Annotated in this window: 105 protein-coding genes and 1 riboswitch; of the genes, 62 read left to right on the top strand and 43 right to left on the bottom strand. The window is 68.1% G+C overall.

Annotation, left to right across the window (positions count from 1 at the left end; genetic code table 11):
• Positions 1–145: 145 nt before the first annotated feature.
• Positions 146–1,006, top strand: coding sequence for a transglutaminase family protein (locus tag ASG43_RS15835; protein WP_056507069.1), 861 nt, complete (start codon positions 146–148; stop codon positions 1,004–1,006).
• Positions 1,007–1,106: 100 nt separating this feature from the next.
• Here the strand turns inward: ASG43_RS15835 and ASG43_RS15830 are convergent, their stop codons facing one another.
• On the bottom strand, positions 1,107–1,907 hold the full coding sequence (locus ASG43_RS15830) for a DeoR/GlpR family DNA-binding transcription regulator (RefSeq protein ID WP_056507065.1): 801 nt from the start codon (positions 1,905–1,907) through the stop codon (positions 1,107–1,109).
• Positions 1,908–2,390: 483 nt separating this feature from the next.
• Between ASG43_RS15830 and ASG43_RS15825 the strand changes: the two genes are divergently transcribed.
• Positions 2,391–2,693: a hypothetical protein gene (locus ASG43_RS15825; RefSeq protein WP_056507063.1), complete on the top strand. Its 303-nt coding sequence runs from the start codon at positions 2,391–2,393 to the stop codon at positions 2,691–2,693.
• 148 nt (positions 2,694–2,841) lie between these two features.
• Here the strand turns inward: ASG43_RS15825 and ASG43_RS15820 are convergent, their stop codons facing one another.
• Both ASG43_RS15820 and ASG43_RS15815 read right to left on the bottom strand, forming a co-directional pair.
• Positions 2,842–3,111, bottom strand: coding sequence for a hypothetical protein (locus ASG43_RS15820; protein ID WP_156386734.1), 270 nt, complete (start codon positions 3,109–3,111; stop codon positions 2,842–2,844).
• 293 nt (positions 3,112–3,404) lie between these two features.
• Positions 3,405–5,024 (bottom strand): NAD(P)/FAD-dependent oxidoreductase, encoded by a 1,620-nt coding sequence (locus tag ASG43_RS15815; protein WP_056507056.1) that lies wholly within the window; start codon positions 5,022–5,024, stop codon positions 3,405–3,407.
• Between the two features lie 215 nt (positions 5,025–5,239).
• On the opposite strand from ASG43_RS15815, the gene ASG43_RS15810 reads away from it, so the two are divergent.
• Positions 5,240–6,196 (top strand): glyoxylate/hydroxypyruvate reductase A, encoded by a 957-nt coding sequence (locus ASG43_RS15810; protein ID WP_056507053.1) that lies wholly within the window; start codon positions 5,240–5,242, stop codon positions 6,194–6,196.
• A gap of 84 nt (positions 6,197–6,280) precedes the next feature.
• On the top strand, positions 6,281–7,450 hold the full coding sequence (locus ASG43_RS15805; protein ID WP_056507050.1) for an aminotransferase class I/II-fold pyridoxal phosphate-dependent enzyme: 1,170 nt from the start codon (positions 6,281–6,283) through the stop codon (positions 7,448–7,450).
• A 30-nt stretch (positions 7,451–7,480) separates the two neighbouring features.
• Here ASG43_RS15805 and ASG43_RS15800 read toward each other — a convergent pair whose 3' ends face one another.
• From ASG43_RS15800 to ASG43_RS15780, 5 genes are all read right to left on the bottom strand, one after another.
• Entirely contained in the window at positions 7,481–7,828 is a 348-nt protein-coding gene (locus ASG43_RS15800; protein ID WP_056507048.1) for a hypothetical protein, read from the bottom strand.
• 33 nt (positions 7,829–7,861) lie between these two features.
• Entirely contained in the window at positions 7,862–8,737 is an 876-nt protein-coding gene (locus ASG43_RS15795; protein ID WP_082490973.1) for an ABC transporter permease, read from the bottom strand.
• The gene (locus tag ASG43_RS15790) at positions 8,734–9,453 is read right to left on the bottom strand and encodes an ABC transporter permease subunit (RefSeq protein WP_056507044.1); all 720 of its coding nucleotides are present in this window, start codon (positions 9,451–9,453) and stop codon (positions 8,734–8,736) included. The genes ASG43_RS15795 and ASG43_RS15790 overlap by 4 nt, the downstream gene beginning before the upstream one ends.
• Positions 9,454–9,633: 180 nt before the next feature.
• Positions 9,634–10,407, bottom strand: coding sequence for a transporter substrate-binding domain-containing protein (locus ASG43_RS15785; protein WP_056507438.1), 774 nt, complete (start codon positions 10,405–10,407; stop codon positions 9,634–9,636).
• 60 nt (positions 10,408–10,467) lie between these two features.
• Positions 10,468–11,325: an ATP-binding cassette domain-containing protein gene (locus ASG43_RS15780; RefSeq protein ID WP_082490972.1), complete on the bottom strand. Its 858-nt coding sequence runs from the start codon at positions 11,323–11,325 to the stop codon at positions 10,468–10,470.
• A 194-nt stretch (positions 11,326–11,519) separates the two neighbouring features.
• Between ASG43_RS15780 and ASG43_RS15775 the strand changes: the two genes are divergently transcribed.
• From ASG43_RS15775 to ASG43_RS15765, 3 genes are all read left to right on the top strand, one after another.
• Positions 11,520–12,368 (top strand): arginine deiminase family protein, encoded by an 849-nt coding sequence (locus ASG43_RS15775; protein ID WP_056507433.1) that lies wholly within the window; start codon positions 11,520–11,522, stop codon positions 12,366–12,368.
• Positions 12,369–12,530: 162 nt separating this feature from the next.
• The gene (locus ASG43_RS15770; protein ID WP_082490971.1) at positions 12,531–13,352 is read left to right on the top strand and encodes a class II aldolase/adducin family protein; all 822 of its coding nucleotides are present in this window, start codon (positions 12,531–12,533) and stop codon (positions 13,350–13,352) included.
• Between the two features lie 14 nt (positions 13,353–13,366).
• Positions 13,367–14,458 (top strand): aromatic ring-hydroxylating dioxygenase subunit alpha, encoded by a 1,092-nt coding sequence (locus ASG43_RS15765; RefSeq protein WP_056507043.1) that lies wholly within the window; start codon positions 13,367–13,369, stop codon positions 14,456–14,458.
• A gap of 286 nt (positions 14,459–14,744) precedes the next feature.
• Here the strand turns inward: ASG43_RS15765 and ASG43_RS15760 are convergent, their stop codons facing one another.
• Positions 14,745–15,170 (bottom strand): organic hydroperoxide resistance protein, encoded by a 426-nt coding sequence (locus ASG43_RS15760; protein ID WP_056507041.1) that lies wholly within the window; start codon positions 15,168–15,170, stop codon positions 14,745–14,747.
• A gap of 241 nt (positions 15,171–15,411) precedes the next feature.
• On the opposite strand from ASG43_RS15760, the gene ASG43_RS15755 reads away from it, so the two are divergent.
• Positions 15,412–15,840 (top strand): MarR family transcriptional regulator, encoded by a 429-nt coding sequence (locus ASG43_RS15755; protein WP_244488132.1) that lies wholly within the window; start codon positions 15,412–15,414, stop codon positions 15,838–15,840.
• A 97-nt stretch (positions 15,841–15,937) separates the two neighbouring features.
• Here ASG43_RS15755 and ASG43_RS15750 read toward each other — a convergent pair whose 3' ends face one another.
• The 4 genes from ASG43_RS15750 to ASG43_RS15735 all read right to left on the bottom strand — a co-directional run bounded on the left by ASG43_RS15750 (position 15,938) and on the right by ASG43_RS15735 (position 19,586).
• Entirely contained in the window at positions 15,938–16,186 is a 249-nt protein-coding gene (locus ASG43_RS15750) for a hypothetical protein (RefSeq protein WP_156386733.1), read from the bottom strand.
• Between the two features lie 168 nt (positions 16,187–16,354).
• Positions 16,355–16,996: a cupin domain-containing protein gene (locus ASG43_RS15745; RefSeq protein WP_244488123.1), complete on the bottom strand. Its 642-nt coding sequence runs from the start codon at positions 16,994–16,996 to the stop codon at positions 16,355–16,357.
• A 216-nt stretch (positions 16,997–17,212) separates the two neighbouring features.
• Positions 17,213–18,676, bottom strand: coding sequence for a carnitine 3-dehydrogenase (locus ASG43_RS15740; protein ID WP_056507035.1), 1,464 nt, complete (start codon positions 18,674–18,676; stop codon positions 17,213–17,215).
• A gap of 4 nt (positions 18,677–18,680) precedes the next feature.
• Positions 18,681–19,586: a 3-keto-5-aminohexanoate cleavage protein gene (locus tag ASG43_RS15735; RefSeq protein ID WP_056507032.1), complete on the bottom strand. Its 906-nt coding sequence runs from the start codon at positions 19,584–19,586 to the stop codon at positions 18,681–18,683.
• Between the two features lie 99 nt (positions 19,587–19,685).
• Here ASG43_RS15735 and ASG43_RS15730 point away from each other — a divergent pair, with 99 nt between their 5' ends.
• From ASG43_RS15730 to ASG43_RS15700, 7 genes are all read left to right on the top strand, one after another.
• Complete coding sequence (locus ASG43_RS15730) at positions 19,686–20,681, top strand: GlxA family transcriptional regulator (protein WP_056507421.1); 996 nt, start codon at positions 19,686–19,688, stop codon at positions 20,679–20,681.
• Positions 20,682–20,981: 300 nt separating this feature from the next.
• The gene (locus ASG43_RS15725) at positions 20,982–22,577 is read left to right on the top strand and encodes an ABC transporter substrate-binding protein (RefSeq protein WP_056507029.1); all 1,596 of its coding nucleotides are present in this window, start codon (positions 20,982–20,984) and stop codon (positions 22,575–22,577) included.
• 101 nt (positions 22,578–22,678) lie between these two features.
• On the top strand, positions 22,679–23,695 hold the full coding sequence (locus tag ASG43_RS15720) for an ABC transporter permease (protein ID WP_156386748.1): 1,017 nt from the start codon (positions 22,679–22,681) through the stop codon (positions 23,693–23,695).
• A gap of 58 nt (positions 23,696–23,753) precedes the next feature.
• A complete protein-coding gene (locus ASG43_RS15715; protein ID WP_056507025.1) occupies positions 23,754–24,575 on the top strand; it encodes an ABC transporter permease in 822 nt (273 codons plus the stop codon).
• A complete protein-coding gene (locus ASG43_RS15710) occupies positions 24,572–26,212 on the top strand; it encodes an ABC transporter ATP-binding protein (protein ID WP_056507021.1) in 1,641 nt (546 codons plus the stop codon). The genes ASG43_RS15715 and ASG43_RS15710 overlap by 4 nt, the downstream gene beginning before the upstream one ends.
• Before the next feature lie 14 nt (positions 26,213–26,226).
• On the top strand, positions 26,227–26,967 hold the full coding sequence (locus ASG43_RS15705) for an HAD family hydrolase (protein ID WP_056507017.1): 741 nt from the start codon (positions 26,227–26,229) through the stop codon (positions 26,965–26,967).
• A 22-nt stretch (positions 26,968–26,989) separates the two neighbouring features.
• Complete coding sequence (locus ASG43_RS15700) at positions 26,990–28,981, top strand: CocE/NonD family hydrolase (protein WP_056507014.1); 1,992 nt, start codon at positions 26,990–26,992, stop codon at positions 28,979–28,981.
• Here ASG43_RS15700 and ASG43_RS15695 read toward each other — a convergent pair.
• A complete protein-coding gene (locus ASG43_RS15695) occupies positions 28,974–29,882 on the bottom strand; it encodes an alpha/beta hydrolase (protein ID WP_056507012.1) in 909 nt (302 codons plus the stop codon). The genes ASG43_RS15700 and ASG43_RS15695 overlap by 8 nt on opposite strands.
• 242 nt (positions 29,883–30,124) lie before the next feature.
• Here ASG43_RS15695 and ASG43_RS15690 point away from each other — a divergent pair, with 242 nt between their 5' ends.
• On the top strand, positions 30,125–31,588 hold the full coding sequence (locus tag ASG43_RS15690; protein ID WP_082490970.1) for an NAD-dependent succinate-semialdehyde dehydrogenase: 1,464 nt from the start codon (positions 30,125–30,127) through the stop codon (positions 31,586–31,588).
• Positions 31,589–31,598: 10 nt separating this feature from the next.
• A complete protein-coding gene (locus tag ASG43_RS15685) occupies positions 31,599–32,177 on the top strand; it encodes an SAM-dependent methyltransferase (protein ID WP_162244735.1) in 579 nt (192 codons plus the stop codon).
• A gap of 31 nt (positions 32,178–32,208) precedes the next feature.
• Here the strand turns inward: ASG43_RS15685 and sthA are convergent, their stop codons facing one another.
• From sthA to ASG43_RS15670, 3 genes are all read right to left on the bottom strand, one after another.
• Positions 32,209–33,654 (bottom strand): Si-specific NAD(P)(+) transhydrogenase, encoded by a 1,446-nt coding sequence (sthA, locus tag ASG43_RS15680; protein ID WP_056507007.1) that lies wholly within the window; start codon positions 33,652–33,654, stop codon positions 32,209–32,211.
• 130 nt (positions 33,655–33,784) lie between these two features.
• Positions 33,785–34,048, bottom strand: a complete 264-nt coding sequence (locus ASG43_RS15675; protein WP_056507004.1) for a hypothetical protein — start codon at positions 34,046–34,048, stop codon at positions 33,785–33,787.
• A gap of 107 nt (positions 34,049–34,155) precedes the next feature.
• A complete protein-coding gene (locus ASG43_RS15670) occupies positions 34,156–35,409 on the bottom strand; it encodes an adenylate/guanylate cyclase domain-containing protein (RefSeq protein ID WP_056507415.1) in 1,254 nt (417 codons plus the stop codon).
• A 277-nt stretch (positions 35,410–35,686) separates the two neighbouring features.
• Between ASG43_RS15670 and ASG43_RS15665 the strand changes: the two genes are divergently transcribed.
• The 4 genes from ASG43_RS15665 (at position 35,687) to ASG43_RS15650 (ending at position 39,735) form a co-directional block, all read left to right on the top strand.
• Entirely contained in the window at positions 35,687–36,808 is a 1,122-nt protein-coding gene (locus ASG43_RS15665) for an L-dopachrome tautomerase-related protein (RefSeq protein WP_056507001.1), read from the top strand.
• 86 nt (positions 36,809–36,894) lie between these two features.
• Positions 36,895–38,292 carry an aminodeoxychorismate synthase component I gene (pabB, locus tag ASG43_RS15660; protein WP_056506998.1) on the top strand — a complete coding sequence of 466 codons (1,398 nt, stop codon included), beginning with the start codon at positions 36,895–36,897 and terminating at the stop codon, positions 38,290–38,292.
• The gene (locus tag ASG43_RS15655; protein WP_056506993.1) at positions 38,289–38,888 is read left to right on the top strand and encodes an aminodeoxychorismate/anthranilate synthase component II; all 600 of its coding nucleotides are present in this window, start codon (positions 38,289–38,291) and stop codon (positions 38,886–38,888) included. The genes pabB and ASG43_RS15655 overlap by 4 nt, the downstream gene beginning before the upstream one ends.
• On the top strand, positions 38,866–39,735 hold the full coding sequence (locus tag ASG43_RS15650) for an aminotransferase class IV (protein WP_082490969.1): 870 nt from the start codon (positions 38,866–38,868) through the stop codon (positions 39,733–39,735). Before ASG43_RS15655 ends, ASG43_RS15650 begins: the two co-directional genes overlap by 23 nt.
• A gap of 20 nt (positions 39,736–39,755) precedes the next feature.
• Here the strand turns inward: ASG43_RS15650 and ASG43_RS15645 are convergent, their stop codons facing one another.
• Together ASG43_RS15645 and ASG43_RS15640 are read right to left on the bottom strand one after the other, a co-directional pair.
• On the bottom strand, positions 39,756–40,169 hold the full coding sequence (locus ASG43_RS15645) for a dihydrofolate reductase (RefSeq protein ID WP_056506990.1): 414 nt from the start codon (positions 40,167–40,169) through the stop codon (positions 39,756–39,758).
• Between the two features lie 41 nt (positions 40,170–40,210).
• Positions 40,211–40,948, bottom strand: a complete 738-nt coding sequence (locus tag ASG43_RS15640; protein WP_056506988.1) for a Crp/Fnr family transcriptional regulator — start codon at positions 40,946–40,948, stop codon at positions 40,211–40,213.
• A gap of 164 nt (positions 40,949–41,112) precedes the next feature.
• Here ASG43_RS15640 and ASG43_RS15635 point away from each other — a divergent pair, with 164 nt between their 5' ends.
• Together ASG43_RS15635 and ASG43_RS15630 are read left to right on the top strand one after the other, a co-directional pair.
• Positions 41,113–41,613, top strand: a complete 501-nt coding sequence (locus ASG43_RS15635) for a MarR family transcriptional regulator (protein ID WP_244488122.1) — start codon at positions 41,113–41,115, stop codon at positions 41,611–41,613.
• Positions 41,614–41,737: 124 nt separating this feature from the next.
• Positions 41,738–42,715 carry an aldose epimerase family protein gene (locus tag ASG43_RS15630; protein ID WP_056506985.1) on the top strand — a complete coding sequence of 326 codons (978 nt, stop codon included), beginning with the start codon at positions 41,738–41,740 and terminating at the stop codon, positions 42,713–42,715.
• 25 nt (positions 42,716–42,740) lie between these two features.
• Here ASG43_RS15630 and ASG43_RS15625 read toward each other — a convergent pair whose 3' ends face one another.
• A complete protein-coding gene (locus ASG43_RS15625; RefSeq protein ID WP_082490968.1) occupies positions 42,741–43,625 on the bottom strand; it encodes an SMP-30/gluconolactonase/LRE family protein in 885 nt (294 codons plus the stop codon).
• Between the two features lie 170 nt (positions 43,626–43,795).
• Between ASG43_RS15625 and ASG43_RS15620 the strand changes: the two genes are divergently transcribed.
• The 4 genes from ASG43_RS15620 to ASG43_RS15605 all read left to right on the top strand — a co-directional run bounded on the left by ASG43_RS15620 (position 43,796) and on the right by ASG43_RS15605 (position 49,226).
• Positions 43,796–45,424, top strand: coding sequence for a glucan biosynthesis protein G (locus ASG43_RS15620; RefSeq protein WP_244488121.1), 1,629 nt, complete (start codon positions 43,796–43,798; stop codon positions 45,422–45,424).
• 152 nt (positions 45,425–45,576) lie between these two features.
• Positions 45,577–45,861 carry a hypothetical protein gene (locus ASG43_RS22900; RefSeq protein ID WP_156386732.1) on the top strand — a complete coding sequence of 95 codons (285 nt, stop codon included), beginning with the start codon at positions 45,577–45,579 and terminating at the stop codon, positions 45,859–45,861.
• Between the two features lie 199 nt (positions 45,862–46,060).
• Entirely contained in the window at positions 46,061–47,878 is a 1,818-nt protein-coding gene (gene mdoH / locus ASG43_RS15610; protein WP_244488120.1) for a glucans biosynthesis glucosyltransferase MdoH, read from the top strand.
• Between the two features lie 142 nt (positions 47,879–48,020).
• Positions 48,021–49,226: an OpgC domain-containing protein gene (locus ASG43_RS15605; RefSeq protein ID WP_056506976.1), complete on the top strand. Its 1,206-nt coding sequence runs from the start codon at positions 48,021–48,023 to the stop codon at positions 49,224–49,226.
• 174 nt (positions 49,227–49,400) lie between these two features.
• Here the strand turns inward: ASG43_RS15605 and iolG are convergent, their stop codons facing one another.
• Positions 49,401–50,384: an inositol 2-dehydrogenase gene (gene iolG, locus ASG43_RS15600; protein WP_056506974.1), complete on the bottom strand. Its 984-nt coding sequence runs from the start codon at positions 50,382–50,384 to the stop codon at positions 49,401–49,403.
• Positions 50,385–50,619: 235 nt separating this feature from the next.
• On the opposite strand from iolG, the gene ASG43_RS15595 reads away from it, so the two are divergent.
• Positions 50,620–50,814, top strand: coding sequence for a hypothetical protein (locus tag ASG43_RS15595; RefSeq protein WP_082490965.1), 195 nt, complete (start codon positions 50,620–50,622; stop codon positions 50,812–50,814).
• A 71-nt stretch (positions 50,815–50,885) separates the two neighbouring features.
• Here the strand turns inward: ASG43_RS15595 and cobT are convergent, their stop codons facing one another.
• Complete coding sequence (gene cobT / locus ASG43_RS15590; RefSeq protein ID WP_056506972.1) at positions 50,886–51,902, bottom strand: nicotinate-nucleotide--dimethylbenzimidazole phosphoribosyltransferase; 1,017 nt, start codon at positions 51,900–51,902, stop codon at positions 50,886–50,888.
• A 146-nt stretch (positions 51,903–52,048) separates the two neighbouring features.
• Here cobT and ASG43_RS15585 point away from each other — a divergent pair, with 146 nt between their 5' ends.
• A complete protein-coding gene (locus tag ASG43_RS15585; RefSeq protein ID WP_056506969.1) occupies positions 52,049–52,819 on the top strand; it encodes an adenosylcobinamide-GDP ribazoletransferase in 771 nt (256 codons plus the stop codon).
• Here ASG43_RS15585 and cbiB read toward each other — a convergent pair.
• Complete coding sequence (cbiB, locus tag ASG43_RS15580; protein ID WP_056506965.1) at positions 52,812–53,774, bottom strand: adenosylcobinamide-phosphate synthase CbiB; 963 nt, start codon at positions 53,772–53,774, stop codon at positions 52,812–52,814. The genes ASG43_RS15585 and cbiB overlap by 8 nt on opposite strands.
• Positions 53,771–55,057: a cobyrinate a,c-diamide synthase gene (locus tag ASG43_RS15575; RefSeq protein WP_056506963.1), complete on the bottom strand. Its 1,287-nt coding sequence runs from the start codon at positions 55,055–55,057 to the stop codon at positions 53,771–53,773. Before ASG43_RS15575 ends, cbiB begins: the two co-directional genes overlap by 4 nt.
• A 62-nt stretch (positions 55,058–55,119) precedes the next feature.
• Between ASG43_RS15575 and ASG43_RS15570 the strand changes: the two genes are divergently transcribed.
• Together ASG43_RS15570 and ASG43_RS15565 are read left to right on the top strand one after the other, a co-directional pair.
• Entirely contained in the window at positions 55,120–56,244 is a 1,125-nt protein-coding gene (locus ASG43_RS15570; RefSeq protein ID WP_056506960.1) for a cobalt-precorrin-5B (C(1))-methyltransferase, read from the top strand.
• Positions 56,234–56,968 (top strand): cobalt-precorrin-6A reductase, encoded by a 735-nt coding sequence (locus ASG43_RS15565; RefSeq protein ID WP_056506957.1) that lies wholly within the window; start codon positions 56,234–56,236, stop codon positions 56,966–56,968. The genes ASG43_RS15570 and ASG43_RS15565 overlap by 11 nt, the downstream gene beginning before the upstream one ends.
• Before the next feature lie 4 nt (positions 56,969–56,972).
• Here ASG43_RS15565 and cobM read toward each other — a convergent pair whose 3' ends face one another.
• The 6 genes from cobM to ASG43_RS15535 are packed head-to-tail and all read right to left on the bottom strand — an operon-like array spanning position 56,973 to position 63,414.
• Positions 56,973–57,761 carry a precorrin-4 C(11)-methyltransferase gene (gene cobM / locus ASG43_RS15560; protein WP_056506954.1) on the bottom strand — a complete coding sequence of 263 codons (789 nt, stop codon included), beginning with the start codon at positions 57,759–57,761 and terminating at the stop codon, positions 56,973–56,975.
• A complete protein-coding gene (gene cobJ, locus ASG43_RS15555) occupies positions 57,758–59,590 on the bottom strand; it encodes a precorrin-3B C(17)-methyltransferase (protein WP_056506951.1) in 1,833 nt (610 codons plus the stop codon). Before cobJ ends, cobM begins: the two co-directional genes overlap by 4 nt.
• A complete protein-coding gene (gene cobI, locus ASG43_RS15550; protein ID WP_056506948.1) occupies positions 59,587–60,336 on the bottom strand; it encodes a precorrin-2 C(20)-methyltransferase in 750 nt (249 codons plus the stop codon). Before cobI ends, cobJ begins: the two co-directional genes overlap by 4 nt.
• Positions 60,333–61,544 (bottom strand): bifunctional cobalt-precorrin-7 (C(5))-methyltransferase/cobalt-precorrin-6B (C(15))-methyltransferase, encoded by a 1,212-nt coding sequence (locus ASG43_RS15545; RefSeq protein ID WP_056506945.1) that lies wholly within the window; start codon positions 61,542–61,544, stop codon positions 60,333–60,335. The genes cobI and ASG43_RS15545 overlap by 4 nt, the downstream gene beginning before the upstream one ends.
• A complete protein-coding gene (locus ASG43_RS15540) occupies positions 61,541–62,176 on the bottom strand; it encodes a precorrin-8X methylmutase (protein ID WP_056506942.1) in 636 nt (211 codons plus the stop codon). Before ASG43_RS15540 ends, ASG43_RS15545 begins: the two co-directional genes overlap by 4 nt.
• An 11-nt stretch (positions 62,177–62,187) precedes the next feature.
• Positions 62,188–63,414 (bottom strand): sirohydrochlorin chelatase, encoded by a 1,227-nt coding sequence (locus ASG43_RS15535; protein WP_056506939.1) that lies wholly within the window; start codon positions 63,412–63,414, stop codon positions 62,188–62,190.
• 298 nt (positions 63,415–63,712) lie between these two features.
• Here ASG43_RS15535 and ASG43_RS15530 point away from each other — a divergent pair, with 298 nt between their 5' ends.
• Together ASG43_RS15530 and ASG43_RS15525 are read left to right on the top strand one after the other, a co-directional pair.
• A complete protein-coding gene (locus ASG43_RS15530; RefSeq protein ID WP_056506937.1) occupies positions 63,713–64,456 on the top strand; it encodes a TSUP family transporter in 744 nt (247 codons plus the stop codon).
• Complete coding sequence (locus tag ASG43_RS15525) at positions 64,453–65,952, top strand: cobyric acid synthase (RefSeq protein WP_056506934.1); 1,500 nt, start codon at positions 64,453–64,455, stop codon at positions 65,950–65,952. The genes ASG43_RS15530 and ASG43_RS15525 overlap by 4 nt, the downstream gene beginning before the upstream one ends.
• Before the next feature lies 1 nt (position 65,953).
• Here ASG43_RS15525 and ASG43_RS15520 read toward each other — a convergent pair whose 3' ends face one another.
• Positions 65,954–66,811 carry an SDR family NAD(P)-dependent oxidoreductase gene (locus ASG43_RS15520; protein ID WP_056506931.1) on the bottom strand — a complete coding sequence of 286 codons (858 nt, stop codon included), beginning with the start codon at positions 66,809–66,811 and terminating at the stop codon, positions 65,954–65,956.
• Positions 66,812–67,000: 189 nt separating this feature from the next.
• Positions 67,001–67,286: riboswitch (cobalamin riboswitch) on the top strand.
• Positions 67,287–67,316: 30 nt separating this feature from the next.
• On the opposite strand from ASG43_RS15520, the gene ASG43_RS15515 reads away from it, so the two are divergent.
• The 9 genes from ASG43_RS15515 (at position 67,317) to ASG43_RS15475 (ending at position 78,618) form a co-directional block, all read left to right on the top strand.
• The gene (locus tag ASG43_RS15515; protein ID WP_056506929.1) at positions 67,317–67,511 is read left to right on the top strand and encodes a CbtB domain-containing protein; all 195 of its coding nucleotides are present in this window, start codon (positions 67,317–67,319) and stop codon (positions 67,509–67,511) included.
• Positions 67,512–67,826: 315 nt separating this feature from the next.
• A complete protein-coding gene (locus tag ASG43_RS15510; RefSeq protein ID WP_056506926.1) occupies positions 67,827–68,621 on the top strand; it encodes a CbtA family protein in 795 nt (264 codons plus the stop codon).
• 14 nt (positions 68,622–68,635) lie between these two features.
• Positions 68,636–69,163: a bifunctional adenosylcobinamide kinase/adenosylcobinamide-phosphate guanylyltransferase gene (gene cobU / locus ASG43_RS15505; protein WP_200939521.1), complete on the top strand. Its 528-nt coding sequence runs from the start codon at positions 68,636–68,638 to the stop codon at positions 69,161–69,163.
• A gap of 4 nt (positions 69,164–69,167) precedes the next feature.
• Positions 69,168–70,238, top strand: a complete 1,071-nt coding sequence (gene cobW, locus ASG43_RS15500) for a cobalamin biosynthesis protein CobW (RefSeq protein ID WP_056506922.1) — start codon at positions 69,168–69,170, stop codon at positions 70,236–70,238.
• Entirely contained in the window at positions 70,238–74,077 is a 3,840-nt protein-coding gene (gene cobN / locus ASG43_RS15495) for a cobaltochelatase subunit CobN (protein WP_056506919.1), read from the top strand. The genes cobW and cobN overlap by 1 nt, the downstream gene beginning before the upstream one ends.
• 14 nt (positions 74,078–74,091) lie before the next feature.
• Positions 74,092–74,730, top strand: coding sequence for a cob(I)yrinic acid a,c-diamide adenosyltransferase (cobO, locus tag ASG43_RS15490; RefSeq protein ID WP_056506916.1), 639 nt, complete (start codon positions 74,092–74,094; stop codon positions 74,728–74,730).
• 119 nt (positions 74,731–74,849) lie between these two features.
• Positions 74,850–75,404, top strand: coding sequence for a 2Fe-2S iron-sulfur cluster-binding protein (locus tag ASG43_RS15485; protein WP_082490964.1), 555 nt, complete (start codon positions 74,850–74,852; stop codon positions 75,402–75,404).
• On the top strand, positions 75,401–76,384 hold the full coding sequence (locus tag ASG43_RS15480; protein WP_056506913.1) for a xanthine dehydrogenase family protein subunit M: 984 nt from the start codon (positions 75,401–75,403) through the stop codon (positions 76,382–76,384). Before ASG43_RS15485 ends, ASG43_RS15480 begins: the two co-directional genes overlap by 4 nt.
• Positions 76,381–78,618 (top strand): xanthine dehydrogenase family protein molybdopterin-binding subunit, encoded by a 2,238-nt coding sequence (locus tag ASG43_RS15475; protein ID WP_056506910.1) that lies wholly within the window; start codon positions 76,381–76,383, stop codon positions 78,616–78,618. Before ASG43_RS15480 ends, ASG43_RS15475 begins: the two co-directional genes overlap by 4 nt.
• A gap of 44 nt (positions 78,619–78,662) precedes the next feature.
• Here the strand turns inward: ASG43_RS15475 and ASG43_RS15470 are convergent, their stop codons facing one another.
• Entirely contained in the window at positions 78,663–79,949 is a 1,287-nt protein-coding gene (locus ASG43_RS15470; protein ID WP_056506908.1) for an FAD-dependent oxidoreductase, read from the bottom strand.
• Positions 79,950–80,309: 360 nt separating this feature from the next.
• Here ASG43_RS15470 and folD point away from each other — a divergent pair, with 360 nt between their 5' ends.
• Both folD and ASG43_RS22280 read left to right on the top strand, forming a co-directional pair.
• Entirely contained in the window at positions 80,310–81,209 is a 900-nt protein-coding gene (folD, locus tag ASG43_RS15465; protein ID WP_056506905.1) for a bifunctional methylenetetrahydrofolate dehydrogenase/methenyltetrahydrofolate cyclohydrolase FolD, read from the top strand.
• Positions 81,210–81,225: 16 nt separating this feature from the next.
• Positions 81,226–81,600, top strand: coding sequence for a type II toxin-antitoxin system prevent-host-death family antitoxin (locus tag ASG43_RS22280; RefSeq protein WP_348271084.1), 375 nt, complete (start codon positions 81,226–81,228; stop codon positions 81,598–81,600).
• Here the strand turns inward: ASG43_RS22280 and grpE are convergent.
• Both grpE and hrcA read right to left on the bottom strand, forming a co-directional pair.
• Entirely contained in the window at positions 81,492–82,178 is a 687-nt protein-coding gene (gene grpE, locus ASG43_RS15460; protein WP_056506902.1) for a nucleotide exchange factor GrpE, read from the bottom strand. The two genes, ASG43_RS22280 and grpE, sit on opposite strands and share 109 nt — an antisense overlap.
• Before the next feature lie 175 nt (positions 82,179–82,353).
• The gene (hrcA, locus tag ASG43_RS15455) at positions 82,354–83,454 is read right to left on the bottom strand and encodes a heat-inducible transcriptional repressor HrcA (RefSeq protein WP_056506899.1); all 1,101 of its coding nucleotides are present in this window, start codon (positions 83,452–83,454) and stop codon (positions 82,354–82,356) included.
• Positions 83,455–83,717: 263 nt separating this feature from the next.
• Between hrcA and rph the strand changes: the two genes are divergently transcribed.
• From rph to ASG43_RS15410, 9 genes are all read left to right on the top strand, one after another.
• The gene (gene rph / locus ASG43_RS15450; RefSeq protein ID WP_056506896.1) at positions 83,718–84,437 is read left to right on the top strand and encodes a ribonuclease PH; all 720 of its coding nucleotides are present in this window, start codon (positions 83,718–83,720) and stop codon (positions 84,435–84,437) included.
• Positions 84,438–84,450: 13 nt separating this feature from the next.
• Entirely contained in the window at positions 84,451–85,137 is a 687-nt protein-coding gene (locus ASG43_RS15445) for a non-canonical purine NTP pyrophosphatase (RefSeq protein ID WP_056506893.1), read from the top strand.
• A 4-nt stretch (positions 85,138–85,141) separates the two neighbouring features.
• Positions 85,142–86,335: a radical SAM family heme chaperone HemW gene (gene hemW / locus ASG43_RS15440; protein WP_056506890.1), complete on the top strand. Its 1,194-nt coding sequence runs from the start codon at positions 85,142–85,144 to the stop codon at positions 86,333–86,335.
• Complete coding sequence (locus ASG43_RS15435; RefSeq protein ID WP_056506886.1) at positions 86,332–86,676, top strand: YnfA family protein; 345 nt, start codon at positions 86,332–86,334, stop codon at positions 86,674–86,676. The genes hemW and ASG43_RS15435 overlap by 4 nt, the downstream gene beginning before the upstream one ends.
• Positions 86,673–87,590 (top strand): 16S rRNA (cytidine(1402)-2'-O)-methyltransferase, encoded by a 918-nt coding sequence (rsmI, locus tag ASG43_RS15430; protein WP_056506881.1) that lies wholly within the window; start codon positions 86,673–86,675, stop codon positions 87,588–87,590. The genes ASG43_RS15435 and rsmI overlap by 4 nt, the downstream gene beginning before the upstream one ends.
• Positions 87,584–87,961, top strand: coding sequence for a YraN family protein (locus ASG43_RS15425; RefSeq protein WP_082490963.1), 378 nt, complete (start codon positions 87,584–87,586; stop codon positions 87,959–87,961). Before rsmI ends, ASG43_RS15425 begins: the two co-directional genes overlap by 7 nt.
• A gap of 72 nt (positions 87,962–88,033) precedes the next feature.
• Positions 88,034–88,984, top strand: coding sequence for a glutathione synthase (gshB, locus tag ASG43_RS15420; protein WP_056506875.1), 951 nt, complete (start codon positions 88,034–88,036; stop codon positions 88,982–88,984).
• 167 nt (positions 88,985–89,151) lie between these two features.
• A complete protein-coding gene (locus tag ASG43_RS15415) occupies positions 89,152–90,684 on the top strand; it encodes a YifB family Mg chelatase-like AAA ATPase (RefSeq protein WP_056506874.1) in 1,533 nt (510 codons plus the stop codon).
• Positions 90,685–91,161: 477 nt separating this feature from the next.
• Positions 91,162–92,772, top strand: coding sequence for a globin-coupled sensor protein (locus tag ASG43_RS15410; protein ID WP_162244733.1), 1,611 nt, complete (start codon positions 91,162–91,164; stop codon positions 92,770–92,772).
• A 140-nt stretch (positions 92,773–92,912) separates the two neighbouring features.
• On the opposite strand, the gene ASG43_RS15405 is transcribed toward ASG43_RS15410, so the two are convergent.
• Positions 92,913–94,061 carry a PQQ-dependent sugar dehydrogenase gene (locus tag ASG43_RS15405; RefSeq protein ID WP_056506868.1) on the bottom strand — a complete coding sequence of 383 codons (1,149 nt, stop codon included), beginning with the start codon at positions 94,059–94,061 and terminating at the stop codon, positions 92,913–92,915.
• A 192-nt stretch (positions 94,062–94,253) separates the two neighbouring features.
• On the opposite strand from ASG43_RS15405, the gene ASG43_RS15400 reads away from it, so the two are divergent.
• Entirely contained in the window at positions 94,254–95,021 is a 768-nt protein-coding gene (locus tag ASG43_RS15400; RefSeq protein ID WP_056506866.1) for a sulfate transporter family protein, read from the top strand.
• Between the two features lie 145 nt (positions 95,022–95,166).
• Here the strand turns inward: ASG43_RS15400 and nth (ASG43_RS15395) are convergent, their stop codons facing one another.
• Entirely contained in the window at positions 95,167–96,039 is an 873-nt protein-coding gene (gene nth, locus ASG43_RS15395) for an endonuclease III (RefSeq protein WP_082490961.1), read from the bottom strand.
• 140 nt (positions 96,040–96,179) lie between these two features.
• On the opposite strand from nth (ASG43_RS15395), the gene ASG43_RS15390 reads away from it, so the two are divergent.
• The 3 genes from ASG43_RS15390 (at position 96,180) to nth (ASG43_RS15380) (ending at position 98,454) form a co-directional block, all read left to right on the top strand.
• A complete protein-coding gene (locus tag ASG43_RS15390) occupies positions 96,180–96,680 on the top strand; it encodes a DUF2244 domain-containing protein (RefSeq protein WP_056507402.1) in 501 nt (166 codons plus the stop codon).
• Between the two features lie 140 nt (positions 96,681–96,820).
• Positions 96,821–97,693, top strand: a complete 873-nt coding sequence (locus ASG43_RS15385) for a bifunctional helix-turn-helix domain-containing protein/methylated-DNA--[protein]-cysteine S-methyltransferase (protein WP_056507399.1) — start codon at positions 96,821–96,823, stop codon at positions 97,691–97,693.
• Between the two features lie 89 nt (positions 97,694–97,782).
• Positions 97,783–98,454 (top strand): endonuclease III, encoded by a 672-nt coding sequence (nth, locus tag ASG43_RS15380; protein ID WP_056506863.1) that lies wholly within the window; start codon positions 97,783–97,785, stop codon positions 98,452–98,454.
• 359 nt (positions 98,455–98,813) lie between these two features.
• Here the strand turns inward: nth (ASG43_RS15380) and ASG43_RS15375 are convergent, their stop codons facing one another.
• The 7 genes from ASG43_RS15375 to ASG43_RS15345 form a co-directional block, all read right to left on the bottom strand.
• Positions 98,814–99,191 (bottom strand): hypothetical protein, encoded by a 378-nt coding sequence (locus ASG43_RS15375; protein ID WP_056506860.1) that lies wholly within the window; start codon positions 99,189–99,191, stop codon positions 98,814–98,816.
• Between the two features lie 745 nt (positions 99,192–99,936).
• Entirely contained in the window at positions 99,937–100,773 is an 837-nt protein-coding gene (locus ASG43_RS15370) for a sugar phosphate isomerase/epimerase family protein (RefSeq protein ID WP_200939518.1), read from the bottom strand.
• Positions 100,754–101,599 (bottom strand): hypothetical protein, encoded by an 846-nt coding sequence (locus tag ASG43_RS15365; protein WP_056506854.1) that lies wholly within the window; start codon positions 101,597–101,599, stop codon positions 100,754–100,756. Before ASG43_RS15365 ends, ASG43_RS15370 begins: the two co-directional genes overlap by 20 nt.
• A 10-nt stretch (positions 101,600–101,609) precedes the next feature.
• Entirely contained in the window at positions 101,610–102,779 is a 1,170-nt protein-coding gene (locus tag ASG43_RS15360; RefSeq protein ID WP_056506850.1) for a dihydrodipicolinate synthase family protein, read from the bottom strand.
• 2 nt (positions 102,780–102,781) lie between these two features.
• Positions 102,782–104,386 (bottom strand): CoA-transferase, encoded by a 1,605-nt coding sequence (locus tag ASG43_RS15355; protein ID WP_056506848.1) that lies wholly within the window; start codon positions 104,384–104,386, stop codon positions 102,782–102,784.
• 285 nt (positions 104,387–104,671) lie between these two features.
• Positions 104,672–105,349 (bottom strand): TetR/AcrR family transcriptional regulator, encoded by a 678-nt coding sequence (locus ASG43_RS15350; protein ID WP_056506845.1) that lies wholly within the window; start codon positions 105,347–105,349, stop codon positions 104,672–104,674.
• Entirely contained in the window at positions 105,350–105,889 is a 540-nt protein-coding gene (locus tag ASG43_RS15345) for a MaoC/PaaZ C-terminal domain-containing protein (protein ID WP_056506842.1), read from the bottom strand.
• Between the two features lie 173 nt (positions 105,890–106,062).
• Between ASG43_RS15345 and ugpC the strand changes: the two genes are divergently transcribed.
• The 5 genes from ugpC (at position 106,063) to ASG43_RS15320 (ending at position 111,634) form a co-directional block, all read left to right on the top strand.
• Positions 106,063–107,118: a sn-glycerol-3-phosphate ABC transporter ATP-binding protein UgpC gene (gene ugpC, locus ASG43_RS15340; RefSeq protein ID WP_056506839.1), complete on the top strand. Its 1,056-nt coding sequence runs from the start codon at positions 106,063–106,065 to the stop codon at positions 107,116–107,118.
• Positions 107,119–107,195: 77 nt separating this feature from the next.
• On the top strand, positions 107,196–108,464 hold the full coding sequence (locus ASG43_RS15335) for an extracellular solute-binding protein (protein ID WP_056506836.1): 1,269 nt from the start codon (positions 107,196–107,198) through the stop codon (positions 108,462–108,464).
• Between the two features lie 122 nt (positions 108,465–108,586).
• Positions 108,587–109,471, top strand: a complete 885-nt coding sequence (locus ASG43_RS15330) for a sugar ABC transporter permease (RefSeq protein ID WP_056506833.1) — start codon at positions 108,587–108,589, stop codon at positions 109,469–109,471.
• On the top strand, positions 109,471–110,322 hold the full coding sequence (locus tag ASG43_RS15325) for a carbohydrate ABC transporter permease (protein ID WP_056506831.1): 852 nt from the start codon (positions 109,471–109,473) through the stop codon (positions 110,320–110,322). The genes ASG43_RS15330 and ASG43_RS15325 overlap by 1 nt, the downstream gene beginning before the upstream one ends.
• Before the next feature lie 31 nt (positions 110,323–110,353).
• Positions 110,354–111,634 (top strand): glycerate kinase, encoded by a 1,281-nt coding sequence (locus ASG43_RS15320; protein ID WP_156386731.1) that lies wholly within the window; start codon positions 110,354–110,356, stop codon positions 111,632–111,634.
• The last annotated feature ends 118 nt before the right edge of the window (positions 111,635–111,752 follow it).

Genomic DNA, 111,752 nt, shown 5'->3' with positions numbered 1-111,752 from the left:
CAGGACCTGTCCGGAGGCTCGCGACGGTCCTTGCGAGGAAAAAGCGTCGGTCCGATGGATCGATCGCGATCGTGGCGCATTGCCGTGCCTCAAGCTTTCGACGGCTGACGCAGCGTTAGGGCCGTCACAGATCCGGAGACATGACGTGAAGTTCAAGCTGGGGGCCGAGCTCGCCTACGACGTGCTCGAAGAAACCGTGTTCATCTTCAATCTCGAGGTCGCGCCGCTCGCCCGGCATCGAAACCTCGCGGACCGGCTGACCTTTTCCCCCGATCTCGAGCGGCGCACCTTCACCGTTCCGGACATGAAGAACCGCTACACCGGCGTCGTCGTTCCGCGCGGCGCGTTTTCCGTCAGCTACGCCGCCGAGGTCGATCTCGACGTCCATCGCGCCCACCCCGCCGATGTCGGGGAGATGCCGGTGCGCGACCTCCCGCTGGACATCCTGCCCTTCCTGCTGCCGAGCCGCTTCGTGCCCTCGGACCGCCTCGCAGCCTTCGCGATCCGCCAGTTCGGGCATCTGCCGAAGGGGCACGACCGGGTGAGCGCGATCTGCTCCTGGATCTACGAGAACATCGACTACCAGCGCGGCTCCAGCGATGCGGAGACGACGGCCGACGAGATCCTTCTGCAGCGCGCGGGCGTCTGCCGGGATTTCGCTCATCTCGGCATCGCCTTCTGCCGAGCCCTCGAGATTCCCGCCCGCTTCGTCTCCTGCTATGCCTACGGCCTCAGCCCGAGCGACTTCCACGCCGTCTTCGAAGCCTATCTCGACGGGCGCTGGTGGCTCTTCGACGGCACGCGCCAGGCCGCGCTCGACGGCCTCGTGCGGATCGGCATCGGCCGCGATGCCGCCGAGGTGGCCTTCGCCATGCCCTACGGACAGATGAAGGCGGGTCCGATGCAGATCTCCATCGAACGGGCGGACGGGCAGAGGGAAACGATGCCGCGTACGGTGGATGCGATCAGCACCGAGGAACCTGCCCCCAACGCGGGCGCCGTCTGACGAGGCCGGCCGGCCCTTGGATCCCGATCATCGTCCGGTTTTCCGCCGGCCGGTGTTCGGCTTGGCACAGGGATCGAGGGGCCGGCGGGACTGCGAAGGTTCAGACGACCGGCTCCGCGCCGTCGAGGGGAAGACGCGTCTCGCGGCTCGGCACGACGACGCGCACGCTCGCCTCGCGACATTGCTTCAGGAAGGCCGGCGGCGGATCGACTTCGCAGACCACCGCGTCGATTTCGGAGAGTTCGCAGACGCGAACGGGTGCCTCGCGTCCGAACTTGCTGGCATCGGCCAGAAGCCACACCTCCTGGGCCTGCGCCATGGCAGCACGCGAGAGTTCGGCTTCGAAGAGGTGGAAATCCATGAGATCGCCGCGGAGCGTGATGCCGCCGACCGCCAGGAAGGCGAAATGCACCTCGAACTGGCGCAGGAAATCCAGGGCGGCCGGGCCGAAGGCGGCGGCATCGTCGCCGGAAAGCTCGCCGCCGATCATGAACACGCGATTGCCGTTTCGCGAGGCCAGCCGGCAGGCGATCTCGGCGGAATTGGTCACGACCACGAGTCTGGAATGGGCGGCGAGCGCTTCGGCGAGATAAGTGGTCGTCGTCCCGCTGTTGAGAATCAGGCTGTCGCCGTCCCGGATGACCGAGGCGGCCATGGAGGCGATGGCGCGCTTGGCGTCGCGGTTCACCTGCATCCGGCGACGAAAGGCCGGTTCCTCGACCTGCCCCGGATCGAGGATACCGCCATGGAAGCGCAGGACCTGGCCGCTTTCGATCAACGGCTTGATGTTGCGGCGGATGGTTTCGGCCGATACCGACAAGCGCTCGGCGAGGGCTGAGATCGAGTAGCTGCCGGCCTCTCGAACCGCTTGCAGGATCTCGGACTGACGCTTGTAGGACATCGAGGCTTTCGGCGGCGAGAACAGCCAGGGTTGATCGGGCGCACGAGACGCCGCTCCCGTTGTTTGAGGGATTGAGCTTTGATGCAACCCCTGCGGGGCATGCGCTCACAGATCATATCCGCCAACGACTAAATTTTTTGCCACCTAAGGACGCAGATTTTTTGCCGCGGCAACCGCTCGGCGTCGGTTTCCGGGGAAGCGAACGGCGTCAATCGACCGAAATCGTCCCTCGACGGCGAGATGGCGCGGGAAAATATCAAGTTGTCATCTCGCCTTAGCTTCCGATCCCGACGGAACTCCGGTCCAACGGAAGGGCTTCTTTGCAGTTGCAGACGAGGGAGATCCAGCGACGTCCCGAATTATCGGCCGTCCAATCCTGTCCGCTCGCTCTTGCGATCACGTTATCGGGAATGCGGGGCGGACAGGGGCTCGACAAGCGAGGTCGACGCGCCAAGTCTGCGCTTCATCACGAAGGTCGCCGACATGCCAAGAGCCATCGTTCCTCTCGCGTTTCTTCTCCTCGCGCTGCCCGGCTGCACCGCCGCGCCGGACCGGGAGAGCGGGATCTCGACCCTGCCATCCTCGTATGTCCTGCCGCCGCGGGCCAATACCGCGCCCAGGGGATCGGAAGCGTTCTGCCGAACGTACGGTCAGCAGACGGCCAGCAATCGGCTGCGGTCCTCGACGCGAAACGGCGGACGGGGCCCGAGCGGTTTCGACACCGTTCTGGCGGAGCGCGAAGGGGAGCGTGCCATCGCGCGTTGCCTGGCGGGACGCACCAACTGACGGACGACAACGGACGAACGGCAGCGCGACGGAAGCATCCGGCGACGGATTGCCGTGTGGCCTGCCGCGGTCCCGCGCTCACGCGACGTCCGCCCCTACGCCCGATCGGCGTCGGCTCAGAGTTTCAGAGGGCGAAGGGCCGCGGCGGTCAGATCCGCCGGGCCGCGAAGGTCTCGGCCATGACGCGGATGGCGGCGGGCTTGTAGATGTGACCCGAGGCCGAGCGGATCCAGGGTTCGCGGCCCTCGGCCGCGCGATCGGCCATCATGCCGACGGCGTAGTTGATGGCATGGCCGACGGTCTGCCAGGTCGCCGCGTCGGGTGGAGTGCCTTCGCTCGGGCGCAGCCAATCGTCGCCTTCCGGACGCTCTCCGAACGGCATCCAGACCAGCATCGCGGCATCATCGGAAAGCTTCATCGGGTCAACCTCCGGCTTTCGGCCGGTCGCGCCGATCATGGACGTCTCGTCCTCAGAGATACCCCATGAACCAGAGGATCAGAATGATCGGGATCGGAATGCCGATCAACCAGAGGAGTCCACCCTTGAACATCACAGCACCTGCCAGAGAACACGTCCTCGTGAAAACCCCGCGAGCGCCGGTTGGTTCCTCGCGCGCCCCGTCGTGATGCCGGGAACGCCCTGGCACGACGACGGCGTTCCTGCGGGTCGCGGTGGGTCGCGGGTCTCGACCGGAGCCTCGGCGCCCCGGCTCAGGCGGCCTTCTTCTTGGTGATCTTCTTCAGGTCCTTCAGGATCTCGCGCGCCGCATTCGCGCCGGGAATGCCGGACACGCCGCCGCCGGGATGCATGGAGGCGCCACAGACGTAGAGGCCCTTGATGGGCGTGCGGTAATCCGCATAGCCCGAGACCGGACGCTGGAAGAAGAGCTGGTCCGACGACAGTTCGCCGTGGAAGATGTGGCCCTGCGGCAATCCGACGATGCGCTCGATGTCAGGGGCGACGAGAAGCTGCGCCTCGATGACGTCGTCGCGAAAGCCCGGCGCGAATTCCTCCATCGTATCGAACACGGTCTTCTTGAAGTTCTCCTTCTCGGTCGCCCAGTCGCCGCCCTTCAGCGTATAGGGCGCATGGCCGCCGAAGAGATTGACGACATGCTTGCCCTCGGGGGCCAGCGTCTTGTCGACGATGGTCGGCACGACCGGTGTGATGAAGGGCCGCGCGGAGTACCAGCCGTATTTCGCGTCGTCATAGGCGCGCTCGAGATAGTCGATGTCGGGCGCGATGTGCATGTAGGTCGGATAGGAAAAGTCGCCGATCGCGCCGTCGGCGCGGACCTTGTCGAGAATCTTGTACTGGGGCGGGCGCTCGCAGGCGATGTTCATCTTGAAGGCGGTCGAGAAGGTCCGGTAATGGTCGATCTCGCGCTTCACCTCGGCGGGCACCAGCGCCGGATCGAGCATGGTCTGGTAGACGATCTTGGCGTTGACGTTCGAGGCGATGGTCTTGGCGCGGTAGGTGTCGCCCTCGGCGGTGACGACCGAGGTGACCGCGTTGCCGGATACGCGGATCTCGCGGATGTCCGCATCGGTCACGATCTCGACGCCCTGCCGGCGCGCCGCGGAGGCGAGCGCCTGCGTGATCGCGCCCATGCCGCCTTCGATGAAGCCCCAGCCCCCCGCCCCCTCGTGCTCGCCCATGACGTGATGCATGATCACATAGGCCGAGCCCGGCGTCTTCGGCCCGGCAAAGGTGCCGATCGAAGCGTAATAGGCGAGCACCGCCATCACGCGGTCGTCCTCGAACCATTCCGACAGGAAGTCGTAGGCGCTCATCGTCATGAGGTCGGCGATGCGATACATCTTCCGGCCGATCTTGCGGTACTTCCAGAGAAGGCTCGCACCGTCCTTGAAGGTCTTCCAGTCGCGCTTGGTCGGATCGACCGGCGTCTCCCAGAGGAGCTTGCGCACGATCGCGACGGACTCCATCAGGTATTTGTCGAATTCGGGATAGGCGGCCGCGTCCTTCTTCGAGAACTTGGCGAAGGAGCTTTGCGTCTTGGCGATGTTGTCGGAAAACAGGATGTAGTCGTCACCGCCCACCGGCGAGATCATGTCCGAGCAGGGCAGGACCTTCAGCCCGTGACTCTTCAGGTCGAAGTCCCGGATGATCGTGGGGTGGAGCAGGCTCATCAGGTAGGAGAAGATCGAGGCCTTGAAGCCGGGCGCGATCTCCTCCGTCACCGCTGCGCCGCCGATGACCGAGCGCCGCTCCAGCATCAGGACCGTCAGCCCCGCACGCGCCAGATAATTGGCGCAGACGAGGCCGTTGTGTCCGGCACCGATGATGATGGCATCGTAGACCTTCGACATGGCGGCGTCTCCTTCGCGCGGGATCTCACCTGATTTCACTCCCGTGAAAACATTAAGCCATCGCTCTTTCCCCGACGCAAGCGGCATCCGGGTCCGATCCTATCGTCGAAGCGGCGATGCGATGTTCGCGCCGGAGGCTCGACCTTGCCAGACGGGTCCGGATCGGATGAAGTTGATTTCACGAAGATGAAGATGACGCGCAGGAGAATCCGTCGATGCCCGAGGGCCGCCCCGTCGTCGCCGTCCAGGTCGAGGAGACCGACCTTCCGCTCTGGCGTTCGATCTTCGCAGAGCGCTTTCGGGACGCACGGGTGGTTCGCCTGGACGAGGCCGTCGAGCGACCCGAGGAGGATCCGGTTCTGGCGGCCGTCGTCTGGAAACCGCCGCGAGGCGCCCTGCACGCCCTGCCCGGCCTTCGCTTCGTGCTCTCGCGCGGCGCCGGCGCCGACGGGCTTCTCGCGGACGAGGGCGTGCCGGACACAGCCGAGATCCTGCGCCTGATCGATCCGGCGATCGCTTCGAAGATGGCGGAATTCGTGACGCTCTCCGTCCTGCATCTCCACCGCGACTGGATCTCGCTGCGACGCGCGCAGGGCGACCGGCAATGGCTGCCGGAGCGGGGATCGCGTCCGGCGCGCGAGCGCAGCGTCGGGCTGATGGGCCTCGGCGTGCTCGGCCGGGCCGCGGCCGAGCGGCTCGCGCCCTTCGGCTTCGAACTCCTCGGCTGGAGCCGCACCGCCCGGTCGCTTCCCGGCGTCGAGACGTTTTCGGGACGCGACGCGCTTCAGGCCTTCGTGCGGCGCTCGGACATTCTCGTCTGCCTCCTGCCCCTGACGAACGAAACGCGCGGCCTCGTCGACGCCGCGTTCCTCGGCGCGGCGCGTCCGGGCACGCTCTTCGTCAACGCCGGACGCGGCGAGCATGTCGTGGAGGCCGATCTCCTCGACGCCCTCGACACGGGCCGCATCGCCGGCGCCGTCCTCGACGTCACGCGCGAGGAGCCGCTGCCGCCGGAGCATCGCTTCTGGACGCATCCGAATGTTCTCCTGACGCAGCATGGCGCGGCGGTCCTGACGCCCGAGGAGGAGGCGCGGGCGGCGGCGCGCATCCTGAAGGGCGCCCTCGCCGGCGTCGATCCGCCCGAGCGCGTTGTTCGCGACCGCGGCTATTGAGATCGCCGCGCCGCCGCTGTCCCCTTGCCTTCGCCGGTCCAAGCCTGTTCAACACCGCCTTTCCCGCACCCGAAGGATCATCGCATGCGCTACTCGCCCCTCGTGGAACGGATCGACGGTCCGGGTGCGCGCGCCTGGGAGATCCACGGCGCCGCCGTCGCGGCCCGCCGACGCGGCGAGGACGTCATCCTCCTCACCGTCGGCGATCCCGATTTCGCCACGCCCGCGCCGATCGTGGAAACGGCGATCGCAGCGCTCCGGGACGGCGACACGCATTATTCCGACGTGCCGGGACGCCCGGCACTGCGCGAGGCCATCGCGGGACACCTGTCGCCCGGCTTCGGGCGCAACCTGTCTGCGGACGAGGTCGTCGTCACCGCGGGGGCGCAGAACGCGCTGTTCTCGGCGGCCCTCTGCCTCCTCCAGGAGGGCGACGAGGCGATCGTCCTGGAGCCCGCCTATCTCACCTACGAAGCGACGCTGCAAGCGGCGGGCGCCCGGCTCGTGCGCGTGCCGATGCCGGCCGCGCACGGTTTCCGGCCGGACGCCGACGCCATCCGCGCCGCGGTGACGGACCGAACGCGGGCGATCGTGCTCGCGACGCCGAACAATCCGACCGGCGTCGTCCTGACGCGCGACGAACTTCTCGCCATCGCTAAGATCGCGGTCGAACGCGACCTCTGGGTGATCTCGGACGAGGTCTATGCCGCGCTGACCTTCGATCGCCCGCATGTCTCGATCGCGTCCCTGCCCGGCATGGCCGAGCGGACCGTCACGATCGGAAGCCTGTCGAAGTCCCATGCGATGACCGGATGGCGCGTCGGCTGGATCGCCGGCCCTCCCGATCTCGTTCGCCATGTCGAGCGGCTGGAGCTTTCCATGCTCTACGGCCTTCCCGGCTTCATCCAGGAGGCCGCGATCACCGCCATCGCCCAGCACGAGGCGATCGCCGCGGACATGCGCCGCCACTATCGCGCCCGCCGCGACATCGTGGTCGCCGCGCTCGCCGAGACGCCGCGCCTCTCCATCCTCTCGCCCGATGCCGGCATGTTCGTCATGGTCGACGTGCGTCGGACGGGGCTTTCCCCCTTCGACTTCGCCTGGCGGCTCTTCCGCGAGACCGGCGTCTCCACCCTCGACGCCACCGCCTTCGGCAGTCCGGCCGACGGCTTCCTGCGCGTCGCCTTCACGCTCGGCGAGGAGAGGCTGGCGGAGGCCTGCCGGCGGATCGACGGGTTCGTGCGAGGGCTTTGACACCCGGCGGAGCGCAAGCTCCGACGTGGATCAGGCCAGCATCAATCCCTCGGCGGACCAGGGCTTGAACGTCCAATGGAGAAGGCCGGCGCCTTCGTCGACGTGCAATACGGCCGAAACGTCGACGGCAAAGCCGAAAATGTCGACGTTGAAGGGCGTTTCGTCGATGCGTGCCTTGGCTTCGAGCACGGCGAGGAAGGCGACGAGTTCGTCGCGCGTGCATCCCAGCGTCGCCAGCACCTCCGCCGGGTCGGGCAAGCTCTGCCGCTCCGACGCGATCTCGACGATGCGATCAAATCCCCCGAGAAAGGCCGGCTCGAAGAAGAGGGCGAGGCGCCGACCGAAGGCATCGGAATTCAGATAGGCCGTGTCGGTCATTCCAAGGGGGTCCTGTGTTCGCGCCGCTTCGTCCTACCGCACCGGCACCCGCTTCTCCAACTGCCGGAACGCGAGCACCAGGACGCCCGTCAGCATCGCGTAGATCAGCGCGAGGAGCAGCAGCGGCTCGTAGGTCAGGAACGTGTCCTGCCGGATGCGGCCGAAGACGGCGTAGAGGTCGACGACGGTGATCGTGGCGACGAGGGGCGTCGATTTCAGCTGGAGCACCGTCTCGCCGGCGAGCGTCGGCAGCGAGCGCTGGACGGCGCGGGGCAGCCAGATGCGGCGCAGGAGCGTGAACGGGCTCATGCCGTAGGCGCGACCGGCCTCCAGTTCGCCGCGCGGCACGCCCGCGAAGGCGCCGCGCATCACTTCGCCCTCGTAGCCCGCGAACGAGACGGTCAACGCCAGCACGGCATAGGGCCAGGCCTGCCGCAGATACGGCCAGAGGAAGGAGCCGCGGATCTCGGGGATCAGCGGAAACAGCGAACCGAGGCCGTAATAGAGGAGCCAGACCTGCAGGAGGAGCGGCGTTCCCCGGATGATCGTGCAGAAACCCTTGGCGGGAGCGGCGAGATACCAGGGTCCCGCCGCCTGGGCGAGGCCGAGCGGCACCGCGAGGAGGAAGCCGAGCACCGCCGTCGAGACGAGGATCAGAAGCGTCTGGCCGAGGCCGGCGAGGATCATCGGCCCATAGTTCGGCAGCCAGTCCCACCGCATGAAGACGCGGGCGGCGACGAGGATGACGAGCGCGACGAGCCCGAGAACGATGCGGTGCGGCTGGCGCCAGGACGACGCGGACCGGTTCGTCCCGTGCGCCGGGACGCTCGACGGGATCGGCTCGACGGCGGGCGCTTCGACCGGCGACTTCGGAATGGCGGGAAGCGGCCCGGCCCCGCCCGCGCTCATGCCTGCCGCCCCCGCGGCAGGCCGCGGCGCGCCCAGCGCTCGATGCGGCCGATCGCCAGATTGGAGCCGAGCGTCAAGAGGAGATAGAGAGCGCCCGCCGCCATGAAGAACAGGAAATAGGCCTTGGTCGCGCCGGCCGCCTGCCGCGTGGCGAGCGTCAGTTCAGCGAAGCCGACGACGGCGAGAAGCGCGGTATCCTTCGTCGCGATGAGCCAGAGATTCGACAGGCCGGGAATGGCGTAGGGCAGCATGGCCGGCAGGACGATCCGCCGGAGCGCCAGGAGCGGCGACATGCCATAGGCCCGCGCCGCCTCGATCTGTCCCGGCGGCACCGCGAGGATCGCGCCGCGCAGCACCTCCGTCGCATAGGCGCCCTGCACCACGGCGATCACGAAGATGCCGGCCGCCAGCGGGCTCACCTCGACCGGGCCGGCCCCGACCAGCGCCAGACCCGCATTCAGAAGATCGCCGCCGGCATAATAGAGGAGCACGATCAGGACCAGTTCGGGAACCGCGCGCACCAGCGTCGTGTAGCAGGCGAGGAGATCGCGGGTCGCCGGCCCGCCATAGAGCTTGCCGAACGCGCCGCCGACGCCGAGGAGAAGACCGATCCCGAAACCGCCGACCGCCACCTTGATGGAGTTCCAGAACCCCCAGAGGAGAACCCCGCCCCAACCGGGCGGCGACAGCGCCAGAAGGTCCCATCCGCTCGGCATCGACGCTCCTCGAAGGTGTGGGCTCAAACGGGTCTGCCGCCCCTGGCCCGCCCGCCATGAATTCTCCCGACCCTTCCCGACGTCGCGCCGGGAGGCCGGAGACCCCGCGCGACATGTCGGAAGGGCCCCGGGATGGAGGCTCCCCGACGGGATGCGGGGACGGCGTCCCCGCCGTCAGCCTCAGCCGCCGAAGATGTCGAAGGCGAAGTAGGTCTTGGAGATCGCGTCGTAGGTGCCGTCCGCGCGGATGCCCGCGATGGCGGCGTTCATCTTCTCCTTCATGGCCGTATCGCCCTTGCGCAGGCCGACGCCGACGCCGGGGCCGAGGATCTCGAGGTCCGCGGCGACCTCGCCCACGACCTTGCAGCAGGCGGCGCCGTCCGGCGACTTCAGGAAGGCGTCGAGCGCGAGGCTGTCGGCCTGCGTCGCGTCGATGCGGCCGGCGACGAGGTCCTGATTCGCCTCGTCCTGCGTCTGGTAGACCTTGATCTCGGCGGCGTCGGTGAAATGCTTGCGCACATAGGCCTCGTGGACGGTCGCGATCTGCACGCCGACGATCTTGCCTTTCATGCCCTCCGGCGTCGCCTGACCGTCCGCATCCTTGGCGCCGACGACCACGGTCGGCGTGTTGTAGTACTTGTCGGAGAAGTCGATCGTCTTCTCGCGCTCGGCGGTGATCGACATGGAGGCGACGATCACATCGATCTTCGAGGAGGTCAAAGCGGGGATGATGCCGTCCCAGGCGACCGGGGTCACCACGCAGTCGAGGCCGGCCTTCTTGCAGAGCGCGAGGCCGATCTCGACCTCCCAGCCGGTCCAGTTGCCCGAGGCGTCCGGCGAGGCGAAGGGCGGATAGGGCTCTGCGGCGATGCCCATCCTCACCGGCTCGGCGGCGGCGCCGGTCAGGGACAGGCCGAGGGTGAGGCCTGTTGCGGCGAGGAAACCGGCGATCATCCGAAGCGATGTCATGCGATGCCTTTCAGGATGCCTCCGCGCAGATGTCCGGCGCGTCGGTCAGTGGATGGAGCGGATGAAGCGCTTGAGGCGCTCGGATTTCGGGTCGCCGAAGAGCGCCTCCGGCGTGCCCTCTTCCTCGACGAGACCGGCATCGAGGAAGACGACGCGGCTCGCGACCTCGCGGGCGAACGTCATCTCGTGGGTGACGAGGATCATGGTGCGCCCCTCCGCCGCGAGATCGCGGATCACGGACAGCACCTCCCCGACAAGTTCGGGATCGAGCGCAGAGGTCGGTTCGTCGAAGAGCATGACCTCCGGCTGGATGGCGAGCGCGCGGGCGATCGCGGCGCGCTGCTGCTGCCCGCCCGACAGGAAGGCCGGATAGGTGTCGCGCTTCTCGTAGAGGCCGACGCGCCGCAGCAGCGCTTCCGCCGTCGCGCGCGCCGCATCCTTGGGCACCTTCAGGACATGGACCGGCACTTCCGTGACGTTCTCGATGAGCGTCCGGTGCTGCCAGAGATTGAAGCTTTGAAAGACCATGGCCAGCCGCGTCCGGATGCGCCGGACCTGCGCGGCATCCGCCGGCACGAGGCCGCCCGCACCGTCGCTCTTGAGCCGGATCGTCTCCCCGTCGATCGCGATCTGGCCGCGCGTCGGGTTCTCCAGAAGATTGACGCAGCGCAGAAGCGTCGACTTGCCCGATCCCGACCCGCCGATGACGGCCACGACGTCGCCGCGCTCGGCCCTCAGCGAAACGCCCTTCAGAACCTGCAGCAGGCCGAAGCTCTTGTGCAGCCCGGTGATGTCGACCGGCGGCACCGCGAGATCCGGCGACCGGCCGGGCACGACGGATCGGCCTGGAACGAAGGAGCGGGACGAGGGTCCTGCCACGCGCGTCTCCCCTGCCAAGATCATCGCTGCATCCCTGCCGCCCCTCGCACTGCACAAAGACAAGCCAATCCCGATGGCTGCTCGATTTATGCACTTGCGAGACGGAGTTGCAATCGGGCATTTTCACATCGATGAATAGAGGGGATGAAGGGCGTGGAGCTCACGCCGGGAGGATGGACGCCTTGGACACCGAGACCTCGCCCTATGGCTGCCAGTCGATGGCCGCACCGCTTCGCCGCGTGCTCATGCGGCGACCCGGCCCCAGTCTCGCCGAAGCGGATGCACGGCGCTGGCACTACGGCGCGGGGTTCGACGGCCCGCGCGCCGTCGCCGAGTATGCGGGATTTGCGGAGATCGTCGCCGCGTCGGGCGCGGACATCCTCTGGATCGAGGACGACGGCGACGGTCTCGCCGACGCGATGTTCACGCACGACCCGTCCCTCGTCACGACGGCGGGCGCCGTTCTCCTGTCGATGGGTAAGCCGCTGCGCGTGCCGGAGGTCGATCTCCATGAAAGGGCCTACGCGGCGGCCGGCATCCCCATCCTCGGGCGCATCGAGGCCCCCGGCACAGTCGAGGGCGGCGACTGCGTCTGGCTCGACGCCTCGACGCTCGCGATCGGGCGCGGGGTGCGCAGCAACGAAGCCGGCATCGCGCAGATGCGCGCCCTTCTCGCGCCGCAGGGCATCGCGGTGCTCGGCTTCGATCTCCCGCTCTGGCAGGGCGAGGACGCCTGCCTCCACCTGATGTCGGTGATCAGCCCCTTGCGCGACGATCTCGCCCTCGTCCACTCCCCGCTTCTGCCCGCCGCCTTCTGGCAGGACCTTCGGGCACGGGGGATCAGACTCGTCGAGGGCGACCCGGACGAATTCAAGGCGAGCTTCGGCCTCAGCCTCAACGTCCTTCCCACCGCCCCCGGCGAGGTGATCATGGTCGCCGGCTTCCCGAAGACCGCCGCCGCGATGGAGACGGCGGGCTGCCGGGTCCAGACCTTCGCCGCCGATGCGCTGTGCCTCGCCTGCGAGGGCGGACCGACCTGCCTCACCCGCCCCGTCCTTCGCGCGTAAGGTCGCGACGGCCGGGATCCGGCTCGCCGGGGCGGTGAGGCCTGCGACCATTGCGCGGGCGACCGATCGCCCTCGGCAGCCCGGCGTCGCGAGGCCCGCTTGCCAGAGGCCGGGGAACGTGTTGAACTATTTTCATATGGGTGAAGATCGGGAGCGGCCGCCATGAACCTTCACGTCTCCGGTGGAGCGGCTGACGCCGAGATCGGCGCAGCGGCTGACGCCGAGATCGGCGCAGCGGCTGACGCCGAGATCGGCGCAGCGGAATGGCAGGCGCGGGTGGATCTGGCGGCCTGCTACCGGCTTGCGGCCCATTACAAGATGACCGACCTCATCTACACGCACATCACCGCGCGCGTGCCGGGCGAGGAGGGGCGCTTCCTCATCAATCCCTATGGCCATCGCTGGGAGGAGATCACGGCCTCCTCGCTGGTCAAGATCGACGTGGAGGGCAACAAGGTCGGCGGCTCCACGGCCCGCGTGAACCCGGCGGGCTTCACCATCCACAGCGCCGTCCACGCCGCGCGCCACGACGCGGCCTGGGTCATGCACACCCACACGCGGGCCGGCGTCGCGGTCTCGACGCTGCGGGACGGACTGATGCCGCTGAACCAGATCGCTCTGCAATTCTACGGGCGCGTCGGCTACCACGATTTCGAGGGCATCGCGCTGGACCACGCCGAGCGCGAGCGCATCGTGGCCGATCTCGGCGCCCATCCCGCGCTCGTCCTGCGCAATCACGGGCTTCTCACCGTCGGCGGCTCGGCGGCGCAGATGTTCTCCAACATGTTCTACCTCAACGCGGCCTGCGAGATTCAGGTCGCGACGCTCTCCATGGGGCAGAAGCTGGTCCCCGTCTCGCCGGACATCGGCACGAAGGTCACGGAGCAATACGACCAGATGGCCTTCGACGACGGCGACCTCATGCTGGAATGGGCGGCGCAGCTTCGCCTCGTCGACCGTCTCGATCCCTCCTACAAGAGCTGAAGGATCCTCCCGCGATGTCCTCTCTCGATTTCAGCGCCGGCTTCGCCAAGACCGGGCACACCTGGACGCTGCCGGCCGACTGGTATTCCAGCGAGGCCGTGTTCAAGGAGGAGCGGGCGAAGATCTTCACGAGGAACTGGATGCTCTTCTCCTGGTCGGAGAAGATCCCCCATCCCGGCGACTACGTGCGCGGCACCGTGGCGGGCTACTCGGTCTTCGCGATCCGGGGCGACGACGGCGTGGTGCGCGCCTTCCACAATGTCTGCCGGCATCGCGGCGCCGAACTCGTCGGCGAGGAGAGCGGCCATTGCGGCAAGCTCCTCGTCTGTCCTTACCATTCCTGGGGCTTCGATCGCGCGGGCCTCCTGAAGCGCGCGCGCGATTTTGGCGGGTCCGAGAGCTTCGATCCCGTGGAATGGGGCCTCTACCCCGTGGATGCCGAGGAATGGCGCGGGCTGGTCTTCCTCCGGATCGAGCGCGGCGGCGAGACGCTGAAGGACTGGCTCGGTCCGATCGACACGATGGCGGCCGACTATCCACTGGAGAACCAGCACTATTTCATGTCGAAGGACCGCGACGTCGACGTCGACTGGAAAACCTACGGCGACAATTATCTCGAATGCTACCACTGCCAGACGATGCATCCGGGGCTCTGCGAGTCCATGGACATCAACCAGTACAAGGTGGACGTCCATTTCGACGATCGCTTCTTCCACCTGCACGCACCGGCGCGCGAGGGCGGGTTGACGCGTGGGCTCTACTTCTACCGCTTCCCCGTCCTGATGCTGAACTTCTACGACTGGGGTTCCTCGATCGCGACCGTCGAGCCGATCGGACCGGGCAAGATCCGTCACATCAACTGGTACTTCTTCACCGATGTCAGCGCGGAGAAGGAGGAGGCGAACCGGCAGTCGGCGGAATGGTCGGCCCAGATCGTCTCGGAGGACATCGACATCATCCTCGGCGTCCAGCGCAACCTCAATGCCGGCGTCTACCGGCAGGGCCCGATCTCGCCGAAATACGAGCACGGGGTGCTGGGCTTCCAGGCCATGGTCCGCGCGGCGCTGGAGGGCGACGCGCCCGCACACCGGATGGCGGCGGAGTAAAGGACAGGGAAGAGCGGGCCATCGCCTTTGCGCGAGGCGCCCCTCTGTCTTCGGACATTTCCCCCGCTAGGGGGAAGATGGGCAGCTTTGGCGTCGATCGAACCCGGCGGCAATGGCGATCGGCTGATCTCCCCACCTGAGGGGGAGATGTTCGGCAGGACAGAGGGGGCGCTTCACTCGAACGCCAGACAAGCCCGCAGCAGAAGGCCGAACGCAAGAGGCCGAACGCGACTCCGTCGCGCCCGGCCCTCTCGCCTTTATTCTCGGCCGAAGCCGATATTCCGGGTCAGGCGAGGTTCAGCCCGACATTCACGTTGCCGCGCGTCGCGTTGGAATAGGGGCAGACCTCGTGGGCGGCCGCCATCAGCTTCTCGCCGGCTTCGGCGTCGACGCCGGGCAGGCTGACGAAGAGATCGGCGGTGATGCCGTAGCCGCCCTCCGAGCGCGGGCCGAAGCCGACCTCGGCCGTGACGGTCGCGTCGGCCGGAACCTTCACGCCGACCTTGCCGGACACCGCCTTCATCGCGCCGAGGAAGCAGGCGGAGTAGCCGGCCGCGAAGAGCTTCTCGGGATTGGCGCCGTCGCCGCCGGGGCCGCCCATCTCCTTCGGCACGACGAGCTTGACGTCGACCGAGCCGTCGTCGGACTTCGCGGCGCCATCGCGGCCGCCGGTGGAGGTGGCGCGGGTCTTGTAGATCACGTCGACGGGCATGGTCGTCTCCTGGTTTCGATCCGAACCTGCGGGACGGCGCGTCGGCCGCTGGCAGGGTGCGATTCCTTATCGCGATACCGAATATCTAGCGAAACGGCAGGTGCTTGTCGAGATCAATCTTATCGCGATATCGAAATCGTGCTAGGGTGATCGCGAACATCTCGAAGGGATGATGACTTTGCCGGCTCGCAAGACCCTGCCGCTCGACGACCAGCTCTGCTTCGCGCTCTACAGCGCCTCCATGGCCGTGACGCGCACCTACAAGCCCCTGCTCGACGCGCTGGGCCTGACCTATCCGCAATATCTCGTGCTCCACACGCTGTGGGAGACGGACGGGCGCAGCATCGGCGCCATCGCCGACCGGCTCGACCTCGAACCCAGCACCGTGACGCCCCTCGTCAAGCGCCTCGAGGCCGCCGGCCGCGTCACCCGCCGCCGCAATCCCGCCGACGAGCGCCAGGTCGTCGTCGCCCTCACCGAAGCCGGCCGAGCCCTCAAAGAGCAATGCGCCTGCCTCGGCGAAGCCCTCCTGGCCGGAGCGGGCATGTCCCTGCCCCGCATCCAGGCGCTGAACGCGGAAATCCGGGCGCTGAAGGATGCGCTTGCGGGAGGCGGTGGGCCGACAGCGATCAGTGCGGAAGGAGTCGCAGAAGACGGCAACGCCCTCTAACCCCTTGTTTGAATTCAAGTTCAGCAATCGAGGACGAAGGATCGGCTTATTGCTGATCCTTTTTGAAATCCATCGATTGGCCGAATTCGTCCCGGCTTCACCCAACGCTTTCGCGAAGCACGATCAGCAAAGCGAAGACGCTCGACCAGACGAAAACACCGATCCATTCGGAGATCGTTCTCGAAAACTCTAGAACCGCATCGAGCCTGCGACGGGTGCCTTTCCAATCATGGCCTCCATTGCGGCCTGCATCCTGTTCGACACGCCAAGCCCCGGAGGATACGAGCGGCAAAAGCCACCGCGCCGTCCGATACCCGATCCAATCGAAAATGATGCCGAGAACCAACAAAGGGTCATCCTGCCAAGCGCTGTCCACCAGGCTAGACGCAACTTCCTGCGATTGCGTTATGCCAAGAGCCATTGCAAATGACACTCGGCATTCGGTTGGACGCGTCAGCGGCTTCGGCCGTTGGTGTTATACCGCCGCCGACCTCTTCGCCCTCTCGTCCGATCCTCAATAGCTCGGCGGCGTGATCGCCCAGACGATCTGGAGGGGGACCGTGCCGGTGGAGCGGTAGCGATGGGGCTTGGTGGAGGGGAAGGCGAAGCTGTCGCCGGCGCGCAGGTGATAGCGCGTCTCCTCGACGAAGAGCTCCATCTCGCCGGTGAGGACGAGGCCCGCTTCCTCGCCCGCATGCGCATAGGGCTCCGGTCCGCTGCCGGCGCCGGGCTGGAGCGTGCAGAAGAGAAGCTCCAGCGCGCCGTCGAGGCTCGGCGTCAGAAGCTCGTCGACGATGCCGACGCCGGACATGGTCATCCGGCGACGCCGGTGGGCACGCACCACGACGTCGCTGTCGGGGCTCGGCGGCTCCGGCTGGTCGGCACGGAAGAACCAGCCGATCGTGACGCCCATCGTCTCGGACACCTGCTGGAGTTGACGGATCGTCGGCGTCGAGAGACCGCGCTCGACCTGGCTGAGATGCCCGACGGACAGGCCGGTCCGCGCCGCGACGTCGGACAGCGTCAGCCCCTTCTGCTTGCGCAATTCGCGAATCAGGGGACCGAGCGCGGCGACGGGGTCGGAGGCGGTTTCGCCGACGCGGTCGTCCTCCGGCTCCGCGTGTTCCCTCATCTCCAGCGCTTGGTCGTCGGTCACCCCAAAGCCTTCACCTTGCAAGCCGGCTCATCCGCTGTCGAAACGGATGGCGGCCCTTGTTTCACGGGCGTGAACCTAGCTTGCGTGAGAAGGGCTCGCAAGGTTGCACCAGCGCGTCGTGATGGCGGCGTCTGCGGCCCGCCTTCATGGCGGTGAAGGCCTGCGACGACCGACAAGCACGCGCTCCTTCGGGATCGGGAAGACGCGCATCGCCCTCTAGCGTCGATCCCCGATCGCCCGCCCCGCACCGTCCGGACGGGGTCGCGCGGCCGAGGCCCCCGCGAGTGCCGCCATCGCGGCGGCCATGTCGGCGCCGGCGGGCACCGCCTTGCCGCTAGCCGTGTCGACATGGAGAAGCATGTGCTCGCCGGTCGCGACCACCGTCTCGCCGCGACGCATCGTGTGGAAGAGGCGCAGGCGCTTGTCGTCGGCCGACAGGATTTCGGTGGTGACGGCGAGGCGATCGCCGACCTTGCCTTCCGCGAGATGGCGGATGTGGGTCTCCACGGTGAAGAAGCTGTGGCCGCCGGCGAGATAGGCGGCGTCGAGGCCGAGCCGGGCGAGAAGGACGTCCGTCGCCTCGCCGAAGACCTGGAGATAGCGGTGCTCGGTCATATGGCCGTTGTAGTCGGCCCAGTCGGCGGGAACGGTGACGGCATACGCGACGGGCAGCGGCTCGGGCACGGGCGCGGTCTCGGTAAGGCTCGCCTCGTAAGTCTTCAGAAGTTCGCCCGCGCCCCAGCCCTCGCGCCCGCTCGCCTTCAAGGCCTGCATGATGGCGACGAGATTGTCGTCGCGGATGCGCTCGAGCTCGCGGATGGACAGGCCGTCGGCCTGTTCGTCCGACTGGTCGGAGATCTTGTCGACCAGCGCCTCGGTGAGGTCCGGCACGTCCATGAGCTTGGTCCAGGGCCATTTCAGGCAGGGACCGAACTGGGCCATGAAATGGCGCATGCCCGCCTCGCCCCCCGCGATGCGATAGACCTGGAAGATGCCCATCTGCGCCCAGCGCAGGCCGAAGGAATAGCGGATGACGTCGTCGATCTCCTCGACGCTCGCGATGTCGTCGTGGACGAGCCAAAGGGCTTCGCGCCAGAGCGCTTCGAGCAGCCGGTCGCCGACGAAGGCGTCGATCTCTTTCCGGATCTTCAGGGGCTTCATGCCGAGCGAGGCGTAGACGGTGCGCGCCCGCTCGATCGTCGCGTCCGCGGTCTTTTCGCCAGCGACGAGTTCCACCAGCGGCACGAGATAGACGGGATTGAACGGATGGGCGACGAAGAGGCGCTCCGGGTTCGACATGCGGGCCTGGAGATCGGTCGGCAGGAGGCCGGAGGTCGAGGAGCCGACGAGCGCGTCGGGCCGCGCATGCCGATCGATCTCGGCGAACAGCGCCTGCTTCAGATCGAGGCGCTCGGGCGCGCTTTCCTGGATGAGGTCGGCATCGGCCACCGCCTCGGCGAGGCTCGCCACGAAGGTGACACGGCCGGGCGCCGGCCGGGCGCCGGGGATCAGCCGGGCGAAGGCATGGGCGGCGTTCGCCATCAGGCCCTGCAGCTTGCGCTCGGCTTGCGGGTCGGGGTCGTAGACCGCGACGTCGAGGCCGTTCTGCGCGAAGCGGGCGACCCAGCCGCCGCCGATGACGCCGCCGCCGACGACGGCGACCTTGCGGATCTCGGTCATGGCTTCAGCCCCTCTTCGTCAGCTGGAGCTTCGCCCGCGTCTCGGCCGGGGTCAGCACCTTGGCGCCCATCGACGTCAACGTGGTCCTCGCGGCGGCGACGAGATCGCCGTTCGACGCGAGCACGCCCTTTCCGAGCCAAAGATTGTCCTCCAGCCCCACGCGGACATTGCCGCCGGCGAGCGCGGCGAGCGCTGCATAGGGCAGCTGGTTCCGGCCGATGGAGAAGGCGGAGAAGACCCAGTCCTTCGGCAGGTTGTTCACCATGGCCATCAGCGTGCCGATATCGTCCGGCGCGCCCCAGGGAATGCCCATGCAGAGCTGCACGAGCACCGGGCCGTCGATCAGCCCCTGCGCGTGCAGCCACTTGGCGAGCACGAGATGGCCGGTGTCGAAGACCTCGATCTCCGGGCGAACGCCCAAGGCCTGCATCTGCCGGGCCATTTCCTTCAGCATGGCCGGCGTGTTCGTCATCACGTAGTCGCCCTCGCCGAAGTTCATCGTGCCGCAGTCGAGCGTGCAGATTTCGGGGAGAAGCTCGGCGACATGGGCGAGGCGCTCCGTCGCGCCGGCCATGTCGGTGCCCTCTGGCGACGGCGGCAGCGGGGTCTCGACGGAGCCGAGGGTCAGATCGCCGCCCATGCCGGCCGTGAGGTTGATGATCACGTCGACGCCGGAGGCGCGGATGATCTCCACCGTCTCGCGGTAGAGCGAGAGCTCGCGCGAGCCCTTGCCCGTCGCGGGATCGCGGACATGGATGTGGGCGACGGCGGCGCCGGCCTCGGCCGCTTCGATGGAAGCCGCCGCGATCTCCTTCGGCGTCACCGGCACCTTGGCCGAGCGCCCCGCCGTATCGCCGGCACCGGTCACGGCGCAGGTGATGAAGACCTCGCGGTTCATCTGGAGGGACATGGGCGAAGGACTCCCGTGGCAATCGACGACGGCGGGAAGCTTGCCCGGCACCCGAAGGCCGTGGGATACCGAAAGCGCCGACGACGAGGCCCGATGCGCATGACCGCGACGATTTTCGCGCCCTCCGAGGATGTGCTGTCGATCGACCTCCTGCTCCTTTCGGCCTTCTCGCTCCTGTCGCTCGCCTCCACCCTCGAGCCCCTGCGCGCGGCGAACCGGGTGGCGGGGCGCGCGCTCTATCGCTGGCGGCTCCTCTCGCCGGACGGAAGGCCGGTGACGAGCTCGAGCGGCGTCGAGATTGCCGTGGACCGGGCCTTCGATGCGGCGGACGAACGGGACGCGGTGCTCGTCGTGGCGGCCTTCGACGTCGCGCGCCACGCGACGCGGCCGGTCCTGGCGATGCTGCGGCGGGTGGCGCGCACCGGCATCGCGGTCGGCGGCGTCGAAGCGGGTGCCGTGGCGCTCGCCATGGCGGGTCTTCTCGAAGGGCGGCGCGCGACGACGCATTGGGAGGATCTCGACGCCTTCGCCGCGACCTTTCCCGAGGTGGAGGTCGTGCCGAGCCGCTTCGTTCTCGATCTCAGGCGCGGCGGCGGCGATCGGTTCACGACGGGCGGCGCCTCGCCCGCGCTCGACATGATGCTGGAGCTGATCCGCCGCCGCCAGGGCGCGCCGCTCGCGCTCGGCGTCGCCGGCATCTTCATCTACGAGGAGGCGCGCGCCGGCGAGGATCCCCAGCCCAGCGTATCGCTCGGCCGCCTCGACTGGCACGAACCGCGCGTGGCGCGCGCGATCCGCGCCATGGAGACGCGGATCGACCGGCCGCTTCCGGTCTCGGCGATCGCGCGTGCGGCCGGCGTCGCGCCCCGCACCCTGGAGGCCCTCTTTCAAGCCGCGGTGGGCACCTCTCCGCGCGCCTTCTACGCGGGGTTGAGACTGGAGGCGGGCCGCCGAATGGTCCTTGAAACGCGAACGGATATGGCGTCTGTTGCTGAAGGCTGCGGCTTTTCGTCCGCATCCGCCTTCGCACGCGCCTTCCGCCGTCGATACGGGGAGAGTCCGGGACGAGCCAGGCGCGAGCGGCGAGATGGGTGATCGGCCGCCGCCCTTCGGCGAGCGGAAGTCTTTTCCTTGACCGGATCGACCGAAATGCTGCAACGCAAAGCATTGCCTGATTAATTGCTAAGCATCCTTGATCGCGAAAGGCCTTCTCTCGTCTTTGAAGACCTTCACGCCTCAAAACGACAACTGATGTCGCACTTGAGCAGCTTAGCTTCTCATTGAGCCGATAGCGTTTCCAGGAAGGGTTCCGGCACGAACAAGGAACTCGCTCCCGATGCGGTCCGGTTCCAGCCGTCGCGTGGGATCCCCCAAAAGGCGCGGCAGGAGACGGACATGAGCGACACCTTCAAGGATCTGACCGCAGCGGCGAAGCGCGGGGGCCTCAGCCGCCGCGAGTTCATGGGCCGTGCGCTCGCCGCGGGCATCAGCCTTTCCGTCGCGGGCGATCTCTTCGCCTCCACCGCGATGGCGCAGACCGCGACGCCGGTGAAGGGTGGGCACCTGAAGCTCGGGCTCGAAGGCGGTGCGGCGACCGACGTGCTCGATCCCGCCAAGGCGCTCTCGCAGGTCATGTTCGTCGTCGGCCGCAACTGGGGCGACATGCTGGTGGAAAGCGATCCGCTGACCGGCCAGCCCGTCGCGGCGCTCGCGGAAAGCTGGGAATCCTCGCCCGACGCCAAGACCTGGACCTTCAAGATCCGCAAGGGCGTGCAGTTCCACAACGGCAAGGAACTGACGATCGAGGACGTCGTCGCCACGCTCAAGCGCCACACCGACGAGAAGTCGGATTCCGGCGCGCTCGGCGTCATGAAGACGATCGGCGAGATCAAGGCCGATGCCGGCAATCTCGTGATCTCCCTCGCCGAGGGCAATGCGGACCTGCCGCTCCTTCTCACCGACTATCACCTGATCATCCAGCCGAACGGCGGCAACGACGACGTGAACGCGGCGATCGGAACTGGCCCCTACAAGCTCGCGAGCTTCGAGCCGGGCGTTCGCATCACCTTCGAGAAGAACGCGAGCGATTGGCGCACCGATCGCGGTTATGTCGATTCCGTCGAGATCATCGTCATCAACGACGCGACGGCCCGCGTCGCGGCGCTCTCCTCGGGACAGGTCCACTACATCAACCGCGTGGACCCGAAGACCGTCGGGCTCCTCAAGCGTTCGCCGAAGATCGACATCCTGAACACGTCGGGCCGCGGCCACTACGTCTTCATCATGCATTGCAACACGGCGCCCTTCGACAATGTCGACCTGCGCCTGTCGCTGAAATACGCGATGGACCGCGAAGCCATGCTGAAGACGGTGCTCGCCGGCTTCGGCAAGGTCGGCAACGACTTCCCGATCAACGACACCTACGCGCTCTTCCCCGACGGGATCGAGCAGCGCGCCTACGATCCGGACAAGGCCTCGTTCCATTACAAGAAGTCCGGGCATAGCGGGCCGGTGCTCCTGCGCACCTCCGACGTCGCCTTCCCCGGCGCGGTCGATGCCGCCGTGCTCTTCCAGGAATCGGCGAAGAAGGCCGGCATCGAGATCGAGGTCAAGCGCGAGCCCGGCGACGGCTACTGGTCGAACGTCTGGAACGTCCAGCCCTTCTCGACCTCCTACTGGGGCGGGCGTCCGACGCAGGACCAGATGTACACGACGGCCTATTATTCGAAGGCCGACTGGAACGACACGCGCTTCCTGCGCCCCGACTTCGACAAGCTGCTGCTCGAAGCCCGCGCCGAGCTCGACGAGACCAAGCGCAAGGACATGTACCGGACCATGGCGACCTTGGTGCGCGACGAGGGCGGCCTGATCCTGCCGATGTTCAACGACTTCGTGAACGCCTCGCAGAAGAGCGTGAAGGGCTACGTCCACGACATCGGCAACGACATGTCGAACGGCTTCGTCGCCACGCGCGTCTGGCTCGAAGCCTGATGAGCGTCGAGACGGGCTCCGGCGTCGGTCCGGCCGGTCCCGGAACGGCGGGCGTCCTCCCCTCGGGGGACCCCATCGCGTCCGCGGGATCTCTCGGCGGCATGCTCGTCTCGCTCGCACCCGGCGCCGACGATCGGTCGGCGCTCGGGCGCTTCATGGGGGACAATCCGCTCGCCGCGATGATCGTGCAGCGGCTGGCCCTCAGCCTTCTCCTCCTCGTCGCGGTCTCGGTCGTCCTCTTCCTCGGCATTCAGGCACTGCCGGGAGACTTCGCGCAGACCTATCTCGGCCAGTCCGCGACGCCGCAGGCGGTGGAGAACATCCGGCGCGAACTCGGCCTCGACCAGCCCGCCGTCACCCGCTACCTCTCCTGGCTCGGCGGCGCGGTGCAGGGCGATTTCGGCACGTCCTGGGCGAGCCGGAACTCGATCTCGGAGCAGATCGCCAACCGGCTCGGCAACACGCTCTTCCTCGCCTTCTTCGCGGCCGTGGTCTCCGTGCCGCTCGCGATCGGGCTCGGCATGCTGTCCGTCCTCTACCGCGACCGCATCCCGGACCGGATCATCAACGTCTTCTCGCTCGCCGCCATCTCGCTGCCCGAGTTCTTCGTCGGCTATCTCTTCATCTTCGTCTTCGCGATCACGCTCGGCTGGGTGTCCTTTCCCTCCACCGTCTATGCCGGCATGCCGTTCTTCGAACGGCTGGAGGCGATCGCGCTGCCCTGCGGCACGCTCGTCCTCGTGGTGCTGGCGCACATGATGCGCATGACGCGCGCCGCGATCCTCAACGTGATGGCCAGCCCTTACGTCGAGACGGCGGAGCTGAAGGGCCTCTCCAAGATGCGCATCATCGCCCGCCATGCCGGGCCGAACGCCATCGCGCCGATCATCAACGTGGTGGCGCTCAATCTCGCCTATCTCGTCGTCGGCGTCGTCGTCGTGGAGGTCGTCTTCGTCTATCCCGGCATCGGGCAGTACATGGTGGATGCAGTGACCGTGCGCGACATGCCGGTGGTGCAGGCCTGCGGGCTTCTCTTCGCGGCGGTCTACATCCTCCTCAACATGGTGGCCGACATCCTCGCCATCGTCTTCAATCCACGCCTGAGGCATCCGAAGTGAGCGGCGCACCCATGCGAGGGCGCAGAATGAGAGAACCCCGAATGAGAGGGGCGAATTGATGCGTCTGCGCTCCATCCCCGTCAGCGCTTGGATCGGGTTCTTCGGCATCGGCCTCGCCCTCGTCTGCGCCCTCTTCGCCCCCTATCTCGCGCCCTTCGGCGAGCGCGAGGTTGTCGGCGAGGTCTGGGAGCCGATGGGTCCGGTCTTCCTGCTCGGCACCGACAATCTCGGCCGCGATCTCCTCTCGCGCCTGATCTTCGGCGCGCAGACGACGATCCTCGTCGCGGCGGCCGCGACACTCCTCTCCTTCTCGATCGGCGTCATCCTCTCCTTCACGGCCTCCGTCGTCCGCGGCTGGACCGACCAGGCGCTGTCGCGCCTCAACGACCTGATGATGGCGATCCCGACGCTGATCTTCGCGCTCGTCGTCCTCGCCGTCCTGCCGCAGAAGCTCTGGATCCTGATCTCCGTCATGGCGGTCCTTGATTCCACCCGCGTTTTCCGCCTCGGGCGGGCGGTCGCGACCGACATCGTCGTCATGGACTTCGTGGAAGCGGCCCGGCTTCGCGGCGAGGGAACGGCGTGGATCGTCTTCCGCGAGATCCTTCCGAACGCGCTCTCGCCGCTGCTCGCTGAGTTCGGCCTGCGCTTCGCCTTCTCCGTCCTCTTCCTCTCCACGCTGTCCTTTCTCGGCCTCGGCATCCAGCCGCCGGACGCCGACTGGGGCGGCATGGTGAAGGACAACAAGGACGGCATCATCTTCGGCGTCTCCGCGGCGCTGATTCCCGGCACCGCCATCGCGATGCTCGCCATCTCGGTCAATCTCGTCGTCGACTGGCTCCTCAACCGCACGTCGAGCCTCAAAGGAGGCCGCGGATGAGCGCCACCGGTCCCCTCCTCCGGGTTCGCGACCTCACGATCGGCGCGCGGATCTACCCGCCGGGCGAAGCGCCGAAGGACATCATCATCGTCCACGGCGTGTCCTTCGATCTCCAGAAGGGCCGCGTGCTCGGCCTCATCGGCGAATCCGGCGCGGGCAAGTCGACGATCGGTCTCTCGGCCCTCGCCTACGGACGCGGCGGGGTCCGGATCACGGGCGGCACGGTGACCCTCGACGGGCAGGATCTCCTGACGCTTTCCCCCTCGGGGCTCCGGCGGATCCGCGGTGCCCGGGTCTGCTACGTCGCGCAATCGGCGGCGGCGGCCTTCAACCCGGCCTTTCGGCTCGGCGACCAGATCGTGGAGGCCGCGCTGAAGCACGGCATCCTGACGCGCGCGGAGGCCAAGACGCGCGCCGACCACCTCTTCAAGATCCTCGGCCTGCCGAACCCGGAAACGTTCGGCCAGCGCTATCCCCATCAGGTCTCCGGCGGCCAGTTGCAGCGCGCGATGACCGCGATGGCGCTTCTGCCCTCGCCCGACCTCATCGTCTTCGACGAGCCGACCACCGCGCTCGACGTGACGACGCAGATCGACGTCCTCGTCGCCATCAAGCGCGCCATCGAGGAGACCGGCACCGCCGCGATCTACGTCACCCACGACCTCGCCGTCGTCGCGCAGATCGCCGACGACATCATGGTGCTGCGCCACGGGCGGACGGTCGAGGTCGGCACGGTGCGCGAGATCATCGAGGCGCCGAAGGAGGACTATACCCGCAAGCTCGTCTCGATCCGCCGCGAGGGCAAGCCCGAGGCGCCGGACCAGTCGGACCGGCTGCTGCGCATCGACCATGTCGACGCCGCCTATCCGAACGGCTTCCAGGTCCTCCACGGCATCACGATGCATCTGCCCAAGGGCCAGACGCTCGCCGTCGTCGGCGAGTCCGGGTCCGGCAAGTCGACGCTCGCGCGCGTGATCACGGGGCTTCTGCCGGCCCGGAACGGACGCATCACCTTCCAGGGCCGGGAGTTGTCGGCGGCCCTGTCCGGCCGGACGCGCGAGGATCTGCGCAGGATCCAGATGATCTACCAGATGGCGGACACCGCCATGAACCCCCGCCACACGGTGGCCGACATCATCGGCCGTCCCCTGACCTTCTATTTCGGGCTTCGCGGCGCCAAGAAGGCGGCGCGCGTGAAGGAACTCCTCGAGCAGATCGAGATGGGCGCGGGCTTTGCCGAGCGCTATCCGGCCGAGCTTTCCGGCGGGCAGAAGCAGCGCGTCGCCATCGCCCGCGCGCTCGCGGCCAATCCCGAACTGATCCTCTGCGACGAGCCGACCTCGGCGCTCGACCCGCTGGTGGCGGAGGGCATTCTCGACCTTCTCATGCGGCTGCAGGCGGAGACGCAGGTCTCCTACCTCTTCATCACCCACGACATCGCGACGGTCCGCGCCATCGCCGATTCCGTCGCGGTCATGCATCGCGGCCGGCTGGTGCGCTTCGGGCCGAAATCGGAGGTTCTGTCGCCGCCGTTCGACGATTACACGGACCTCCTCCTCAAATCGGTGCCGGAGATGCGGATCGGGTGGCTCGAGGCCGTCCGCGACCAGCGCCGCATGGCGGCTGCCGGAAACTGATCGGTCCCTCTCCCATGCCCGCTTCCCCCATCGCGCTCGCCGGCGTCCTCTTTGACAAGGACGGCACCCTCCTCGACTTCGACGCGACCTGGGGTCCGGCGACGCGGGAGGTGCTGGAAACGCTGGCGGGCGGCGATGCCGGTCGCTTCCGGGCGCTGGCCGAAATCGGTGGCTATCTCCCGGACAGCGGCAGCTTCCGCCCGGATTCCCCGATCATCGGCGGCGACACGACCGAGTTCGCGCCGGCCTGGGCCCTGATCCTGGGGAAAGCGCCGGACGAGGCCTTCGCCGATCAGGTGAACCACCTCTACCGGGCCGCGAGCCTCCGGCACCTCACCGCCTATGACGATGTCGGGCCGGTGATCGAGGGGCTTCGGGCGGAGGGCCTCGCCGTCGGGCTCGCCACCAACGATTCCGAACGGACCGCAAGGGCCCATCTCGGCGCGCTCGGGCTTCTCGACCGATTCGGCTACATCGCGGGCTATGATTCCGGCTGGGGCGGCAAGCCGCAGCCCGGCATGGTCACCGCCTTCGCCGTCCACGCCAAGGCCGACCCCCAGGCGATCGTTCTCGTCGGGGATTCACCGCACGACATCGAGGCCGCCCGCCGGGCCGGGGCCTTCGCGATCGGCATCGCGCGCACGCGCCGGGCCGCCGACACTCTCGGCAACAGCCCCGATCTCGTGATCGGCTCCCTTGCCGAACTTCCCGAGGCGCTCGCCTCCCGCTTCGCCCTGCCCGCCAGGGTCGCCTGAGACTTCAGACCGGACGCAGGACATGACTGGCTTCACCGTCACCGAAAACCAATGGATCGTGCTCGCGGACGGCACCCGCCTCGCCGCCCGCATCTGGATGCCGACGGATGCGCCGGCCGGGAGCGTGCCGGCCGTTCTCGAATACCTGCCCTACCGAAAGGGCGACGGCACGTCGATGCGCGACGAGGCGACCTATCCGGGCTTCGCCGAGGCCGGCATTGCAGGGATTCGCGTCGACATCCGGGGATCGGGGGAATCGGACGGCGTGATCGACGGCGAATACACCGAGCGCGAACTCGCCGATGCGCTGGAGGTGATCGACTGGATCGTCGCGCAGGACTGGTCGAACGGCGCGGTCGGAATGATGGGCATTTCCTGGGGCGGCTTCAATTCGCTGCAGGTCGCGGCGCTGAAACATCCGGCTCTGAAAGCGGTGATCTCGATCGCCTCGACCGTCGATCGATACAATGACGACATCCACCACAAGAACGGCTGCCTCCTGTCGGCAAACCTTTCCTGGGCCGCCTACATGCTGGCCTATCAGTCCCGCGCGCCCGATCCCGCGATCGTCGGCGAGCGCTGGCGCGAGATGTGGCGGGAGCGGCTGGAGGGCGAGCCCTTCATGCTGGAGGAATGGCTGCGGCATCAGCGGCGCGACGATTTCTGGCGCCATGGCTCGATCGCGGAGGACTTCGAAGGCTTTCCCGTGCCGGCGCTCGTCATCGCGGGCTGGGCGGACGGCTATCGCAATACGCCGTTCAAGGCCGTGGAGGGGCTCGGCGAGAAGGCCAAGGCGCTCGTCGGTCCCTGGGTGCACAAGTATCCGCATTTCGCCTGGCCGAAGCCGCGCACGGATTTCCTCGGCGAAGCGATCGCCTGGTGGAACCGCTGGCTGAAGGGCGAGGCGAACGGCGCGGAGAACGGGCCACAGCTGCGCGCCTTCATCCTCGACGGTCCGAAGCCGGCGCTCCGGCGCGAGATCGAACCAGGGCGCTGGGTCGCGATGGACCGATGGGCGGCGCCGGAGGTGCTGACGCTGCACGGGCAGCCGGGCCGTCGTCTCGGCGCCGAAGCGAGCCTCACGAGCGAGCCGCTGTTCCTGTGCTCGCCGGAGGACACCGGCGTGATGGCGGGCGAATGGTTCACGCTGAAGCCCGACGCCGAGATGGCCGGCGACCAGCGGCTCGACGATGCGGGATCGCTCACCTTCGACACGCGGCCCCTCGAGGCTGCCGTCGAACTCCTCGGCTTTCCCCGCGTGACGCTCCGCCTGACGCCGGAGACCGCCGGGGGCCATCTCGTCGCCCGGCTCGTCGACATTCACCCGACCGGCGCGGCGACGCGGATCAGCTTCGGCACGCTGAATCTCACCCATGTCGGCGGGCATGCCGAGCCCGCGACCCTGGAGCCGGGAAGGCCGGTGGAGGTGAGGCTGCAGCTCGACGCCTGCGGCTATCGCCTCGCGCCGGGCCATGTCCTGCGCCTGTCTCTGTCCACCGCCTATTGGCCGATGATCCTGCCGGGGCCGCGATCCGCCGGCGTGACGGTCGACAGCGCCTCGCTGGCGCTCGCCCTGCCGCTTCTTTCGGCGGATGCGAGGGAGATCGAGATCCCCGAGCCGGCCGATCCCGATCCGTTGCCGACCTATATCGAGCACGCGCCCTCCGTTTCGCGCCGAAGCGTCGAGCGCGATCTCATGGCGGGCGTCACGCGCTACCACCTCCTGGAGGATACCGGTCTCTTCGAGCACCCCGACACCGGCCTCTCCACCCGCCAGGTCCGCGACGAGACCTGGACGATCCAGCCGGACGATCCGCTCTCGATGGTGGGGGAGACCCGCTGGTCGACCGAGATGCGCCGCGCCGACGGCTGGGTCGTCACGACGCGGACGCGGGCCAGCCTGTCCGCGACGGCGACGGACTTCCATCTGTCCGCGGAAGCCCGAGCCTACGAGGGCGAGCGGGAGGTGCATGTGAAGACGTGGGACACGGCGATCCCGCGCGATTTCATGTGAGACGGCACAGATCCTCGATCCCCCGGCAGAGCGCGGCGAAGGCGTCCCGCGCGCCGGGGCTCATGTGCCGGGCGCGCAGCCAGGCGTGGATCATCTGCGGCTCCTCGCGAAACGTCACGGCGACGCCGGCCGCGCCGAGCTTGTCCGCGTAGAGCCTCGCATCGTCGGACAAGGGATCGAACCGCGCGGCCGTGATATAGGCGGGCGGCAGACCGGCCGCGTCCCCGAGCACCAGCGGATAAGCGACGGGATCGTCCGCATCGGCATCGTAGAGGGCGCGATACCAGGCGACGTCGGAGGTCGAGAGGCCCGGCGCATCGGCCATCTCCACGAAGGAACCGCGGGACAGGTCGCCGCCGAGGCCGGGATAGATCAGCGCTTGCCCGACGATCCCCTCGAGCCCCGCGTCCCGCGCGCGGATGCAAAGACCGGCCGCGAGATTGCCGCCCGCGCTGTCGCCGACGACGACGAGCCTTTTGCCCTCGTCGATGAGGGCCGAAACCACCGCCGCGCCGTCGTCCGACGCGGCGGGATGGAGATCCTCCGGCGCGAGACGATAGTCCACCGCGACGAGGTCGGCGCCGACGGCGTCGGATATGTCCGCGCAGATCGCGTCGTGGCTTTCCAGAGAGCCGACCACGAAGCCGCCGCCATGGAGATAGAGGATCGTCACGTCGTGCCGGAGGTTCGCCGGGCGGTAGGCGCGCGTGCCGATGCCCGCGATCTCCGCATCCACGCTCGTCAATCCCGGCGGTCTCGGACGGTCGAAGGCGGCGCAGAGCGCGTCGTACCAGGCGCGCTGGCGCTCGATCGGGGCCGACACCGCATCCGGCGGGTAGAAGGCGTCGCAGGTCCGGATGAAGTCCCGGATTTCCGGCTCGTCGGGAAGGGGATGGGGCATGGAAGGGCCTCGGGGAGTGGACGCCGCCGGCACGTGAGGCGCCGCCGAGGGATGCCATGGAGAAATCGGGGCGTCCACGGCGACGTCCCGGCCCCGTCCATCCCGAAACCTTCGGCCGGCCGCCCGAACAGGATATGGCGCTTTTCCTCTCCGCTTTGCAGGTCTAAACCCGAACGTCTCATCGCGTCCTGCCGCCGGCTCCGGTTCGGCGCGTCCCGCCCTCGCTTCATCTGGGTTTCGCCATGACCAACATGCCCGATCTCTCCGCCTATCTCCGCGAAACGGCCTTTGTCGGGGGCGCCTGGATCGAGGCGGACGGGGGAGGAACCGTCGCGGTGACGGACCCCGCCACCGGCGCCACGCTCGGCACGGTTCCCGATTGCGGACGCGCCGAGACCCGGCGCGCGATCGAAGCGGCCAAGGCCGCCTTTCCCGCCTGGCGGGCGAAGACGGCCAAGGAGCGCGGCGCGCTGCTCCACAAGCTCGCCGATCTCATCGAGGCCGAGGCCAAGCCCCTGGCGACGCTCCTCACGGCCGAACAGGGCAAGTCGCTGGCCGAGGCGACGGGCGAGGTGAAGTTCTCCGCCGCCTATGTCCGCTGGTTCGCCGAGGAGGCCCAGCGCGTCTATGGCGACGTGATCCCCTCTCCCTGGCCGGGCCGCAAGATCCTCGTCACGCGCGAGCCGGTCGGCGTCGTCGGCGCGATCACGCCCTGGAACTTCCCCTCCTCGATGATCGCGCGCAAGCTCGCGCCCGCGCTCGCGGCCGGCTGCACGATCGTCATCAAGCCGGCCATGCAGACGCCCTATTCGGGTCTCGCCTGGGGCGTCCTCTGCGAGCGCGTCGGCATTCCCGCCGGGGTCGTCAGCGTCATCACGGGATCGGCGAGCGAGATCGGCGCCGAGCTCACCGAAAGCCGCGACGTCGCCAAGATCACGTTCACGGGCTCGACGCCGGTCGGCAAGATGCTCGTCGCCCAGTGCGCGCCGACGCTGAAACGCGTTTCGATGGAGCTCGGAGGCAACGCGCCCTTCATCGTCTTCGACGATGCCGACGTGGAGCGGGCGGTGGCGGGCGCGATGATCGCGAAGTTCCGCAATTCCGGCCAGACCTGCGTCTGCACCAACCGGTTCCTCGTGCAGTCCGGGATCCACGACCGCTTCGTCGAGGCGCTGGTGAAGGCCGTCGAGGCGCTGAAGGTCGGCAACGGTCTGGAAACGGGCACCGAGCAGGGGCCGCTGATCGACGACCGCGCCGTCGCCAAGGTCGAGGCGCATATCGCCGATGCGCTGGAACAGGGCGCTGCTATCGCCACGGGGGGCCATCGCCATGCTCTCGGCGGCACCTTCTTCCAGCCGACGGTCCTGACCGGCGTCTCGCTTTCCTCCCATGTCGCCAAGGAGGAGACGTTCGGGCCGATCGCGCCGGTGTTCCGGTTCGATACCGAGGAGGAGGCCATCGCGATGGCGAACGACACCGAATTCGGCCTCGCCAGCTATTTCTACACGCGCGATCTCGGTCGCGCCTTCCGCGTCGCCGATGCCCTGAAATCCGGGATGGTCGGCATCAACGAGGGACTGATCACCACCGAAGTCGCGCCCTTCGGCGGCGTCAGGGAGTCCGGCATGGGCCGAGAGGGCTCGAAATACGGAATCGAGGACTATCTCGATATGAAATATGTCTGCCTCGGCGGACTGGACGGATGATGGGACGACCATGAAGGCGATCGACGCGGACGGGTTCGAGGCCCTTTTCTCCCGCTCGATCGACCCTTGGAACTACCGCACCTCGCGCTTCGAAGCCCACAAGCGCGGCGTGCTCCTCAAGGCTTGCGGCCTTGGGCCCTACGGGCGGGGCCTCGAACTCGCCTGCGCCATCGGCACGACGACGCAGGCCCTGTCGCCACTCTGCCGGCGGCTTCTCGCCGTCGATGCCTCGCCGACCGCGATCGAGGAGGCACGCGCCGGCCGCTACGCCAAGCCGGTGACGTTCCGCACCGCCCGCCTGCCCGAGGACGCCCCGCGCGGCCCGTTCGACCTCATCGTGGTGTCCGAGATCGCCTATTACCTGAAGCCCCGCGCGCTCGACGCGCTGACGGACCGGCTTCTGGCAGCTCTTGCGCCCGGCGGCCGCATCGTCGTCCTCCACCACGTCACGCCCTTCGCCGACGCCGCCATCCTGCCGGCGCGGGCCCAGGCGCAGATGACCGCGCGGCTGGCGCGGCGTCTCGCGCCGGTCCTCTCCCGCCGCCTCGGCCGCTTCAAGGTGGCCGCCTTCGAACGCCGGCGACGCTGACGGACGAGGACGACGCCCCGGCCTTGGGACGTCAGGCGGTCGCCGCCTCCGGCAGATCGGGGAGCTCGGGGGCGGCCGCCGCCGGCGCGAAGGCGCGGTTCCAGGCGTCGAGGCCGGCGACCTTGTAGGCTTCGGCGAGGGTCGGATAGTTGAACGTGTTCTCCATGAAATAGTCGATCGTGCCCTTTAGGTTCAGAACCGCCTGTCCGATGTGCACGAGCTCGGTCGCGCCCTCGCCGACGATGTGAACGCCGAGAAGGCGACGCGTCTTCTTGGAGAAGATCATCTTCATCATGCCGGAGGTGAGGCCCATGATCTGACCGCGCGACAGTTCGCGGAAGCGTGCGATGCCGCATTCGTAAGGAATGCCGCGCTTGAGGACCTCCTCCTCGGTCATGCCCACCGTCGAGATCTCCGGCACCGAATAGATGCCGTAGGGAAAGAATTCTGGGGCCGGCGGCGGGGCGAGGCCGAAGGCGTGGCAGGCGGCGAGACGGCCCTGCTCCATCGAGGTGGAGGCGAGCGAGGGGAAGCCGATGACGTCGCCCGTCGCATAGATGTGGGGCACGGAGGTCTGGAGCGTCTTCGGGTCGACGCCGATGCGGCCACGATGATCGACGGCGATGCCGGCGGCGGGCAGGTTGAGCGCATCCGTCTCGCCGACGCGCCCGGCCGCGAAGAGCAGCATGTCGCTGGCGACATGACGCCCGCTCTTGATCTTGCAGAGCGGCCGGCCGGCGGGATCGAACTCGACGGACTCCACCTCCGAGCCGAGCCGCAGCGAGACGTTGCGGTCGCGAAGCTCGTGCACGAACTCCTCGATCAACTCCTTGTCGATGAAGTCGAGAAAGGTCGGGCGCGGCTCGATCAGCGTGACGGCGACGTCGAGCGCGGAAAAAATGGTCGCGTATTCCACGCCGATGACGCCCGCGCCGATGACCGCGAGGCTGCGCGGAAGCTTCTCGATGCCGAGGATCTCGTCGCTGTCGAAGACGCTGGTGCCGTTGAAGGGCACGTAGCCCGGGCGGAAGGGCCGCGTGCCGACGGCGATCACGACATGGTCCGCGGTATGGGTCTCCGACTCGCCGAAGGCGGTCACGACGCGGATCTCGGTCGGCGACACGAAGCTCGCGGTCGCCGATGCGACCGTCTCGACGTGATTGCGGGCGAACTGATGATCGAGAACCTCGACCTCGTGGTCGAGCGTCAGCGATCCGCGCACGAGGAGATCGGCGGCCGTGATGTCCCGCTTGACCCGGTAGGCGCGGCCGTAGAACCCGCGCTCGCGCCAGCCGGTGAGGTTCAACACGGTCTCGCGCAGCGTCTTCGACGGGATCGTCCCGGTGTGGACCGAAACGCCGCCGACGCGGCGGCGCTTGTCGACCACCAACACGGACTTGCCGAGCTTGGCGGACTGGATGGCGGCCCTGCGGCCCGACGGGCCGCTGCCGATGACGATCATGTCGTAGTGAGCCATGGACCGACGCTTCGAGAAACAGGTTGAGGCAGGGAGTGCCGAGGAAGAAGGGGCCTAGCAGTTCGACATTGCGCGAACCCGATCTTGTGCCTGCACGTGCTGCACTGCAACCGATTTCGGCCGGCAGCCGTCAGATCAGGTCGGGGTCGCTGCCGGGGCGTTCCACCGACGCTCCGTCGGCCGCGCGGCCGGCGCCGTCGGACTCGCGGATCGGTGCTTCGAGATTCTCCTGCGCGCCCTGCCGGCCGGTATCGGCCCGTTCGACCGAGCCCGGCCCCTGCGCGCCGGCCGTGGTCTCGATGCTGGCGACCTTCGCCTCGCCTTCATCCTCGCCGAGAACGCTGATCGAGGCATCGATGGCGGCGGCGTCCGGCGACTTCTCTGTGTTCGACATCGGTCTCTCCCGGTTGGATGCCGGTCCGCGAGGGGTCTCGGCCGGCGTCAGGTCTCGTCAGGAGAAGCCCGTCCGGCGTGAAGCGTTCCCTCGACCGCCGTGCGAGATCACCGCAGGGGCTCCGAGAGAAGGGCGGGATCGATCGTGTAGAGATCCTCCGCCCGTCCGACGCCGCGCAGGGCATAGCGGCCGACGGACACGAGATCGCCGCGCTCGGGTTCCGGCGTCGCCGCCACGAACTCGGCCGACAGAAGAAGCAGGCGATCGACCGAACGGCAGAGCGAGGCGATGCGGCTGACCTCGTTGACGGCCGGGCCGACGACGGTGAAGTCCAGACGGTCGTCGGCGCCGATATTGCCGAACAGAACGTCGCCGAGATGCAGGCCGAGCGTCACATCCGTCACGGCCCGCCCCTCGGCGGTGCGTCGCTCCGCCAGGATGGCCAGGCGTTCGCGCAGGTCGACCTCGGCGCCGAGCGCGGCGCGGCAGGCCCGCGCCGGATCGTCCGCCCGAAAGACCGCCAGCACGCCGTCCCCGATCAGTTTCAGGACGTCGCCGCCCGCTCGATGAACCGCTCCGATGACCGCTTCGGAATAATCGTTGAGGAGCGGCAGGATCTCCGAAGGGTCCGTGCGGTCGGTGATGGCGGTGTAGCCCCGCAGATCGGAAAACCAGAGAACGGCGCGGATCTTCTCCGCGACGCCGCGTTGGATCTTGCCGGACAGGACACGCGCGCCGGCGTCGCGGCCGAGATAGACCTCGACCAGCGTGCGGGCGACGCGACCGAGCGAGAGCGACTGGATGGCGAGGACGAGGACCGGGATCAGCCGCCGGAGCGCATCGAGATCGTCGTCGCCGAAGCCGTCCGGCTGATCGGACAGCCAGCTGGAATAGATGCAGTCCATCCCGGCGATGGTGTCGGTGCCGGTGAAGAGGTGGCGGCAGGCGAAATAATCGGTGCGCCCCTCCGCCCGCAATTCGTCGAAGACCGCGAAATCGCCCTCGCCCCCGCCCATATCCACGCCCGCAGCCACACCCTGGAGGCGGCGGCGCAGTTCGGTCGTGCCGGTGCGGTCGAGATGGTAGAAGGTCGTGCGGCGCCAGGTTTCGGCGGCGTCGCCGCTGTCGGTTCGCCCATATTCGACCACCGCCTCTTCCGGCACGCCGTCGCTGCGCCAGCGGAAGGCGCGGCCTTCGTGGATCGGGTGGAGGGTGTCGACGATCAGGCTGGCGCGACACAGCGGCACGCCCGCCGCGCTGAGATCGAGGCAGAAGCGTCGCAACAGTTCGGGCTCGGTCATGCCGGACAGGCCTCGCTGGACGATGGTCGCCGCCAGACGTTCGATGGTTGCAGCTTCGATCATCGCAGTCTCCTGTTCGTCGGTGCGGCCCCGTCAGGTCGCCCCGATCCGTTCCTGTCATGGGCCGCCCGGCGCCTGCGTCGCGCAGGCCGGCTTGTTCGGCACGGGTCCGGACTCACGGCGACACGGTCCGCAGTCGCTGGCGGGTGGCAAAACGAAGGGCGGAGCGCCGGCTCCACGGCCGGAGTTCCGTCATGCCTAAGAAGTTGGACCGGAACGGGCCTTCCGGCACGACCGTTGGACGAGCGCTTCCTTCGACGACAGCACGGATCCTTCCATGACCCCTTCGACCCGCACGCTCGCCGCCCTTTTCGCTTCGGCCGTCGCGGCTTGCCCCCTCGCGGCTTTGCCCGTGCAGGCGCAAGATAGCGCGGCCGGACCGAAGCTGGAGGAGGTCGCGAGCTTCGATCATCAGGTGACCGGCGTCACCGTTTCGCCGGACGGCCGGGTCTTCGTGAACTTTCCCCGCTGGACGGAGGACGCCCCGATCTCGGTCGGCGAGGTGAAGGACGGGGTGGTCACGGCCTATCCCGACGAGGCCTGGAATTCCTGGCGCAACGCCCGCAAGAACGAGATCTCGGCCGAGGATCATTTCGTTTCGGTCCAGAGCGTCGTCGCCGATGGCAAGGGCAGCCTCTGGGTGCTCGACCCCGCCGCGCCCGCCAGCGCCTTCGTGGTGCCGAAGGGGCCGAAGCTCATGAAGATCGATCTGGCCACGAACAAGGTCGCCGAGACCTATCCCGTCGACACGAGCGTGGCGCCGCAGGGAAGCTATCTGAACGACGTCCGCTTCAGCCCCGACGGCGGTCATGCCTACATCACCGATTCCGGGCCGATCGGCGCGCTGATCGTGATCGACCTCAAGACCAAGCAGGCGCGCCGGCTCCTTTCGGGCCACCCCACCGTGCAGGCGGAGAAGGACGTCGTCGTGAAGCATCGGGGCGCGGAGATCCGCCGGCCGGACGGGCGCGGCGTGGAGTTCGCAGCCGACGGGATCGCGCTTTCGAAGGACGGCGAGACGCTGTTCTGGCAGGCGTTGACCGGCAAGACGCTCTACGCCATCTCGACGAGCCTTCTCGAGGATCCCGCCACGAGCGACGAGGCGCTGGCCGCCGCGATCAAGACGCGCGGGGAGAACGGCGTCTCGGACGGCCTCTGGCTCGACGGGCGCGACCGGATGTACATCTCGGCCCTCGAAGAGGATGCGATCAAGCGCCGCGAGGGCGAGACCGTCTCCACGGTCCTCAGCGACGAGCGGCTTCGCTGGCCCGACACGTTCGCCGAAGGGCCGGATGGCTCGATCTACGTCACGGCCTCCCGGATCATGGACATGAACTGGTACAGGCCGGAAAGCCCCGCGGCCCTGCCGACGAAGCTCTTCAAGTTCAAGCCGGAGTAGCGTCCCGTCCGCCTGGGCGCGCCCATCGTTCCGTCGGACCTTCGGCCGCTTTGACGAGGCACCGCAACCGTGCTTCACATCCGCGAATGTGGCAGACGCGCATCGATTTCCTGGACCCGGCAGAGGCCGCCGCCAAGCTCCGGCCGCTCGGCGGGCTCGCTTTGCTCGACAGTGCCATGCGGCACGAGATGCTCGGCCGCTACGCCACGGTCGCGGTCTCGCCCTTCGCGAGCTTCACCGTGGACGGGCTCGGCGCGAGCCTCGACGGGACGCGCCTCGCGGGGCCGCCGCTCGACGCCTTGCGCGGCGTGCTCGCGCGATACCCGATCCAGACGCTTCCCGGCCTGCCGCCCTTCCAGGGCGGCGCGATTGGCGCGATCGGCTACGATTTTGCCCATCACCTCGAGCGGCTCGACCGACCACCGGGGCTCGACCCGGCAAAGCCCGTGCTCCGCCTCAACCTCTATGACACGATCCTCGCCTTCGACCTTCGGGAGCGATCCGCCTGGATCGTGGCCTCGGGCCATCCGGCCGCGGACGCCGACCGCGAGGTCCGGGCGCGCCATCGGATGGCCGAGATCGGCCAGGCGCTCGCGGCACCCATGCCCATCCGGCCGCAGAGGTCCCGCAAGCCTCCCGCCTGGGCGTCGAGCGTCACGCGGGAGAGCTATGCCACCGCGATCGAGGCGATCCGGGCCTACATCCTCGCTGGCGACATCTACCAAGCCAATTTCGCACAGGCCTTCACGGCGCGTCTCGACGCGGACTTCGACGCCTTCCGCTTCTATCTCGACCTTCGCGCCGCCAATCCCGCGCCCTTCGCCGCCTTTCTCGAATACGGGGACCTCGCCGTCTGCTCCTCCTCGCCCGAGCGGTTCCTGAAGCTGTCGGGCACCGCGGTCGAGACGCGGCCGATCAAGGGAACGGCGCCGCGCAGCGCCGATCCCGCCGAGGACGAAGCGCTCGGCCAAACGTTGCTCGCCTCGGAAAAGGACCGCGCCGAGAACGTCATGATCGTCGATCTTCTGCGCAACGACATCGCGCGCGTCTGCCGACCCGACTCGGTGGACGTGCCGGTGCTCTGCGGGCTGGAGACCTATGCCTCGGTCCATCATCTCGTCTCCGTCGTCACCGGCGAGCTGAAGCCCGGGGCGGACGGGCTCGACCTTCTCGCCGCCTCCTTCCCGGGCGGCTCGATCACCGGCGCGCCGAAGATCCGCGCGATGGACATCATCACCGAACTCGAAGGCCGGCCGCGCGGGATCTATTGCGGCTCGATCGGCTGGATCGGCTTCGACGGCGCGATGGATCTCAACATCGCGATCCGAACCGTGACGTTCGAAAACGGAAACGAAGACGGTGCGCGGACGGCGACGCTCCAGGCCGGCGGGGGCATCACCATCCTCTCCGACGCCGCCGCCGAATACGAAGAGACGCTCGCCAAGGCCGCGCGGGTCTTCGACGCCTTCAAGGCAGCGCGATGATCCTCGTCGTCGACAATTACGACAGCTTCGTCTTCAACGTCGCGCGCTACATCGAGCGTGCGGGATCGGCGACCGAGGTGCGCCGGAACGACGAGCTCGACCTCGACGCCATCGAGGCCATGGCGCCCAGCGCCATCGTGATCTCGCCCGGTCCGAAAGCCCCCCGGGATGCCGGCATCTCGCGCGCGGCGGTCGCGCATTTTTCCGGCCGGGTTCCGATCCTCGGGGTCTGCCTCGGCCATCAGGTGATCGGCGAGGTCTTCGGCGGCGCGGTGACGCGGGCGCGGCGGCCGCTGCACGGTCGCGCCTCGACCGTCCGGCATGAGGAGAGCGGTCTCTTCTCGCAGGTGCCCAATCCGATGCAGGCCGGACGCTACCATTCGCTGATCGTGGAGGAGACCGCGGACATGGCGCGCCATCTCCTCGTCGACGCCCGCTCGGAGGAAGGCGAGGTCATGGGCCTGCGTCATCGCACCCACCCGACCTACGGCATCCAGTTCCATCCGGAATCCGTGCTGACTCCGCATGGACTGACCCTTTTCCGGACCTTTCTCGAACTCGCGGAGCGCTGGCATGGCGAAAACCGTCTGGATTGATGGCGGCTTCCGGGAGGCGTCGGATTCCGTGGACGCGGCCGATCGCGGCCTTCTTCTCGGCGACGGCGTCTTCGACACGTCCCTCGTCGTCGGCGGGCGCGTCTTTCTGCGCGAGGCGCATCTCGATCGCCTGGAGGCGGCTCTCGGCCTTCTCGACATCCCCGCCCCCCGCGCCGCGATCGAGAGCGCCATGGACGCGCTCGCCGCGCGTGAGGGCAACGGCTCGATCCGCATCACGGTGACGCGCGGGCCGGGTCCGCGCGGCTTGAAGGCGCCGGCCGAACCGCATCCGACGATCCTCGGCTCTTCGGCGCCGCTCGCACCCGCCTCGATGTTCGCGCCGATCCGGCTCGGCCTCTCCGCCGTGCGCCGCAACGAGACCTCCCCGCTCTCGCGGCTGAAATCCCTGTCCTATCTCGATGCCGTGCTCGCCGCCCGCGAAGTCGCCAAATCCGGCGCGTCGGAGGCCCTGTTCCTCAACACGCGCGGCACGCTCGCCTGCTCCTCGCTGGCCAACGTCTTCGTCGTGGAGGGGTTCGACCTCGCGACGCCGCCGCTGAAGGATGGCGTCCTGCCCGGCATTCTCCGGGCCTGGATCCTCGCCCATGCCGAGGATTACGGCCTTCGGCCGATCGAGCGCTCGATCCCGAGGAAGGCGCTCGACGAGGCCGACGCGATCTTCCTGACCAACAGCCTGCGCCTCGTCTCCCCCGCGACCCTATCGGGTCCGGCGACGAGCGCCGACGTGCCGGAGACCCTGCGGCGGCTGATGGAGGGCCTCTGCGAGGCCATTGCCCTCGAATGCGGCACCGATCCGCGCGCGCTCGGGGCGCGCCTCCTGGTCTGATCCGCCGCGGCGCGCGGCGTTCACCTGCGCGGCGCGGTGCCGCCTGCGATCAGCCAGGCCGGATCGAACCAGCGATCCGCGACGCCGTCATAGGGCATCCGGTTGATGTCCCAGTGGCGGATGTACCGGGCATAGACGTCCCAGACGCGCGGACCGCCGCCGACGAAGACGACGCGCTCCGAAAAGCGCGCCAGCACCTCCTCGGGATCCTCGTGCGAGCGGATCACGACGAGCGTGCGATCCCGCCGGGCGAAGTCCGGAACCGCGCCGATCGTGGTCGGACCGGCGATGAGGACGTGGCCGCGCGTGATGTCGAAGAAGCGCTCGACATCCTCGACGAAGGGACGCCCCTCGTAGCCTTCCCAGGGAAGATGGCCGTTCAGGCCGAGTTGTCCCGACTGCCCGATGGCGCAGATCGCCCGCACGTCCGCCATGTCGTTCTCTCCTTCGAGGTCGAGGGACCGACGCGCCCGCGTCAGTCGATGCCGGGAAACCAGCTGGCGTCGATGCGGTAGAAGCGATCGACGAAGTCGACCTCGCGCGCCAGGGCTTCGGAATTCAGAAAATGGACGATGCGGCCGTCGCGCCGTATGCGCTTTTCCTCTTCCAGGCTGCGGATCGCCCGGTTCACGGAAACGGTGCTGAGCCCGACGGCGCTGCCGACCAGCTCCTGCGTCAGGGGCATCTCGAAGCTCTCGCCGAGCCGGGGAAGCGTGATGCGCAGCCGCGCCTGGACCTGCAGGAGAAACAGGGCCACGCAGTCGCGCGCGTTCATCAGCGTGGCGGCCCGCAGCCGATCGATCATCGCGGCCCGCTCCAGCGCCGTGAAGGCGAAGAACAGGGCGACGAGCCGCGGATGCTGGACGAAGATGCGCCCGAGCGCGCGCTTGGGCAGCGGACACAGAACGAGATCGGTCGCCGCCCGGTAGCTCATGGTCGCTTCCGCGAAGGCGAGCTGGCCGACGCCCACGAGATCGCCGGGATAGAAGATGTCAGCCACGAGCTCGCGCCCGTCCTGGCTCGTCACCTCGCCGTAGAGCCAGCCGGACTTGACGACGTAGACATCCGACATCGCCTGACCGCGATCGAGGATGCAGTCCCGGCGGCGATAGGTCTCGCTCGCCTCCTCCAGCCCGGCGAGCATCTCGGCCTCGGCATGGGTCAGTTCGACGTAGTGGGAGAGTTTGGAGACGAGGCAGCTGTTGGTCGTCATCGGATCGCAGGCCGCCGTTCCATCGTGCCGACCTGCCTACCCGTCCGTCCGTCCGCTGGCAACACGGGATCGGGACGCGGCTAAAGCTAATTCTACCTGACCATTCTTCGCCGCATTAAACCACGTTAAAGACGCGGCATCCGTGTCCGGCGCATAAGATCGTCATGCTGGACCAAGACTCCTCGATCAAACTGAGCCGCAACAGTGCCGGAGTGGCGACGCAGGGGCATATCGACGCCCGGCTCGTGCCGACGCTCCTGTCGATCGCGAAGTCGACGCGGGCGTTTCTCGCCTTGCTTCTGGCCGAGATCGATCTTCATCCGGGGCAGGATCAGCTGCTTCATCGGCTGGAGCCCGGCGAGACGGTGAGCGTGTCCATGCTCGCCGACCAGCTGGCCGTCCGTCCCTCCACCGTCTCCAAGATGCTCGATCGGCTGATCGAGAAGGAGCTCGTGGTGCGCGCGGCGAACAACCGGGACGCACGGCGCACCATGGTGGCGCTGACGCCCCGGGGCGAGGAGATCAAGCAGGCCGTGCGGCGGATCTGGAACCGCCTGGAGCACGAGCTGACCGCTTCGCTGTCCTCGACCGACATGGACCGACTGATCGGAGCCGTGGAACAGGTCGACGATCTTCTCAGCGTGAAGCTGCGCCGCCTGCGCTGATCGCGTCCCGCGCCGCTTCGCGCGGCGACCGCCATTCCGAAGGGGCGGGTGACGATTTGACAGAGGCGGGCGCGTGCGCTCTCTGCCCTCGACCCAGCTCGATGGGAACGAAGAGACACGCACCATGCCCGAACGCTCATCGCTCGACCTCCTGCGCATTGGCTCGCCGAACGGCCTCAATGCCATCATCCTGCCGATGGGCGCCTCCGTGCGCTCGATCCGGCTCGGCGAGGGTCGTTCCCTCGCGCTCGGGGCGCGCGAGCTCTCGGTCTATGGTCCGGCGAACCGCAGCTTCCTCGGCGCGTCGATCGGGCGCAGCGCCAACCGCATCGCGAACGCGCGCTTTTCCCTCGGCGCGCAGCATTTCGAACTCTCCGCGAACGAGCCGCCGCATCACCTGCATGGCGGCACGACCGGCGCCTGGGCGCAAGAATGGACGGTCGAGGAGCAGGCGCCCGACAGCCTTCACCTGACGCTCGCGTCGCGCGACGGCGAGGACGGCTATCCCGGCGCGGCGGCTCTCTCGGCCTTCTTCACCATCGAGGGCGGCGACACGCTGCGAATCGTCTACGAGGGCCGGGTCGACCGGGAATCGATCCTCAACATGACCTCGCATCTCTATTTCAATCTGTCCGGCGAGGCCTCCACGCAGGACCATCGCCTCGAGATCGCCGCCGATGCCTATCTGCCGGTCGACGAGACGTTGATCCCGACCGGCGAGATCCGGCCGGTCGTCGGAACGCCCTTCGACTTCCGCACGGCCAAGCGCCTCGCCGACGGTCCGGACATGCTCGACCACAATTTCTGCTTGGGACACGACCGCCACGCGGAACCTCGGCGAATCGCGCATCTGTCGAGCGAGACCGGCGGCGTCGCGCTGACGCTGTTCTCCACCGAACGCGGCCTGCAGGTCTACGACGGCGCGAAGTTCGACGGAACGATCCAGGGCCTCGACGGCGAGGCGATCCAGCCGCATGGCGGCATCGCCCTGGAGCCCCAGGCCTGGCCGGACGCGCCGAACCATTCCGGCTTTCCCTCGACGCTGGTGCGGCCGGATGAAACCTACCGGCACGAGATCCTCTACCGTTTCGAAGCCCTCTGAGGACGCGCGACGCGGCTCCGCCGCGTCAGTCGAGGCGAAGGGGCGGGTCGAGACGGCCCCGGCACCCCGCATCGAAGAGGAAGGTCTTGCCGGCATCGGGATGGGCGGCGAGCTCGTCCGGCGTCATACCGTCGCGGGCGCTCGTGATGGCGATGTGGGACAGGCCGGGTCCGCAGAAGGCGGGGCAGGTCGTGTTCGGCGCGCCCGTCGCGATGCGCCGGACGAGGCGGGCGTCGGGCGCGAAGACCTGAACCTCGGCGCCGCCCCATCGCGCGCTGTAGAGGTAGCCGTCGCGGTCGAGAACCGCACCGTCGGGTCCGCCGGGATCGTCCTCGGCCTTCTGATCGAAGACCTCCGGCTCGCCGTCCGGCAGACCGGTCTCGGGATGCGTCGCGACGCGCCAGATCGTGCCGCGGGGCGTGTCGGAGAAATGCGCGTAGGTCCCGTCCTCGGAAAAGCAGATGGCGTTGCCGACGGTGAGATCGGAATAGATCCGGCGCAGTTCGCCGCGAAAGAACCAGTAGATCGACCCCTGCCCATCGGACTGGTCGAGCGCCATGGTGGAGCCCCAGAAGGCGCCGGACGGGTGGGTGCGGCCGTCGTTGGAGCGCAGGTCCGGCCGATCGACCTCGATCGGAGCCAGGCATTCGCCGAGGACGCCGCGGGCTCGGTCGAAGATCCAGAGACCCGTTTCGGTGAAGATCATCTCGCGCGTCTCGTCGATCGCGGCGCCGGCGGAGGGCATTGCGGCGAGCGCGACCGCCTCGGTCACGTCTTGGCCGGAATCCTGTGAAAGCCTGCGTCTGCCGAGAATGTCGAACCAGCGGAGCCGACCCGTCATCACATCCAGACCGATCCCCTCACCGAGAATGGACCGATCGTGGCTCAAAATATTTGCTACGTCTTGCATAGGTTCGTTCCGTCGCCAACATGACGATCGTCAACGTTTTGGTTACCTCAAGGGTCCAGAACGCGACCGACTTTCCCCCGGAAGAATTGCGCAGGCTCGCTATGCAGCATGCCCGATTGTGCATATGCTAAATGAGTGTGCAGTTGCGTCATAACCAAGATCGAGCAGCCGTGAAGCAGAGTTCCCGCCTGTCCCGCCGTGCCGCCCTCAAGATGAGCATCGCCGGTATCGCGCTGGTTGCGGGTGCCGGACGCGGTGCCTTCGCGCAGGCTCCGGCGGCGCCCGCGCCTGCGCCCGCTCCGCCCGCCCAGGCGCCCAGCGAGAACGCGTCCGTGGTCGAGAACTTCGACTTCGAGTCCTTCTCCGCCATGATGCGTCGGCGTTCGGAAGCGCCATATGTCGACAACCGCCCGCCCCTTCCGGACGCTCTCGCCAACCTCAGCTACGACGAGCATCGGGCGATCCGCTATCGCCCGGAGCGCGCGCTGTGGCGCGACGAGCCCGTCAATTTCCAGCTCCAGGCCTTTTCGCCCGGCTTCCTCATCAAGGACACGACGCGCCTTTTCGTCGGCGACGGAAAGCGCTTCGAGTTGCGCGGCTTCACGGGCGCGGACTTCGAATATCGCGCGCCGCTCGATCCTTCCGTTTTCCAGAACATCGGCCTGCCTGGGATTGCGGGCTTCCGGCTGCACTATCCGCTGGAGCGCCCGGATTATTTCGACGAGCTGATCACCTTCCTCGGGGCGAGCTACTTCCGAGCGCTCGGCACCGGCACGCGCTACGGCCTGTCGGCGCGCGGCATCGCCATCAACACCGCGACCGGCACGCCGGAAGAGTTTCCGCGGTTCAGCTCCTTCTACGTGGTTCGGCCCGAACCTGGCTCGAAGACGATCCGCCTCTTCGCCGAGCTCGACAGCCCGAGCCTGACGGGCGCCTACGCCTTCACCATCACGCCGGGTCCGCAGACCCTGATGGACGTCACCGCGCGCCTCTACTTCCGCAACGCCGTGGACCGGCTCGGCGTCGCGCCGCTCACCTCGATGTTCACCTTCGGCGAGAACGACCGGCGCAATCGCGACGACTTCCGCCCGGAGGTGCACGACAGCGACGGACTGACCATCCAGCGGCGCAACGGCGAACGCCTGTGGCGGCCCCTGAAGAACCCGGCCGAGCTGTCGCTCTCCTACTTCCAGGAGCTCTCGCCGGCCGCCTTCGGCCTCGTGCAGCGGGATCGCGATTTTTCCCATTACGAGGATGTCGAGGCCAGATACGACCTGCGTCCCTCGCTGCTCATCGAACCCTTGGGCGACTGGGGACAGGGCATGGTCGAGCTCGTCGAGATCCCGACCGATTCCGAGGCGAACGACAACATCGTCGCCTTCTGGGTTCCCGAGCGTCGTCCGGAGGCGGGCAGCCAATACGAGTTCCGCTATCGCATGCATTGGGGCGTCGAGACGGAGGCGGCCGACGGGCAGGCCCGCGTCACCGCGACGCTCGGCGGGGTCGGCGGCAACGCGGCCGACACGCAGGTGACGAACACGCGCCGCTTCGCCATCAACTTCACCGGGGGCACGGCCGCGAATCTTCCGCTCGGCACGTCCGTCGATTCCATCATCGACGTGCCGCCCAACGCCAAGCTCATCGACAGCCATCTCGACCGGCTTCCGGACGGAGGTTGGCGTCTGTCTATGGAATTCGAGAAGCTGGATTCGGCTCCCGCGGAACTTCGGGCGAAACTTTCGATGCTGCAACGCATTATTAGTGAGACATGGCTCTATCAGTGGACGGGCACCGCATGAACTCCATGGCCGCATCTCACGCGAACGGCGCATCGTCGACGCCGCTCGCTGCTTACGCGTCGTCTCGGCGCCTGCCGGAAGCGATGCCGATGACCGCCGCGACGTCGCCGGAAACCGCTTCTTCGCATCGATCGTCGTCGGCGCGCTCGGGAATGACGCCCGGACTCCTCGTCGGTCGTCCCGACCTGTCGGAGGACGCCGTTCTCGGCGCGATCGTCGATCGGATGGTCTTCGAGGGCCGCGACGCCAGCAAGGCGAAGGCGGTGCTCAACGCCGCCATGGCAGGGCGCCCGGTGGCGCGGGCCTTCCTGCGCCGGTTGGTGCTGCCGCTGCCGCATTCGCCTCTTCAGATGCCGATCCAGTCGATTCTGCGCGAGCCGTCCGCGGCAAGCGAGGAACGGGGATCGTGGTTCAGCCGACTGTCCTTCGGTCGCTGACTGGAAATGACGGCTTTTGCCGGCAACGGGCCCTCACGGCCGTTGCCGGCTTTGGCATGTCCGAGGCCGACGCTTCGATGACGACAGCGCCGCGCGTCCATCTGGGCGCGCGGAAGCGGCTTCGTCTCCTTGGTTCACGCATCGCCCAACCCGAGGATCGACATCGATCTCCGGGCCGATGCCGGAAGGGCTCACTTCGTTGATCGCACTTCGACGCTTCGTCTTCGCGGCCAGTGCCGTCGCCCTCGCCATCCTCGCGGGCGGTCTGTTCGCCTCGGTCATCACGGCGAGCGGCACGAGCCGGCTCCAGGTCCTGCAGGTCCTGCTGCTGACGATCTGCTGCGTCTGGCTGGCCTGGGGGTTCAACACCGCCGTCGCCGGCATCCTCACCGGGGGCCGGTCGAAGCGCACGCTGCCGGTTCCCGGCACCGAGAGCCAGAGCCGGACCGCCATTCTCATGCCGGTCTACAATGAGGACGCCAACGCGGTCTTCGCCCGCGTCGCCGCGATGACGGACGGGTTGAAGGCCATCGGGCGGCTCGGTCCGTTCGACGTCCACATCCTCAGCGATTCCACCAATCCCGTCTATGCGGAGGCCGAACGGCGGGCGACCTTCGTGCTGACGGCGGAACTGGAAGGCGCAGGGCACATCTATTATCGCCATCGCGCCAAGAACACGGGGCGCAAGGCGGGCAACATCGCCGACTTCGTGACGACCAGCGGCGGCGCCTACGACTACATGCTGGTTCTCGACGCCGACAGCCTGATGCGCCCGCAGACGATCCTCGAAATGGTCGCGCGCATGGACGCCGAACCCGATCTCGGCCTCCTGCAGACGCAGCCGCTCATCATCGGCCGGCGCACCCTTTTCGGGCGGGCCCTGCAGTTCTCCGCCGCGATCTACTCCCCGGTCTTCTCGCGCGGCATCGCTTGGCTGCAGGGACGCGAGGGTCCCTTCTGGGGACACAACGCCATCATCCGGGTGCGTGCCTTCGCCGATTGCTGCGGACTTCCCTCCCTGCCGGGCAAGGCGCCGTTCGGCGGCCACATCCTCAGCCACGACTTCGTGGAAGCCGCCCTCCTCGCGCGCGGGGGCTACCGCGTCCGGCTCGATCCCGATCTCGACGGCTCCTACGAGGAAGCGCCCTCCAACCTTCTCGAATATGCCAAGCGCGACCGACGCTGGTGCCAGGGCAACCTTCAGCACGGCCGGCTGATCACCGCCCCCCAACTCAACGCCTGGAGCCGCATCGCGCTCGTCTGCGGCATCATGGCCTATGCTGCGTCGCCGATCTGGCTGATGTTCCTGATCGTCTCGATGCTCGATCCGATCATCGCGGCGCAGCCGGACTATTTCCCCGCCGATTCGCTCTTCCCCGTTTTCCCGACACCTGAGACGGGCAAGGCGCTGCTGCTGCTGCTCGGCATCTTCCTTCTCCTCCTCCTGCCCAAGACGCTGATCGCCTTCGCCAGCGCCTTCGGCTCCCGCCGCCGGGCCTTCGGCGGCACGGTCCGCGTCCTCGCCGGCGCCACCGCCGAGCTGTTCATGACGAGCCTTCTCGCGCCGGTCATGATGATGTTCCAGTCGAAGGCGGTCGCGGAGGTTCTGGTCGGGGCGGATGGCGGCTGGCCGTCGACGGAACGCGAGGATGGGCGTCTGCCGGTCTCGGAAGCGTTCAAGAGCTCGTGGTGGATGGTCATCGCCGGCACGGCTCTGCTGGCCGCGACCTTCTTCTACTCGCCCGACCTGTTTCTCTGGGTCAGCCCGATCGGCGTTCCCCTGATGATCTCGCCCCTCCTGATCAGCTGGACCGGCGACCCGTCGCTCGGCGACGCGGCGCGCGATCACGGCCTGTTCGCCACGCCGTTCGAACTCGATCCGGAGCCGGTGATCAAGGCGTCGGAGGCATGGCGCCGGCGCATGGTGGCGCTGACCGCCGGTGCCGAGACCGGCCCGGACGCCGCCTCGGCCGGCGCGGCGACGACGCCCGGATCCTTTTCGGCGCGGACCGCCTGAGCGGCGCGAATAAGCGAACGTTCAGCCTGCCTTCACCTTCGGCCTCGTAGGAGACGATCGCGGAATCGGCTCGCCGTCTCGGTTTCGCCCCCTTCCGGTGTTCACCTTCTCGTGAGGTGGACAGGATCCGAGGACGCTTTTCGTGCCGAGTACAGAGCTCAGAGTCCCCGCCCTTGCCGGGCAACGCGACCATCGCGTCGACTTCTACCGCGGCATCGCGCTGGCGATGATCTTCGTCAATCACGTGCCAGGCAACGTCTGGGAAAGCTTCACGACCCGCAATTTCGGCTTTTCCGACGCGGCCGAGGTCTTCGTGTTCCTCGCCGGCTTCGCATCGGCCTTCGCCTACGGCAAGCCTTTTTTCGCCGGGAATGTCGTCGATGCCACGCTGAAAGCGTGGCGCAGGGCCGGCATCCTCTACATGGTCCACATCGTGCTGACGACGGTCGCCATCGCGGCCTTCGCCTGGGCGACGCTCGCCTTCGGCAAGGGCGGGCTGCTGCACCAGATCGGCCTCGGGGAAATCCTGACGCATCCGCTGGAGACGCTGGTCGGCGTGGCGACGCTCGGCCATCAGCTCGGCTATGTGAACATCCTTCCGATGTACACCGTGCTGCTCCTGATGCTTCCGCTGCATCTGGCGCTCGCCCGGATCTCGCCCCGCACGATGCTGGCGGGCGCGGTCCTCCTCTGGGCGGCGACCGGCGCGTTCCGGCTGGACATCCCGAACTTCCCGCTCCCCGGCGGCTGGTTCTTCAATCCCTTCGCCTGGCAGCTTCTCTTCGCGATCGGCCTCTACTGCGGATTGACGAAATGGCAGCGCGACGCTCCAGCGGTGCCCTACCATCCCGTCCTCTACGGTGCTGCGCTCGTCTATCTCGCCTTCGCCTTCGTCTTCGTCGGACTCGACGTCTGGGGCGTGGAGCGGCAGTTGGGCCTGCCCATGCTGATCGGCCAGTTCGACAAGAGCTTCGTCTCGCTGCCGCGGCTCCTGCATGTGCTCGCGATGATCTATGTCTTCGCTCATGCCCCCGCGAGTTCGCCGATCGCCTCGATCGCGCGCGGCAATCCCTTCGCCTTGCTGGGGCGCCACGCACTGCCCGTCTTCGCGATGGGAACCGTGCTGTCGCTGATCGGACAGATCGTGAAGTTCGAGCGGCCGCCGGCCTTTCTCTTCGACACGGCGATGGTGATCGTCGGCCTTTCGCTGCAGTTCGCCCTCGCCCATGCCCTGGAGCGACGGCGGCAGGGGCGCAGCACGGCTCGCAAGGCACCGTCTCCCGCGCCCGTCCCTCAACCGGCGGCGGGCGCGACGGCGCCCGCCCGCCATCGGCCCGTTCTCGGCTGAGCCCGGCCGTCTCGGCATCCTCCGCGCCGGGACGTCATCGAACCGGTCCGTCGGGGCCGGTCCGGCCCCCCGGAGGCGTTCGGGGGCCGATGGGTTCGCACGGAGCGCGGAGTTCTTTCGGCCAGCGCCCCTCCCTCCCCGTGCATCGGGACAGCGAGGGGCGGATCCCGTCGGTCAGCCGGGCTTGACCTCCTCGCCCGACCGCCAGGAGGCATCGGCGGCATCGGCGAGGAGACCGGCGGCAAGCCCGTCCTCACCGGAGGGCGACGGAGCGCTGCCGCCCTCGATCGCCTCGATGAAGTGGCGAAGCTCCTCCTTGTAGGCGCGGGCATAGCGCTCCAGGAAGAAGTTCTGCACGGGATCGGCCGTGATGCCGCCGCCCGTCGCCAGAACGACCGTCGTCTCCGGCACGTTCTCGGCCTTGATGAGCCCCTTCGACCCATGCACCTCGATGCGCTGGTCGTAGCCGTAGGTGGCCCGGCGCGAGCAGGAGATCTGGCAGATCTTGCCCGACGCGGTGCGCATGAGGACGGCCGCGGTGTCGACGTCGCCGGCCGCCCCGATGGCGGGATCAACGAGCGCGGAGCCCATGGCGAAGACCGAGACGATCTCCTCGCCGAGCAGGAAGCGCGCCATGTCGAAGTCGTGGATCATCATGTCGCGGAAGAGACCGCCCGAGCGCTCGATGTAGGAGACCGGCGGCGGGCTCGGATCGCGCGACAGGATGGTGACGAGTTCGACATCGCCGACGAGACCGTCGCCGATCCGCGCCCGCAGCGCCGCGAAGTTCGGGTCGAACCGCCGGTTGAACCCGATCATCAGCGGCGCCGACCCGACCTTTTCCAGCGTGCGGCGGATCCGGTCCGACGAGAGATCGACGGGCTTCTCGCAGAACACGGCCTTGCCGGCCGAAACGCCCGCCTCGATCATCTCGGCATGCGTGTCCGTCGGGGTGCAGACGAGGATGGCATCGATGTCGGACGAGGCGAAGATCGCCCTGGCGTCCCGGACCTCGGCGCCCAGTGCCTCGGCGAGGCCGGACGCGGCCTCCGTCGCGGCGTCGTGAACGGCCACCAGCCGTGCTCCCGCCGAACCGGCGACGTTCGCGCCGTGGATCCGGCCGATGCGGCCGGCGCCCAAGAGTCCGAATCTCAGCATGTCTCGCCATCCTCCCCGATTCCAGCCGGATTCTCCCGCTGGATTTCGGTACGTTTACGCCAAATTCGATGACTGCTGCAATGGGCGTTTCATTTTCGAGATCGTCGCCGAGCCCGGCCGTTCGGCGGATTTCTCGACAGGGCGATCGACAGCGTCTAAACCCGCGGCCGACGACGATCCGCTGACGGGACGTCTGCGAGGGCGAGGAGCGGAGGCTCCGGGCGGGAGGCATCCAATGGCGATCCGAAACCAGGACCACCCTTTCTTTCGGCCCCTGTGGCGGCGGATCGCGGTCGTCGCCGTGACGGCGATCTGGTGCGGCGTCGAGGCCTGGCATGGGCAGACGACCTGGGCGGTCCTCACCGCCGGCATCTGCCTCTATTCCATCTGGACCTTCTTCATCACCTATCCGAAACAGACGGATCTCTGAGACCGCCGGGCTCGGGACGGAGCATCCGCGCCCGATGTGGTCGCGCCGGTGCCGGAACCCTTGGCGCCGGGTCAGGCCCGATCCGTCACGCCGGCCATGGCGAAGGTCGCCATGCCGGTGTGGCAGGCGGCCGCGGCCTTGACGATGCCGGCCGCCAGCGCGGCGCCGGTGCCCTCGCCAAGGCGCATGCCGAGCGCCAGAAGCGGCACTTTGTCGAGCCGCTCCAGGGCCCGGACATGCCCGGTCTCGGCCGAGACATGCCCGAACAGGCAATGGTCGAGCGCATGCCGGTCAGCCCGGAACAGAACGGCGGCGGCGGCGGTGGCGACGAAGCCGTCGACGATGACCGGCACGCGCTGGATGCGGGCGGCCAGGATGGCGCCGGCCATGGCGGCGAGCTCGCGCCCGCCGAGCCGGCGCAGGACCTCCAGCGGATCGCGCAGATGGTCCCCATGAAGCGCCAGCGCCCGGTCGACCACCTCCGCCTTCCGCGCGACGCCAGCGGCATCGTGGCCCGTGCCCGGCCCGACCCAGTCGGCCCCGGTTCCGCCGAACAGGCCGGCGAGCACCGCGGCGGCGACCGTCGTGTTGCCGATGCCCATCTCGCCGATGCACAGGAGGTCGGGCTCGCCCATCAGGCATTCCATGCCGAAGGCCATGGTGGCCGCACAGGTGCGCTCGTCCATCGCGGCCTCCTCGGAGATATCGCCGGTCGGCACTTCCAGCGCGAGGTCGAAGACCTTGAGGCCGAGATCGTAGGCCGCGCAGATCTGGTTGATCGCCGCACCGCCGGCGGCGAAGTTCGCCACCATCTGGGCCGTCACCTCCTGGGGAAACGGCGAAACGCCCTTGGCGGCGACGCCGTGATTGCCGGCGAAGATCGCGACGACGGGACGCGTGACGGCGGGCGGGCGTCCCTGCCAGGCCGCCAGCCATTCCGCGATCTCCTCCAGGCGCCCGAGCGAGCCGGCCGGCTTGGTCAGCTCCGCGTCGCGATGCCGGACGGCATGCTGCGCGGCGATGTCCGGACCCGGCATCTGTGCCAGAAGCGCGCGGATGTCGTCGAAGGGCAGGCCGGTGGCGGACATGTCGATGCTCCTCACTCGCCCGGTCGAGCCGGATCGCGCTGGTCTCGACGGCTGCTCTAGCGCCACCTCGCCGCCGCGTACAGGCCGCACGTTCGAACGCGCCCTCGAGACCGGACAGAGGTGCCGGGATCGGATAAGCAACCGGCATGATCGCCTCGACCCTGCGCGCCCTCGCCTTCCTGACCCGGCTGAAACCGGTCGCCTCCGCCTTTTCCGGGCATCATCGGCTCGGCGCGGACGTGCCCGCCTTTCCGCTGGCCGGGCTCGTCGCGGCGGCGCCGTCCGCCCTGGTGCTCGTCGCTGCCACGGGGCTCGGCCTGTCGCCGCTCGTCGGCGCGGTTCTCGCCACAGGGCTTCTCACGGCGCTGACCGGTGCCCTTCACGAGGACGGGCTCGCCGATCTGGCGGATGGGCTCGGAGGCCATCACGGCAAGACGCGCGCGCTCGCCATCATGAAGGACAGCCGCATCGGCGCCTACGGCACGCTCGCGCTGGTCCTCTCCCTGGCGTTGCGCATCGCGCTCCTGGCCGGTCTCGCGGAGCACTCGGCTTTCGATGCGGCGCTGATCCTCCTCGCCGCGGCGGCCGCGAGCCGGGGCGCGATGGGCTGGCTCTGGTCGAGCCTCCCCTCTGCCGATCCCGGCGGTCTCGCCGATCGCGTCGGCCAGCCCGATTCCGGCGAGGGACGGCGATCGGCGGCGATCGGCGCCGCGATCCTTCTCGTCCTCGCCTCGGTCACGGTCGGCCCGTTCGCCGCCGCCCTGCCGCTCGTCCTCGGCATCCTCGCCCTTGGACAGGTGCGCAAGCTCCTTCAGGCGCGTCTCGGCGGCCAGACGGGGGATGGGCTCGGCGCGGGGCAGCAGATCGCCGACCTCACGATCCTCCTCGGCTTCGCGATCGGTGCCGGAATCACGTGAGGGAGGCGAGAAGGGAAAGACCCAGCGCCGCGAGGAGGATGTTTCCGAGCCGCGCGAGGAGAACCAGCGAGCGGTCGATGTCGGCCGGCCGGGCGTCCCTCCGCCCGCCGGCATTGAGATGTTCGGCGTCGACGAGGATCTCGCCGTAGCGCCGAGGCCCGCCGAGCGCGAGGCCGAGCGCCCCCGCGACGGCGGCCTCGGGCCAGCCGGCATTCGGCGAGCGGTGCGTTCCCGCGTCGCGCCAGGCGGCGCGGAGCGCGCGGGCGAAGGCCGGCCCCGACGCCAGCGCGAAGAGAAGCGCGGTCAGGCGCGCGGGGACGAGATTGGCGAGATCGTCGAGCCGAGCCGCCGCCCAACCGAAGGCGAGATGGCGCTCGGAGCGGTGGCCGATCATGGAATCGGCCGTGTTGAGTAGCTTGTAGGCGAGAAGACCGGGGAGCCCGAGGACGAGATAGGCGAGAAACGGCGCGACAAGTCCGTCGGAAGCGTTTTCCGCCAGGCTCTCGATCGCGGCGCGGCAGACGCCCGCCTCGTCGAGGCCGTCCGGATCGCGTCCGACGATCATCGAAACGGCCCGCCGGCCGCCGGCAAGGCCCTCCTGCCGGAGCGCCCGCGCAACGGCTTCGACGTGATCGGCAAGGCTCTTGTGCGCGAGGAACACCGCGGCGACGAGCGCTTCGAGCGCAAGGCCCGCCATTCCAAGGCCAGAGAGGATCGCGTGAAGACCGACGCCGACCGCGAGCGTGACGGCGAGAAGCGACAGGATCGATACGACGCCGTTCCGACGTCGCGCGGCGAAGGAGAGAGCGTCGCGATTGAAGCGCCGGTCCACCCAGGCGATCGCCCGGCCGAAGACGACGACCGGATGCGGCACGCGCCGCCACAGCCAGGGGGGGTCGCCGACGAGCCGGTCGAGAACCGTCGCGGCGAGCAGCGCGGCCAGATGGGCGCTCATGGCGCGAGGTCGATCACGTGGAGGAAAGAGCCGGCGACGCGTCCCTCGCGCAGCCCGGCAAGGCCGAGATCGGTTCCCTGCGCGTCCTCGATCTGGAAGAGCGGCAGAGCCGGCCCCTGCGACAGGATGGTCGCATAGTGGAATTCATGCGCCGTCACGTCGCCCGCGAAGGGAAAGGTGCCGAGCGCGCTCGCCCTGCGATAGCCGAGATGAAGCCGCCGCGCGGCGAAGCTCGTCTCCAGCGGCAGGAGCCCCGTCATCGCATGGCGCGTGCCCGACGCGTCGACGAGACCGTGCCCGAGCACCATGTAGCCGCCGCACTCGCCGTAGATCGCGGCGCCCTCGGCGGCCTTGCGCCGGAGGCCCGCCGCGAAACGGCTGCAGGCGGCGAGACGACCCGCATGAAGCTCGGGATAGCCGCCGGGCAGGTAGACCGCATCCGCGCCGGCATCCGGCGCTTCGTCGCCGAGCGGCGAGAAGAACAGGATCTGCGCCCCCGCCCGGCGCCAGCCCTGGAGAAGATGGGGATAGGCGAAGGCGAAGGCGTCGTCCCGCGCGACCGCGATCCGTTGGCCGAGCGGAGGCAGACGCGCCACGTCCGGGCCCCGTCGCGCCGTGCGCCGCGCCAGGCGCTCCACCGCCTCCATGTCGCAATGGTCCGCGACGAGGCGCGCCGCGCCTTCGATGAAGCTCTCGAGCGCGCCGTGCTCGCCGGCCTGGACCAGGCCGAGATGGCGCTCGGGCAGAACGAGCGCCGCAGCGCGCGGGATCGCGCCGAGAACCGGAACCGCCAGCGGCGCCAGCGCCGTGCGCAGCATGGTCTCGTGCCGGTCGGAGCCGACGCGGTTGAGAAGAAGGCCGGACAGGGCGATGTCCGGGCGATGGTCTCGGAAACCCCGCACGAGAGCGGCCACCGAATGGGAAACCTTGGCGCAGTCGACGACGAGGAGAACGGCCAGCCCGAGACGCCGGGCGAGGTCGGCCGAGGAGCCCGAACCGTCCGCCGCCCCGTCGAACAGCCCCATCATGCCCTCGACGACGAAAGCATCGCCGTCGACCTGACCGGCCAGCGCTTCCACGAGATCGCCGCGCATCGCCCAGGGGTCGAGATTGAGCGCCGCGCGTCCGGTCGCCGCGGCATGGAAGGCCGGATCGATGTAGTCCGGGCCCGCCTTGGCCGCGGCGACGGCCGAGCCGCGGCCGCTCAAGGCCCGGAGGAGCGCGAGCGTCAGGACCGTCTTCCCGGAGCCGGAGGCGGGAGACGCGACGAGAAGTCCGTTCATGGCCGTCGACCCCGACGAAGCAAGACCTTACCGAGCGGCCCGGGCCGGCCTATAGAAGCGCTATGACGGCCGCGCGCGAGGATCACAGCGAGGACAGGGCGAAGGCCGGCCCCGGCGGCCCGCTCCGGCGCGGCTGGACGACGGGCGCCTGCGCGACCGCGGCGACCAAGGCCGCGCTGACCGCGCTCCTCACCGGCGCCTTTCCCGATCCCGTGGAGATCCTCCTCCCGAAGGGCGAGCGGCCCGCCTTCGCCTTGAACCGGCAGCGCCTTTTCGACGGCGCGGCGATGGCCTCGATCGTCAAGGATGCCGGCGACGATCCCGACGTGACGCATCTGGCCGAAATCGTCTCGACGGTCCGCCGAGGCCTGCCCGGCACCGGCATCGCCTTTCGCGCCGGTCCCGGCGTCGGCACCGTGACGATGCCGGGCCTGCCGATCCCGCCGGGCGAGCCGGCGATCAATCCGGTTCCCCGCGCGCTGATGCGCGGGGTCGTCGAGGCGCTGGCGCAGGAACATGGCCCCTGCGCCGATCTCGAGATCGAGATCGGCGTCACGGGCGGCGAGGCGCTGGCGCGGCAGACCTGGAATCCCCGACTCGGCATCGTCGGCGGTCTCTCGATCCTCGGGACGACCGGGATCGTCCATCCCTTTTCCTGCTCGGCCTGGATCCATTCGATCCATCGCGGCGTCGACGTCGCGCGGGCCGCGGGGCTTGGCCATGTCGTCGGGTCCACCGGATCCACCAGCGAGGATGCCGCGCGCCGCCGCTTCCCGGAGCTTCCGGAGATCGCCTATCTCGACATGGGCGACTTCGCGGGAGGGCTTTTGAAGTATCTCCGCCTCCATCCCGTCCCGCGCCTGACGATCGCCGGCGGCTTCGCCAAGCTTGCCAAGCTCGCCCAAGGCGCGATGGATCTCCATTCGGGCCGCAGCCAGGTGGACCTCGCCTTTCTCGCCGATCTCGCGGCAAGCGCGGACAAGGGCGATGCGCTGCGCGCGTCGATCCTTTCGGCCAACACGGCGAAGGCCGCCCTCGATCTCGCGCGCCACGCGGGGATCGATCTCGGGCAGGCGGTCGCCGATCAGGCCCGCGCGCGCGCCGAAGCGCTGCTGCGCGGGGCCGATGTCGCCGTGGACATTCTCGTCGTCGACCGCTCGGGCGGGGGGGTCGGCCATGCCGGCTGAGACGATCCTCCTCCTGGCGGGAACGGCGGAGGGACGCGCGCTGGCCGAACGGATCTCCGAGGAGCGACCGGACAGCCGGCTCGTCACCGCTCTCGCCGGGCGCACGCTCTTCCCCAAACGACCGGCGGGCGAGGTCCGGGTGGGCGGCTTCGGCGGAGCGGAGGGACTGGCGCGGTTCCTTCTCGCCGAGGGCGTGACGCGGCTCGTCGATGCGACCCATCCCTTCGCCGCCGGCATCGCGCGCAACGCCGCGCAGGCCGCGAGCGGGACGGGCGTGCCGCGCCTGAAGCTCCTGCGGCCGGCCTGGACGCCGGGCGCGCGGGATCGCTGGACGCCGGTCTCCTGCCTCGGCGCGGCGCGCGATGCGTTGCCCGAGGGCGCAAGGCCTTTCCTGGCGCTCGGCCGACAACACCTCGCCCCGTTCCGGCACCGGAGCGATCTGCGACCCGTCCTGCGCATGGTCGATCCGCCGGAGGAGCCCCTGCCCTTTCTGGCCGATCTCGTTCTCGGTCTTCCCTCGGCCGATCCGGTGGAGGAGATCGCGCTGTTCCGGCGCTTCGGGGTGACGCATCTCGTCTGCCGAAACTCCGGCGGGGATGCTTCGTCGGCAAAGCTCGTTGCGGCCCGGCGGCTCGGGCTCCCCGTCGTCATCGTGGCGCGGCCCGTTTCACCGCCAGGGCCGACGGTGTCCGAGTTGCAGGAGGTCCTCGACTGGTTGTCGTGACGGCTCAAGGAACCGCCTTGTAAGACGCGCCGCGACGGGGGCGGAGCACATGGACGTGGTTCGCGTCGTAGAGCTTGGAATCCACGAAATCGGTCGCGCCCAGCGCCCGGCCGACGAAGATCAACGCGGTCCGCGTCAGCTTGGCGTCGCGGATGCGGGTGTGGATGTCGCCGAGCGTGCCGCGGATGAAGGCCTCGTCCGGCCAGCCCACGCGATAGGCGACGACGACGGGACAGTCCGGCCCGTAGGCCTCCACCGGCTCCAGTTCGCGCTTGATGTGGCCGATATTGCGCACGGAGAGATGGATCGCGAGCGTCGCGCCGCTTCGGGCGAGCGTCGCGAGATCCTCGCCCGCGGGCATGGCGGAGGATTTCATGGCCGTGCGCGTCAGGATCACGGTCTGGCAGACCTCCGGAACGGTCAGTTCCAGCTTCAGCGCGGCGGCGGCTGCGGCGAAGGCGGGCACGCCGGGCGTGACGTCGAAGGGAATGCCCAGCGCGTCCAGCCGCCGCATCTGCTCGGCCGTCGCGCCGTAGAGCGAGGGATCGCCGGAATGGACGCGGGCGACGTCGAGGCCCGCCGCATGCGCCTGCTCCATCTCGGCGACGATCTCGTCGAGGGTCATCGGCGCGGTGTCGAGGACGCGCGCACCGGCCGGCGCCGCCGCGACGATCGCCTCGGGCACCAGCGATCCCGCGAAGAGACAGACCGGGCAGCTTTCGATGAGGCGCAGGCCGCGCACGGTGATGAGGTCGGGCGCGCCCGGGCCGGCCCCGATGAAATGAACGGTCATGCCGCGCTGTCCCCTCGTTCGGATCGGGCAGCGGCGAGGCCGCTTCCCTGCTTGTCCGCATAGCCGCGGGGCGTGTAGGCCCAGCGCCGTCCGTCCCCGGCCGCGACGAGACGCGTTTGCGACGAGCCGACGATCACGACCGTCAGCATGTCGACCTCCTCGATGTCGAGCGCCGCCAGTTCGACGATCCGGACATGCTCGCCCTCGCGCCCGAGATTGGTCGCGAGGATCACGGGCGTAGCGGCCGGACGGTGGCGGAGGAGGACGTCGCGCGCATGGGCGAGCTGCGTGCGGCGACGCCGGGAGACGGGATTGTAGAAGGCGATCACGAAATCGCCCGTCGCCGCCGCCATGACCCGCCGCTCGATCGCGGGCCAAGGCGTCAGCAGGTCGGAGAGCGAGATCGTGCAGAAGTCGTGGCCGAGCGGCGCGCCCGCCCGCGCCGCCGCCGCCTGGAGGGCCGAGATGCCCGGCGAGACCGCGATCTCGATGCGACGGGCGGCCGGGGAGACCCCGCCCGTGTCGAGAAGCTCGAAGACGAGCGTCGCCATGGCGTAGATGCCGGCATCGCCCGAACAGACGAGCGCGACGTCGCGGCCCTCGCCGGCGAGTTCCATCGCATGGCGCACGCGCTTCTCCTCGTCGCCGAGGGGGAAGTCGTGGCGTGTCTTGCCCGTTCCGAGCGGGCCGAGGAGGTCGAGATAGAGCGAGTAGCCGACGAGGTCGCTGGCCGTCTCGACCATGGCCGACACTTCGGGCGAGCGCCACTGCGCCCCGCCCGGACCGATGCCGACGACGAAGAGCCGGCCCCGCGCCCGGCCGATGCCTGTCGGATCCACCGGCATCGGCGCCTTGGCCAGCGCGGCGGTGACCCGCGCGCCCTTGCGCTTGGGAACCAGCAGCGCGCCGTGCGGTCCGACAGCGGCCAGAGCCGCGCCCTCGCTGACCCCGTGGCAGCCGGTTTCGGCGAAGACGATCTCGGACGGATTGGCGAGACGCGGCGCCTCGGCTTCGAGCGTGGCCGCGTCGAAGAAGCGCGCCGGCACGGCGAAATGGGCGGCGACGGCATGGACGGCGGCCTCATCGGCCTTGAGGTCGATCGAGGCGATGGCGGCGAGCGAGAGCCGGCTGACCTTCGCTTCCGCCAGCACGGTTTGCGCCAGGGCGATCGCGTCCGCCGCCGGCGCACCGCGCTCGGTCCCGATGCCGAGGACAAGGTTGGCCGGACGGTACAGAAGCTCGCGCGCGGCTGGTGGGCGATCCTCCTCGGTGATGCTGAGCGTCACGCGTCCGTCGTCCGCGATCGGGATCGCGGAAGCGGCGAGCCAGGGCGCGTCGCCCGCGATCCAGGCCTCCTCGCCGGCGACGAGATCGGCCATGACGGTCTTGGCATCCCCCGTGTTTTCGAGGCGCCAACCGGCGGGCGGCTCATCGAGCGCCACGCCGAAGCGCAGATCGCCGGCGGTGGTGATCGCCGGGGCGACGCCGAGGGCCGCGGCGATCCGCCGGGCGAGATCGTTGGCGCCGCGATGCCCGCCGAGCAGCGGCACGACGGCGGAGCCGTCTTCGGCGACGGCGAGAACGGGCGGCTCGGCCGACTTGTCGGCGAGGAGGGGCGCGAGGATGCGGATCACGGCGCCGGACGCCATCAGCGCGAGGATGGGCCGCCCCTCGGCGAAGAGCGACGCCAGGTGCGGCCCGACCTTGGCAAAGCTCCGCTCCGCATCCGCGCGGCCGGCGAGGCCATGGACCTCGCCCGAGATCAGCGCCGCGATGCGGCGCGCGAGCGGAAGCGCGGCTGCGGACAGGGTGACGACGGCCGGCTTCATCGAGCGTCTCCCGTGTCGCCGGCAAGGCCGAGCAACGCCGGCTCCGAGCCGCGATAGCCGAGGATCAGGGCGAAATAGGGAGCCGCGTCCGGCGCTCGGCGGAGCGGCAGGATGCGCTCGTCCGCCTGCGTCGCGCGCTCGACATAGCTCGACCGGGATTCCAGACCGAGGCGGGAGAGGAGAGCGCGGATGCGCGGCATGTGCCGGCCGAGCTTCAGAATCGCGAAACCCTCCGCGCGTTCGATCAACGTCTCGATCGCGGCATCGTCCAGCGGCGCGGGAATGACGGTGAACCCATCGTTGCGGGCGGCGAGCGGACGAAGGGCCCGCGCCGATGCGGCGTTGATCGAGGTGATGCCGGGCACGATCTCGACCGGGTGATGGGCGGCGAGGCGTTCGAAGAGATACATGAAGGAGCCGTAGAAGAAGGGATCGCCCTCGCAGAGCACCGCGACGTCGCGGCCGGCTTCGAGATGGGTCGAAATGCGGACGGCCGCGGCGTCGTAGACGTCCTTCGCCGGCGCGCGGTCGACGCGCATCGGCACGAGGATCTCGATCTCCTCCTGACCCGCCGGCAGGTGGCCTTCCACGATGCGCCGGGCGATCGATGGACCGCTGTCGGAGGCGGGATAGGCGATGACGGGCGCGGCCTTCAGGATGCGCAGCGCCTTCAGCGTCAGGAGTTCGGGATCACCCGGGCCGACGCCGACCCCGTAGAGCCGGCCGCGCCTTGATGCGACCGTCATGCCGGGGCCTTGGTCAGGTGCCAGTGGACGACCGTCATCGCCGGCTTGAAGCCGCGATAGGGGCCGACCGGCTCGGCCGTTTCCACCGCGACCCGCAGAAGCTCCCCGCCGTGCTCGGCATGAAGCCCGATCAGGATCGCCTCCGATTCCAGCGTCACCGCATGGGCGACGAGACGGCCGCCGGGCTTCAGCGCGGCGAAGGCCGGCTCGAAAATATCGTCGGACAGGCCGCCCCCGAGAAAGACCGCGTCCGGCGCGTCCAGCGCGGCGAAGGCGGCCGGCGCGCGGCCGGCGACGATCCGAAGCTCGGGAACGCCGAAGACGGCGGCGTTCTCGGCCATCATCGCGCGCCGCGCCTCCACCGGCTCGATCGCGACGGATCGAAGATGGCGGCCGGCCCGCAGCCATTCCACCGAGATCGAGCCGGAGCCCGCGCCGACGTCCCAGAGAAGATCGCCCGGCATCGGAGCGAGCGCGGCGATGGCGAGGGCGCGCAGCACCCGCTTGGTCATCTTGCCGTCATGGATGAAGCCGTCGTCGGGAAGGCCGGGCACGAGGGGCCGGGGTTCGGCGGCCCGGCCCGGCCGGCAGAGGATCGCGACGGTGTTCAACGCCGCGACATCGGAAAGATCGAAGTCGAGCGCGCTCGACTCGCGCAAGCGCTCCTTCGGTCCGCCCATATGCTCGAGGATGGTGAGCCGGCTCGGACCGTAGCCGCGCGAGGTGAGAAGGCGCGCGAGCGCCTTCGGGCTGTCGCCGTCCTCGGACAGGACGAGGAGCCGTGCGCCCGGCTGGAGATGGCGCAGCACGGCCTCCAGGGGCCGGCCATGGACCGTGAGGCAGACGGTGTCCTCCAGCGGCCAGCCGAGCCGCGCGGCGGCGAGCGAGAAGGCGGACGGCGCCACGATGACGCGCATTTCGGCGGCGGGAATGTCGCGGGCCAGCGTCGCGCCGACGCCGAACCACATGGGATCGCCGGTGGCGAGGACGACGGTCGGCTGACCGCGCCGGGCCGCGAGCGCCTCGATCGAGCGGGCGAAGGGCTGCGCCCATTCCACGCGCCGGGCGCGGTGGTCGCCGAGCATGGCGAGATGGCGCTTGCCGCCGAAGACGGTCGTGGCCGTGCCGAGCGCGGCGCGCGCCTCGGGGGTCAGCGTCGCGAGGCCGCCATCCCCGATGCCGATGATGGTCAGCCAGCGCGGGCTCATGCGATGCCTCCGGCAAGCCCGGCGGCGAGCGCGTTGACGGCGGCGGAAGCCAGCGCCGAGCCGCCGCGCCGGCCATGGACCGTCACGAAGGGCACGCCGCGCGCATCCCGCGCGAGCTCGGCCTTGGCTTCGGCGGCGCCGACGAAACCGACGGGCAGGCCGAGGATGACGGCCGGGCGCGGCGCCCCGGCATCAAGGCGCTCCAGCAGTCGGAACAGAGCGGTCGGCGCATTGCCGATCGCCACCACGGCGCCCTCCAGCGCGTCGTCCCAGAGATCCACCTGCGCGGCCGAGCGGGTGGTGCCGAGCCGGGCGGCGAGCAGAGCCACGGCCGGATCGTTCAAGCGGCAGATCACGGCATTGTCGGCGGGAAGATTCCGCCCGATGACCCCGTGGGCGACCATTTCGGCATCGCAGAGGACCGGCCGCCCCGCGGCGAGCGCCGCGCGCCCCGCCTCGACAGCGCCCGGCGACAGTTCGAGATCATCCAGGATATCCGGCATGCCGCAGGCATGGACGAGCCGGATCGCAAGCTCCCGCGCCGCGTCCGGCACGCGCCCGAGATCGGCCAGCGCGCGGATCGCCGCGAAGCTTTCGGCATAGATGGCGGCGGGATCGCGCAGGTAGTCCAAGCCCGACGCGCTCAAGGCTTCGCCATCGAGCGCGGACCGAGCGGATGGTCGGCATGGGGATAGGGATGGTGAACATGGGCGTGGCCGCCGGGCCCGTGATCGTGGCCGTGGCCGTGGCCGTGTGCCTCTGCATGATCCGCATGGGCGTTTGCAGGCGCATGGTCGTGGCCATGGGCATGGGCATGATCATGGCCGTGCGGATGATCATGGGCATGGCCGTGGTCATGGTCGGGATGATGATGGTCGTGGTGATGGTCGTGGCCGTGCGCATGGCCATGCGGCGCGTGCCGGTGGTCGGCGGTCGCCTTGGCGGGCACGGTCTTGCAGGCGCCGGTGCAGGCGCGGTCGCACAGGTTGCAGTCGGCGGAGGACCCGATCCCCTCGACATGGTGGTGGTGGCTTTCCTGCGGCAGGCCGACCTCGGCCTCGAAGCCGAGCACCTGCTCGCGGTACTTGCACATTCCGCAGTTCATGTTGTTCGTGCCGTCGAGAATCTCGTGCAGCCGGTCGACGAAGGTCTCCACCACGAGATCGTGCGCGCCGAGATAGGGCGCCTTCAGGAACTCGATCTCCGGATGGCGCGCCGCCACGAGATCGGTCTGCTCATGGATGCGGCGAACGAGGACGCCGGTGAAGAGGAAGTAGGGAAAGACGACGATCCGCCGGTAGCCGAGACGGGCGGCATGCTCCAGCCCCGGCTCCACCAGCGGGAAGGTGACGCCGGAATAGGCGGTCTCGCCCCAGCCGAAGCCGAGCCCTTCCCAGAGCATGCGCATGACCTTGGCGACGTTGGAATTGGCGTCGGGATCGGAGGCGCCGCGGCCGACGACGACGAGCATCGTGTCGTGCAGCGGCTCGCCGTCGCGCCAGCCGTTGGCACGCAGGCATTCCCGGATCCGCTCGCCGGCCGCGCGGATCATCTTCGGGTCGATGCCGAGTTCGCGCCCGTAGTCGATGGGAAGGCCGTTGGCCGCCGCATAGGTGTTGAGGACGGAGGGAATGTCGTTCTTGGCGTGGCCCGCGGCGAAGAGCATGCCCGGCAGGGCGAGAACCCGGCGCGCGCCGCCCTCCCGCAGGCGGTCGAGGCCCTCGCGGATGACCGGACGGGCGAATTCGAGATAGCCGTGCTCGACCGTCCAGTCCGGCAGGCGCTTCACGAGCTTCTGCGCCAGGCCGGAGAATTCTTCCATCGCGGCCGCGTCGCGGCTTCCATGGCCGCAGAGCATCAAGGCGTTCATCGCATCCTCCTCCGTTCCCAATCGCCGGAGGAGCGCCGACGGCGGAAAAGCCGAGGCGGACCGATCCGACAGCTTCCGTCCTGGCCCCCTGCTTGGGTCGGCCGCACCGGAATCGCTGGAGAGCCCCGAACGGGGCACCGTCAGTGTGATGCCCGGTAAACAGCACGGGCGCGCATCCGTCAAATCACGGCCGCATCCTCACCCCGCGACATCGAGGCGGCGGATCTCACGTCTTCCTTCCCGCTTTCCAAAGCCCGCGGGGACGGCTAGGCACCGGTGCTTCCGCCGGGACGACGCCATGCTCACCGAAACCTTCCTTCTTCTCGTCGCCGCGGGGTTCCTCGCCGGCTTCATCGACGCGATCGCGGGCGGCGGCGGGCTGATCACCGTGCCCGCACTTCTCATCGGCGGGCTCGATCCCCTGTCGGCGCTCGGCACGAACAAGATGCAATCGCTCTTCGGCTCGGGGTCGGCCTCGCTGGCCTATGCCCGCAAAGGCCATGTCGACCTGAAGAAGCTGGCGCCCACCGCCCTCCTCTCCTTCGGCGGCGCGGTGCTTGGCGCGCTCGGCGCCCTGGTCCTGCCGACGGACGTCCTGAAGACGATCCTGCCCGTCCTCCTCATCGCCATCGCGCTCTTCTTCGCCTTCAAGCCGGGGCTCTCCGACGAGGATGCCGGTCGGCGCGTCACGCCGATCGTCTTCGCCCTCGTGCTGGTGCCCCTCATCGGCGCCTATGACGGGCTTTTCGGGCCGGGCACGGGCTCGTTCTTCATGGTGGCCTTCGTCACGCTCGCCGGTTTCGGGGTCCTGAAAGCCACCGCGCACACCAAGCTTCTCAACTTCGCGTCCAATGTCGGCGGCTTCGTCGTCTTCGCGGCGACGGGGACGATCCTCTGGAAGCTCGGCCTCGCCATGGGCGCGGCGCAGTTCGTCGGCGCACGCGTCGGCGCGGGCTTCGCCATGCGCTTCGGCTCGAAGATCATCCGGCCGCTGCTCGTCGTCACCTGTCTGGCGCTCGCGACGAAGCTGCTCGCGGGATGAGCGGGGCATCAGCCGTGCGCGGACCCGCCGCGATCATGCTGCAGGGCACGGGGTCGGATGTCGGCAAGACCGTGCTCGTCGCCGGGCTCTGCCGGCTCTTCGCGCGCCGGGGCCTGCGCGTGCGCCCGTTCAAGCCGCAGAACATGTCGAACAACGCGGCGGTCGCCGCCATTCCCGGCTCCTCCGAGATGGGTGAGATCGGCCGGGCGCAATGGCTTCAGGCGCTCGCCTGCGGCGTCGCGCCGAGCGTCCACATGAACCCGGTTCTCCTGAAGCCCCAATCGGAAACGGGCTCGCAGATCGTCGTCGCGGGCCGCCTCGCCGGCCAAGCGAGCGGGCGCGACTACCAGCGGCTGAAGCCGACGCTTCTCGGCGCGGTGCTGGAGAGCTTCCGCGCGCTCTCGGCCGAGGCCGATCTCGTGATCGTGGAGGGCGCGGGCTCGCCGGCCGAGATCAATCTTCGCGCCGGCGACATCGCCAATATGGGGTTTGCGACCGCCGCGAACGTGCCCGTCCTTCTCGTCGGCGACATCGACCGGGGCGGCGTCATCGCCTCGCTGGTCGGCACGCACACGGTGCTGGACGCCGCCGACCGTGCGATGATCTCCGGCTTCCTGATCAACAAGTTCCGCGGCGACGTCTCGCTCTTCGACGAGGGCCTCGCCGCCGTCACGCATTTCACCGGCTGGCCCTCGGTCGGCGTCGTGCCGCATCTGCGGGAAACGGCGCGCCTGCCGGCGGAGGATTCCGTCGCGCTGGAGCGGATGAGCGCGGCCGGTCCGGGCGCTCTGACGGTCGCCGTCCCGATGCTCGGGCGGATCGCCAATTTCGACGATCTCGATCCGCTCGCCGCCGAGCCCGGCGTCGAGGTCGTCTTCGTGCGGCCCGGCGAGCCTCTGCCCGGCCGCGCCAGGCTCGTCCTGGTTCCCGGCTCGAAATCCACCATTGCCGATCTCGCCGCCTTCCGCGCCTGCGGCTGGGAGCGCGACCTCCGGGACCATGTCGCCCGGGGCGGCCATGTCGTCGGCCTCTGCGGCGGCTACCAGATGCTCGGCCGGCGCGTGCGCGATCCCCATGGCGTCGAAGGCTCGGTGCGCGAGGCGCAGGGGCTCGGCCTTCTCGACGTGGACACCGTGATGGCGCGGGAGAAGACGCTGCGGGAGGTCGAGGCGGTGACGCCGGACGGCGAGCGGGTCGAGGGCTACGAAATCCATCTCGGCTTGACGGAAGGGCCCGACCGCGCGCGGCCGGTCGTCCTCTCCGGCGGGGTGCCGGAGGGGGCGCGAAGCGCGGACGGCCGCATCATCGGCACCTACCTCCACGGACTCTTCTCGGCCGACGGCTGGCGGCGGCGCTTCCTGGCGGGGCTCGGCCATCACGCCGAGCCGCGCGACCACCGCGCCGGCGTCGAGGCCGCGCTCGACGCCGTTGCGGACGCGCTGGAGGTGCATCTCGACGTGGAGCGGATCCTCGCCATCGCCCGACGCCGCCTTTAGGTCAGGCTTTCATGCGCGCGGCGAGGAAGGCCCTAAAAGCATCGTCGTAGCCGCCGTGCCAGCGCGACAGAGGCGGGCGGTTCTCCGCGATGTCGCCGGCCGCCCAGAGAATGCGCGCTTCGTCCATCTCCCGCGTCACCTCGCCGTCGGGGCAGAGGATGTAGAAGTCTCCGGCGTCGATCCGCTCCAGCATGAAATCGACCGTCTCTTCCGGTGTCCAGGCGCCCGCCGGCTTCTCGGTGCGACCCTTGGCGGTGAGACCGGTGAAGACGAAGCCGGGAATGAGGAGCTTCGCCTCGATCTGTCGTCCCGCCTTGCCGCGAAGCTCGTGCTCCAGCGCCTCGGTGAAGGTCTTCACGCCGGATTTCGAGACGTTGTAGGCGGGATCGCCCGGCGGCGTCGTGATGCCCTGCTTGGAGCCGGTGTTGATGACGAGGCCGGGCTCGCCGGTCTCCAGCATGCGCGGCACGAAGACCTGGCAGCCCGAGACGACGCCGCCGAGATTGACCGCGAGGATGCGCGCCCAGGCGTCCTTTGGGCCGAAGATGGCGCTGCCGGGCTGGATGCCGGCATTGTTCATGAGGACGTTGACCCGTCCGAAGGTCGCGAAGGCCTCGTCCGCGAGGGCTTCCAGCGCGGCACGGTCGGCGACGTCGACGCGGCGGGCCAGCACCTGCGCACCGCCTTGCGCGGCCCCCGAAAGCTCCGCCATGGCCGCATCGAGCGCGGCTTCGTCGGCATCGGCGACGAGGACGTTCAGGCCGGCGCCGACGAGGCGACGGGCGGCGGCAAGGCCGATGCCGCCAGCACCGCCGGTGACGACGGCGGTGCTGGCGGGAGCGAGAGCGGGATGGTTCATCGGGCGGCTTTCGGATGGGCACCGGGCGGCGGACGGCCGGGAGGGCGGCTCTGCGATGCGGGGAACGGAGAAACTCAGGCCGTCAGATAGTTGCCGGACGACCGCTGTCGACGTCTCCAAGCGGCGCGCGAGGGCGCCGGTGGCCTTGGGCGGGACCCTGCCGGTTCGTTGACTTGAAGCCGAATGCGTCTATCCTGCCCCGCGGATGGTCCGGCGGCGCAGATCTCGCGTCATCGGCTAAGAGGGAATGCGAAGGGACGACCCAATCCGGGATCCCGCGTCGCAGCCGACCCCGCGACTGTAGAGCGGCGAGGTCCTTCCACCCCGGGGAATGCGCGACAGCGCTTTCGCAGCGACAAACGCCGGCAGCGTTGACGCACGGGGGAAACGCCACTGACGCCGAGAGGCGCCGGGAAGGCAGGAAGAGACCGACGACCCGCGAGCCAGGAGACCTGCCATCCCATGAAAAGGCCGCGATTCCCGCGTGCCTTCACGGAGGTTGAGCATGTCCGTTTCCCACGAGGTCCCGCACGGGACCCTTTCGCCTGTCGCCATCGCCCCTTCGACGCGTCTTCTCGCCGGCCTGTCCGCGATGATCCTCGGTCTTGTCCTGGTCTGGGGCGCCGGTTTCGCGTCCGCCCAGACGCTGCACGACACCGCCCACGACGTGCGCCACGGCTTCGGCTTTCCCTGCCATTGAGCCGATGAGCAGCCTCTAGCACGGACCGCTTGAGGCTCGGCCGATCTCCGCTTGTGCGGGGAGATGACCGGCAAGGCAGAGGGCGCGCCGTCGAGAACGACGGTCGCGGTCCGATGGGTGCGGCTCCGATATCGTCGCGGTTCGCCCCCCCTGTCCTGCCGGACATTTCCTCCTCCCGGGGGAGATCGCCGCGTGAGGGATGTCGTCAGGGTCCCGGTCGCTTCGCGGTCGGGACAGGGCGGCATGACATCCGCCCGAGACGCAGGTCGCTCCCGCAAGGATGAGCGCTTCACCGGGCCACCGACAGGACAAACCATGATCACCCGCCTCCTCCTCGCCACGCTCGGCGCCGGACTTCTCGCAGGCCTTCTGCTCACGCCGATCCAATATGCCGGGATCGTGCCGCTCATCATCCAGGCCGAATCCTACGAAGACGGCGGCGCGGCGCACGACCATGCGTCGGCCCGCGGCTTCGTTGGGACGGCCGAAGCCGCCGCACCGGACGCTGCACTGCTCTTCGCCCATAGCGCGGCCGGCGGCGAAGCGCATGGACACGGGGAGCCGGGAGCCGGCGCGGATGGGCATCACGCGCCCGCGTCGGTCGAGAGCCGGCTCTTCGGCACGCTCCTTGCCAATCTCGTGACCGGGACCGGCTTCGCGCTGATTCTCGCCGCCGCGAGCCTCGTCGCGGGACGGCCGATCACGGCGACGAACGGGCTTGCCTGGGGGGCGCTCGGCTTCGCGGTGGTCTCGCTCGCTCCCGCGCTCGGCCTCGCGCCGGAGCTTCCCGCCATGCCCGCCGCGGACCTTGCGGACCGGCAGATCTGGTGGATCGCGACCGTCGCGCTCTCGGCGCTCGGGACGGGGCTCATGATCCTCGCCCGCTGGCCCGCCGTGAAGGCGCTCGGCGTTCTCGCGCTCGTCCTGCCGCATCTCCACGGCGCGCCGCAGCCGGCCGATCTCGCAAGCCCCGTGCCGCCGACGCTCGCGGCCGAATTCGCCGTTGCCTCGCTCGCGACCTCCGCCGCGTTCTGGTTGTTTCTCGGCCTTGCGCTCGGCCTCGCCTTCGACCGGTTGAAGCGCGGCACCGGACCGGCGGCGTTCGCATGACGCTGCCGGTCCCGATCCTTCGCAACGGCGCGACGCTTGTTCTCGGCGGCGCGCGCTCCGGCAAAAGCCGTTTCGCGGAGGGGCTGATCGAGGCTTCGCCGCTCGATCCCCTCTACATCGCGACCGCGGGCGCTCCCGGCGAGGACAGCGAGATGGCAGCCCGAATCGCGGAGCACCGAGCCCGGCGCGGCGAGCGCTGGCGGGACACGCAGGCGCCGCTCGATCTTTGCGGCGCGCTGGAGCGGCACGCCCAGCTCGGCACGGCGGTTCTCGTCGACTGCCTCACGCTCTGGCTAACGAACCTGATGGTCGAGGGCCGCGACGTCCTCGCCGAAAGCGAGGCGCTGGTCGAGACGCTGTTCCAGGATCGCTTCTCGCCCGTCGTCCTCGTCTCCAACGAGGTCGGCCTCGGCATCGTGCCGGACAATGCCATGGCCCGCGCCTTCCGCGACCATGCCGGCCGGCTCCACCAATCCATCGCGGCACGCGCCGGCGACGTCTATTTCGTCGCCGCCGGACTGCCGCTGAAGCTCAAGGGCTGATGTCATGCATAAAATTCCGGCAACCGTCGTCACCGGCTTTCTCGGCGCGGGCAAGACGACGCTGATCCGCAACCTCCTTCAAAATGCCGGCGGGCGGCGCATCGCGCTGATCATCAACGAGTTCGGCGATCTCGGCGTCGACGGCGATCTCCTCAAGGGCTGCGGCGTGGAGACCTGCCGCGAGGAGGACGTGGTGGAGCTCACCAACGGCTGCATCTGCTGCACGGTCGCCGACGACTTCATCCCGACCATGACCAAGCTGCTCGAACGCGCCGACCGGCTCGACCACATCGTGATCGAGACGTCCGGCCTCGCCTTGCCCCAGCCGCTCGTGGCGGCGTTCAACTGGCCGGACGTGAAGGCGCGCGTGACGGTCGACGGCGTCGTCACCGTGATCGACGCGGCGGCGGTCGCCGCCGGGCGCTTCGCCAGCGACGAGGGCAAGCTCGCCGAACAGCGCGCGGCGGACGAGAGCCTCGACCACGACGATCCGCTGGAGGAACTGTTCGAGGACCAGATCCGCGCGGCCGATCTCCTCATCCTCAACAAGGCCGATCTCCTCGACGATGCGGGTCTTGCGAGCGTGCGCCGCACGGTGGAAGAGGCGTCCGGCGGGCGTGTCATGAAGATGCTCCCGGCCGAGCACGGAAAGCTGCCCGCCGACATCCTGCTCGGCCTCGGCGCGGCAACGGAAGACCGCATCGCCGACCGTCGCTCGCATCACGAGATCGAGCACGCGGGCGGCGAGCCGCACGACCACGACGATTTCGAGAGCTTCGTCGCGGAGGCCGGCGAGATCGCGGATGTCGCCGACTTCACGATGGGCCTGAAACGCCTCCTCGAACGCCACGATATCCTGCGCCTCAAGGGCTTCGCCCATGTCGCGGGCAAGCCGGCCCGGCTCGTGGTGCAGGCGGTCGGCCACCGCATCGAGACCTATTTCGACCGGCCCTGGGCGCAGGGCGAAGCGCGCCAAACGCGCCTGGTGGTGATCGGCCTCCACGATGGGCTGGACGATGCGACGATCCTCGCCGATATCGCGGCGCTGGGAACCAAGGCTGCGAAGGCCGCCTGATGCATCTCCTCCTCGCCCGCGCCGGCACGGTGGCGGAGGCCGGCGAGGCGGTCGATCTCGGCCAGTCCGCGGCAGACCTCGTGGTGCTCTCGGCAGCCGACACGGAGCTTGCCGCGCTCGCCGGGGCGGCGCGGCGGCAGGGGCTCGAAGCCCCGTCGCTGCGGCTCGCCAATCTCCTGCGCCTGCAACACCCGATGTCGGTCGACACCTCGATCGAGCGCACGTTCCGGCATGCCGGGCTGATCGTCGTGCGGCTGCTCGGGGGTGCAGGCTACTGGCCCTATGGCTGCGAGGCGCTGCTGTCGCTGGCGCAGCGGTCCGGCGTCAGGCTCGCGGTACTGCCGGGCGACGACAAGCCCGATCCGGGACTGGAGCGGTTCTCGACCGTGCCGCAGGCGGATCGCGAGCGGCTGTGGCGGTGCCTGTGCGAGGGCGGCGCGGCCAACGCGGACGCGTTCCTGGCCGGCTGCCGGTCGGTGATCGAGGGACGGCCCCTGGAGATCGAGCCTCGGCCGCTGATGAAGGCGGGGGTGCTGGAGCGGGGGGTGGCGAGATCGCAGGGCGCATCGCCTTCGCCGGCCGTCGACGGCGGCGCCTCGTCTCCCTCCCGTCCGCCTGCCCGCCGTTCTCCCTCGAGGGGGCAGACCAGACCGGGAGCGGACCTTCGCCCCGTCGCCGCGGTCGTGTTCTACCGCGCGCTCGTGCAGAGCGGACAGACCGCGCCGGTGGACGCCTTGTGCGCGGCGTTGGAGACCGAGGGCTTCGAGGCGCTGCCGGTCTTCGTCGCCAGCCTCAAGGATCCCGTCTCCGCCGAGACCGTGCGCGCGATCTTCGCGCGTCAGCCGCCCTCCGTCGTCGTCAACCTCACCGGCTTCGCCGTCTCCTCACCCGGCGGCGCACACGTGCCGACCGTGCTGGAGGAGAACGGCGCCGTCGTGCTGCAGGCCGTTCTTTCCGGTGGGCGCGAGGAGGCCTGGGCCGCCTCGGCGCGGGGTCTTTTCGCCCGTGATCTCGCCATGAACGTCGCCCTGCCCGAGGTGGACGGCCGGGTCATGACGCGCGCGGTCGCCTTCAAGGCGGCGGCCGAATGGGACGCGGCGACCGAGTGCGAGATCGTCGAGCACCGCGCGGTGCCGGACCGCCTCGCCTTCGTCGCCCGCCTCGCGCGCAACTGGGCTCGGCTTCGGGCGACGCCAGCGGCGGAGCGCCGCGTCGCGATCCTTCTCGCCAATTATCCGAACCGCGACGGACGGATCGCGAACGGCGTCGGACTGGACACGCCGGCCGGCACGATCGCCGTGCTTCGGGCGATGTCGGCGGCGGGCTACGACACCGGCGCGATCCCCGACGACGGCGACGCCTTGGTCGCCCACATCCTGAAGGGACCGACCAATGACGGCTGGCGGGATCGCGAGGTCCGGGAATGGATGCCGGCGAGCGCCTATGCCGAGACCTTCGCCGCCCTGCCGGAGGCCGTCCGGCAATCGGTGACCGAGCGCTGGGGCGGACCGGAGGCCGATCCGTTCTTCGATCCGGCGCGGGGGTTCGCCCTGCCGCTCGCGCGCTTCGGCCATGTCATCGTCGGCATCCAGCCGGCGCGCGGCTACAACATCGACCCCAAGGAGACCTACCACTCTCCCGACCTCGTCCCGCCGCACCATTACATCGCGACCTATGCTTACTTGCGCGAGGTGTTCGGCATCCATGCGGTCGTCCACATGGGCAAGCACGGCAATCTCGAATGGCTGCCGGGCAAGGCGCTGGCGCTGAGCCGGGACTGCCTTCCCGAGGCCGTGCTCGGGCCCCTGCCCCACCTCTATCCCTTCATCGTCAACGATCCCGGCGAGGGCACGCAGGCCAAGCGCCGTGCCTCCGCCGTGATCGTCGACCATCTGACGCCGCCTTTGACGAGGGCCGAGAGCTACGGCCCCTTGCGCGATCTCGAACGGCTCGTGGACGAGGTCTACGCGGCGGACGGCGACGCGAGACGAACGGCGCTCCTGAAGCGCCAGATCTTCGCATTGCTCGGAGACGAGGGAATCGGGGCGGATGCCGGCATCGCGTCGGACGAGACCGGAGACGCCGCTCTGGAGCGGCTGGATGCCTGGCTCTGCGATCTGAAGGAGATGCAGATCCGCGACGGGCTGCACATCTTCGGCCTGTCGCCGGAGGGGCGGTTGCTGACCGATCTCGTCGTGGCGCTGGCGCGGCTGCCGCGCGGCTACGAGGCCGGGGACGCCTCGCTGCACCGGGCGATCGCCACGGATCTGGAGCTGTCGGGGACGAGCGACGCGTCGAGGCGCCCCTTCGATCCCCTCGACTGCGACCTCTCCGCGCCCTGGACCGGCCCCCGTCCACAGCTTCTCCACACATTGTCCACCGACCCCTGGCGCACCGCCGGCGACACGGTGGAGCGCATCGAACTCCTGGCATCCGGCCTCGTCTCCGGCGAGATCCGGCCGGATATCCCCATGCCGTCCACAGCCCCCGTTCTGGCGGCCATCGAGTCCCGGCTGAAGCCTGCCGTGACCGCCTGCGGCCCGGCCGAGATCGCCGGGCTCCTCGCCGGGCTCGACGGGCGCTTCGTTCCCCCCGGCCCCTCCGGCGCGCCCTCGCGCGGGCGTCCGGACGTGCTGCCGACGGGGCGCAACTTCTTCTCGGTCGACGTCAGGGCCGTGCCGACCCCGGCCGCCTTCACGCTCGGAGCGGCCTCGGCCGAACTGCTCGTCACACGCCACCTGCAGGATCACGGCGAGTGGCCCGCCGCGATCGGCCTCACCTGCTGGGGCACCGCGAACATGCGCACCGGCGGCGACGATCTCGCGCAAGCCCTGGCTCTGATCGGCGCCAGACCCGTCTGGGACCTCGCATCGGGCCGCGTCACGGGCTACGCGATCCGCACGCTCGCCGAACTCGGGCGGCCGCGCGTCGACGTCACGCTTCGCATTTCAGGCTTCTTCCGCGACGCCTTTCCCGACCAGATCGCGCTGTTCGACCGGGCGGCGCGGGCCATCGGCGCGCTGGACGAGCCCGCGGAGGACAACCCGATCGCGGCGCGCATGGCGGCGGAGCGCGCGGACCTCGAAGCGGCGGGGCTGTCGCACGCGGAGGCGGACGCCCGCGCGGGCTTTCGCATCTTCGGCTCCAAGCCCGGCGCCTACGGAGCCGGTCTTCAGGCGCTGGTCGACGAGGGCGGATGGCGCGACGCCGGCGACCTCGCCGAGGGCTTTCTCGTCTGGGGCTCCTATGCCTACGGCCACGAGGTCGAGGGCGATGGCGCGCGCGCCGAGTTCGAGGCACGGCTCGGACGGCTCGACGCGGTGGTGCAGAACCAGGACAATCGCGAGCACGATCTTCTCGATTCCGACGATTACTACCAGTTCGAAGGCGGCATGACGGCGGCGGTGGAGCATCTCTCCGGCGCGCGGCCGGCGGTCTACCACAACGACCACTCGCGGCCCGAGCGCCCCGTGATCCGCACGTTGCAGGAGGAGATCGCCCGCGTCGTGCGGGCCCGCGTGGTCAATCCGAAATGGATCGCGGGCGTCATGCGCCACGGCTATAAGGGCGCCTTCGAAATGGCGGCGACGGTCGATTATCTCTTCGCCTTCGCGGCGACGACGGGCGCCGTCGCCGACCATCATTTCGATGCGGTCCATCGCGCCTATCTCCTCGACGAGACCGTGCGCGGCTTCCTCCTCGCCCACAACGAAGCGGCCTATCGAGAAATGAACGCCAGGCTTCTCGAGGCGATCGACCGGGGCCTCTGGTCGCCCCGCTCGAACTCGGCGAGGATGTCCCTCGCCGCCGCCCACCCAGCCGCTCCCGCATCTGACTGAACGGACGAACCGACATGGCCGAGATCTCCCCCGCCATCGCCAACCTCACCGAGGACGAGCTCGACGCGCGCCATGCGGAGAAGATGAAGAAGAAGAAGGCCGCGCGCGACAAGATCCTCGCCACCAAGACCGAGGAAAAGGGCCTTGTCATCGTTCACACCGGCAAGGGCAAGGGCAAGTCCACCGCCGCCTTCGGCCTCGTCTTCCGCGCGCTCGGCAACGGCATGAAGGTCGGCATCGTCCAGTTCGTGAAGGGCAAATGGGAGACCGGCGAGCGCCAGGCGCTGGAGCGCTTTCCCGGCGAGGTGACGATCACCGCCATGGGCGACGGCTTCACCTGGGAGACGCAGGACCGCCGCCGCGACATCGAGGCGGCGAAGGCCGCCTGGGCGCGCGCGGTGGAGCTGATCATGGACGAGGAGCACCAGCTCGTGCTGCTCGACGAATTGAACATCGTCCTTCGCTACGACTATCTCGACCTCGCCGAGGTGCTCGCGGTCCTGGCCGAGAAGCCGGCGATGAAGCATGTCGTCATCACGGGGCGGAACGCCAAGGAAGACCTGATCGAATTCGCCGATCTCGTGACCGAGATGGAGGCGATCAAGCATCCCTTCCGCTCCGGCGTGAAAGCGCAGCGCGGCATCGAATTCTGATCATCGCTCCCGAACGGCCGGGCCTTCCCGGCTGCGACAGGATGCATCGCACGATGGCGATGAACATTTCAGCGCCTTGATTCGTTCTGTCGACTTAGAACGATCCCAAGGAGCCTGACTTGACCCATCTCCGCGTCAATGGAACGGAGTATGAGGTGGACCTCGACGTCCGCACCTCACTGCTCGACGCGCTGCGCGAGCACCTCGCGCTCACCGGCACCAAGAAGGGCTGCGATCACGGCCAGTGCGGCGCCTGCACCGTCCTGGTGAACGGCCGCCGCATCAATTCCTGCCTGTCTCTCGCCGTCATGCACGACGGCGACGAGATCACGACCGTGGAAGGGCTCGGCGCCCCCGGCGATCTGCATCCGATGCAGGAAAGCTTCCTGAAGCACGACGGCTACCAGTGCGGCTATTGCACGCCCGGCCAGATCGTCTCGGCCGTCGGCATGCTCGGCGAGGTCGAGAAGGGCTGGCCGAGCCACGTGACCGAGGACCTCGGTGCCGGCGCATCCCTGTCGAACGAGGAGATCTCGGAGCGCATGAGCGGCAACATCTGCCGCTGCTCGGCCTATCCCAACATCGTCGACGCCATCCGAGAGGTCGGCACCGCCGGACCGGGCGCGGACGCCGGCAGGGACGCCGGCAGCCAGCAACGGAGGACCGCGGCATGAGGCCCTTCGACTACGTCCGGGCGACCGACACCGGGGCCGCCGCCGCCGCCGCTTCTTCGGCCTCCGCACGCTTCATCGCGGGCGGCACGAATCTTCTCGATCTCATGAAGCTGCAGATCGAGACGCCGACGAAGCTCGTCGACATCACCCATCTGCCGCTTCGCGACATCGCGGCCGAGGGCGAGGGTCTGAGGATCGGCGCGCTCGTTCCGAACGCCGATCTCGCCGCCGACGAGCGGATCCGCAGAGACTATCCTGTCCTGTCGCGCGCGCTTCTCGCCGGCGCGTCCGGCCAGCTGCGCAACAAGGCGACGACGGGCGGCAATCTTCTCCAGCGCACGCGCTGCAGCTATTTCTACGAGACCAACGCGGCCTGCAACAAGCGCGAGCCGGGATCGGGCTGCGACGCGATCGGCGGGTTCAACCGCATTCATGCGATCCTGGGCGCGAGCGAGCACTGCATCGCCACGCATCCCTCCGACATGGCGGTCGCCATGCGAGCGCTGGATGCCAAGGTCGAGACGCTGACGGCGTCCGGCGAGACGCGTCTCCTGCCGCTCGACGCCTTCTACCGCCTGCCCGGCACGACGCCCCACATCGAGACCAACCTGCAGCCGGGCGAACTGATCACCGCCGTCGTCCTTCCCGCCCCGCTCGGCGGGCGGCAGGTCTATCGCAAGGTCCGTGACCGCGCCTCCTACGCCTTCGCGCTGATCTCGGTCGCCGCGGCCGTGACGGTCGAGAACGCCGTGATGACGAAGGTTCGCCTCGCCTTCGGCGGACTGGCCCACATGCCCTGGCGCGACGAAAGCGTCGAGGCCCTGCTGGAGGGCCAGGCTCCCTCGCGGTCCCTCTTCGAGAAGGCCGCGGATCGTCTCCTCGTCGGAGCGATCGGTCAGGGCGAGAACGATTTCAAGATCGAGCTGGTGCGCCGGACGCTGCCGGCCGTCCTGTCAGAAGCTGTCGGAGATCCCGCATGAGCGCCACCACCAAGACGATGCAGAACAACGAGCGGCTCGGCGAGACCCGGCTCGACCGGGGCTCGCTCGCGGTGCTCGGCAAGGGTGTCGACCGTTACGAGGGACCGCTGAAGGTTTCGGGCCGTGCGACCTATGCCTATGAGAACCTCCGGGGCCGCGACGTCGCCTATGGCTATCTCGTGACCTCGGGCGTGGGCTCGGGCACCATCAAGCGCATCGACACGATGAAGGCGATGAGCCTTGCCGGCGTTCTTCACGTCGTCGTCGACGACACGGCGCCGCGCGCCTCGGCCGATCCGAACGACAACAAGCCCGCGTCCATCAAGGGCGCCGTGACCCATTTCGGCCAGCCCCTCTGCATGGTCGTCGCGACGAGCTTCGAGATCGCACGCGAGGCCGCCGCCCTGGTGGAGATCGAGGTCGAGCCAGCCGAGGGCAAATACGATCTCCAGGAGGAGAAAGAGAAGGCCTACGATCCCGGCGACGGCACGATGCCCTCGACTGTGAAGAAGGGCGCCTTCGACAAGGCCTTCGGAACGGCGGAGGTGACGCTCGACGCGACCTACACGACGCCGAGCCAGAGCCATTCGGCGATGGAACCCCATGCCGCGGTCGCGGTCTGGGACGAGGACGAGCTGACGCTCTACGGCTGCTACCAGCTGGTCTCGACCAACGTGCCGCAGCTGGCCAAGGCGCTCGGCATTTCCGCCTCGAAGGTGCGTCTCGTGAACCCCTATATCGGCGGCGGGTTCGGCGGGAAGCTCGGGATCGGTCCGGAATCGGTCTTTGCGGCGATGGCGGCGAAGGCGATCGGTCGTCCGGTCAAGGTCGCGCTGACGCGCCAGCAGGTCTACCAGGGCACCTCGCGTCGCTCCGACACGATCCAGCGCGTGCGCATCGGCGCCGGCAAGGACGGGCGCATCACGGCGATCGCTCACGACATCATCACCGGCAACACGCGCGGCGACGACTTCTTCGAGCCGGCCGGCATCTCGACCGAGTTCCTCTACGCTGGCGAGAACCGTCAGATCACCCACCGCAAGGCCGACGTCAACATTCTCCTGTCCTCCTCCATGCGGGCGCCCGGCGAGGCCGTCGGCATGCTGGCGACCGAGAACGCGATGGACGAGATGGCGGAAAAGCTCGGGCTCGATCCGATCGAATTCCGCAAGCGGAACGAGCCGGAGGTCGACCCGCAGGAGGGGCTGCCTTTCTCCTCGCGCATGCTGGTCGAGTGCATGGACGAGGGAGCCCAGCGTTTCGGCTGGGACCGCCGGCCGGCGACGCCGATGTCGCGCCGCGAGGGCGAATGGCTGATCGGCTACGGCATGTCGGCGGCCTCGCGCAAGAACCTCGTGCAGCAATCCGCGGCCAAGGTGACGCTTGGAGCGGACGGCCATGCGCTGGTCGAGACCGACATGACCGACATCGGCACCGGCACCTACACGATCCTCCAGCAGATCGCGGCGGAGATGCTCGGCCTGCCGCTGGATCATGTCGACGTGAAGCTCGGCGATTCCAAGTCCCCCCAGGCGTCCGGCTCGGGCGGCTCCTGGGGCGCGAACTCCTCGGGCTCCTCGGTCTACGCGGCCTGCGAGGGCATCGCGGAGGCCATCGCCCAGAGGCTTGACGTCTCGGTCGAGCACCTCACCCTCAAGGATGGAATGGCGACGGCCGGCAACAAGCGCACGCCCATCGCGGAGGTTCTCGCCGGCGAATCGATCGAGGTCACGGGCACCTACAAGCCGGGCAAGGCCTTCAAGGAAACGCACCAGGCGAGCTACGGGGCGCATTTCTGCGAGGTCGCGGTGAATGCGGTGACGGGCGAGACGCGCATCCGCCGGCTGATGACGGTGGCCGCCGCCGGGCGCATCCTCAACGAGAAGACCGCCACCTCGCAATGCTATGGCGGGCAGATCTTCGGCATCGGCAGCGCGCTGACCGAGGAGCTGGTGATCGACCCGCGCACGGGTCTCATGGTCAACCACGATCTCGCGGAATACCACGTGCCGGTGAACGCCGACGTGCCGCAGCTCGAGGTGGTGCTCCTGCCGGAGCGCGACACGGCTGCGGGGCTCCTGGCGGGCAAGGGCATCGGCGAGCTCGCCATTTCCGGCGTCGGCGCGGCCGTCACCAACGCCGTCTACAATGCGACGGGCGTGCGCGTGCGCGACTATCCGATGACGCTGGACAAGGTGCTCGCCGGCTGGGCGAAGACCTCGAAGGCCGCCTGAGGGTTTTCCCCGCGACCGGGCGGGCGCCTCGCGGCCCCGCCCGTCTATCCGTGCAGCTTCAGCGCCGGCCCCCGGGCCGGCGACACCATGTCGGCGAAGATGGCGAGGGAGCCGCGAAGCGGGCCGAGCACCGCCCATTGATGCTGGCGCTGGAGGGCGTTGTAGGCGGCGGTCGCGAACTGGCCGTCGATGAAAACGTCGTTCCGGCGCCCCAGGCCGAGAAGGCCGACCGTTCCCGCGCGCCCGAGCGAGACGAGCTTGCCCTTGTCCTTGAAGCGGAACGGCAGAACGACCCGGCCCTCGATCGTCTCGGGCAGGACGCCCGCCAGGTAGGCCGCCTCCTGGCTCGCGACCTGCGCGGTCGGCGGCAGTGGCCGCTCTTCGCCCGGCAGGGTCAGGCTCGCGGCATCGCCGAGCGCGAAGATGCGCTCGTCGATGTCGGTCCGCAGATGCTCGTCGACGCGGATGCGTCCCTTGGCGTCCAGGTTGAAATCGGCGAGGCGCGCCAGCACGGGCAGCCCGGACGATCCCGCGGCCCAGACCGTGATGTCCGCCGGCCAATGACCCGCCGCGCTGCGCACCTCGCCCCGTTCCACGCTCGAAATCTTCGCACCCGTGACGACCGCGACGTCGAGCGCCGAAAGCCGCTCCAGGATGCCCTCCCGCAGCGCCTCGTCCGACCCCGGCATGATCTCGGCCGCGGCCTCCAGGATGGTGATCTCGAGCAACCGGTCCGGCGGCTCTCCCGCCCGGTCGAAGAAGGCGCGTTCGGCGACCCTCAGGTGAGCGGCAAGCTCGGTGCCGGTCGCACCCGACCCCACGATCACGATCTTCGCCGCCCGGCCGGTCTCGCGCGCATGGATCATCAGCGACACGAAGCGCTCGCGAAACGCATCGGCATCCGCCTTCGCGTCGAGGCGGATGGCATTGCCCGCGACCCCCGGCGTCCCGAAATCCGCCGTCTGCCCGCCGAGCGCGACGACGCACGTGTCGTAGGCGACATCGCGCGCGTCGGCGAGGCTTTCGCCGTCGGCGCCGGTGATCGACGCGAGGCGAACCGTGCGCCGGCTGCGGTCGATCGCCTCCACGCAGCCCTGTTCGAAGCGGAAGCCGCGCATGTCCGCCAGCATGTAGAAACTGATCTCCGACAGGGTGGACGTCACCGTGCCGGCCGCGAACTCGTGGAGACGCGGCTTCCAGAGATGGGAACCGACGCGATCGACGAGCGTGACGGCGAGACCGGCCCGACCGGCCCGACCGGCGAGCGCCGATGCCAGTTCGAGGCCGCCCGATCCCCCGCCGAGAACGACGATGCGATGTGCCTGCGTCATGCCCGCTCCTTGCAGTCCGATGTCTCCCCGACAACTGGCGCGCTCCCGGAAAGTTCGCCGCCACCTTCCGACGGATGCGGACCCGGATGATGATTCGCCGCGCCTCGACGGCGGGTCGGCGTTCTACTCCTGGCCGAGGCGGAGGGTCGAAGTCTCGCATCGGCGTGCCGCGGCGACGGCGAAGGTCGAAGGTCGAAGGTCGAAGGTCGAAGGCCGCGTCTTCGCAGCGCGACGGGTTCTGCTATAGAACGCGCTGCGATCGGTCGCTGACGGCGGATCTGCCGGTCCTCGCCGTTCGGCCGGACCGATCGTTCGGATCCTCGGGGCCGCGGCCGCCCCTTCTTTCGCGAGAGACGCTTCATGGTTCGACGGATCGACGGCAAGGCGGCGGCGGCGACGATCATCGAGCGCGTGAAGGCCGAGAGCGCCCAGCTTCTCGCCGAGACCGGAACACGCCCGGGGCTTGCCGTCGTCATCGTCGGAGAGGATCCAGCGAGCCAGGTCTATGTCGCCTCCAAGGCGAGAATGGCCGAGGATTGCGGGTTCAGGTCGGTGAAGCATGTCCTGCCCGAGACCGCGGGGGAGGACGAGGTCCTGGACCTCGTGCGCGACCTCAACGCCGATCCCGCGATCCACGGCATTCTCGTCCAGCTGCCCCTGCCGGCGTCGATCGATTCCACGCGCATCGTGCAGTCGATCGCCGTGGAGAAGGATGTCGACGGGTTCCATCTCCTCAATGTCGGCCGGCTCGGCTCCGGCGACATCGCCGCCGCCTTCGTGCCCTGCACGCCCGCGGGCTCGATGATCCTCATCCGCGAGGTGCTCGGCGACGATCTCTCCGGCAAGACGGCGGTCGTGCTCGGGCGCTCCAACATCGTGGGCAAACCCATGGCGCAGCTGCTGCTGGCCGCGAACGCCACGGTCACCATCGCCCATTCGCGCACGTCCGATCTTCCCGCCCTCTGCCGCACCGCCGACATTCTCGTCGCCGCCGTCGGTCGGTCGGAAATGGTGCGGGGCGACTGGGTGAAGCCGGGCGCCGTGGTGATCGACGTCGGCATCAACCGGATCGACGCGCCGGAGCGCGGGCCGGGCCAGTCCCGCCTCGTCGGCGACGTCGCCTATGCCGAAGCCGCCGAGCACGCCGGCGCCATCACGCCGGTGCCGGGCGGCGTCGGCCCCATGACGATCGCGCTCCTCATGGCGAACACGGTCGTCTCGGCCTGCCGGACGATGGGACGCGCGGTGCCGACGTTCTGAAACGTCGGCCGCGTTCTTGCGACGCTGCAGGCTTCATCCCATTGGGACCACAGGTGGTCACAATGGGTTTGGAACCGCGAAAAAGCTGCAGTTGCGGGAGGCCAAGACAGGATTTTCGGCTTTGGTCGAAGCGGCGGAACGCGGAGAACCTACGATCGTCACCAAGCACGGTCGTGCCGCTGCTATGATCGTTCCTGTCGAAGAAGGGCGCAAACTCTTCCCTCAGGATAATCCGAGCTTCGCCGATAAGGCCCGGCTGCCGTTCGGCGAACGAAGGGCTTTTCAGGCCGCGTCGCCCTCGGCGGCCGGCTTGGCTTCCGCCGCCATCTTCGGCCCGCCCTTGGAGACGCCGACAAGGGCCGGGCGCAGAACGCGGTCGCCGATGGCATAGCCGTCCTGGACGACCTGGAGCACGGTGTTGTTGGCGACATCGGCGTTCGGGATCTCGAACATGGCCTGATGGAAGTTCGGATCGAAGCGCTGGCCTTCCGGCTCGAGCTTCTTGACGCCGAACTTCTCCAGCGTCGCGAGCATCGCCCGTTCGGTGAGTTCCACGCCGTCGATCAGCGTGGTCAGGCCGGTGTCGGCGCCGGCCTCGCGGGCGTCGGCGGGCACCGCCTCGATGGCGCGGCGCAGATTGTCCATCACGGCGAGCATCTCGCGGGCGAAGCCCGTGACGCCGTAGACGCGCGCATCCTTCAGTTCGCGTTCGGTGCGGCGGCGCAGGTTCTCCATGTCCGCGGCCAGCCGCAGCATGCGATCCTTCAACTCGGCGTTCTCGGCTTCGAGGCCCGCGATCCGGTCGGCGGCGACGCTCTGGATGAAGGCCTCGGCATCGTCGTCGGAATAGCCGCCGCGCTCGAACGGGCTGGCGGGGCGATCGGCCGACGCCTCGGGCCGCGCGGCCGCCTCGGTCGCGGCTTCGGTCTCGATCTCGTCCTTCGTGCGGTTCTCGGTATCGCTCGTCATGTCGTCCCCGCGAATGTCCCGGCCGGGGCCGTCGCCAGGATGCCGGGGAGGCGGGCGCGTGCCGTCGAAGCCGGTGGTGGTGGCGTGTCTCGTCGCCGCATATCGAATGGGCGCGCGCGAAAATCAAGGCCGTCCGAAGGCTGTCCGCGACGCGATCGCCCGCACGGCCGCGCGGTCAGGAACGTCGGGCGGCCGCCCCTTGCGCCAGAAGTCGCGAGACGAGGCGGGCCGTGTAGTCGACCATCGGCACGATCCGTCGATAGTTCAGCCGCGTCGGGCCGATCACGCCGACCGCCCCGATCACCCGCTCCTCCCCGTCATTGTAGGGCGCGATGACGAGCGAGGAACCGGAGAGCGAGAAGAGCTTGTTCTCCGAGCCGATGAAGATGCGCACGCCGTTGCCGGTCTCCGCGAGGTCCAGAAGCTCGATGATGGAGCTCTTGGTCTCCAGGTCGTCGAAGAGCAGGCGCAGGCGTTCCAGATCCTCGGCGGCGGTGACGTTCTCGAGGAGATTGGCGCGTCCGCGCACGATGAGGCGGGCCGGCTGCTCGGCGGAGGCGCCGGACCAGACCGCGAGACCCTTTTCCACGAGCGCCTGCCCGAGGAGATCGAGCGCATTCGACGTCTCCGCCTTCAGGGCCGCGACGCGAGCGCGCGCCTCCGCGATGGTGCGGCCGACGACATGGGCGTTGAGGAAGTTCGACGCCTCGACGAGTTGGGAGGCCGTGACGCCCGCCGGCAGGTCGACGATGCGGTTTTCCACCTCGCCGCTCTCGCCGACCAGCACGGCCAGCGCCTTGGTGGCTTCCAGGCGGATGAACTCGATGTGCTTCAGGCGAAGATCGGCCTTCTGCGTGAGAACGAGGCCGGCGCCGCGCGACAGCCCGGAGAGAAGCTGGCTCGCCTCGGTCAGAAGCGAGGCGAAGGAGCGGCGGTCGCCGGTCGCGCGGACCTTCTCCTCGATGTTGTCGCGCTCGCTCTGCGGGAGATCCCCGACCTCCAGGAAGGCATCCACGAAGAAGCGCAGGCCGAGCTCCGTCGGCATGCGGCCGGCGCTGACATGGGGCGAGTAAATGAGGCCGAGGGCTTCGAGATCGCTCATCACGTTGCGCACGGAGGCGGGCGAGAGCGAGGTCGAGAGGAGGCGCGACAGGGCGCGCGAGCCGACGGGCTCGCCGATGTCGAGATAGGTTTCGACGAGCAGGCGGAAGATGTCGCGGGACCGGTCGTCCAGCGGCATCGGCAGATCCGCAACGGGCAGCCTGAAATCGTTCATCGTCGGGGCCGATCCTGCATGAGGGCGACTATAGGGATCGGCGCACGCCACGCCAAGCGGCAAGGCAGCGCGGCCGGCCGTTCCCGGGCCGGCGCCTGGCGCATGCGATCCGGCGGGCCCTGTCCGGAATTGCTTTGCGCCGCTGCCGGGCTCATGGTTAAAGGCGCGCTCACGGCCGAGCAGCGCGTCTCCTTCGCGCTGCGGCCCGATCCGACCGACGATCAGTCCGACCGACGACCAGCAAAGACGGAAACGAGCATCCCATGCGGCCATCCCAGCGCGCCAGCGACGAACTCCGGGCGGTCTCGCTCGAACGCGGCTTCTCCCGCCATGCGGAAGGCTCCTGCCTCGTCAAGTTCGGCGACACGCATGTGCTCTGCACGGCGAGCCTCGAAGAGCGCGTGCCGCCCTTCCTCAAGAACTCCGGCAAGGGCTGGGTCACCGCCGAATACGGCATGCTTCCGCGCGCCACCGGCGAGCGCATGCGCCGCGAGGCCGCGACGGGCAAGCAGTCCGGCCGCACCCAGGAGATCCAGCGCCTGATCGGCCGCAGCTTGCGCACCATCGTCGATCTCGGCGCTCTCGGCGAGCGTCAGATCTCGATCGACTGCGACGTGATCCAGGCCGACGGCGGCACGCGCACGGCCGCCATCACCGGTGCGTTCGTCGCCCTCTCCGACTGCCTCGCCTGGATGGAGACGCGCGGCATGGTCGTTCGGTCCAAGGTCCTGAAGGACCATGTCGCCGCCATTTCCTGCGGCATCTACAAGGGCGAGCCGGTGCTCGACCTCGATTATCTCGAGGATTCCGCCGCCGACACGGACGCGAACTTCGTCATGACAGGACGCGGCGGCATCGTGGAGATCCAGGGCACGGCGGAGAAGGAGCCCTTCTCGGAGGCCGAGTTGCAGAGCCTGATGACGCTGGCCAAGGGCGGCATCCAGCGCCTCGTCGCGCTCCAGGCCGAAGCGCTCGGACGGTAAGGAGTCTCGCGGGATGACGGCACGACGGATCGACGGACAGCGGCTTCTCGTCGCCAGCCACAACCAAGGCAAGATCCGCGAGCTGCATTTCCTGCTCGGCGGACTGGCGATCGAACTCGTGACGGCCGGCTCTCTCGGCCTGCCGGAGCCGGTCGAGAACGGCACGACCTTCGTCGAGAACGCGCGGATCAAGGCGCTCGCGGCTGCGACCGCGTCGGGCGAGGTCGCGCTGTCGGACGATTCCGGCCTCTGCGTCGACGCGCTGGACGGCGCACCCGGCGTCTACACGGCCGACTGGTCCGGCCCGAACCGCGACTGGGATCTCGCCATGCGCACGGTCGAGGAGAAGCTGCAGGCGGTCGGGGCGCGCGAGCCCGCGCAACGCCGCGCGACCTTCGTCTCCCTTCTCTGCCTCGCCTGGCCGGACGGACACACGCAGGAATATCTCGGCGAGCGCGCCGGCACGCTCGTCTGGCCCGGCCGACGCGGGCCCATCGCCTACGGCTACGATCCCGTCTTCATGCCGGACGGCGAGACGCGGACCTTCGGCGAGATGACGGCCGAGGAGAAGCACGGCTCGATCTGGCATGCGCCGGGTCCGCTGTCGCACCGCGCGCGCTCCGTGCAGCGCCTCGTCGCGGACGCCTTTCCCGAGGGCGTGCGACCGTCCGAGACCTCGAACGCGGTGGAGCGGACCTGACGTGATGGAATTCGGCCGCCCCTCGGCCACGGTCAGCCGATTCCCGCCCGTGCCGCGCGATCCGGGCTTCGCGGTCTACGTGCATTGGCCGTTCTGCGCGGCCAAATGCCCCTATTGCGACTTCAACAGCCATGTCCGCCACCAGCCGGTGGACCAGGAGCGCTATGCGTCCGCCTTCGCCCGCGAGATCGCGGAGATGGCGAAGCGCTCGGCCGGCGAGCGGGTGACCTCGGTCTTCCTCGGCGGCGGCACGCCGTCGCTGATGAAGCCCGAGACGGTCGGCGCCGTGCTGGACTCCATCGCGAAGGCCTGGGACATCGCGCCCGATGCCGAAATCACGCTGGAGGCCAATCCCTCGAGCGTGGAAGCCTCGCGCTTTCGGGGCTACCGCGCGGCGGGCGTCAACCGCGTCTCGCTCGGCGTCCAGGCGCTGAACGACGCGGACCTCCGGGCGCTCGGCCGGCTGCACGATGTCGACCAGGCCCGCGAGGCGATCGGTCTCGCCCGCGCGATCTTCCCGCGCCTGTCCTTCGACCTCATCTATGCAAGGTCCGGCCAGACCGTCGAGGCCTGGGAAGCGGAGCTGACCGAAGCGATCGATCTCGCCGCCGACCATCTCTCGCTCTACCAGCTGACCATCGAGGAGGGCACGCCCTTCTACGCCCTGCACAAGGCGGGCAAGCTGAAGGTGCCGGACGGCGAGCTCTCCGCCGACCTCTACGAGGCGACGCAGCGCCTGACCGAGGCGCACGGCATGCCGGCCTACGAGATTTCCAACCACGCCGTGCCCGGGGCGGAATCCCGCCACAACCTCACCTACTGGCGCTACGGCCTCTATGCCGGCGTCGGTCCCGGCGCACATGGACGGCTGATGGGACCGGGCGGTCGCCATGCGGTCGCGACCGAGCGCCATCCCGAGACCTGGCTGAAGATGGTCGAGGACTGGGACAGCGGCATCGTCACCGACGACGCGCTGACGCCGGCCGAGGAAGCCGACGAGCTGCTCCTGATGGGACTTCGCCTCGCCGAGGGCATCGACCTCAAGCGCTGGCGACGCCTCGCCGGGCGCGACATCGACACCGAGGTCGAGGCGGATCTTCGCGCCCACGGCATGGTGGAACGGCTCGGACCGGACCGGATCCGCGCGACGCCGGCCGGGATGCTCGTTCTCGACGCCGTCGTCGCCGATCTCGCATGACCGGACCGGTGACCCCGACGCTCCTCGTCTATGGCCTGGCGGCGCTGGCCGAGATCGGCGGCTGCTTCGCGGCCTTCGCCGTCCTTCGCCTGGGGCGCTCGCCGCTCTGGCTCGCACCGGGGCTCCTCGCGCTCGCGCTCTTCGCCTATCTCCTGACGCTCGCCCCAAGTGAACATGCCGGCCGCGCCTATGCGGCCTATGGCGGGGTCTACATCCTCGCCTCGCTCCTCTGGCTCCAGGTCGTCGAAGGAGAGCGACCGGACCGCTTCGACGTCCTCGGCGCGGCGGTCTGCCTGATCGGGGCCGGCATCATCCTCTTCGCGCCGCGAGCCGGCGCATGACCGAGGACGAGACGCGCGCCGGCTTCTCCATCCGCGCGACGCCTTTCCCCGCACCCCGGCCCGAGCCCGGCCTCTATCTCGTCGCGACGCCCATCGGAAACCTCGGCGACATCACGCTGCGCGCGCTCGAGATCATCGCGGGCGCCGATCGCCTCGCCTGCGAGGACACGCGCGTCACGGCGACGCTCCTCCAACGCTACGGCATCAAGCGCCGCATGAGCGTCTATCACGAGCACAGCGGCGAGGACGCCGGGGCGAGCCTCCTCGCCGACCTCCAGGGGGGCCTGTCCGTCGCCCTCGTGTCCGATGCGGGAACGCCGCTCGTCTCCGATCCCGGCTTTCGCCTGTCGGAGGAGGCGATCCGGCTCGGTCTGCCCGTCGTGCCGATCCCCGGCCCCTCCGCCGCGCTCGCCGCGCTGACCGCCTCGGGCCTGCCGTCCAACGCCTTCTTCTTCGCCGGCTTTCTGTCGCAGAAGACCGGCGCCCGGCGCGAGCGTCTTCTGGAGCTTTCGCGCATTCCCGGCACGCTCATCCTCTTCGAGGCTCCGCATCGGATCCGCGAGAGCCTTCTCGACATGGCCGACGTGCTGGGTCCGTCGCGTCCCGCCGCCGTGTGCCGGGAACTCACCAAGGCCTTCGAGACGATCTACCGCGGCACGCTGCCCGAGCTTGCCGCAACCTTCGAGGCGATGGAGCGCGTGCGCGGCGAGATCGTCGTCTGCATCGGGCCGCCGCTCGCCGAAGCCCCGCCGAGCGAAGCCGATTCCGACGCGATCCTCCTCGGCCTTCTCGCCGAGATGAAGCCCACCAAGGCCGCGCAGGAAGCCGCGCGCCTGACGGGCCTTTCCCGCCGGGATCTCTATGTGCGGGCGCTCGCGCTTAAAGTCACCGGGTCGTCCGGACGCGAATCGTGAGCCGGGCCGGGCTCGCCGAGCGACGCGACCGCTTCGCCAAGGGCCATCGCGGCGAATGGCTCGCCGCCTGGGCGCTGCGCCTCAAGGGCTATCGCATTCTCGCCGTCCGCCACCGCACGAAGCTCGGCGAGATCGACATCATCGCCCGGCGCGGGGACACGGTCGCCATCGTCGAGGTGAAGGCCCGCGCCAGCCTCGAGGCGGCGATGGACGCCGTCTCCCCCGCCGCCCAGCGCCGCATCGAGAACGCCGCCGATCTCTGGCTCGCCCGCCGGCGCGACCACGCCCGCCTGTCGCTGCGCTTCGACATCGTCGCCGTCCTGCCCCGGCGCTGGCCGACCCACGTGAAGGACGCCTGGCGGGCGCGCTGACGACGAGGTCCATGGACAGAACGGGCCTTCCCCGCTACCTCCGCATCGCAATCCCTGCCGCAGGAGTGCCCCATGGCCCTTTCCGTCGCCGTCCAGATGGACCACGTCTCCTCGATCTCCATCAAGGGCGACTCGACCTTCGCGCTCTGCCTGGAGGCGCAGCGGCGGGGGCACAGCCTCTTCCACTACACGCCGGACCGGCTGTCGCTGCGCGACGGACGGGCGACGGCACGGGCCGAGACGATGGAGCTGTTCGAGGAACAGGGGCGGCACTTCACGCTGGGCGAACCGACGAAGATCGATCTGGCGGACACCGACGTGGTGCTTCTGCGCCAGGATCCGCCCTTCGACATGTCCTACATCACCTCGACGCACATCCTGGAGCGCGTCCATCCGAGAACGCTCGTCGTCAACGACCCGGCTTCGGTGCGCAACGCGCCGGAAAAGATCTTCGTCACCGAATTCCCGGACCTCATGCCGGAAACGCTGATCACCAAGGACCCGCTCGAGGTCGCGGCCTTCCGGGCCGAGTTCGGCGAGATCGTCATGAAGCCGCTCTACGGCAATGGCGGGGCCGGCGTCTTCCACATCACGAAGGAGGACCGCAACCTCACCTCCTTCATGGAGACCTTCGCGCTTCTCTTCCGCGAGCCCTTCATCGTGCAGCGCTACCTCAAGGACGTGCGCCAGGGCGACAAGCGCATCATCCTCGTCGACGGCGAATTCGCGGGCGCGATCAACCGCGTGCCGTCCGAGACGGATGCGCGGTCCAACATGCATGTCGGCGGCCGGGCCGAGCCGACCGAGCTGACGTCCCGCGAGCGCGAGATCTGCGAGCGCATCGGCCCCGCCCTTCGCGAGCGCGGGCTCCTCTTCGTCGGGATCGACGTGATCGGCGACTACCTGACCGAGATCAACGTGACCTCGCCGACCGGCATCCGCGAGGTGAAGCGCTTCGGCGGCGCCGATATCGCAAGCCTCCTCTGGGATCGGATCGAGGACAAGGTGTCGGCTTCGCGCTGAGGAACGGGTCCGGGCGACCATCGGCGGAACGGCCGGCACCGTCCGCTCCCGCACGGAGAATGTTCCCCTCCTGTTCTTGCGGAGGCGTTGACGTTGCGTTAGCCTCGGGTTGAAACGGCATCGCGCATCGGTTGCACGAAGGCCGCCCCTCTCTCGGGAGCGCAGCGATGGTCTCGCGCGTGAAGACGATCGCCTTCCAGGGCGTCGAGGCCATTCCCGTCGACGTTCAGGTGATGATCGCGCCGGGCAAGATGGGCATCCAGATCGTCGGGCTCGCGGACAAGGCGGTGGCGGAAAGCCGGGAGCGCGTGCAGGCCGCGCTTCACGCCTCCGGCCTGTCCATGCCGCCCAAGAAGGTGACGGTGAACCTCGCCCCGGCGGATCTTCCCAAAGAAGGTTCCCATTACGATCTACCGATCGCGCTCGGCCTGATGGCGGCGCTCGGCGCGATCCCGAGCGATGCTCTGTCCGGCTTCGTCGTCCTCGGCGAACTGTCGCTCGACGGCATGATCGCCTCCGTCGCCGGCGTCCTTCCCGCCGCCATGGGCGCGAACGCGCAGGGAATGGGGCTGATCTGCCCGGCCGACTGCGGCGCCGAAGCGGCCTGGGCCAGCGGCGAGATGCCGATTCTCGCACCGCGCAGCCTGATCCAGCTCGCCAATCATTTCCGCGGCACGCAGGTGATGGCCCGGCCCGAGCCCGCCATTCGCGCCGCGCCCGAGGATCTTGCGGACCTCTCCGAGATCAAGGGGCAGACGATCGCCAAGCGTGCGCTCGAGCTCGCGGCGGCGGGCGGGCACAATCTCCTGATGGTCGGCCCACCCGGTTCGGGAAAATCCATGCTTGCGGCGCGGCTGCCCGGCATCATGCCGGCGCTGTCGGCGCGCGAATTGCTCGAAGTCTCGATGATCGCGTCCATCGCGGGGGAGCTCGCCGGCGGTAAGCTGTCGGACCGACGCCCTTTCCGCGCTCCGCATCACTCGGCCTCGATGGCCGCGATGGTGGGCGGCGGTCTCCGGGCTCGGCCGGGCGAGGTCTCGCTCGCCCATCGCGGCGTGCTCTTCCTGGACGAGTTTCCCGAATTCACGCCCGCCGTCCTCGATTCCCTCCGCCAGCCCCTGGAAAACGGCGAAAGCGTCATCGCGCGGGCCAATCACCGCGTGACCTATCCTGCGCGGTTCCAGCTCGTCGCGGCCATGAATCCCTGCCGCTGCGGGATGGCGGGCGAGCCCGGTCATTCCTGCGCCCGGGGCCCACGCTGCGTGACGGATTATCAGGCGCGCATTTCCGGCCCGCTGATGGACCGGATCGACCTGCGCGTCGATGTTCCAGCCGTCACCGCCTTCGACATGATCCGACCCGCCCCCGCAGAGACGTCGGGGACGGTCAAGGCGCGGGTGGAGCGGGCACGGGCGATCCAGGCCGAGCGCTACGAGGGACTCGGCCTCGAAGGGGCCGTTCTCAACGCCACCTGTCCCGCCTCGGTCATCGAGACGGCGGCAGCGCCCGACGATGCGGGCGCCCGCCTTCTGAAGGACGCGGCCGAGCAGATGAAGTTTTCCGCGCGCGCCTATCATCGCATCCTCAAGGTCGCCCGGACGCTCGCCGATCTCGACGGCGACGACACGGTGCGCCGCATCCACCTCGCCGAGGCGATCTCCTACCGCATCGCGGGCGAGCGGCTGAGGAGCGCAGCCTAGAGCATCGTGCGCGATACCGGACGCCATGATGCCGGCGGACGTTCGGTCGAGGGCCGAGCCATTCGAAAAGGTCGCGGCGGCGAGACGGCTGCAGGCAAGGATTGAAGGGGGATCGGGTCGAAGGAACCCGCCAGAACGCATCACCGATCACGCACGATGCCGCGGAGGGGATCTGCCGGAAACGCAGGGTCGATGACGGACGGGCCGCGCCCGGCAGGTTCGATCCGTAACCGATGAAGCCAATCCACACTTCGGACCTTAGCATCAGAGCATCAGAGCATCAGAGCATCAGAGCATCAGAGCATCAGAGCATCAGAGCATCAGAGCATCAGAGCAATTTCAAGAATTCGCCACGCGCAACAGATGTTATTGTAATGTTCTTATACTGAACAAAAGGTGCCCGCCCGATCATTTTGTCGATTTCTTAACGATAGAAAATCATGATGTATTGAGATTCCCAGAAACCGGATGTCGACAATGAGCCAAACTTCTTCTCAGCTTCGGGATCTTGAAGAGCGCCTTCAGTTCGTGGGTATCGACGCCGCCGCGCGCGAGACCATCCGAGGCGTCCAAGGCACGATCATGTCGTCCATCGGCACGGCGCTCGACACGTTTTACGAAAAGGCCGGGAGCCATCCGCACACACGCCAGTTCTTTTCCAACGCTGCGCAGATCGGCAACGCCAAGAGGCGGCAAGAGACGCACTGGCAAAAGGTCAGCAGCGCCGATTTCGACGACGGGTACCTGAAGGCGATCTCCGCCATCGGACAGGTTCACGCCCGACTGGGCCTCGAACCGCGCTGGTACATCGGCGGATATGCGCTGATCATCGGCCGCCTGATCGAGGGCGTCGTGCAGAAGGAATGGCCGTCGCGCTTCGGCCGCGGCGGATCAGAGGCGCTCGCCGCCAAACTGACCGCCCTCGTGAAGGTCGCGATGATCGACATCGACTACGGCATCTCGGTCTATCTTGCCGCGATCAACGAAGAGCGGCTTCAGGCCGAAGAGCGCAACCGTGCGAGCGAGGCGCAAGGGTTCATCGTGGACAGTCTCGCCCTAGCGCTGAGCAAGCTTGCGGAAGGCGATCTCACCGTTCGCCTCGAAACGGCCTTTCCCGAGCGCTTCGAGCCGATCCGCATCCGGTTCAATGCCACCGTCGAAGGCTTGAACGACGTGATGGGCACATTCGTGGAAGCGACGCGATCGATCCGCCGCGGCCTCGACGAGATCAGCGTGGCATCGACGGACCTGTCCCAGCGCACCAGCCAGCAAGCCGCCTCGCTCGAAGAAACCACGGCGGCGCTCGCGAACGTTCTCGACGGCATCAACGGCACGGCTCAGGCGGCCCGGAAGGCACAGGAGGCAGCGACCGTTGCGCAGGCCAATGCCGGCCGAGGCAGCGACATCGTCGCCAAGGCGATCGATGCCATGTCGAGGATCGCCGTCTCGTCGGACGAGATCGGAAAGATCATCGGGGTCATCGATGAAATCGCCTTCCAGACCAATCTCCTCGCACTGAATGCCGGCGTCGAGGCAGCGCGGGCGGGTGAGGCGGGCCGGGGCTTCGCCGTCGTCGCGCAAGAGGTGCGCGGGCTGGCGCAGCGTTCGGCCGAAGCCGCCAAATCGATCAAGGAGCTGATTTCGACATCGACCTCGCAGGTCCAGTCCGGCGTGACGCTCGCCACCGAATCCGGTCACTCCCTGGACGAGATCGTCGCCGGCGTCGCTGAAATGAGCCGTCTCGTCACGGAGATCGCCCAATCGGCCCATCAGCAGGCCACCAGCCTCAAGGACGTTTCGGCGGCGGCCGAGCAGATGGGTCACGTGACACAGCAGAATGCCGAGATGGTGGAGGAAACGACGGCGGCGACGCAGATGCTGACGCAGGAAAGCGAAAGCCTCGATCGCCTGACGGATCGTTTCCGCACCACGGAAAGCAGCGTGGCTTCGTCCCGGCCACGCTCCGCTCCGCATCGCGCGGCAGCCGCGCCACGACCCGCCGCGCCCGTCCGCCGCCTCTCGCGCGGCGCCATGACGGCGTCAAAGCCCTCGATGGCTCCCGTCGCGAACGACTGGGAGGAGTTCTGAACGACGCCACGCCGTTTCCCCGACCCGCCACCCAGCGGCTCGGCGTCCCCCCGGCCCATCTGCCTCGAACGGTGGACGCCGAGTTTCGGACCGCGTTCGATGGGCTCGCTCGGGATCGGAGAAGGCTGCTCCGGGACAACTCAACCCGATGTGGCGCTTCCTGCCGGCGCGATGCGGATGATCTCTCCGATGTCCTCGGCGAGAACGTAGAGAGCGCCGTCGGGTCCTTGCTTCACGTCGCGGATGCGCTGGCCGAGATCGAAGCGCTCTTCGCCCGCGACGGCGCCGTCCTTCATGTCGAGGCGCACGAGCTGCTCGGTCGCCAGTCCGCCGTGGAAGCTCGAGCCTTTCCAGGCGGGAACGAGGTCCGCGTCGTAGAAGGTCATGCCCGACGCGCCGATGACGGGCGTCCACTGATGGACGGGGTCGGTGACGCCCTCGGCCGTCTGCCGTCCGGTGCCGACGGGGGTGCCGTCGTAATTGACGCCGTAGGACACTTCAGCCCAGCCGTAATTGGCACCCTTCCGGATGCGGTTCACCTCGTCGCCGCCCTTCGGCCCGTGCTCGGAGAACCAGATCTCGCCCGAAGCGGGATCGCGCGCGCCACCCTGGATGTTGCGATGCCCGTAGGACCAGATTTCAGGCTTGGCCCCGGCCTGGTCGACGAAGGGATTGTCGGCGGGCACCGTGCCGTCGAGGTTCAGGCGCACCACCTTGCCGAGATGGTTGTCGAGATCCTTGGCGCGGTTGCGGATGGGCTGGTCGGATCGCTCGCCGAGACCGATGAACAGATGCCCTTCGCCGTCGAAGACGATGCGCGAACCGAAATGCTTGTTGCCGTCGTATTTCGGCTCCTGCGTGAAGACCTTCGTGAAGCCTTCCAGCGCCGCTCCGTCCGCGGACAGGATGCCGAAGCCGGCCGCCGTGGAATTGCCGCCCTCGCCGGGCTCCGACCAGGTGACGTAGACGCGGCGATTGTCGGCGAAGCCGGGGTCGAGCGCCACGTCGAGGAGCCCGCCCTGGCCGCCCGCGGCCACCTCCGGCAAGCCGGAGATCTCGTCTCCGACCTCGCCGGATGCCGAGACGAGCCGCATCGAGCCGCCCTTTTCCGTCACGAGAATCGTGCCCTCCGGCAGGAACTCCATGCCCCAGGGGCGGGACAGCCCGTCGGCGAAGGTCTTGGCTTCAAGGGGTCCGGCGCGGCTTTCCAGCGTCTCGTCATAGGCGAAGGCGCCAGCCGGCAGAAGGACGGAGAGGCCGAGGCCGAGAGCAAGGGCGGTTTTCGTCATGGATCGGTCTTTCGTTTGGGGGGCCGATGGTTTCGACGTGTTCCTCAAGGTTTGGTCTCGCGACGCCGAGCGGAAGGGCCGTTGGCGCCATCGTGATCGCTTCGGGAGCGGTCATCTCCGGGTGCAACGCCATTGCCGGTCGACGACCTGCGCTTATCTCCAGCCTGTCCGCCGTCCCGGGGAGTGCCGCCCATGATCTTCGCCGCAGCAGGCCTCGCCTTCCGCGACATTTTTTCCGCTCCGTTTCGCGCGGCGCTCTGGAAGTCGCTCGGCCTTTCGCTGGTCGTCCTGATCGCGCTCTGGTTCGGCGTCACGGCGCTCTTCGAGAACGTCGTCGTGCCGTATCTCGGGGAATGGGCGCCGGATCTGCCGACCTGGGCGGACGGCACCGCCGGCTTCGCGGCGGGCCTCGCGCTCGCCATCCTCCTCGCCTTCCTCATCGCGCCGATCTCGGCGGTCATCGCCGGCCTTTTTCTCGACGACGTCGCCGAGGTGGTCGAGCGCGACAGCTATCCGGACGCGCCGGCCGGGCGTCCCCTCCCCTTCGTGACCGGCCTCGTCATGTCGGTGAAGTTCCTCGCCATCGTGATCCTCGGCAATATCCTCGCCTTCACGCTGCTCTTGATCCCCGGCGTCAACGTCGTCGCGTTCCTTCTCGTCAACGGCTACCTGCTCGGCCGGGAGTATTTCGACTTCGCCGCCCTGCGCTATCGCAGCGAGGGCGATGCGAAGGCCGTGCGCGGCCGGCATTCGACCCTCGTCTTTTTCGCCGGTCTCGTGATCGCCGGCTTTCTCGCGATCCCGATCCTCAACCTTCTGACACCCCTCTTCGCGGCGGCCCTGATGGTGCATCTCCACCAGCGTGTCTCGGCCCGCGATGGCGGATTGCCGATCGCCGCCGGCCTGCCCGCGACGCGCCTGTCCACGACGGCCCCGCCCCCGGCTTCGACACGGATCTAGATGGCCGCCCGTGCGACCGGGGCGACGGGGGCTCCCTCGCAAGGGCCGGTCCGTGCCCGGCGAAACGGCGGCGACGGATGCCGGGTGCGGGCGTCGAGATCCGGGATTCAGAACGGCCGGCGAACCCGGATCACCCGCAACGGCGTCATCCCGCGACCCGCGCCTCCGGCGCCCCCTGCAGGCCGGAGGGCATCAGGGGCAGCGGGACGAGGGGCGCGGCCACCGCGTTCCATTTCTCGTCGGCCCGACAGAGATCGGCGACGACGCAGATCCCGCAATCGGGCTTTCGCGCCTTGCAGACGTAGCGGCCGTGGAGAAGAATCCAGTGATGCGCGTTGCGCAGGTAAGCGGGCGGGATGATGCGCAGGAAGGCGCGCTCCACCGCTTCCGGCGTTGGGCCCGGCGCGATCTTCAGCCGGTTGCCGACCCGGAAGATGTGCGTGTCGACGGCCAGCGTTTCCTCCGCGAAGGCGGAGTTGAGGACGACATTGGCGGTCTTGCGGCCGACGCCGGGAAGAGCCTCCAGCCCTTCGCGCGTTGCCGGCACGGTGCCGCCGTGCTCCTCGGCGATGGTTTTCGCCAGGGCGGCGACGTTCTTGGCCTTGTTGCGATAAAGGCCGAGCGAGCGGATCGCCTCCTCGATCCGTTCGACCCCCAGTGCGGCCATCGCCGCAGGCGTCGAGGCCAAGGGAAAGAGGATGCGCGTCGCCCGGTTGACGCCGGTGTCCGTCGCCTGGGCGGAGAGAACCACGGCGACGAGCAGCGTGAAGGGGTCGCTGTGCTCGAGCTCGGGCTTGGGATCGGGACGCTGGACCGCGAACCGGCGGAAGATTTCCGCGATCGTCTCGGGCGTATAGGGGATCGGGTCCGTCGCGCCCTCGGCCTTGCGCGCCACCGCGCGGGCGACGCCAGCCGCCTTGCCCGTCGTCACCTTGCCCGTCGTCCCCTGGCCCGTCTTTCCCGGGGCGCTTCGCTTTGCCGCGCCCGTCCGCTTCGCCTCCGCCGGCTTTTCTGCCATCTTTCCGTCCTCGACGCATGGGAGCCATGAGCCTTCGACGCCGCGCCCTGACGGAGAGCGGCGAGAGGCTCGACACGAGGCCCGATCCTATGGACCAGGATGCAGCGCATCGAAAGACCGATGCGACGACGGACGGCGCGATGACGGATGGCGCAATGATCGACGAAGCCAGGACCGAGACCCCGATCTTCCGGGCCCTGCTCGTGCCCTACCGATCGCTCGGGCGACGGGGTTTCACCGTGCTCATGGTCTTCCTCGGCGTGGTGAGCCTTGCCACCGGCCTCGGCTTCCTCGTCAAGGGCGCCTGGCCCGTCTTCGGTTTCTTCGGGCTCGACGTCCTCCTCGTCTATCTCGCCTTCCGGGCGAGCTACCGGTCGGCGCGGGCGCGCGAGGAGGTGGAGGTGACGCGCCTCGAACTCGCCATCCGCAAGATCGCGCCGAACGGCGCGGTGCGGGAAAGCCATTACAACCCGTTCTGGGCGCGCTTCCACGTCCAGCGCCACGACGAGATCGGCATCACCCGCATGCAGGTGGCCGGCGAGGGACGCGCGACCGAGATCGGCGGCTTCCTCAATCCCGACGACCGCGAGAGCTTCGCGCTTGCCTTCAACCGCGCGCTCCTGACCGCAAAGGGGCGGTGAGGGAAAAGCGGGTGGCGCACGCGACCCTGCCTATGGTCTCCTCGCGCATCGAAGGAGACATGACGATGCTTGGCAAAGACACGACCGCTCCGCCCCTGTCCCCGATCGAGAACGAAGCGCGGCACGCGGCGGTGTCCGTCATGCCCGACTTGCCCGTTCGTCCCGCCGAGTCCTCGGATTACGAGAGCGTTCGGCGGGCGATCGAGTTCATCTCGACCGAAGTTCAGAGCCAACCGTCCCTCCGCGATGTCGCGGAGGCCGTCGATCTCACCCCCAGTGCGCTGGAGACGCTGTTCCAGCGCTGGGCCGGGCTGACGCCGAAGGCCTTCCTGCAGGCGGTGACGCTCGACCGCGCCCGCCGGCTTCTGGCGGAGGGCGCCTCGCTTCTCGATGCCAGCCTCGATGTCGGCCTTTCCGGGCCCTCGCGCCTGCACGACCTCTTCGTGAAGCACGAGGCGATGTCGCCCGGGCTCTACAAGGCCAAGGGCGAAGGCATCGATCTCGCCTACGGTTTTTCAGCTTCGCCCTTCGGCCGGGCGATCGTCGTCGCCTCCGACCGAGGGCTGGCCGGCGTCGGCTTTTCCGACGGAACGCCGGCAGGCGACGCGCATGCCTTGGACGACATGGTGCGGCGCTGGCCGAAGGCGCGTTTTCGGCTCGACGAGGCCATGGTTCGTCCCTACGCCACCCGAGCCTTCGATCCCGCCGCCTGGTCGCCGGACCGGCCGCTGCGGGTCGTCTTCATCGGGTCGGATTTCGAGATTCGGGTCTGGCAGACGCTGCTCTCCATTCCCGTCGGCTGCGCGGCGACCTATTCGCAGGTGGCCGAGCGGGTCGGCATGCCCAAGGCGGCGCGGGCCGTGGGAGCGGCGGTCGGCCGCAATCCGATCTCCTTCGTCGTTCCCTGTCACCGCGTGCTCGGCAAGTCGGGCGCCCTCACCGGCTACCATTGGGGCCTGTCGCGCAAGCGCGCCATGCTCGGCTGGGAAGCCGGCATCCTCGCGCGCACATGAGCCGTCGAGCCGCCCGATCTCCCGCCTCCGGTCCCGGCCGGACAGGCGATGACACCGACCGGGAGGGCGGCCGGGAGCCCCGCGGAGGCTTGTCGCCGGACGAGGCGGCGGAGGTCTTCCGGCGGCTGCGCGATCATATGCCGGGGCGAATCTCGGGCGCCAAGGGACCGAAGGACCAGCCCGACGCGTTTCGCTCGGTGGTGTCCTGCATCCTGTCCGCGCAGAGTCGGGATGCCAACACGCATCTCGCGACGACGCGCCTCTTCGCGCTCGCCGAAACGCCGGACGACATGCTGGCTTTGCCGGAGGCCGAGATCGCCGCGGCGATCAAGCCCTGCGGGCTCTACAACATGAAGGCCCGGAACATCCGGCGCCTGTGCGAGGAGCTGATCTCGGCGCATGACCGCGTGGTGCCAGACACGCGGGAAGGCCTGATGTCGCTGCCCGGCGTCGGACGCAAATGCGCCGACATCGTCATGAGCTTCACCTTCGACGCCGACGTCATCGCGGTCGACACCCACGTCTTCCGCGTCGCCAACCGCACCGGCCTCACCGAGGCGAAGACCGCCGACGAGACGGCGCGCCAACTCGAGGCCGAAGCTCCCGATTTCGCCCGGCGCGACGGGCATTTCTGGCTGATCCAGTTCGGCAAGGCGATCTGCATCGCCCGGACGCCGCATTGCGAGTCCTGCTTCCTCACCGATCTCTGCCGCTGGTATGCCGATCGTCGGAAATACTGCCTGTTGCGTCACTCTAACTAGACTCTGAGTCGCAATAGATGACTCATTCGACGTGAAAAGATGACTCACCCAGTGCCGTCGGGGTTTTGCATAGCGTACCGACAAGCACGCCCTTGAATGCGATAGAGGTCGAGCGAAGCCGCGAGATTGCGGTCTCGGCGTCCTCAGATCAGTTGGTTTAACGATCTCGGCATCCTGAGACGGTCTATCTCGGCCGCCTCGGGACGTCCGCTTTCCAGCGCAGGTTTGCGCGTCAGCGGAACTGATGGGGAGCGACTGGCGGCTTCAACGGTCACATGAGCCAACGCCGACCTTGCCCGACGGGCTGGCGGCCTCCAAGTCCTGGAAGCTGGACGGATCCACGGTGAATTCCGTCAAACTCATCTCGCCTTGACCGATGTGACCGACCGCCTGACCGGAAAAGTCTTCGAGGCTGCCTCCTCGTGGTCGTAGGTCGGCGTTACCGGCACCGTCACCGAAGCTCGAAAGTAGATGCGCGCCGAAGGCGCGTCGCCCTTCGAGGCGACCTCGTAGCAGTAGGCCTTGTCCAGCATCGGTTGCGATGAGATCGCATCGATGTCGTCACAAGCCGTGAACCGAGTTGGGTCGGACTGGATGGCACCGGACACGAACTCCGACACCTCGTCTTCGCAACCCACACGCAGATCATTGTCTGAAAGTTCGGCGGCTAGGCCCATGTACTTCTCGTCGTTCAGTTCGTAGTGGTCTGCGATAAGGCGGAAGGCGAAGAGGGACATCCCGCCGCCTTCTCCCGCTCGAACCAGTTCGCGGCGCAGCTCGTGCCTCTGCTTCCGCCGGACCGAAACCAACGGCCAAGAAGGCATCGAACTCGTCGAACTCTATTTCACCCAACCAGCACCCGCGCCGCACCTCCCTGATCTCCGGCATGAACGAGAAACTGTAGGGCTATGTCTATGGTGTTTGCGCCTTCAGCGTCATAAGCGCCAAGCCAGTTGCCCAGTGAGCCATTCCTCACTCGAACGTTACGCTGCCGATCACCTTCTTGACGTGTCCGGCGACGTGCGCGGTAAGCAGGACCTCCCAGTCTTCTAAAGTTTGGGAGAGGCTGATCAACACCCTCCAGGCACCCGACCTCGTCAGGAGGTACAGCTTGCCGATTGATAGACAGCCTCAAACAATTCTTGTTGCCTTTGCGGGCCTTGACCCGATGGAGGACACCAAAAATGCGCGCATGCTCTATAGATGCATCGCGTATGCCGTACGTAGGCTTTGTTGGACCAGTTACTGCAGATCGAGAACGGTCAATCCCAGTCGCCGTCCAACCGCATTTCTTGGCGAAGTGTACAAGGTCGCGTTGCGTTCCAACCTGGCCCTCATCTGCAGCTAGCATCACCTGGAGAGCGCCGATCCCGAAGCCAAAAGGGCTTCGATCATGGCTTGTTGAAGCGGCCACACGTCTTTCGCCGCTAGACCAATGAGATGTCCTGGCGCCCAGAAGAACGTGCGGAATGCTTCTTCAAGTCACAAAGCCGTAAGCGATGCGGCACATTTCTTCAGAAGTTGGTCGTTAGGGGTATTCTGGAGCAGTTTAGAGAATACCTCCAGCTCGCTCAGCCCATTGTATCCAGTGTCCCGAATACAGTTTCCGAACCAGCTGAGGTCGATCACGCCCTCCCCCGGGAGCCCTCTGTCCATTAGAAGATCGCTCGTTGGATCTAGCCAGTCATTCACGTGATAGGCCAGGATACGGTTTTCGCGCCCTGCTCTCCCGATCATCGCTTCAAGCTTAGGGTCCCACCACGTGTGGTAGACGTCGATCGCCACGCCAAGCGGTCCAATCCCCGAAGGATCGAGCAGGGTACAGAGATCAAGTGCCTGCTCGATCGTGTTGATGCAGGAACGGTCAGCCGCATACATCGGGTGAAGGGGTTCGATCGCCAGCGGAACGCCTAATGCGGCTGCGTCGCGCATCAACGCAGCAATCCCGTCCGCGATTTGCTGACGCGCACCCGCCAGATCTCGGCTTCCGTTCGGCAGACCACCAGCAACGAGGACGAAGCATTCGGCGCCCAGTTCGGCGGCGTCTCGCAGAGCTTGTCGGTTGTCCTCAATGCTTGCCGACCAGGCTTCCGGCGAGGAAGCCGGGAAGTAGGTGCTTCGACAATAGCCGCTGACGCGTAGGCCAGCATCCCGTATGTACCGGCCGATCGTCCTCGCCGCTCCGCTTTCGATCTCACGCCGCCAGGGCGCAATACCTCCGAATCCCGCATGTGCGATCGCATCCACCGTCTCCCTGATAGATGCCTTGTAGCCAAGGGTAGCGGTGTTGATCGAGACGTTATGAAGCGGAACGGGCATCGGCATCTTCCGGAAGGCCGAAGAAGCGACAGATCTCTTCGACCTGTCCTTCCAGCATGTGGATGCCTTCATGCGTCGCGCAGCCCCGAAGGGCGGCTTCGCGCAGGAGCGGCGTGGTCCTGGGATGAAGGATGATGTCGACGACGAGGGCCGAAGGCTTAAGACAGTCCAACCGGAGCGGCAGTGGATCGCTTTCCCGCATGCCAACCGACGTGCAGTTCACCACGACGTCGTAGCCATCCGCGTCGGCCTCGGCGACGTGCACATCGATCGCCTTCGCGAACGGCGCAAGATCAGCCGCGAGTGCCTCGAGACGGCTGCGATCTGTATCGAAAATACCGAAGGCCATCGGCATCTCATCGACGACGGCATGCGCTACCGCAGAGCCTGCACCGCCTGCGCCGATGACGAGGATCCGCTTTCCTCGAAGAGAATGCCCTTTCCTCGTCAGGCCGCTTACGAAGCCGTGCCCGTCGAAGTTATCACCGATCAGGCGGCCATCCGGAAGCTTCCGGATCGCATTGACCGCTCCGATACGCCGTCCCATAGGACCCACTTCGTCAAGCAGCGCGGCGATCGCGATCTTGTGGGGAACTGTGACGACCAGTCCGTCGAAGTTCTTACCCGCACGAAAGGCTGAAAGCATCGTCGCGATGCCCTCTGGACCGACGTGAAAGGGGACCAGAACGGCTTCGACCTTCTTCCGCCGGAACGCGGAATTGAAGAGGCCTGGAGAACCGGCCTGCGCAATGGGATCGCCGAGAATAGCGTACAGGCGTGTGGCGCCGGTCAGCGGGAGCGGAACGCCAAGCTGGGGATCGTTCATCCTCGCGTCCTCAGGCTTCAATGCCACGCACGGCGAGAACCGCACGCATCCGGCGGACGGCCAGCTCCGGATCGGACAGAAGGTTCGCACGGTCGGCCAGGCGGAAGATGTCGGCCAGGTGCAGTGTCGAACGGGCGCTTTCCATGCCGCCGACCATCGTGAAGTGGTCCTGGTGACCGTTCAGGTAAGCCATGAACACGACACCCGTCTTGTAGAACTGCGTCGGGGCCGCGAAGAGATGTCGCGACAGGGCCTCGGTCGGCTGGAGGATCTCGCGATAGCCTGCCTCGTCGCCGGCACTCAGTCGTGACAACGCCGCCGACGCGGCGGTTGCTACGGCGTCGAACGCCCCCAAGAGCGCATGAGAATGGCGTTCGCCGTCTCCGGCGATGAGGTCGACGTAGTTGAAGTCGTCGCCGGTGAACATCTTCGCACCTGACGGCAGACGCGAGCGCAGATCGATCTCCTTGGAAGCGTCGAGCAACGAGATTTTAATGCCGTCGACCTTGTCGGCATTCGATCCGATGATGTCCACGACGACGTCGCGTGCAGCCTCGAATCCCGCATGTCCCCAGTAGCCTTCGAGCTGCGGATCGAACATAGGACCGAGCCAATGAAGCACAACGGGTCGACTGGCCTGGCGGAGGAGGCGGTCGTAGACAGCAAGATAGTCTTCGGGGCCGCGTGCGGCCCTGACGAGCGCTCGCGACGCCATGAGGACGACCCGGCTCCCGCAGGCCTCGATCGCCTCCATCTGCTCCTCGTATGCGGCGACGACTTCATCCAGGTGATGCGAACGCCCTGGATCGAGCTGGTCGGTGCCGCAACCGGACGCCACGAGCGAGTCTGGGCCTGCGGCATCCATCGTCCGCTGGATCAGCTCCAAAGCCATGTCCCACCCGAAGCCCATCCCACGCTGCGCCGTGTCCATCGCCTCGGCTATGCCGAGGCCTAGGCTCCAGAGATGTTCGCGAAAGGCGATCGTGCGGTCCCAGTCCACGACCGGCGCCACCCATGGGTCGCTTGGCGCCAAGGGATCGAACACGACGTGCCCGGCCGCGTAGGCGACCCGATTGAATGGCTTATCGGGTCGAACGACGGGGACTGGTGTTCCAGTGAGACCGTAATTCTCGATAGTACGGCCTAGCCCGGGAAGTCGGATTCTGAGTTGAGGTCCCATCGTCAGATCCCCTGCGTTCGGTCGGCGTCGACAAGCCGCTCGTGGACAGGCCACGCGCCCTGAAGTTCGGCCTCGAGCCCCATCGGCCGCTCGTCGAAGAGGCGAGGATCCATCTCCCGCAGGTCGTCCGAGATCGCCGGCCGGAAGGCCATGTGGGCGAGAATGTCGCGGTCGAGGTCCATGCCGGGTGCAACCTCGATCAGCTCGAGCCCGTCAGGACCGATCCTGAAGACGGCCCGTTCGGTGACGAAAAGAGTCGTCTGCCCTTTCTCCCGGGCATAGGCGCCGTTGTAAGTGACCTGCTCCAACTCGCGGACGAATTTGCGGTGCTTGCCTTCGTTGAGAATGGTCAGGCGCCCTCCCTTCGCTTCGATCGCGAGCCCGCCCGCGGTGAAGGTTCCGCCAAAGACCATCCTACGCGCATTCTGGCTGATGTTGACGAAGCCGCCGATCCCCACGACGCGCCCGGCGAACCGACTGATGTTGACGCTGCCCCGCTGGTCGATCTCGACGGCCGAAAGGAACGCCAGATCCAGTCCGCCGCCGTCGTAGAAATCGAACTGGTAGGGCTGGTCGATCATCGCCCAGTAGTTCCTCGCCGCGCCTGCATCGAGCCCGCTCGCGGGAGCGCCTCCGATGAGGCCCTGCTCGTTCGTTAGGACGACGTGGTCGAGGAGCCCCTCCTCCGCCGCCACGAGCCCGATGCCCGTGCAGATGCCCGATCCGATGTTGCAGACGGCCCCTTTCCGCAGCTCCATCGCGCAGCGTCTTGCAACGATCTTGCGCTCGTCGAGCGGCAGCTTCGGAAACGAGCCGAACGGAATCTTCAGATGGCCTGCGAAGGCGGGGTCGAACTCCGTCTGATAGGTCTGACGCTGGTCCGGATCCACGACGATGGCGTCGACGAGCATGCCAGGGATCTTTACCGACTTGCCAGGAAGGGTTCCGCGCTTGGCGAGGCGCTTGACCTGCACGATCACGATGCCGCCGCAGCGTCGCGTCGCCTGAGCCATGGACAGCATCTCCCCGAAGAGCGGCTCGTCCTCCATCGAGACGTTTCCGTCCTCGTCGGCCGTCGTGCCCCGGAGGAACGCGACGTCGATGTCGAACGGCTTGTAGAACAGCCACTCCCTCCCCTTCAGCTCGATCAGCTCGACGAGATCCTCGGTGCAGGCAGTGCTTTGCTTACCGCCCTGCTGCCGAGGGTCGACGAAGGTATGGAGTCCGACGTGCGAGATGAGGCCGGGACGTCCCGCCGCGATCTCGCGGACGAGTTGCGAGAGCGCCCCCTGCGGCAAGGTGTAGACCTCCGCCTTGCCCTGGCGGGCAAGCTCGGCGACCGATGGCGCATCGACAACGGTGCCGCAGACGGCGCGCTTTAGTAGCCCTTCGTGTCCAAAGCGCGCAGCGCCGGCGGTCGCCCTGTTGCCGAGACCGACCGGATGGATGGTCGTCAGGCCTCGCGGCTCCGAATGTTCGAGGAAGCGGCTTTCGACCGCTGCGATCAGCGACTCTGGAACAGCGTGGCCTGACCCCGATCCCCCGATCAGGATCGTGTCGCCGTCCTTCACCAAGAGTCCGGCCTGAGAAGCGGAGATGACTTGCATGAACGTAGCTCCGAGATGTCTCGACTTACCGACCGATAAGTAAGATTTTGGAGAATGGCAACCATCATTCCGCATGTGCCATATAAGGGAGGCGCATACGGCCTTGCTGCCCCCGACTTTCGTCAGCTCTGTCGAGGGTCGGAGATGCGTCGCGGCATCGCGTGAACGAAGGCATTGGCCGTGAGCATCGCCGCCGTACAATGAGAGCCGGAAGTCCGTGAAGGCATGTCCGAACGTACGGGACCGATCGCGTCGGACACCGCACTGAACGAACGTCGACCGGATTCAGGATGACGGAGTGTTGCCGCCTGAGATGCCTGACGGAGCGTACGCTGACAGGACGACGCGGGAGAACGTATCGAAGAACTGCTCGAGCCTCTCGAAACTTCCGGCGTCCTGGGTGAACACGGACGAGGAGTTCACGATGTTGACGAGCAGGAAGGCTATGTCGTCGAGCGGCGCGTCCTCGCGCAGTTCGCCGCGACGATGGGCATTCCGCACGGCGATGCGGATGGAATCGTGCACCCGGACCGTGAAGGACGCGAGACACTCCCGCGCCTCCGGACTGAGGATCTCGCCGTCGAGACGAAGGCGCCCGATCAAGCTCCAAGGGCGACTGCCCTTCCGGTCCTTGTTGAACGCTTTGTACCGGGTGAAGTTGAACTCCGCGATGTCGCGCAGCTTCTGACGGAGGTCCCGGTCCGGAACCTGCCAGATCTGCTGATGGCGCAGGGACGTGGCGTTCACGTAATCGCGCAGAACCTCCTCGACCAGCTTCTCCTTGTTGCCGAAGTGGTAGTGAATGTTGGTCGTCGTCGTGTCGAGGCGTTCCGCGATATTGCGGAAGCTTGTCCCGTGGTAGCCGTGCCGGATCAGGAGTTCGGTCGTCACGGTCTTGATCGCATCCCGTGTCGAGCCCGACTTTCCCACCACTGGCGCGGCGCCCTCAGATCTTCGAGCCATTCAGTTCTCCGTTCCACCCACGTCCGCAGCTTCCAGGCCAGGCTGCGCTACTCCGCCCGCGGCCGGACGGCGGGACATCAGAAGCTGGGTCTCACCGTCCTGCACCACTGTGTCATGTTGGTTCATGATGCGCATCGCCAAGGTGACGATGCCTCGGTCTTCCCTGCGCGTCGCACGCTTTCCTAGCACTGCGACACGTACCTGGATCCGGTCTCCCATCATGAGCGGTGCACGGAAGGACCAGTTCCAATTTAGAGTGGCGATGCCGAGCAGCCGCACCGGGGAGCGGGTCTTCAGCCCATCTGCCAGGGCAAGACCGAGAAGGCCATGCGCGATGCGTCCCGGAAAACCCTGCGCACGAGCGAAGTCGTCGTCCATGTGGACGTCGAAGAGATCGCCGGAGAGCCCAGCGTAGGACACGACATGTGATTCCGTAACCGTCATCCCGGACGTGAGGAAAAAGTCTCCGATCTCCAGGTCGTCATAGCCGTACTCTCCTGCCGGAAGACGGCGTCCGTCCTGCGCATTGGCCTGTTCCATCCCACCGCTCCTCGTCGTGACATCACTTACTTATCGATAAGTAATTTTTGATTGACCGTCAAACCCGACCGATGTAGCTCTGTGACCCAAGCGCTTCCCACGTCGCTCTCCGGATCTTTCGCGGGAGGCCTGCCCTTCGCCTTGTGGAGGCGAGACCAATCGGAGGAACTTCCATGGCGTCCGTCACCATCTCCGACATGCACAAGAAGTTCGGTGCCGTGCATATTCTGAAGGGTGTTTCGGTCGACATCGAAGACGGAGAGTTCGTGATCCTGGTCGGCCCTTCCGGCTGCGGGAAGTCGACGCTCCTGCGCATGGTCGCCGGATTGGAATCGATCAGCGCAGGCGAACTGCGGATCGGCGACAGGGTCGTCAATGGCGACTCGCCCAAGGACAGGGACATCGCGATGGTGTTCCAGAGCTACGCTCTCTACCCCCACATGACGATCGCCGAGAACATGTCGTTCGGGCTCATGCTGAAACGGGCGCCGAAGGAGGAGATCGAGTCGCGAGTAGCCAAGGCGGCCGATATCCTTGGACTCAAGCCGCTGCTGGATCGATATCCGCGACAGCTCTCCGGCGGCCAGCGGCAGCGCGTCGCCATGGGCCGTGCGATCGTCCGGGATCCGAAGGTCTTCCTTTTCGACGAGCCGCTGTCCAATCTCGACGCCAAGCTGCGGGTCCAAATGCGTGCCGAGATCAAGGGCCTCCAGCAACGCCTCGAGACCACGACGATCTATGTCACGCACGACCAGATCGAGGCGATGACGATGGCTGACAAGATCGTCGTCATGCGCGACGGCGTGATCGAGCAGGTCGGACGACCCCTGGATCTCTACGATCGTCCCGCCAACCAGTTCGTCGCCGGCTTCATCGGATCCCCCGCGATGAACTTCCTACCGGGGCGGCTGGAAGGCGACACCTTCCGCACGGTTGGAGGCCTCTCCTTTCCGGTCGGCGTCGACTGGAAGCCCCGGCCCGCTGGGGAAGCGGTGTACGGCGTCCGCCCTGAGCACTTGCAGCTTTCGGAGGACGGGCAAGCGGTGGAGGTCGTCGTGGTCGAGCCGACGGGTTCCGAGACCGAAGTCGTCGTCCGCAAGGGCGAAACGCAGTTCAGCTGCCTGTTCCGGGATCGTCTCGACCTGCGGCCGGGCGAGACCATCCGGGTACGGCCCAACCTGGGATCGGTCCACCTCTTCAGCCAGGACGACGGACGTCGCCTGAGTTGAGAAACGGCGTCGTTCGGGGGTGGGAGTGAAGTCCCCGCAGCGTAAGTGCCACAATTCATCAAAACGGGAGGAAACCGATGCAGGACAATCAGAAGACAGAAATGAGCCGGAGGCTGTTCTCCAAGCTGGCCATTACGGCCCTGGCGTTCACGGCACTGGCAACCTGGCAAGTGCCCGTTGCGGCTGCCGAGACGCTCGTGATCAACACTGATCGGAGCGGCGCCGGGCAGAAGGAGGCAATGAACAAGATCGCGGCCGACTTCGAAGCCGCCAACCCGGGCGTGACCGTCAACATCAACTACAGCGACGTCGAGTCGTACAAGACGTCCATCCGCAACTTCCTCGTCGCGAGCCCTCCCGACGTCGCCTTCTGGTTTACCGGCGCCCGCATGCGCGCCTTCACGCAGCGCGATCTGTTCGAGGACCTGACGTCGTTCTTCGACGAGAACAACCTTCGCGAACCGATGAAGCCGTTCATCGACGCCGTCACCGCCGACGGCAAGCAATACATGATGCCGACGAACTTCAACGTCTGGGGGTTCTTCTACAACAAGGCCGTGTTCGAGAAGGCTGGCATCGCGCCGCCGAAGACGTGGGATGAACTCATGGCGGCCTCGGCGAAGCTTAAGGAGAGCGGGATCGTTCCGTTCGCGATCGGCACCCGCGACCTCTGGGCGAACGCGCTCTGGTTCGACTTCCTGACCAAGCGGACCGCGGGCCTCGAGTTTTACATGCAGTTGATGGACGGCAAGGCCAGCTACACGGACGACAAGATCAAGAAGGTTTTCGAAATCTGGAAGGACCCGATCGACAAGGGCTATTTCCTCGACAACGCTTCGTCCTATGGCTGGCAGGAGGCCATCCCCTTCCTTAACCAAGGCAAGGCCGGAATGTACCTCCTGGGTCCCTACGTGCTCACTTCGCTGCCCGCCGAGGCACGCGGCAACATGGGCTTCTTCCCCTTCCCCAAGGTCGATCCGGCCGTTCCCGACTACGAACAGGTCTCGATCAACGGCGTAGGCATCCCCAAGGGGGCCAAGAACAAGGACCTGGCGAAGAAGTTTCTCGCCTTCCTTGCGCAGCCAACCCAGCTTGACGCGTTCGCCAAAGGCGGATCGGTCGTCCCGGCTCGGAGCGACGCCAAGCTCGACCCGAACGACTTCGCTTCGGTGCAGCTCAAGCTCGTGGAGGACTCGGCCGGCTCGTCGCAGTTCTACGACCGGGACACCAACCCGGACATGGCTCAGCAGGGTATGAAGGGGTTCCAGGAGTTCCTGGCGCGTCCGGACCGGGCGGACGCCATCCTTGAGAGGCTCGAAGCGACACGCAAGCGCGTCTTCAAGTAGCATAGAGATCCGGGAAGGCAGGCCTTGTCAGCCTTCCCGGCATCCCGAAGCAGCCGAGCGAATGGACGGCGACGTCCGCCGATTTTCCGGTCACAGTTCCGACCGATCGACCTGAGGCTCAGATGCCGACATTCTGGCAGAAAAACCAAAGTTGGCTCACGCCGATCATCCTGCTCTTCCTTCCGGTCGGACTGTTCGTGACGATGATCGCGATCCCGATAGTACAGAGCATCTGGACGAGCTTCTACGACTGGGACGGGACGGGGGAAGCGACCTGGATCGGGCTTGCCAACTACGTCGAACTCTTCGAAGACCCGCAGTTCTTCGTTTCGCTGAAGAACAACGTCATCTGGATTCTCATGTTCCTGCTGGCGCCTGTGTTCGGTCTGGGGCTTGCCCTGTTCCTGAACCAGCCGCTCAAGGAGCTGCGCTTCATCAAGGCGGTCTTCTTCCTTCCCCTGGTGCTCGCACCCGTCATCATCGGCGTCGTGTTTACCTGGTTCTACGATCCGACGTTCGGTATTCTTGCCATCCTGTTCAGGGCGCTGGGAATGGAACCGATCGCCATCCTTTCGGACGAGAACTTCGTCACCTTCGGCATCATTGCCGCCGCCCTGTGGGCTCAGATCGCTTTCTGCCTCGTGCTGTTCCTCGCCGGACTGTCGCAGCTCGATGCAGAGCTGATCGCGGCAGGCCGGATCGACGGCGCGTCGGGTTGGACGCTGCTTCGCTACGTCGTCCTGCCCCAGCTTCGCTCGGTCACCTTCGTCGCCACGATCATTACCGTGATCGGCTCGCTCCGGAACTTCGACCTGATCTCCGTCATGACGCAGGGCGGGCCTTACGGCAGCTCCACGGTGCTCGCGTATCAGATGTTCGATTCGACGATCTTCAGCTACCGGGCAGGCTACGGCGCGGCTATCGCGACCGTCCTGTTCCTTCTCATGTCCATCTGGATTGCCGTGTTCCTCTGGCACACGCTGCGCCGCGAAGCGAGGGTCGGCTGATGTTTCCAACGCCCGTAACGGAGCGCGCCTTTGGCGTCCGGCTCGGCTACCGTGCCGCGATCTACCTCGCGATGCTGCTGTGGATGGCTCCCCTCCTCGCGATCATGATGACGGCCATCCGCTCGCAAGGTGACCTCCTCGCCGGCAACTACTGGGGCAAGCCCGAGACCTTCAGCCTGTTCGCGAACTACCGCGAGGTGTTCGCTACCTCGCCCATGTGGACCTTCTTCATCAACAGCATGGTCGTGACCTGTGTCACCGTCGTGTTGGTGCTGGTTTTGTCGACCATGGCTGCGGTCGCCATTGCGAAGTATCGCCTGCCAGGTGCGACGCTGCTCTTCGCGATGTTCATCGGCGGGAACTTCATTCCGTATCAGATCCTCATGATCCCGGTGCGGAACATGGTCCTGGATGTCGGGCTGTACAACACGGTCTGGGGCCTGATCCTCTTCCACACAGCCTTCCAGACCGGGTTCGCGACCCTGTTCCTGCGCAACTTCATCATCACACTTCCCAACGAGTTGTTCGAGGCGGCACGCGTTGAGGGTGCTACCGAATTCCAGATCTTGCGCAAGATCGTGATCCCCCTCCTCCGGCCTGCACTGGCAGGGCTGTCCGTCCTGATCTTCACCTTCGTCTGGAACGACTACTTCTGGGCGCTGGTGCTGGTGCAGAGCGACGAAGCCAAGCCCCTCACCCTCGGCATCGCCGGATTGAAGGGCGAATGGCTGACGGCCTGGAATCTCATATCCGCGGGTGCCCTTTTCGCGGCGCTTCCTCCCGTCTGCCTGTTCTTCATGATGCAGAAGCATTTCGTGGCAGGCCTAACGGCCGGTGCGGTGAAGGGTTGAGAGTCCTATCCCGCTCGGCAGGTCCAGCGTCGTGAGCTTCCTCTGGAACATTGATCCCAAGCCTTTTCTGGCGTCCTTGTTTACGGCAGCCGTGGACGCGGCCGACCCGCGCCGGATCATCGCTGTACACCTGCCGTCCAGACTAAAGGGTCGAACAATCGTCATCGGCGCGGGCAAGGGCGTCGCACATCTCGCCCGTGCCTTCGACGAGGCGTGGGACGCGCCGCTCGAGGGAACCGTCGTCACGCGCTACGGCTACGGCGTGGACTGTCCGCGCATCGCGGTGCGCGAGGCTTCGCATCCCGTACCGGACCAGGCGGGCTTGCTTGCGGCGCTCGAACTCCGTCGACTGGTCGCAAATCTGACCGAGGACGACCTCGTCGTGAGCCTCATGTGCGGCGGTGGATCGGCGCTCCTGCCGGCGCCTTTGGCGGGATTGACGCTCGACGACGAGATCGCGCTGAACAGGGCGCTGCTCCATTGCGGCGCCCCGATCTCGGCCATGAACGTACTGCGCAAGTCGATATCCGGCATCAAGGGAGGACGACTGGCCATCGCGGCCTTTCCTGCACGCGTCGTGACGCTCGTCGTATCGGATGTTCCCGGCGACGATCCGGCTCTGGTCTGTTCGGGGCCGACTATCGCCAGCGAGTCGACCCGCGCCGACGCCCTTGCGGTTGTGTCCGACTACCGCCTTGCACTGCCCGAGGCGATCCTTGCGCATCTCAGTTCAGGCGAACCCGACAGCCCTCTACCTTGTGACCCGCGGCTCTCGCGTTGCGAGACCAAGGTGATCGCCTCCGCCGCCCAATCTCTGGAAGCGGCGGCCGATCTGGCTCGAGGACAGGGGCTCGACGCCGTGATCCTGTCGGACGCCATCGAGGGCGAGGCTCGCGATGTCGGACAGGTCCATGCCGCCATCGCACTTGAGATCGCAAGGAAAGATCGGCCGTTCCGCAAGCCCGTACTGGTTCTTTCCGGGGGCGAGACGACGGTGACGATGAGGAGAGACCGTAAGGGACGGGGTGGGCGGAACAGTGCCTTCCTGCTGTCGTTTGCGCTTGGCATCCAGGGTTGCGGCTCGATCCATGCCTTGGCGGCCGACACCGACGGGATCGACGGATCGGAAGGGAATGCGGGCGCCTTCGCCGACGGTACGACCGTGTCACGGATGCGGCAAGCGGGAGTCGTCGCCCGAGAAATGCTTCACGGCAACGACGCGTGGACAGCATTCGATTCAGTCGGCGACCTATTCACCCCCGGTCCGACCGGGACGAACGTGAACGATTTCCGAGCTATTCTCATACGTTGAAAGCGCGTTTCGGTGTTGATTTCCACTGAGAGCTGACCCAGGCAGCTTCGGTTTTTCCATCGAGAATTGACCCATGTTTGAACTCGTCTCCACGCCATCGGTGCGGGGACATCGGAGT

Source organism: Aureimonas sp. Leaf454, from assembly GCF_001424685.1.
Lineage (GTDB): Bacteria > Pseudomonadota > Alphaproteobacteria > Rhizobiales > Rhizobiaceae > Plantimonas.
This window is presented reverse-complemented; position numbering and strand designations above follow the sequence as displayed.

Bases quoted from the DNA above. Each gene is read 5' to 3' on its own strand.
- ASG43_RS15830 (WP_056507065.1), bottom strand. From the start codon at position 1,907: ATGTCCTACAAGCGTCAGTCCGAGATCCTGCAAGCGGTTCGAGAGGCC.
- ASG43_RS15825 (WP_056507063.1), top strand. From the start codon at position 2,391: ATGCCAAGAGCCATCGTTCCTCTCGCGTTTCTTCTCCTCGCGCTGCCC.
- ASG43_RS15820 (WP_156386734.1), bottom strand. From the start codon at position 3,111: ATGAAGCTTTCCGATGATGCCGCGATGCTGGTCTGGATGCCGTTCGGA.
- ASG43_RS15815 (WP_056507056.1), bottom strand. From the start codon at position 5,024: ATGTCGAAGGTCTACGATGCCATCATCATCGGTGCCGGACACAACGGC.
- ASG43_RS15810 (WP_056507053.1), top strand. From the start codon at position 5,240: ATGCCCGAGGGCCGCCCCGTCGTCGCCGTCCAGGTCGAGGAGACCGAC.
- ASG43_RS15805 (WP_056507050.1), top strand. From the start codon at position 6,281: ATGCGCTACTCGCCCCTCGTGGAACGGATCGACGGTCCGGGTGCGCGC.
- ASG43_RS15800 (WP_056507048.1), bottom strand. From the start codon at position 7,828: ATGACCGACACGGCCTATCTGAATTCCGATGCCTTCGGTCGGCGCCTC.
- ASG43_RS15795 (WP_082490973.1), bottom strand. From the start codon at position 8,737: ATGAGCGCGGGCGGGGCCGGGCCGCTTCCCGCCATTCCGAAGTCGCCG.
- ASG43_RS15790 (WP_056507044.1), bottom strand. From the start codon at position 9,453: ATGCCGAGCGGATGGGACCTTCTGGCGCTGTCGCCGCCCGGTTGGGGC.
- ASG43_RS15785 (WP_056507438.1), bottom strand. From the start codon at position 10,407: ATGATCGCCGGTTTCCTCGCCGCAACAGGCCTCACCCTCGGCCTGTCC.
- ASG43_RS15780 (WP_082490972.1), bottom strand. From the start codon at position 11,325: ATGATCTTGGCAGGGGAGACGCGCGTGGCAGGACCCTCGTCCCGCTCC.
- ASG43_RS15775 (WP_056507433.1), top strand. From the start codon at position 11,520: ATGGCCGCACCGCTTCGCCGCGTGCTCATGCGGCGACCCGGCCCCAGT.
- ASG43_RS15770 (WP_082490971.1), top strand. From the start codon at position 12,531: ATGAACCTTCACGTCTCCGGTGGAGCGGCTGACGCCGAGATCGGCGCA.
- ASG43_RS15765 (WP_056507043.1), top strand. From the start codon at position 13,367: ATGTCCTCTCTCGATTTCAGCGCCGGCTTCGCCAAGACCGGGCACACC.
- ASG43_RS15760 (WP_056507041.1), bottom strand. From the start codon at position 15,170: ATGCCCGTCGACGTGATCTACAAGACCCGCGCCACCTCCACCGGCGGC.
- ASG43_RS15755 (WP_244488132.1), top strand. From the start codon at position 15,412: ATGGCCGTGACGCGCACCTACAAGCCCCTGCTCGACGCGCTGGGCCTG.
- ASG43_RS15740 (WP_056507035.1), bottom strand. From the start codon at position 18,676: ATGACCGAGATCCGCAAGGTCGCCGTCGTCGGCGGCGGCGTCATCGGC.
- ASG43_RS15735 (WP_056507032.1), bottom strand. From the start codon at position 19,586: ATGTCCCTCCAGATGAACCGCGAGGTCTTCATCACCTGCGCCGTGACC.
- ASG43_RS15730 (WP_056507421.1), top strand. From the start codon at position 19,686: ATGACCGCGACGATTTTCGCGCCCTCCGAGGATGTGCTGTCGATCGAC.
- ASG43_RS15725 (WP_056507029.1), top strand. From the start codon at position 20,982: ATGAGCGACACCTTCAAGGATCTGACCGCAGCGGCGAAGCGCGGGGGC.
- ASG43_RS15720 (WP_156386748.1), top strand. From the start codon at position 22,679: ATGCTCGTCTCGCTCGCACCCGGCGCCGACGATCGGTCGGCGCTCGGG.
- ASG43_RS15715 (WP_056507025.1), top strand. From the start codon at position 23,754: ATGCGTCTGCGCTCCATCCCCGTCAGCGCTTGGATCGGGTTCTTCGGC.
- ASG43_RS15710 (WP_056507021.1), top strand. From the start codon at position 24,572: ATGAGCGCCACCGGTCCCCTCCTCCGGGTTCGCGACCTCACGATCGGC.
- ASG43_RS15705 (WP_056507017.1), top strand. From the start codon at position 26,227: ATGCCCGCTTCCCCCATCGCGCTCGCCGGCGTCCTCTTTGACAAGGAC.
- ASG43_RS15700 (WP_056507014.1), top strand. From the start codon at position 26,990: ATGACTGGCTTCACCGTCACCGAAAACCAATGGATCGTGCTCGCGGAC.
- ASG43_RS15695 (WP_056507012.1), bottom strand. From the start codon at position 29,882: ATGCCCCATCCCCTTCCCGACGAGCCGGAAATCCGGGACTTCATCCGG.
- ASG43_RS15690 (WP_082490970.1), top strand. From the start codon at position 30,125: ATGACCAACATGCCCGATCTCTCCGCCTATCTCCGCGAAACGGCCTTT.
- ASG43_RS15685 (WP_162244735.1), top strand. From the start codon at position 31,599: ATGAAGGCGATCGACGCGGACGGGTTCGAGGCCCTTTTCTCCCGCTCG.
- sthA (WP_056507007.1), bottom strand. From the start codon at position 33,654: ATGGCTCACTACGACATGATCGTCATCGGCAGCGGCCCGTCGGGCCGC.
- ASG43_RS15675 (WP_056507004.1), bottom strand. From the start codon at position 34,048: ATGTCGAACACAGAGAAGTCGCCGGACGCCGCCGCCATCGATGCCTCG.
- ASG43_RS15665 (WP_056507001.1), top strand. From the start codon at position 35,687: ATGACCCCTTCGACCCGCACGCTCGCCGCCCTTTTCGCTTCGGCCGTC.
- pabB (WP_056506998.1), top strand. From the start codon at position 36,895: ATGTGGCAGACGCGCATCGATTTCCTGGACCCGGCAGAGGCCGCCGCC.
- ASG43_RS15655 (WP_056506993.1), top strand. From the start codon at position 38,289: ATGATCCTCGTCGTCGACAATTACGACAGCTTCGTCTTCAACGTCGCG.
- ASG43_RS15650 (WP_082490969.1), top strand. From the start codon at position 38,866: ATGGCGAAAACCGTCTGGATTGATGGCGGCTTCCGGGAGGCGTCGGAT.
- ASG43_RS15645 (WP_056506990.1), bottom strand. From the start codon at position 40,169: ATGGCGGACGTGCGGGCGATCTGCGCCATCGGGCAGTCGGGACAACTC.
- ASG43_RS15640 (WP_056506988.1), bottom strand. From the start codon at position 40,948: ATGACGACCAACAGCTGCCTCGTCTCCAAACTCTCCCACTACGTCGAA.
- ASG43_RS15635 (WP_244488122.1), top strand. From the start codon at position 41,113: ATGCTGGACCAAGACTCCTCGATCAAACTGAGCCGCAACAGTGCCGGA.
- ASG43_RS15630 (WP_056506985.1), top strand. From the start codon at position 41,738: ATGCCCGAACGCTCATCGCTCGACCTCCTGCGCATTGGCTCGCCGAAC.
- ASG43_RS15625 (WP_082490968.1), bottom strand. From the start codon at position 43,625: ATGCAAGACGTAGCAAATATTTTGAGCCACGATCGGTCCATTCTCGGT.
- ASG43_RS22900 (WP_156386732.1), top strand. From the start codon at position 45,577: ATGACGCCCGGACTCCTCGTCGGTCGTCCCGACCTGTCGGAGGACGCC.
- iolG (WP_056506974.1), bottom strand. From the start codon at position 50,384: ATGCTGAGATTCGGACTCTTGGGCGCCGGCCGCATCGGCCGGATCCAC.
- ASG43_RS15595 (WP_082490965.1), top strand. From the start codon at position 50,620: ATGGCGATCCGAAACCAGGACCACCCTTTCTTTCGGCCCCTGTGGCGG.
- cobT (WP_056506972.1), bottom strand. From the start codon at position 51,902: ATGTCCGCCACCGGCCTGCCCTTCGACGACATCCGCGCGCTTCTGGCA.
- ASG43_RS15585 (WP_056506969.1), top strand. From the start codon at position 52,049: ATGATCGCCTCGACCCTGCGCGCCCTCGCCTTCCTGACCCGGCTGAAA.
- cbiB (WP_056506965.1), bottom strand. From the start codon at position 53,774: ATGAGCGCCCATCTGGCCGCGCTGCTCGCCGCGACGGTTCTCGACCGG.
- ASG43_RS15575 (WP_056506963.1), bottom strand. From the start codon at position 55,057: ATGAACGGACTTCTCGTCGCGTCTCCCGCCTCCGGCTCCGGGAAGACG.
- ASG43_RS15570 (WP_056506960.1), top strand. From the start codon at position 55,120: ATGACGGCCGCGCGCGAGGATCACAGCGAGGACAGGGCGAAGGCCGGC.
- ASG43_RS15565 (WP_056506957.1), top strand. From the start codon at position 56,234: ATGCCGGCTGAGACGATCCTCCTCCTGGCGGGAACGGCGGAGGGACGC.
- cobM (WP_056506954.1), bottom strand. From the start codon at position 57,761: ATGACCGTTCATTTCATCGGGGCCGGCCCGGGCGCGCCCGACCTCATC.
- cobJ (WP_056506951.1), bottom strand. From the start codon at position 59,590: ATGAAGCCGGCCGTCGTCACCCTGTCCGCAGCCGCGCTTCCGCTCGCG.
- cobI (WP_056506948.1), bottom strand. From the start codon at position 60,336: ATGACGGTCGCATCAAGGCGCGGCCGGCTCTACGGGGTCGGCGTCGGC.
- ASG43_RS15545 (WP_056506945.1), bottom strand. From the start codon at position 61,544: ATGAGCCCGCGCTGGCTGACCATCATCGGCATCGGGGATGGCGGCCTC.
- ASG43_RS15535 (WP_056506939.1), bottom strand. From the start codon at position 63,414: ATGAACGCCTTGATGCTCTGCGGCCATGGAAGCCGCGACGCGGCCGCG.
- ASG43_RS15530 (WP_056506937.1), top strand. From the start codon at position 63,713: ATGCTCACCGAAACCTTCCTTCTTCTCGTCGCCGCGGGGTTCCTCGCC.
- ASG43_RS15525 (WP_056506934.1), top strand. From the start codon at position 64,453: ATGAGCGGGGCATCAGCCGTGCGCGGACCCGCCGCGATCATGCTGCAG.
- ASG43_RS15520 (WP_056506931.1), bottom strand. From the start codon at position 66,811: ATGAACCATCCCGCTCTCGCTCCCGCCAGCACCGCCGTCGTCACCGGC.
- ASG43_RS15515 (WP_056506929.1), top strand. From the start codon at position 67,317: ATGTCCGTTTCCCACGAGGTCCCGCACGGGACCCTTTCGCCTGTCGCC.
- ASG43_RS15510 (WP_056506926.1), top strand. From the start codon at position 67,827: ATGATCACCCGCCTCCTCCTCGCCACGCTCGGCGCCGGACTTCTCGCA.
- cobW (WP_056506922.1), top strand. From the start codon at position 69,168: ATGCATAAAATTCCGGCAACCGTCGTCACCGGCTTTCTCGGCGCGGGC.
- cobN (WP_056506919.1), top strand. From the start codon at position 70,238: ATGCATCTCCTCCTCGCCCGCGCCGGCACGGTGGCGGAGGCCGGCGAG.
- cobO (WP_056506916.1), top strand. From the start codon at position 74,092: ATGGCCGAGATCTCCCCCGCCATCGCCAACCTCACCGAGGACGAGCTC.
- ASG43_RS15480 (WP_056506913.1), top strand. From the start codon at position 75,401: ATGAGGCCCTTCGACTACGTCCGGGCGACCGACACCGGGGCCGCCGCC.
- ASG43_RS15475 (WP_056506910.1), top strand. From the start codon at position 76,381: ATGAGCGCCACCACCAAGACGATGCAGAACAACGAGCGGCTCGGCGAG.
- ASG43_RS15470 (WP_056506908.1), bottom strand. From the start codon at position 79,949: ATGACGCAGGCACATCGCATCGTCGTTCTCGGCGGGGGATCGGGCGGC.
- folD (WP_056506905.1), top strand. From the start codon at position 80,310: ATGGTTCGACGGATCGACGGCAAGGCGGCGGCGGCGACGATCATCGAG.
- grpE (WP_056506902.1), bottom strand. From the start codon at position 82,178: ATGACGAGCGATACCGAGAACCGCACGAAGGACGAGATCGAGACCGAA.
- hrcA (WP_056506899.1), bottom strand. From the start codon at position 83,454: ATGAACGATTTCAGGCTGCCCGTTGCGGATCTGCCGATGCCGCTGGAC.
- rph (WP_056506896.1), top strand. From the start codon at position 83,718: ATGCGGCCATCCCAGCGCGCCAGCGACGAACTCCGGGCGGTCTCGCTC.
- ASG43_RS15445 (WP_056506893.1), top strand. From the start codon at position 84,451: ATGACGGCACGACGGATCGACGGACAGCGGCTTCTCGTCGCCAGCCAC.
- hemW (WP_056506890.1), top strand. From the start codon at position 85,142: ATGGAATTCGGCCGCCCCTCGGCCACGGTCAGCCGATTCCCGCCCGTG.
- ASG43_RS15435 (WP_056506886.1), top strand. From the start codon at position 86,332: ATGACCGGACCGGTGACCCCGACGCTCCTCGTCTATGGCCTGGCGGCG.
- rsmI (WP_056506881.1), top strand. From the start codon at position 86,673: ATGACCGAGGACGAGACGCGCGCCGGCTTCTCCATCCGCGCGACGCCT.
- gshB (WP_056506875.1), top strand. From the start codon at position 88,034: ATGGCCCTTTCCGTCGCCGTCCAGATGGACCACGTCTCCTCGATCTCC.
- ASG43_RS15415 (WP_056506874.1), top strand. From the start codon at position 89,152: ATGGTCTCGCGCGTGAAGACGATCGCCTTCCAGGGCGTCGAGGCCATT.
- ASG43_RS15410 (WP_162244733.1), top strand. From the start codon at position 91,162: ATGAGCCAAACTTCTTCTCAGCTTCGGGATCTTGAAGAGCGCCTTCAG.
- ASG43_RS15405 (WP_056506868.1), bottom strand. From the start codon at position 94,061: ATGACGAAAACCGCCCTTGCTCTCGGCCTCGGCCTCTCCGTCCTTCTG.
- ASG43_RS15400 (WP_056506866.1), top strand. From the start codon at position 94,254: ATGATCTTCGCCGCAGCAGGCCTCGCCTTCCGCGACATTTTTTCCGCT.
- nth (WP_082490961.1), bottom strand. From the start codon at position 96,039: ATGGCAGAAAAGCCGGCGGAGGCGAAGCGGACGGGCGCGGCAAAGCGA.
- ASG43_RS15390 (WP_056507402.1), top strand. From the start codon at position 96,180: ATGACGGATGGCGCAATGATCGACGAAGCCAGGACCGAGACCCCGATC.
- ASG43_RS15385 (WP_056507399.1), top strand. From the start codon at position 96,821: ATGCCCGACTTGCCCGTTCGTCCCGCCGAGTCCTCGGATTACGAGAGC.
- ASG43_RS15375 (WP_056506860.1), bottom strand. From the start codon at position 99,191: ATGTCCCTCTTCGCCTTCCGCCTTATCGCAGACCACTACGAACTGAAC.
- ASG43_RS15370 (WP_200939518.1), bottom strand. From the start codon at position 100,773: ATGCCCGTTCCGCTTCATAACGTCTCGATCAACACCGCTACCCTTGGC.
- ASG43_RS15365 (WP_056506854.1), bottom strand. From the start codon at position 101,599: ATGAACGATCCCCAGCTTGGCGTTCCGCTCCCGCTGACCGGCGCCACA.
- ASG43_RS15360 (WP_056506850.1), bottom strand. From the start codon at position 102,779: ATGGGACCTCAACTCAGAATCCGACTTCCCGGGCTAGGCCGTACTATC.
- ASG43_RS15355 (WP_056506848.1), bottom strand. From the start codon at position 104,386: ATGCAAGTCATCTCCGCTTCTCAGGCCGGACTCTTGGTGAAGGACGGC.
- ASG43_RS15350 (WP_056506845.1), bottom strand. From the start codon at position 105,349: ATGGCTCGAAGATCTGAGGGCGCCGCGCCAGTGGTGGGAAAGTCGGGC.
- ASG43_RS15345 (WP_056506842.1), bottom strand. From the start codon at position 105,889: ATGGAACAGGCCAATGCGCAGGACGGACGCCGTCTTCCGGCAGGAGAG.
- ugpC (WP_056506839.1), top strand. From the start codon at position 106,063: ATGGCGTCCGTCACCATCTCCGACATGCACAAGAAGTTCGGTGCCGTG.
- ASG43_RS15335 (WP_056506836.1), top strand. From the start codon at position 107,196: ATGCAGGACAATCAGAAGACAGAAATGAGCCGGAGGCTGTTCTCCAAG.
- ASG43_RS15330 (WP_056506833.1), top strand. From the start codon at position 108,587: ATGCCGACATTCTGGCAGAAAAACCAAAGTTGGCTCACGCCGATCATC.
- ASG43_RS15325 (WP_056506831.1), top strand. From the start codon at position 109,471: ATGTTTCCAACGCCCGTAACGGAGCGCGCCTTTGGCGTCCGGCTCGGC.